The organism is Hymenobacter sp. UYCo722 (genome assembly GCF_040547115.1).
Classification (GTDB): Bacteria; Bacteroidota; Bacteroidia; order Cytophagales; family Hymenobacteraceae; genus Hymenobacter.
Genome location: NZ_JBEPPC010000006.1, coordinates 57,672 through 173,014, shown reverse-complemented (window position 1 = coordinate 173,014; position 115,343 = coordinate 57,672). Strand labels below are relative to the sequence as shown.

Below are 115,343 nucleotides of genomic sequence, written 5' to 3'. Positions count from 1 at the left end.
GCCGCCCGGCCGACTACGACCTGCCCGAATTTGCCCACGCCGTGCAGTTTGGGGCCAGCCCCCGGGCCAGCATTGCCTTGCACCGCGGTGCCAAGGCCGTGGCCTACCTCGACGGCCGCGATTACGTGCTGCCCGAAGACGTGAAGGACGTAGCTGCCGATGTACTCAACCACCGCATCCTGCTCACCTACGAGGCCGAGGCCGACGGCATCCGCACCCAGGATTTGATTGAGGCGATTTTGCGCAAAGTCCCGATTAGCTGAAATCAGCGCCCGAATTCCAAAAGCAAAAATGGCTGCCCCGATACCGGAGCAGCCATTTTCTATGCGAAGATGTAAGCTACTATTCCACCACCACGCGTTTCACGACCAAGTCGTTGCCCGCTTGCAGGGTGAGGGTGTAGATGCCAGCCGCGAGGCGGCTCACGTCGAAATCGGCAGTGCCGCCCGCGGCGGGCAGGCTCAGTTGGCGCGTCTGCACGGTTTGGCCCAGGGTGTTGGCCAGCGTGGCCGTGGCCGCGCGCAGGCCGCCGGCGGGCACGCTCAGCGTGAAGCGCTGGTGGGCAGGGTTGGGCGCTACCGACACGGCGGCGGCGAGGGCTTCGTTGCGGGTAGCGGTGGCGGTGGCTAAAGTAACATCAATGGCTAGCTTGGGAGCGAAAGAAGCTGTGGCCAAGTCAGTAAATGCAACCCCATCTGACGAAAAGTAAAAAGTGGCAGGACGGAGTGGATTATCAGTTAAGAAAGCTAAGCCAATATTCGTTGTGCCCAGTTGTTTTACAGCAACAAAAAAGTCCCCATTGACGGGTACGTTAGGAACTGCCACCGAAACCGCTCCATCATTCTTGGGCTGAGTGAGCGTGGGAGATGTGTAGAGCAGTGTGCCTGGTTGGCTGGTCGTCGCGTTGGCACCGTAAATAAGAACCTGGTAAGTCGAGCCGCTAACGTTTAAAAACGTGGGCTTTATTGTCTGGATGGCACTACCCGCGTTAGCCCGATAGCGTACAAACAGCAGTACGTTGGCTGTATTATTCGACCCAATGCCACTAGTATACGCGGTTGTGCCGGCCGGAAAATGGCTCAAGGCAGATGAAGTGACGGTTTGAGTGGCGGTTTTCGTGTTATTGGAATTAGCATCATCTGCAGGTACGGTTACCAACACGGTGTTGGTACCGGTGGTGGCGGCTATGGGAACGGAGTAGGTGAGGGTTGTCGAAGCACCCGGGGCCAGCGTCGCAATGGTTTGCGTGTTGGTGTAGGTGGTGGCACCGCTCACTGTTAGCGTCACGGGCAGGTTGGTTTGGGTATTAGTGCCGGGGTTGCTGATGAGGGCTTGCACAACTACTGGGGAGCTATATATGCTCGAAACTGTGCCCAACGTGTAAACGGCCTTTACTGCAGCGTCGTTGGCAGACACCACCGTAGCACCGAAGCGATAAGTGCGGCCGGCATCGGGGCGAATAGTTCCTCGAAAATTATGGCCATTAGCAGTGTAAAAGCCATCGAGAAAAGTTGCTGCCCCCCAGGCTTCGCTACTAGCTTTGGTAACCACCAGCGATTGGCCACTGTTGATGCCTGTACCCTTGATGCCCACTACTGCAAGGCGGAAGACATCAGGCAAAGTGCCTTGTACAGCCGTGCCATATACAAATTCGATAGTATTGCTCGTTTCGTACAGCTTCACCTGAAAGTTCATGGAACCATATTGCTGGTCCTTACTCATGGTTTTGTCGGCTACGTTCTTCCACTGGATGGTGCACACCCGGTCAGGAGCCGTGCCGGAAGTGGTGAGGCGATACTCGGTGCCGCCCATTGCCGAGCCAGCGGTTAGGTCGAAGTTGAAGGGGGCCAGTATGTTGATATCGGCTGGGTTAGTGCTCTCAAAAGGGTCAATCTGCGTAGCCGTTTGCGATTCAGGCAGAAACAAATCCGTTGCCGATGGGGCCGTAGCTCCCAACTTGATAAAGCCGTTCGTGTTCAGTACAAATTGCGTAAAGGCTGTGCCGCTGTAATTGAACGTAAAACCGATAGGTTGCGCTGCCGAGTTAGCATCGTCGGTGTTGGCCGTAGCTATGGCCGCACCCGTAGTACCTAAGTCGGTGTAAGTGCCAGCTACGTTCGCAGCATTACTAAGGGCATAGTTGAACTGGGCGTGTGCCGCAAATGGCAGCAAAGCTATTGGCAGACACCGGCTAGCTCGTTTGAGTCGGGTTTGTAGGGATGCAAACATGAGAAAAGTGGGGAAAAGTGGAGAAATAAAAATAGGAAAAGGGGGTGGAGAAAGCGCGATAAGTAATCCGTAGCTAAAAACATTAAATAGCTCGGTAACTGACGGGGAAGCCAAAGTACAACGGGCGCGGTTATTTAGCCGCGCCCACTGGATAGATAACTCCCGAAAACCATTTGCTACCCGGCCGAAGAAGTAGCCAGTAGCGCGGCGGCATTGGCCGCTGCGTCGCAGCCCGGTACGGGCACAAAAGTGCGCGGCGGCTCGTCGGGGCGCGGGGTTAGGCCGTGCGTGTAGGTCTTGTCGTAGTAGTCGAGCACCCGCTCTACCATCAGCGAGAAGTCGCCGGCCTCGACGGCGGCCAGCGCCTGCTGGGTGGCCAGGCCGCCAAGGCGCTTTTGCAGGCGCTCGATGGCTGCCGCCAGTAGCGCAGGGTCTTCAGCCCCATACTCGGCCGCCAGCTTGGCTACGCGGGCGGCGCGGGGCACTTCCAGCACGAAGCGCGGGGCCGCTTGGAGCTGGGCAAACAGCCCGGGCGGAATGGTGAGCCGGCCAATCTGTCGGCTCTCATCTTCCACCCAAATGGGGGCATGGGTGGGCAGGGCTACCAATGCCGCCGCCAGGTTGTTCTCGAACTGCTCCTGCGTGGGCTGTGCCGGCTGCCCGATGGCCCCGAAAGCGGAGCCCTTGTGATTAGCTAAGCCTTCGAGGTCGAGCACCAACTGGCCGGGGATGGCCGCCAGCTGGTGCAGCACATCGGTTTTGCCGCTGCCCGTGAGGCCACCCAGCACCCGCCATTGCCGGGGCTGGGCAAACGAGGCCAGCACTGCCCGGCGGTAGTCCTTATAGCCGTGGTCGAGCAGATGCACTTTGAAGCCGGCCAGCTCCAGTAGCCAAAGCACCGCGCCGCTGCGCATGCCGCCGCGCCAGCAGTGCAGGCGTACTTCTTTGCTTGGCACCAGCTTTTTCGCCTGTTTTATCAGCACCGACATCTTCGGCCCAAAAAACTCCAGGCCCAGGTGCACCGCCCGCTCCTGGCTCAGCTGCTTATAAGTGGTGCCGATACTCGCCCGCTCCTCGTCGGTGAACAAGGGCAGGTTGAGCGCGCCCGGCACGTGGCCCTGCGCAAACTCGATGGGGGCTCGCACATCGAGCACGGGGTAGGGGAGGGCGTCGAACTCGGCTAGGGAATGGCGGGGCATATATAATTCAGTTAACAATTAATAATTAGCAGTGAACAATGCAGAACGAAACTGATAACTGCTCACTGTTAATTGTTAACTGATTTAAGCTGCCGCCGGTATAGCTGCACCGTATTCTCCAGGCCCAGGTAGAGGGCGTCGCATACCAGGGCGTGGCCAATGCTGACCTCGGCCAGTTCGGGCAGCTGCTGGTGCAGCCAGGCCAGGTTGCCGAGGTCGAGGTCGTGGCCGGCGTTCACGCCCAGGCCCAGCTGGCCGGCGCGGGCGGCCGTGGCGCGGTAGGGAGCCACAGCGGCTTCGCGGTCAGCGAGGTAGTGCACGGCGTAGGCTTCGGTGTAGAGCTCGATGCGGTCGGTGCCGGTGCTCGCGGCGGCTTCTACCAGGCGCACGTCGGGGTCGAGGAAGATGCTGACGCGGGCCCCGAACGATTTCAGCTCGGCCACCACGTCGCGCAGGAATTGCTGGTGCGTCACCACGTCCCAGCCTGCGTTCGAGGTAATGGCGTCGGGCGCGTCGGGTACCAGCGTCACCTGCTCGGGCCGCACTTCGCGGCACAGGGCCACAAAGTCGGGGGTGGGGTTGCCCTCCACGTTCAGCTCGGTGGTCACAACGTGCTTGAGGTCGCGCACGTCCTGGTAGCGAATGTGGCGCTCATCGGGGCGCGGGTGCACCGTAATGCCCTCGCCCCCGAAGCGCTCAATGTCGCGCGCGGCCTGCAGAATGTCGGGGCGGTTGTGGCCCCGGGCATTGCGTAGGGTAGCCAGTTTGTTGATATTGACGCTGAGCTTGGTCACGAGAGGGGAGAGCTTGTAAGATGAAAGAAGCACAACCGCTAACCGGTAACATCGGCCGGTTGCCGTAGCTTCGGGGCGAAAATACGCCCGCTGCCGCCGCCCGTCCGGGGCCGGGGCCTTCTTATGACGAATACTTCTTCCCTGCCTATTCGGCTACGGCCCGTGCTGCTATTTGCCGCGCTGGCTTTGCTGGTGGTGGGTACCGAACACGTCATTGTGCGGCTGCCTGCATTTCCGCAGCACCCGGCCCTGTCGTGGGCCGTGCTATTCGACGTGCTGGTGGGGCTGCCACTGCTGTTCTACGTGCTGCTGCTGCGCCGCTACCGGCTGTCGCCCCTGGTGTTGATTACGGTAATCGGGGCCTGCCTGGCGCTGGCCTGTTGGTTGCTGCCCGCGCCGCAATGGCCCTCGCGGCGGCTACTGCGGCTGCTGCCCGCCGTGCTCGAAGGCGGTACGCTGCTGGCGCTGGCCATTCGGAGCCGGGCGCTGCTGCGGGCCTACCAGGCCGCCGGGGCCCACGAAACCCGGCCCCTGCTTCGCCTACGGCTGGCCGCCGGGCAGGTATTGGGCGAAGTCGGCGTGCTGCTGGTAGCCGAGCTCGACATGCTGCGCTTTGCCGTGCTCGGCTGGTGGGAAGCCACGCCCACGGTGCCGCCGGGCACAGTTGCCCTCGCCAGCCACCGCGAGTCGGGCTTTGGAGCGTTGCTGGTCGTTGCCTGTTTCGGACTGGTTATCGAAAGTGCGGCCCTGGACTTACTGGTACGCCTCTGGAGCCCGGTGGCTGCCGGCTGGCTGCTCGTGGCCGATGCGTATGCTTTGCTGCTGTTCATTGCGCACGGCCACGCCGTCCGGTTGCAACCCACTGTGCTCACGGCCGATGTGTTACTGGTGCGGGTCGGCTTTGTCTGGCAAGTCGTGGTGCCGCGTAGCAACTGGCCCTCCGCCGAGCAGCTGCGCGGCGACTTCGCCGCTGATGCAGAAACGTTGAACCTGGCGCGCCCCCTGCTCACGGCTCCCAACGTAATGCTGACCTTTGCGGCCCCGGTACTCGTAACCGGGCCGTATGGTATCCGCCGCACCGCTCGCCGCCTGGCGCTGTACCTCGACCAGCCAGCCGCATTACTGGATGCCCTAGCGGCCCCTCAATCCTGAATTTTTTACCCGCGCCAACGCGCCAATTCTCTTCCCCATGCTCAAAACCACCATCGACGCTTCCATTAAGCAGGCCATGCTCGCCAAAGACAAAGTGCGCCTAACCGCCTTGCGTAGCATCAAATCGCAAATCATGCTGGCCGAAACCGCCGACGGAGCCAGCGCCGACGGCCTCACGCCCGAAGCCGAGCTCAAGCTGCTCAACAAAGCCGCCAAGCAGCGCCGCGATGCCGCCGCCATCTACAAAGAGCAGTTCCGCTCCGACCTCGAAGAAACCGAACTCGCCGAATTGGCCATTATCGAAGAGTTCCTGCCCGCCCAGCTCACCGAAGCCGATTTGGTCGAGAAGCTGGTCCACATCATTCAGCGCGTGGGTGCCACCGGCCCTTCCGACCTGGGCAAAGTAATGGGCGTGGCCGCCCGTGAGCTTTCCGGCCAGGCCGATGGCAAACGTATTTCCGACGTGTTGGGCCATTTGCTGAACAACACCAACCTGTAAATCAATGAGCAATGAGCAATTGATAACAAACAATCCTGAGTAAGCTGCTCGCTAAAATTGTTAATTGCTCCTTGTTAATTGCCCATTGAAAAGATGACGGCCCTCGACATTCTGCTGCTCTTGCCGCTGGGCATTGGGGCCGTGAAGGGCTACCGGCGCGGGCTGGTGCTGGAAGTGGTATCCCTGCTGGCCTTTGTGCTGGCCGTGGTGGGCGGGCTCAGTCTGCTCTCGGCGGCCGTGCCGCTGGTGCGGCAGTACGTGGGCGACGCGTTCGGACTGCTGCCGCTGCTGTCATTCGCCCTGGTTTTCGTGGCTATTATGTGGGGTGTGCACCTGCTGGGCGGGCTGCTGAAAACCGCCGTGCACCTCACCCCGCTGGGGGTGCTCGATAATCTGTTGGGCGGCACGGCCGGCGTTATCAAATGGATACTCGGCTTGAGCCTGCTGCTACACGGCACCCGGCTGGCGGGCCTGCATCTGCTATCGCCCGGGCTGGTGGCGGGCTCGCAGGTGCTGCCTATCGTGCAGCAGGCCACCCCACTGGCCCTGCAAATTACTGGCTATGTGCTGCCCTTTGCCCACAACCTGCTGGGGCGGATAAAAACGGCCTTTGTAAAAAGTTAAAAGTCAAGCGTAACGAGTTAAGCGTTGTGAGCCGTAAAGTCCATCACCCGTGTTTCTTAACTCCTCACGCTTAACATTTAACCAAACTCATGCGCCTGCTGCTGCTCGACAATTTCGATTCCTTCACCTTCACGCTGGCTGACTACCTATGCCAGCTGGGGGCTGAAGTTGTCGTGCGCCGCAACGACGTATCCCTGGATGACCTCAATGTGCCCGGATTCGATGCGGTAGTCCTCTCGCCTGGCCCGGGCACGCCCGCCGCTGCCGGCGTTATGCCGGCCCTCATCCGCGCCTACCATCAAACCGTGCCGATGCTGGGCGTGTGCCTGGGCCACCAGGCACTGGGCGAATTTTTTGGGTCGGCCGTGGTGCGGGCCGCCCGGCCCATGCACGGCAAAGTCACGCGCATGCGCTGCAACCCAGCCGACCCGCTCTTCGCCGGCCTGCCCGCCGAGCAGGACGTCACGCGCTATCACTCGCTCATTGTCAGCGAGCCGCTGCCGGGCGCGCTGCTGGCCCTGGCGCACACCACCGGCCCGCAGCCCGAGCTTATGGCCCTGCGCCACCGCACGTTGCCGCTATACGGGGTGCAGTTCCACCCCGAAGCCCTGCTCACGCCGCACGGACTGGGCATGTTGGGCAATTGGCTGCGTTGTTGTATCATTGCCTAAACCACTATTTAGTGGTCAGCGGTTGGTGTTGAACGGTTGATGAACGGTTATTCGCAGGACCTACCTAACCGCGCACCATTACCTTCTGACCATCAATTACTAATCATTTCGTTACGATGGAATTGCGCCGCCAGCACCAGCACGGGTACGAATACGTGGACGAGGGCCAGGGACCAATACTGCTGCTGCTGCACGGTCTGTTTGGAGCCCTGAGCAACTGGCAGGAAGTGGTGCGTGAGTTTTCCTCCAGCCACCGCGTCATCATCCCGCTGCTGCCCATCTACGACATGCCCCTCAGCCAGGCCGGCGTACCCGGGCTCGTGGCCTACGTCGAAGGTTTTGTGGAGGCGCTGGCCTTGCCGGGCGCGTTCAGGGTGCTGGGTAACTCGCTTGGCGGCCACATTGCGCTGGTTTACACGCTCAAGAACCCGGCCCGCGTCGATAGCCTGGTGCTTACCGGTAGTAGCGGGCTCTTCGAAGACAGCATGGGGGGCTCATTTCCCAAGCGCGGCAACTACGCCTATGTTGAAGAGCGGGTTGGCTACACCTTCTACGACCCCACCGTGGCCACCAAAGAGCTGATTGATGAAGTCTTCACCGTGACCAACTCCAATGCCAAATGCCTGCGCATCATTGCCATTGCCCGCTCGGCCCAGCGCCACAACCTGAGCAAGGAGCTGGCGAAAATCACGGTGCCGGTGCTATTGGTCTGGGGCCTGAACGACACTATCACCCCGCCGCCGGTGGCTCACGAGTTCGCCCGCCTGCTGCCCCACGCCGAGTTGCGCTTCGTCGACCACTGCGGCCACGCCCCCATGATGGAGCACCCCGCGGCCTTCAATGCCTACCTGCGCGGGTTTTTGCGTAGTGTTGAAGTCCAGCCGGCTGCAACTGCCTAAACGGCGGTTATCCTTTTGGCGGCCCGATTGTTGTTCGCCCAAATCACCAGCTCCCTTACCTTGTACCTTGTCATCTAAACCCGCGTTCGCTTTAACGTTATTCCGTTTTCATGCTATGATGCTTTGGCTAATTCATCATTTATAATTTAAGAACCTTTATTTCCCGGAGAATATGCCCGCCCTGCTCGCCGAAGACTTACTCAACGAAATGATTCCGCCCCTGAAGGGCACCGATTCGGCGGGCAAAGCAGCTCGCTGGCTCGATGAGTTTCACGTAGCCCAGCTGCCCGTGCTCGACCAGCGCCGCTACCGTGGCCTCGTAACGGAAGCCGACCTGGCCGATTTCGACGACCCCGAAACGCCACTCTCGGAGTTGGCCCTAGGCTTCGCCGATGCCTTCGTGCGCCCCGACCAGCACTTCTACCGCGTAATGGAGTTGGCCATCCAGAACAAGATTCAGCTGGTGCCTGTGGTCGATGAGCGCCATGAGTATGCCGGCGTCGTCACCATTGCCGATGCCTTGGCTGCCTTCGGCCAGCAGCCGGCCGGTGGCCAGGGCGGCATCATCGTGCTCAGCATGGAGGAGCGGGACTATTCGCTCACCCAAATCAGCCGTTACGTTGAGGAGAACAACGCCAAAATCATCAGTGCTATTGTCGCGCAGGATGAAGTTGACCCCTACCGTATTCGGCTCACGCTCAAGCTCAATACCGATAACCTGGCGCGCATCACGGCCACGCTGGAGCGATTTGGCTACGTTGTTACGGCCCAGTTCAGCGGTACCGTCGTCGCCAACGAAGACGAGCAGGACCGGTTCGACTCCCTGTTGCGCTACCTGAACGTCTGATAATCGGGTGTTAGGCTTCCTGTTACTATTGTTGCAAGTGCTGGTGCCTACCCCGGCCCCGGCCGATACATTGCCGCGCCCCCTGCGCCCGGTAGTAGCCCCCACCGATACGCTGGTGCGCGTACTGCCCTGTTCTGGTGCCACCCGCGCTGCCGTGGGCCGCATACTGTTCGCCGGCAATGCCATTACCAAGGAGCGCATCCTGCGGGCGGAGCTTGATTTTAAGGAGGGCGACACCCTGTCCCTGGCCGACCTGCCCGCCCGCCTCGAAGCCAATCGCCGACGGCTCTTCAACCTTCAGCTATTCCACGCCGTGGTGGTGCAGGCCAGTTGCGCGGGCGGCCAGTGGCTCGTCGTGTTCGGCGTGCAGGAGCGGTGGTACACTTTCCCGGTGCCCATTCTCTCGCTGGCCGACCGCAACCTGCGCTCCTGGCTCAACCGCCCCGACCGCTGGCGGCGTGTCGATTACGGCCTACACCTCACCCGCGTCAACTTCCGGGGCCGCAACGAGCAGCTCATCGCCAACCTCCAGCTGGGTTTCAACCGCAAGTATGAGCTGTTTTACGAAGTGCCCGGCCTGGGCCGCTACCGTCGGCTAGGTTTCGGCGTTGGCGCATCTTATTTCCAAAGCCACACCCTCGATTACCGTACGCTCGATGACCGCCTCACCCCCCTGCGGGCCGACGATAATTTCCCCATCCAGCGCTTCTATGCCACGGCCGGGCTGCGTTTCCGGCACACCGTACAGTTCCGCACCGCCTTCGACGTTTCTTACCACCGCGAGCAAATCAGCGACTCGGCCAACTATTACAATCCCAAGTACTTCCTGGGCCGCACCCAGCGTGAATTTCTCGATTTCACACTCAGCAGCACCCGCAACCAACGCAACACCTTCGCTTATCCGCTCACCGGCCAGTATGCCCAGGTTAGTCTCACGCACCGCGTTTTCTTTGATAACACCACTCCCTCACTCACCACGCTGCGCGCCACTTATTCCCGATACCTTTCCTTGGGCCACCAGTTCTACTACAGCCTCGGTGTGAGTGCCCAGGCCCGGCTGGCTCGCGCCTTTGGCTACCCCGATGCCCGGGCGCTGGGCTACGACGACCTCGTGCGCGGCTACGATGAGTACGTTATCGACGGTCGTCACTACGGCTTGGTGCAGCAGGGACTGTCGTATCGCCTCTTCGAACCCAAAACAATTCGCTTGGGCTCTATTGACAATCCGAAGGTCAACACCATCCCGCTCGCCCTCTACGGTAATATCTTTGCTGATGCCGGCTACGTCGTAGCTCCTAATACTATTCCTCAAAATCGCCTTCCCAATCATTTCCTGCGGGCATTAGGCCTCGGCCTGCACCTCGTCACGTACTACGACCGCGTGTTCACCGCCGAATACACCCTCAATGGTTTAGGGCAAACCGGCTACTTTTTCCGGGCCGAGTTTCCGATTTAGGCTTGTTCGGTTCGTAAAGCCAGTTATGATTTTGTTATCGAATTTTCCTGCGGCTGCTATTACCCCCTTCTCACTTTCTGCATGAAAATCGCCATCCTCGGCAAGCCATTCGACGACGAAGCCGCCCCGGCCATTCAGGCACTACTCGACGACCTCACTGCCCGGCGCGCCGAAGTGCTCATCGGTGAATCGTTCCGCACCTTCCTCGACAACCGTTTGCGTCTGCCCGAAGGGACTACCAGCTTCCGCCGCGGCGATTCGCTGCGCGGCGTGCAGTACGTACTCAGCATCGGCGGCGACGGCACTCTGCTCGATACAGTTACCTACGTCGGCAGCCTGCAAATCCCCATTCTCGGCATCCATACCGGCCGGCTCGGTTTCCTGGCCACCATCACTCCCGACCGCATTGCCCAAGCCATCGATGCGCTCTATAAAGGCCACTTCAACATTGAAGAACGCAGCCTCATCCGCGTCGACACCGACCCCGACGTCTTCGGTAGTCTCAACTTCGGCCTCAATGAATTCAGTGTCCTCAAGCGCGACACTTCATCCATGATTGTCGTTCATACTTATATCGACGGCGAATACCTGAATTCCTACTGGGCCGATGGCCTTATCGTGGCTACGCCCACCGGCTCCACCGGCTATTCGCTTAGCTGCGGCGGCCCTGTTATGCTCCCGCAGACAAACAATTTTATCATCGCTCCCGTATGCCCCCACAATCTGAACGTGCGGCCCCTTGTCGTGTCTGACCAGAGCGTGATATCCTTCGAAATTGAAGGCCGTAGTACTAGCTACATGCTGGCGCTTGACTCTCGCTCCCTACCCGTCGAAGCTTCCGTTCAGATTGCTGTTCGTCGTGAAAATTTTAATGCCCGTCTAGTAAAACTGAATCATGTTAACTTTTTGAGCACCTTGCGCAGCAAACTCAATTGGGGCCTCGACCGGCGCAATCCGGCTGGCATTCAGGTGTAGTGCGCGAAGTTTTTTCTTGAAAAAATCGTGGAAAGTTTTTTTAGTTCCTGCCATAGCCTACTTTTGTGACTGTCTGAAACTGCGCATTCACTGCCCAAGCCTCAAACTCCTACCTAGCATCATCACTTTCGTTGCCTTATGAAAAATATTTTCACCTATTCAACCGCATTCGTGCTCGGTTTGGCTTTAGTAGTCACACCTGAGGCAGATGCGCAACAATTTAGCAAGCGGAAGCAGTACAACTCGGTTGGCTTTAGCTTAAACGCTGTAAACTATTTTGGTGATGTTACGCCTGTTACCAATTTCACCAGCCTCCGGCCCGGTGCTACCCGCTTAGGTGCCGGTGTCTCCATCACCCGTCGATTTTATCCTCGCCTGTCGGGTCGTTTTGGCCTCACCTACGGCCGTATTACCGGCAGCGACGAACTTGCTACCAACGGTGTGAGCGACCCAAACGCACGTTTCCGTCGTAATCGCAATTTTACGTTCCGCAACGATATCATCGAGGCTTCAGCCGTAGCTGTTATCGACCTGATTGAAAACCGGAACAACTATCTGAAGCGTCCTGACTTCGTGCCTTATGTGTTCGGTGGCATTGCGGGTTTCTACAACAACCCACAAGGCCTCTACTCGGATGGTACTTACGTTGACCTGCAGTCGCTGAAAACGGAAGGTCAGGCGACAGCGTATAGCAAATATCAAATTTCAATTCCTTTCGGTGGCGGTATCCGGTACCGTATCAACAGAAACTTCGATGCCAGCTTGGAAGTTGGATTCCGCAAAACCTTTACTGACTACATTGATGATGTAGGTGGCAAATATGCTCCGGTAGCTAGCATTAGTTCATCGCCGCAGCAGTTGTATTTCGGCAATGGCATTACCAAAAGCCAAACCGGTGAGTTTGCGCATTTCACAGACCCCACCAGCCAACGTGGTGACTCGGGCAATAGGACAGACTGGTACATCGTTACCGGTGTAACCCTGAACTACATTTTGACTCCCCGCATCAAGAACCCCAAATTCCGCTAAGCTGCGGAATCTGGCTAGTGCAGTTCACTTCTTCAGTCAGCAACTAGCTTAAATGACGAATTCGACTTTTTGCAAAACGCTCCTCGCTTGCTTCGTGCAGGCGGGGAGTATGTTTTTTATAGCCCCCGCGCAGGCCCAGAATACCAGCGAAATTGGGGTGGGCTTAGGAGCCACTAACTATCGGGGTGAAATATCACCTCGCTATCAGTTCCAGAACAACCGCCCCGCACTGACTGCATTTTACCGCAAAGATGTTTCAGTGCCCATTACGCTACGCGGTGGGCTCACAGCTGGTCTGCTTCGGGCCGCTGATGGCAATGTAAGCGGCGTCAATGGCGCTGTGCCGCCTTTGCAGGCCTATCGCCAGGCAAATACCAAGGGCGGGCTGGTCGAAGCCTCTGCAGTAGTGGAATATAATTTCCTGGATTTCCATCGGCGCACGGATAAGGTGCATTTTACGCCGTATCTTTTTGGGGGAGTGGCCATCTTCTATGCTAACACCACCACGGTGAGCGATGCTGGATTAGGAACTCTGAGTCGCAAGGGCGCTATGGTTGGTTTTGCCATTCCGGTAGGGGTAGGAGCCAAACTGGCCCTTTCGACCCACTGGAACCTTGGATTGGAGGTAGGAGCGCGCAAGGCGCTTACCGACCAACTGGACCAACTCGGTGACCAATCGGCATTTTTGGTGAATCCGCACGACCAAGATTGGTACTACTACAATGGGTTGAGCCTATCCTATACTTTCTATAAAATCCACTGTCCGGATTCCTACAAGAACAACAAAGAACTATTGAAATAGCACACTGCTTTGAGTAATATGGGTGAATGAGAAGTGGTTTTCCTTGCTCATTGGCCGTTGCGACGGGCGAAAGCCCGGCCGTATGCAACCATTTTCGTAACTTGCGGCCTCTTTTAGCGAAACCGCAAAATGACCGGCAAGGCCGAAATCGATACGCGTAATATTCCGGCTCACGTAGCTGTCATCATGGATGGCAATGGGCGGTGGGCCAAGCAACGGGGCGGCTTGCGGGTCTTCGGGCACCAGAGTGCCATCACGGCCGTGCGCGAGACTGTGGAAGAGGCTGCTGAGTTGGGCGTGCGCTTTCTTACCCTCTACGCTTTCTCAACTGAAAACTGGAATCGCCCTGCACTCGAGGTAATGGCCCTGATGCAGCTGTTGGTGCACACCATCCGCCAAGAGACGGCTACACTGCTTAAAAATAGCATTAAGCTGCAATCCATTGGCGACATCAGTACGCTGCCGGCCAGTTGCCAGCGCGAGTTAGCCGAGGCTAAGGAACTGACCAAGCATGGTACTCGCATGACCTTGGTGCTGGCTCTAAGCTACAGCGGCCGTTGGGACCTTACGCAAGCTGCCAAGTGCTTGGCAAATGATGTCGCGGCTGGACGCTTGCAACCAACCGACGTGAACGAAGCCTCTCTATCGGGCTACCTAGCTACGGCGGGCATACCCGACCCGGAACTACTAATCCGGACTAGTGGAGAGCAGCGCATAAGTAATTTTTTGTTGTGGCAGCTCGCTTATACCGAGCTATATATTACTGATTTGCTGTGGCCGGATTTCCGTCGTCAGCATTTTCAGGAAGCCATCCTGGCCTATCAGCGCCGAGAGCGGCGGTTTGGTAAAACCAGTGAGCAACTAGCAGTATCTTAAATTCTTGTAATGTTTATTGTGCGTAATTTAGTTGTGAAGTGGGTCTTTACCCTCGCGCTGTTGTCAACGTGGCTGGCCCCGGCGGCCCGGGCTCAACAGGCGGGTGTCGACGAACCCAAGAAATATGAGTTGGGTGGTATCACCGTGAGTGGGGCACGCTACCTCGACCCGAACACGCTGATTGGCCTAACGGGCCTGCGCGTGGGCGATGCTATCAATGTACCGGGGGAGGAAATCGGAAAATCTATCCGCAAGCTATGGGCTCAGGGTATTCTGGGTGACGTGAGCGTGACCGTTGCCCGTATCGAAGGCAACAAGATTTTTCTCGATTATAACCTGAAGGAGCGGCCGCGCCTATCGAAATTTACCTTTTCGGGCATCCGCAACGGGCAGAAAGAAGACCTTACCAAAAAAATAGCCTTGATTCGGGGCAAGGTGGTGACGGATGCCTTGCTGAACAACACCCGCACACAGGTACGCAAGTTCTTCGTGAACAAAGGCTATCTCGATGCCAAAGTGAACGTAGTACAGGTGGCCGATTCTTCCCTGTCGAACAGTGTTGCGTTGCGAATTGACGTGGAGAAGGGGTCTAAAGTGCGCATTCACGACATTGCTTTTGAGGGAAATAAGGCATTTAAAGACAGTAAGCTGCGGAGCAAATTCAAGAAGACCAAGGAACGGAAGCCATACAAATTCCTGACGGCGGGCAAGTTTCAGCGTAGCGAATACGAGGAGGATAAAAAGAAGTTGATAGAGTTCTACAACGCCGAAGGCTTCCGCGATGCTACCATTGTGAGCGATACGCTGATTCGGGACGAGAAAGGATTGGCGCTGCACATTAAGGTAGATGAGGGGCCCAAATACTACTTCCGCCACATTACTTGGAGCGGCAACTACCTCTACGACGATAAAACGCTGGCTAATGTGCTCGGTATCAAGTCCGGCAGTGCATACAGCAAGGAAATACTCGACAAGCGCCTCAACTATAACCCTACGGGCCAGGATATCTCGTCACTGTACCTGAACGATGGTTACTTGTTTTTCACCATTGACCCGGTGGAAACCAAAGTGGAAGGGGATTCCATTGATATCGAAATGCGCCTGAGCGAAGGGGTGCAGGCTCACATTAAGGATATTAACATTGCGGGTAATACGAAGACCAGCGACCACGTGCTGCGCCGTACGCTGCGCACGCTGCCCGGCGATAAGTTCAACCGCGAACTCCTGATTCGCTCGCAGCGCGAGATTGCGACGCTAGGCTATTTTGACCCCGAGAAAATTGGTATCAATCCGGTGCCGAACCAAGCCGATGGCACGGTCGATATCAACTACACGGTGGTGGAAAAGCCGTCGGACCAGGTCACACTTTCGGGGGGCTGGGGTGGCTACGCTGGCTTTATCGGAACGGTGGGCTTGGTATTCAATAACTTTTCGCTGCGGAAGGCGGGCACACTCCGGAACTGGACGCCGGTACCCTCCGGCGATGGCCAGCGCCTAGCCCTGAACGTACAGGCCAATGGGGTGCAGTACCAAGCGTATTCGCTGTCATTTACCGAACCGTGGCTAGGTGGCCGGCGGCCGAATTCGTTCTCTTTCAGCTTGAACCACAGTGTACAGCGTACTGGTGCTGCTCTGGATGCCGCTTCGGACCAGTTTATCAAGGTGAACAGTGCCACGGTGGGACTGGGCCGCCAGTTGCGCGTGCCAGATGACTATTTTACACTTAGCAACTCGCTCTCATACAGCCAGTATCAGACGCAGAACTACCCGGTCATCCCCGGTGCTTCGACCGGAACGTTCAACAACATTACCCTGAATACTACGCTGGCGCGCAACAGCATCGACAACCCGACTTATACGCGTCGGGGCTCGTCGCTGAGCCTGAGTCTGAGCCTGACGCCCCCATACTCACTCATCAACCCCGACCATCCGAGCAACAATCAGTGGATTGAATTTCATAAGTGGATGTTCGACGCGTCGTGGTTTACACCCATCGTGGGCAAGCTGGTGCTGAACACCCGTGCGCATTTTGGCTTTCTGGGTACTTACAACTCGAATAAGGAGATTGGGCCATTCGAGCGGTTCAAGATGGGCGGTGCCGGCTTGGGCTACAATGGCGGTGGCAACTACCTGGTGGGTACCGACTACGTAGGCCTGCGCGGCTACGACGACCCTGGCCAGCCCTACGCCATCCCGACGGCACAAGGCCAGCAGGCGGGGGGTATTGCCTTCAATAAATACGTGCTGGAAATGCGCTACCCCGTGAGTTTGAACCCGGCTGCGACCGTATATGTATTGGCCTTCGCCGAAGCCGGTAACTCCTTCGACTCTTACCAAAACTACAACCCCTACAAGCTATACCGCTCGGCTGGGGTAGGAGCCCGTATTTTCATGTCGGCATTTGGTTTGCTAGGCTTCGATTTTGGTCATGGCTTCGACTCGGTGGTGCCGATGAATGCCGGCGGTGCCAAGCAGGATTTCAACAAATTCCACTTCATCATCGGCCAGCAAATTCGCTAGTTGGACACTATGCGCCCGGATTTCACGTTTTGCCTCGTATGAAGAACTTTCGTGGCCTGCTACTGGCCGTCGTATTGCTGCTGAGCGGGGCCGATGTGGCCCGCGCGCAGAAGTTTGGGTGGGTTGATTCGGAATTTATTATGGCCAAGATGCCGGAGTACGCGAAGGCCCAGCAGGAGCTGGCTCTGCTTTCCGATACCTGGCAGAAGGAAATTGAGGTTCAGCAGAAGGACTTGGATAAGCTTCACCGGAACTATCAGAACGAGGAAATTGTGCTGACGGAGGCGATGAAGAAAAAGCGGCAGGACGAAATTTTGCTCAAGGAGCAGGAACTGAAGGCCTACCGCAACAAGCAGTTTGGCTACGAAGGCCAAATATTTAAGAAGCGCCAGGAACTGAATAAGCCGGTGCAGGACAAGGTGTTTGAAGCCGTGGAAAAAGTGGCGAAGAAGAAGACACTAGCGGTGATTTTTGATAAATCAGGCGACCTCACCATGCTTTATACTAACCCGGCCCACGACTACACCGAGTTTGTGCTCGAAGAGTTAGGCCTGGGGGCTGAAGACCGCAACCAGCCCGGCCCTAAAGGTGCTGTAAAGACCGTAGCCCCGCCCAAAACCCCGGTCGACCCAAACTTCGAATCCGACTCGGGCACACCCGAACCAGCGGCCAAAACCAAAGCACCTAAGCCAGCGCGCCCGACCCGCAAGAAGTAATTACCTTTGACCCAACATTTTTCTGACCCTTTTTCTTTTTGATGAATCTCGTGAAAATTTTTCGTCTGACGCTCGCCGCCGTTCTACTGACCGCCGGAACCCTGGCTGCCACTTCCGCGCAGGCCCAGGCCCCCCTGAAAATTGGCTACACCGATGTCCAGTACGTGCTGGCTCAGATGCCCGAAAGCAAGCAGATTGAATCGGAGCTGAAAACCTACAACACCCAGCTTGAAGCTCAGCTGAAAAGCAAATACGCCGATTATCAGGCCAAGGGCGAAGCCTACCAGAAGGCGGCTGGCACCATGACCGACGTGGTGAAAGCCGACAAGGAAAAAGAACTGCAAGGCCTGCAGCAGTCTATTCAGGAGTTCCAGCAGAGCGCGCAGCAGTCGTTGCAGCAGAAGCAGCAAGTGTTGCTGAAGCCCGCCCTCGACAAGTTGCAGAAAAACATCGATTTGGTGGCTGATGAGAATGGCTTTACCTACGTGTTTAATTCCGACGGTGGCGGTAGCCCTCTGCTGCTGCACGCCCCAAAGGATGGCGACATCTCGGACCTCGTGCTGAAGAAAATGGGTATTACGCCCGGGGCTGCTGCTCCCGTGAAGTCGGGCCCAGCCTCGCCGGTATCGGCCCCGGTATCGCCCGGCGTGAACAAGACTAAAATTAAGACCAAGAAATAAGCAGCTCTGCTGCCTGATTGCCGAAAAGCCGGAGCAGCTGCTCCGGCTTTTTTCGTGCCCATTCCCCGTATATTATGCTGGATTCCGCGCTGGATGAAGACGACCTGACCGGCCCCGACGACGACGAGGGTGGCGATGAGCTCTATGAGCATCATCGCATCATCGTCGACCGTGGGCAGGATTTGCTGCGCATTGATAAGTTCTTGCAGCACCGCCTGCGTAACACCTCGCGTAATAAGATTCAAGAGGCCATCCGGGCTTCGGCCGTGGCGGTAAACGGTGTGGCCGTAAAACCTAACTACCGTATCAAGCCGCAGGACCTCATCACCATCACACTGCCCGAGCCACCGCGCGAAGGCAAGATAGTGCCCGAGGAGATGCCGCTCGATATCCGATACGAAGACTCCGAACTGCTTATCGTGAACAAGCCAGCCGGGTTGGTGGTGCACCCCGCCTACGGTCATTGGCAAGGCACACTGGTTAACGGCCTTGCCCACTACCTAGCTAACCTGCCAACCGGCCGCAACGGCGAAATCCGGCCCGGGCTAGTTCACCGCATCGACAAAGACACTTCGGGCTTGCTCGTTATCGGCAAAACCGAGTTTGCCATGACGCACCTATCGAACCAGTTTTTTCATCACACCATTCAGCGCACTTATCTGGCGCTGGTGTGGGGAACCCCGCCCGGCCCCACGGGTACCATTCGGGGGCACCTGGGGCGCAGCCTGCGCGACCGCAAAGTGCAGGCCGTGTACCCCGATGGGGAACAGGGCAAGCATGCCGTGACGCATTACGAAGTGCTCGAAAGTTTCGGCCCCGTCACGCTGGTGCGCTGCGTCCTCGAAACCGGACGTACCCATCAGATTCGGGCGCATATGCAGTACCTCGGCCACCCGCTTTTCTCGGATGCTACTTACGGTGGCGACCGCATCCGCGTCGGCCAGAACACGGGAGCTTACCGCGACCTGGTTGAGCATGCTTTCCAGTTAATGCCTCGACAGGCCCTGCACGCCCGCTCCCTAGGTTTCGTGCATCCGGTATCGGCAGACAACGTATATTTTGCGGCCGAATTACCCGCCGATTTTGCGGCCGTATTAGATTTGTGGCGCACTTGGGTAGCCAAGAACTAGCCCGTGTTTAATAAGGGCAATAGCAGGTCATTGCCAGCCTAAATGAAGTGTTGTTTTCCGCTCGGATAAATCTGATTACGTTGATGCAAAAAAAGGCCCCGACACAGCAGTGTCGGGGCCTTTAATTATTTAACCGGCAACCTTACTTTTTCTTAACGGTTGTCGTCCGGGTTTTCGTTGCGGCTTTGGGCTTTGCCGTGAGAATTTCGATGTTACTCTTAGCGCCTTTATTCTCAGGGTCCAGCGTCAGGACCTGCTGAAAGTAACCCAGCGCTCCTGGCTTATCACCTTTTTGAAAGCTGTAAACGCCGAGGTATCCATAGGCCTCTACCAGGCCCTGCTTGAACTTGTCCGCTTCAGCACCAGTCTCCTTCGAAAGCTCGACATACTTTTCGTAGTACGGCTTGGCCAGACCTTGCTTGGCATCAGGGTCCTTCAGCATGTTGGTCTGGGCTCGGTACAGGTAAGCTGGCGCATAAGTAGGCTTGGCCGTGTTAATGATGCCATACACACTGTCAGCCTCCACATACTGCTTGTCGCTGCTAAAGGCAGAAGCCAAACGGAACTGGTCGACCAAGTCACCGCTACACTTGTTCAGCTTGTACTTATAGACGCTGATGGCCCCTTTGTAATTTTTCTGGTTGGCGTAGATGGAAGCCAAATCATTCTGAAAATCACACCCTTTGGTGGGGTCTTCTTTGATGATTTTATTGATTAACGCTACTGCTTCCGGTCCTTTACCAGTTTTACTCAGAATTTTGGCCTGATAAGCATAGTCTTCCGAAATGATTTTATCGGCCGGCGCTACTTTCATGTAGGTGTCCATCGCCGTGGCGGCCCCCGCGAAATCGCCGGTTTCATACAGCAGATAGGGGCGCAGGCGGTTCATGGTGAGGTTGGTGGGCTCTGCCTGCAATACTTTGTTCACCTCGGTCAAGGCCTCGGGGTATTTCTTGCTCTTGTAGAGGAATGCCGCGTACTGTGCATCCGTAGTTGGCGATTTCTCAGCCAACCCGATGTATTGCTGAATGCTTTTCAGCGCCAAGTCATACTGACCAGCCAGATAATACATATCGGCCAGCTCGCGGTAAGCGGGTGCGTAGCTGGGGTCCAGGTCTACGGCCTTATTCAAGGCCTCCCGGGCCGCATTGAAGTTGCGCGAGCGTACGCTCAGCACCCCTTTCTTATAATAAGCCTGGGCAAAGCTGGGGTTAGCGGTAATAGCACGGTCAAAGCTGCTCATCGCATCTCCACCGCCCTTTTCCGAGTGCAGGTACACATCGCCCTGGGCAACCATGAGAGATGGCTCATCCTTCTTATTCGCGGCCTGAGCGGCGGCGATATAGGTCTGAGCTTTGCCCATGTTCTTGGTATCCGCTTCGCCGTAGGCCTGCGCAATCATCGTGAGAACCTTGGCGTCCTTGCTTTTCGTCGCCTTAACAGCGGCATCGAACTGGGCTTCAGCAGCCGAAGTTTGGCCCTTTGCCAGCAACGCACGGCCCGCAGCTACCTGACCAAACGGAGAAGCTCCGGCAGCCTTGTTAAAGTAGAACGCAGCCGAGTCCGCCATCTCACGCATCTGATATAGGCGACCTAATTCGAAAGCGGTTTCGGGGGAAGCACCGGGGCGCAGAGCAGCCCGGGCAGCGTTGTAGCGGCCCACTTCAATGTCGCGTTGGGCCGTTTGAATGTTTTGGGCGGTGGCCGCCGTGGTGCCTGCCATCAGAGCGAGGGCGGCGAGCAACGGCTGTTTCCAGGGCTTGAAACTCATAGGAAAAAGAGAAGAATGAAAAGACAACAGAAATAAGAAGTACGCGACAAGCGCGCTTACAGTTTAGGCGTAGTAATGATGCGGGCCTGCATCTGGGCGGGCAGCAAACCCGATTTTTGAAAAATGAGCTGCCCGTTCTTGCCTGCTACGAAAGATGCAAACCCCGTGCCCAATCCGGCCCGGGCCTCGCGGCTGATGACGTACAGGCTGCGGCGCAAGGGGTAATTTTGCAACTCAGCATGTGCAGCTAGCTGCTCCGACGTTTTCTCCGCCAAATAAGCTTGGTAAGGCTGAATGTAGTCGTTGGCCGTCGGGTTAGGGCGAGCCGTAATGCTGGCTACCCGGACCTTGTTCAAAAATTTCATGGCCGTCGGGTCGTCGCGGTCCGAAATCCAGTTCACGCCTACCACGCCAATGGCATTGGGATGTGTGGCCACATAGTCGAGCAGGGCGGGATTCGAAGAAGCCGCAAAGGCACGTTTTGTCAGGGCTACGCCACGCGTCACCGAGTCGAGTACAAAACGGGTGGTGCTGCTGCGGTTGGCATCAAAAACAACATTGATTGCAGCCAATCCTTTTTTGCCGCTCACTTGCGACCAGTTGGCTGTTTTCCCCGTGAAAATTTCGGCCAGCTGCGCCACGGTCAGGAGCGAATCTGGATTCGCACGGTTCACCACAATCGCCAGGCCATCGATGCCAATGCGCGTAGTGCGCGGGACAATCGTCTGTTTGACAAAATCGGCGTTTTCCTCAGCAGTAAGCTCCCGCGACACGACGGCTATCTTGATTTTATCATTGATAAGGTCAAGCATCACCTTTTCTTCCGGCTGAAAGCTCATCTGCACGTGTGCATTCGGGTAGAGCTTGGCGAAGGTATCTACCTGGGCTTGCAGAATGGGTGCAAAGGTCTCGTCCACGCTCACGGCCACCGTGCCGCTGGTCGGCGTGTCCTGCGCTCCCGGCGAACCGGGACCGTTACAGGCTACTACTCCCATCGTGCCTACCACCACCGTGGCCAGGCCAGCTGCCAAGAAGGAAAAGCGCTTATTCATTGTCGTCAAAATTGGTTTTTTTGCGGAAGTTCACTTGGTAACCGCGGATAAACCGCATCAGCCCGTACAAAATAAACACCCCTCCTAGCACCCGTCGGCCCGTGGCACCCAACTGTACCACGCCGCCGCCGGCTGGCTCGCCTGCCGACGAGAAGAGCCACACTCCGAGCCCCAGATATACCAGGGCCATCACGAGCACAAAGTAACGCACCAAACGCTGGGGTGACTTACCAAGGCGCTCTTCGGTTGTTGGAAGGTCAAGCATACGCTCAAGAAAGCTGATTAGGAGATGTTATAAACCGATGGTAGTCATTGAAAGGTTCGGTGCAAGTATGAGCTACAACCCGATGGGAGCGCAAAAAAGCGGAAAAAAGCGCAGTTTTCATAATTTGAAAGATGCCGTTATTCCTCTCTGCACAACCCTGCTAGTCAGTGCTGCTACCTAACGTATTACTAATATCCGGCAGTATGGCATGAGGCCGCATATTACCACCGTTACTTCACCCCTGACCAATACTGATAAGCAAAACACCCCGGACTAGGCTGCGAGGCCCAATCCGGGGTGTGACAGCGCGGGCAAAAGCCCATGCTAATTACTGGATTTTGTAGGTAATCGGTACCGTAAACGAAACGCTTACTGCACGACCGTTCTGCTTGCCAGGACGGAATTTAGGCAGCGTTTTGATGGCGCGGATGGTTTCTTCATCCAAGCCTGAACCCAGGCCTTTTACCACTTTCACGTCCGTTACATCACCCTGCGGGTTCACCGTAAAGCTGGCGAAAATACGGCCTTCAACTTGGTTGCGCAACGCCATTGGCGGGTAGCGAACTGCCTTCTGAATGGCAATTACGATGGCACCTTGGCCACCACCACCCGGCAATTCGGGCATCTGCTCAACATAAGTGTAAACCTTGTTTTCAACAACTTCCTCTACCACTTTGTCGCCGGTACCAGCGAGTTCCGTCAAGTCAGGAGCGTTGGTATTGCCCTGCACGGTTACGGTAGCCACGGTTTTGTCTTTCAACTCTTCCTGGTCCGGAACCTCCTCCTTTTTCACTTCCTCATCCTTCTTTACCACCGGAGGGGTAAACTTGATGGTAGTCAACTTGGGGGGCGGGGGTGGGGGTGCCTCGGGGGGTGGGGGTGGGGGTGGAGGCTTGGTGTCGTCCAGCGGCGGAGCGTCCATCAGCACGTTTTCTTGAAGGTTTTTTGCCGGCTCCTTCGGCAGCTTATCCTTCAGATATTGTGCGATGAGCGGGAAGAAAACCAGCAGCGAGAAAATCGCAACCGCGATAATCAGCGCCCGGGTTACATGCCGCTGGTACAGGCGACGAAGCACATAGGCTCCGTACGCCTTATTCCGGCCCTCAAAAACGATGTCGTTCATGCTGGCCTTGGCGATTTGCGCGTTGTCCATCATAGGGCTGAGTCTTTAATAAGGGCCAGGTCGTCTTTCGATACCTTCACCAGCGCGTACTTTTTCTGGTTCGTGATGTTCATCTCGTCCAGAATGTCCACCATGTTGCGATACTTGGATTCGTCGGACGGCTTGATGAGGATAATGGGCTCGGGCTGCTGACTCTTGCGAGTCAGAATCACCTTCCGGATACCATCCGCTGAAAAGTTCGTCACTTTCAGTTCGGGCTTTGGTACCGTTTTATCATTCGGCGTATTCATGCCGAAGTAATAATACGCCTTGTTGTCCTTCCCAAGGATGATGGTCATGGCCTGGGAATTTTTAATTTTGGTGTCTTCGGTATTATCGTCCTTCTTCACCGGCATCGTGAGCTGCATCACGTTGGGTTTGGCGAAGGTGGTCGTTAGCATGAAGAAGGTGAGCAGGAGGAAGGCCAAGTCCACCATTGGGGTCATGTCGATTTTGGTCGACATTTTCTTGGCCCGCTTCTTCCCACCTTTTCCACCGGAGTCGGCTTTGCCTTGAATTTCTGCCATGGGAGTTGATAAGTGAAAGGACTAGAGTTTATGCAGTAGCACGCTTATTGAGCAGCAACCGGCTTATTCTCCATGTCCGTGATGAGGTTGAAGCGGTTGATATCCTTCTCCTGGAGCACCTTGATAACCTGCTGCACCGTGGGCACATCAGCATCACCATCGCCTTTAATAGCGATGTAGGTGGGCTTGTGGAAGATGGCTTGGTTGGCACGACGCGCTTCGAGCACCCAGTCAACCAACTGGTTGTTGAGCGAGTCCATCGGAACACCGGGCTGCTGGGCGTTTACCTGTTTGCGAGATTCTTTCTCCATGTTCAGATAAGAAGCAAGCTGGCTGATAGGCAGGCCGAAGTTGGGCAGGTTGCTGAACTCCTTGGCCTGAGCGGCCGTGAAGTTGACGCCGTATTTGGCACCAACGCGCTGCAGTGCCTGAATCTTAGTCTGGGGGGCGTCAACACCGAAAAACACGCGCTTGTTCTTATCGACAGTAAGCGTGATGACGTTGTTTTCGGGCAGTTTAAGGTCCGAAATCGACGAGGGCGTGTCCACCACCACAGTCTCTTCGGGGGCAAACTTGGTGGTGAGCATGAAAAATGTCACCAGCAAGAAAGCCAGGTCCACCATCGGCGTCATATCGAGCGACGGCGAGGTACGGTGCGGTTTTACTTTAGGCATTGCGAGGTGGGGGTAAAAGGGGGCGGTTCATTCCGGAGAACGAACCGCCCCGCGTTTTAGTGCATCGGCAGTTTGCTAGCAAACGGAATTAAACCGTTTGGGCGTTCTGCGTGGTATTGCCGTGCTGAGCGGCAAAGGTTTGAATGATGCTGAAACCCGCCTCGTCGATGCTGTAAGTCAGCTCGTCAATTTTGCTAGTGAAGTAGTTGTAGGCGACGATGGCCAGGGCCGAAGTACCGATACCGAGTGCCGTGTTAATCAGGGCCTCCGAGATACCGTTTGCCAGGGCTACTGCATCGGGCGTACCGGCCTGCGCCAGAGCGGCGAAGGCGCGAATCATGCCGAATACCGTACCGAGCAGACCTACCAGCGTGGCAATAGATGCCAAGGTGGAGATGATAACCAGGTTTTTCTCCAGCATGGGCAACTCAAGAGCGGTGCTCTCTTCGATTTCCTTCTGGATGGCGAGGACTTTTTGGTCCGTAGCCATGGTACGGTCACGGCCCATTTCGTTGTATTTCAGCAGGCCAGCTTTTACCACGTTGGCAACCGAACCTTTCTGCTGGTCGCAGGCGGCGAGGGCACCGTTGATGTCATTGCTGTTCAGCTTCTGACGTACGGTGCGTACGAAAGCCTCAATGCTCTTCGAGCCTTTGGCTTTGCTGATGGTCAGCATACGCTCAATTGAGAACGTGATTACGCAGAGCAGCATCGTCATCAGCACCGGCACGATGAAACCACCCTTGTATACTACACCGAGGTAATCGCCGGGGTTAGGGTTGTTTTCGTTGTTGCCGCCTTGGAAGTGTCTACCGTCACCCAATACATACTTATAGACAACTACGCTGACGATAAAGGCTAGGATGATAACCAGGACGGAGAACAGCGAGGCACCACCGCTGCTTTGGGCTTCGGCGTTGGCGGGCTTTGCGGCAGGCCGTGGGCTCGTATTCATGGCATTTTTCTGTTCCATTGTTCCGGAGTGTTTGGGGTTGTTGTGTGAAGTAGTTGAATTGAGTGGGTAAAGAAAAAGCAAAAAAGTCGGTTAGGAGCGCGAAGCGCGGCAAAATAACAATCGATAATCCCGTAGATGAGAGGATTAAAATGGCACTTACCGAAGTCCGAACTGCTTACCAGGCCATCTTAGCTTGGCAAACCTAACCAAAAACCGCGGGCTGACCAAAGAAAACTTGCCCGCGGCTTACAAAAGCCCATGAAATAACGATGAAGACTGACGAACGCTAAAAGGCCGGATTGGGTTGGGCCGACTGACGCTTAGCTTCCTCCCAATACACGTCCATTTGGGCCAGGGTGAGGTCAGATAAGCGCTGATTAGCGGCTGCGGAGGCTTTTTCAAGATACTGAAACCGACTGATAAACTTGCGGTTGGTACGTTCTAGTGCTTCTTCGGGGTTGATGCCGGCGAAGCGGGCAAAATTGACCAATGAAAACAGCAAATCGCCGAATTCGTCGGCCGCTTTTTCGGCATTCATGCGGGTTGGGTCGCCGTGGCTGTACTCCTCGCCGAACTCGGATAATTCTTCCTGAACTTTCTGCCACACCTGTTCGGGCTGCTCCCAGTCGAAGCCGGCACCCCGGGCTTTTTCCTGAATGCGCATGGCTTTGATGAGGGCGGGTAGTGAGGTGGGTACGCCGCCGAGCACGCCGGTCGTATTGCCTTTTTCCGCGAGCTTGAGCTGCTCCCAGTTGCGTTTTACGGTCTCTTCATCATCGGCCTGCACGTCGCCGTAGATGTGCGGGTGGCGGTAGATAAGCTTTTCGCACTGAGCGTTGAGCACGTCGGCGATGTCGAAAGCGCCCTTTTCAGCGGCGATGCGGGCGTAGAAAATTAAGTGGAGCATCACGTCGCCGAGTTCCTTTTTAAGGTCGGGCAGGTCGTCGCGTAAAATGGCGTCGCTGATTTCGTACGTTTCCTCAATGGTGAGGTGGCGCAGGGTTTGCAGGGTCTGCTTTTTATCCCAGGGGCATTCGGCGCGGAGGCGGTTGAGCACATCGAGCAAACGCCCGAATGCTTCGAGCTGGACAGGACGCCGGTCGGGGGTAAGCAGAGCCGTAGAAGCGGATTCAGAGTTTTCCATTGTTTCAAAGATAAACCGGCACGTCGCCAACCGGCGGCCAATGCCTAATTTTGCTCTTTCAAAAAACGACTTCCGTGACTCTAATAAAATCTATATCCGGCATTCGCGGCACCATTGGCGGGCCCGTGGGCCAGGGCCTCACCCCGCTCGACGTGGTAAAATATGCCGCTGCCTATGGCACATGGGTGAAAACTCAGCAAACCGATAGCAAGTTGATTGTGATTGGGCGCGACGCCCGCATCTCGGGCGATATGGTGAGCCGCCTCGTGGCCGCCACGCTGCAAGGCCTAGGTCTCGACGTGTGCGACCTCGGCCTGAGTACTACGCCCACCGTAGAAATGGCCGTGCCGGCTAAGAAGGCGGCCGGTGGCATCATTCTCACCGCTTCGCACAACCCCAAGCAGTGGAATGCGCTGAAGCTGCTGAACGCCACCGGCGAGTTCATCTCGGAAGCCGACGGGCAGCAGGTGCTGGCTTCGGCCGAAAGCGAGGATTTTGATTTTGCGCCCGTGACCAAGCTGGGCCAATACACGACGGATGCTACTTTCCTGAAGAAGCACATCAAAGCCATTCTGGCGCTGCCGCTGGTAGACGTGGAAGCCATTCGCGCCCGCAACTTCCGGGTGGTGGTGGATGCCGTGAATTCGTCGGGCGGCTTTGCCGTGCCGCAACTGCTGGAAGCGCTGGGTGTGACGACGATTGAGAAGCTGCACTGCGAGCCTACCGGCGACTTTGCCCACAACCCCGAACCGTTGCCCGAGCACCTGCGCGACATTGCGAAGGTGCTGGAAAAAGGCGGCTTCGACCTCGGTATCGTGGTAGACCCCGACGTGGACCGCCTGGCGCTGGTGAGCGAGAACGGCGAGATGTTTGGCGAAGAATACACGCTGGTGGCCGTGGCCGACTACGTGCTGAATGCGCTGGGCGGTGGCAACACCGTGAGCAACCTAAGCAGCACCCGCGCCCTGCGCGACGTGACCGAGAAGGCCGGCGGCCAGTACGCCGCCGCCGCCGTGGGCGAGGTGAACGTGGTGACCAAGATGAAGGAAACCAACGCCGTAATTGGCGGCGAGGGCAACGGGGGTATCATTTACCCCGAGCTGCACTACGGCCGCGATGCGCTGGTGGGCATTGCCCTATTTCTGACGCACCTGGCTAAAACCGGCCTCACGGTGAGCCGCCTGCGCAACTCGTACCCGAGCTACTTCATCTCGAAGAATAAGATTGAGCTGACGGCCGACATCAATACCGACGACGTGCTAACCAAGATGGAGCAGCGCTACGCCAAGCAGCCGGTGAACACGATTGACGGCGTAAAGATTGAGTTTGACAAGGAGTGGGTGCACCTGCGCAAGTCCAACACCGAGCCCATTATCCGCATCTATGCCGAGTCGGATTCGAACTCCACGGCTGATTACCTGGCCCAGAAAATCATTGGCGATATCAAGGAAATTATCGCCGCGAAGAGTTAATTGGTCGGTTTTCTGCTCACTTAGAACGGCTATTGTAGGCTGGTATCAGTTTGAAAACCGAAATTTGTATTTGTGTATAGCTTGAAAGAAGCCGGGTGCACCCACACCCGGCTTCTGGCTTTTTCTGCTGAACGATGTCCATGAGTACAACTGCCCCGGCCTACGCCTATTTCGATAACGCCGCCACTACGCCCCTCGACCCCGAAGTGCTGGAAGCCATGCTGCCGTTTTTGCAACAGCACTACGGCAACCCCAGCAGCCTGCACGGGCCCGGCCGGCAGGTGCGCGCCGCCATCGAAAACGCCCGCAAAACGGTGGCTCACCTGCTGAACGCGGCCCCGGCCGAAATCTCCTTCACCAGCGGCGGCACCGAGGCCGACAACTACGCCGCCTTTGGCAGCGTGCGTACGCTGGGGCTGAAGCACGCCATTACCTCACCGCTGGAGCACCACGCGGTGCTGCACCCGTTGCAGGTATTGGCTAAAAGCGGCGAAATTGAGCTGCATTACGTGAAGCACGACGCGCGGGGCCGGCTCGATTTGAACCACCTGGAGGAGCTGCTGGCGGGGCAGTCGCGCACATTTGTGAGCCTGATGCAGGCCAACAACGAAATCGGTAACCTGAACGACATTGCTGCCATTGGCGACATTTGTGCCCGGCACGAGGCCGTGTTCCACACCGATACGGTGCAGACCATGGGCCACTACCGCCACGACGTGCAGCAGTTGAAAAACCAGTTTCTGGTGGGCTCGGCTCATAAGTTTCATGGGCCGAAAGGGGTGGGGTTCATTTACACCCGCAGTGGGGTGCAGGTGAGCCCGCTCATTCATGGCGGCTCGCAGGAGCGCAACGTGCGCTCGGGCACCGAGAACGTGGCCGGCATCGTAGGCCTGGCCAAGGCCCTGGAAATCGCGGTGCGCGATTTGGCCGACCATCAACTACACGTGCGGGCCCTGAAGAATCGGTTTATTGCCCAGCTGCGGGCCAATATTGCCGATGTGCAGTTCAATGGCTTGTCGGAGGAAGCCGACCAGAGCCTGTACACGGTGCTGAGCGTGAGCCTGCCGCCGTCGGCGTTCAGTGAGATGCTGCTGTTCAACTTGGATATCAGCAAGGTGGCAGCCTCGGGTGGCTCGGCCTGCACCAGCGGTGCGCAAACCGGCTCGCACGTGCTCGAAGCGCTGGGCTGCGACCCCGAGCGGGCCACGGTGCGCTTTTCGATGAGCAAAATGAATACCGATGCCGAGGTGGATTACGCCGTGGCGGCGCTGGCCAAGCTCTATCGTTCGGTGGCGGTGTAGCAGCCGGCGCAGGGTAAGCAGCCCGCGAGTTGCTCCGTTGCGCTTTGCCTGATGTTCTTTCGGTAGCGGCAGAAAAAGCAGGAATGAGTACTTTTCGGCCCGTTCCGTACAAACCCATCGAAAACAACCTGCCGCATGGCCGACATCAACATTCAACGTAAAAAATCCTCGCCAAGCCCCTGGCTGTTGGTACTGCTGGCCGCCGTAGTGCTGGCCGTGGCCGCTTACTTTTTTCTGCGGCCCGATTCCGCCGATGAGCCTGCGCCTGCTGCCGCCACTCCGGAGGCGGCGGCTCCCACTCCCGATACACTCGCGGCTGCGGCCGCCGTGGACCAGGCTACCCGCCGGGCGGCCATCGATGCTATTCCACAGGGCGACACCACCACCGGCGCGGCCGACAACACCGAAACCACCGGGGCCCTCGCTACCCTGGCGGCCAGTAATCCCGCCGCGCCCGACTACGCCCTGCACGGCCTGCAAAAGCTGACGGGGACCCTGGTGGCCCTCACCGACCGCGACGACCTGCGCGACCCCGCCATCGGCGAGCAGCGCGACAACCTGACCAGCGCCACCGCCCGCCTCGGCGAGCCCAATGCCAGCCTGCGGCCCGGTTTTGTGGCGGCGGCCGGGCTCATCCGGGCCATGCAGCAAAAGGCTTACCCCGAGCTGGAAGCGCCGGCCAACAACCTGGTGAGCCTGGCCGGGCAGTTGTCGGGCCGCAGCGCTACGGCCGCCGAGCAACGCCAGAACCAACAGTTTCTGACGCAGGCCGCCGCGGCCGTACGCGTGCTCAGCGAGCCGAAGAATTAACCTCTAGCGGTAATGTAGGCGTTCGCGGTTCCTCGTAAAGCCGACAACAAGCTGATTATCGACAACGGAAAATCAACAACCGAGAAAATGGAAAATTCCGTCCTGCGCCGCCTGCGCGACCTGACCGATTTCGAAGTAGCCGATGACAACCCTGACGTACGCGGCTGGACCGTGCGCGGCAACGACGGCCGCGCCCTGGGTGCCGTGTTCGAGTTGATTGTGGATGTGGAAGCGATGAAAGTGCGCTACCTCGATATCGAACTGGACTCCAGCTTTCACATCAACGAGCACGAAAACCACATTCTGCTGCCCATCGGGGCTGCTTCGCTGGATGATGATGGCGACAACGTTTTCGTGCCGGCCCTGAATGCTGAATCGGTGCTGAAATACCCGCCTTACGTCGAAATCCAAGTGACCCGCACGTACGAAACCGCCATGTTGCGAGCTTTGGGCCTGGAGCCGGTGCCCGATGGCGACTTCTACCGCACGCCGGCCCACGACGCCACTACTTTTTACCGGGGCCACCGGTAGGGCCCGGCACCGGATGCACGGGCAAGTAAGCAACCTTTTGAAACCGGCGCTACTCTGATTGGTTATGGCAGAAAAATACTTGCTGGCCGGACTCCTGGCAACCTTACTGGCGGGGTGCGCCCCCACCCTGGTGCCCCACACGGCCTACCTGCCAACCATCCGGGACCGGGGCATGGTTGAAATTCGAGCCTCCACCGGCCTCAATGGCAGCGAATTGCAAGCTGGCTACCAGGCTACCGACAAGCTGATACTGCACGCGGCCCTGCTCAACTACCGGCACCGCCGCTCGGGCGATGGAAAGGGCTTTCGCTCTGCCGACCTGGGCGCGGGCTACTACTATGCTTCGCCCAACGGCAACTGGCGCTTGGGCGGGCACGCGGGCGTTGCTTACGGCAGCGGCACCTCGGGCAACAGCCTTTGCTTTGAGTGCGCTGGCACCGACACTGGTACCGAATACGAGGTGCGCTATACCTACGTTTACCTGCAGCCCACGGCGCTGTTTCGCTCTGCAAACCAAACCTGGGGCTTCGGCCTGCGCATGGGCCATGCGTATTATCATGAGCTCACCGCGCTGCGGGCCGAAGTCCCGGGTGGCCCAATTCTGGCTACCAGCTACGCGGGCCACCAGGGTGCTTTTGTGCAGCCTACCTTTCAATATAGCTTTCAGGTGCTGCGGTGGCTGGGCTTTTCCAGCAGCTTCGGTGTGCAGCGTTTTCTCAACAGCTCAGCGGAGATTGGCACGGTGAACCCGCTGGTGGGGCAGGCAGGGCTGCAGTTCGTGTTCGGCAAAGGAGCGAAGTAGCTGGCCTAATTCCGCCGAATCATTTCGGCCACGGCATCCACCCACTGCGGCTCCGAGTTCAGCGAGGGCACCAGCTGCCAGTGCACGCCGCCGGCTTCCTCGAACAGCTCCTTGAACTCCTCACCCACTTCGATAGTCGTTTCGAGGCAGTCGGCCACGAAGGCGGGGCTGAAAGCCAGCACGTGCTTGATGCCCTTAGCGGGCATCGGCTTCAGAGCCTCGTCGGTGTAGGGTTGCAGCCAGGGGTCGCGCAGGCGGCTTTGCAGGCGGCTCTGGAATGCCACCGTGTATTGCTCGGGCGCGAGCCCAAGGCCGGCCGCCACCAGGCGCGACGTGGCAAAGCACTGAGCGCGGTAGCAATACTGGTTGGCAGGCGTGAGCGTATCGCAGCAACTGCCGAAGCGGCAGTAGTTGGTGGGGTCGCCCTTTTTCACGTGGCGCTCCGGAATGCCGTGGTAGCTGAACACGATGTGGTCGTAGTGCTGCTTGTCCATCTCGGCCCGGCCCCGCGCCACGATGGTGGCGATAAAGCCCGGGTCGGTGGCAAACTGGCTGATGAAGCTAATGCTGGGCACCACCCACCAGTCCTTCACAATGTCCATTACCTTCTCTTGCACCGAGCCCGTGCTGGCCGACGCATACTGCGGAAAAAGCGGCAGCACGACGATGCGCTCCACGTTGGCCGCCCGCAGCTCCTCCAGCGCCTTCTCGACGCTGGGCTTCTGGTAGCGCATGCCGAAGGCCACTACGTAGCCTTCGCCCAGCTCGGCCTGCACTTTCTGTTGCAAATCGAGGCCGTGAAAGAGCAAGGGTGAGCCGCGCTCCGTCCACAGCTCTTTGTATATTTTGGCCGACTTGGGGGCCCGCAGCGGTACCACCAGCCCCTGAAACAATGGGTAGCGAATGGCGGCCGGCATGTCTACTACGCGGCCATCGGTGAGGAATTCGTTGAGGTAGCGCCGCACGTCGGGCGTGCTGGGCGAGTCGGGCGTGCCGAGGTTGACGAGCAGCACGCCGATGCGGGCATTGGGCGAAGTAGAGGAATTCATTGGGGCAAAGGTCGGGAGCCGGGAAACAATTTAACCCACCCACCCGGCGGTGAGCGCGGTCGCGCTGATTGACCGCCGGGGCGGACAGCGGTTGCGGCGCGGCGGGCTTGGGTGGGCGAATGCGTGTATCAAACTACGGGAGCCGGACGATGGTTTGACTGGCCGCCGCAATTGCCGCCGGCCCCGTCCATCACCGGTCGCCGGCCCGCGGGGCCAGCAGCCGGCCTGCGCTGGCCGGAGCGGCCCCGGAAAAGTGCCCGGGTCCGTCGGGGCTCCGTAAGCGGAACATGCCAACCCGTGGCTTTCTTCTCACCGCGTCACCGCGCGCGCTGGCTACCGCTGCCGCGCGGCCGCTTTCCCTGCCTGCTATGCCACTCGCGCCCGCCCGCCCCAAGCTGTTGCTATTCGACGTCAACGAAACCCTGCTCGACCTGGGCAAGCTACAGGCCGCCATCAACCAGGAGTTCAGGTCGGAATTTGCCTTCAAACAGTGGTTTGGGTTGCTGCTCCACTATTCACTGGTCGATACCGTGGCGAGCAATTACCACGCCTTCGGGCAGATTGGCGATGCGGCGCTCGACATGCTGGCGCAAGCCCTGGGCCAGTCCGCCCGGCCCGCCAGCCGCAAAAAGGAGCTGCTGGCTCTCATTACCGAGCTGCCGCCGCATTCCGACGTAGTGCCCGGCCTGACGGCGCTGCAACGGGCGGGCTTCCGGATGGCCACGCTCACCAACTCGCCCGATGCCGCGCTACAGCAGCAGATGGCCTACGCCGGCCTCACGGGCTTTTTCGAGCAGCTCGTTAGCATCGACTCGCTGAAGCGCTACAAGCCGCACCCCGATACCTACCGCGCCACCTGCGAGCGCCTGCGCGTGGCCCCCGCCGAAACCCTGCTGGTAGCTGCCCACGGCTGGGACACGGCTGGTGCCCAGCTGGCCGGGTTGCAAGCCGCTTTCCTGGCCCGGCCCGGCCAGTCGCTCTATTCATTGGCCCCCGCACCCACCTTCACCGCACCCAATCTGGAGGCGCTGGCCCGCCAGCTTATCGGCTGAAACGAGGCCCTCTTCCGTCCTGCGCTAACCGGCAACTTCAGCGCCTCCCTAGCTTTTTCGACCCATAAGCCGTACCTTTGCGGCCCTGATTATCAAACCCATCCCTCGTGAATCCCGAAATTAAACCCCACCGCGCCGGCTTCGTGAGCATCATTGGCAAGCCCAACGTGGGCAAGTCCACGCTCATGAACGCGCTGGTGGGCGAGCGGCTTAGCATCGTCACGAGCAAGGCCCAGACCACGCGCCACCGCATCCTGGGCATCCTCAACGGCGATGATTTCCAGCTGATTTATTCCGATACGCCCGGCATCATTCAGCCCAAATACGAGCTGCACAACGCCATGATGTCGTTCGTGTACTCCTCGCTCGAAGATGCCGACGTGGTGCTGTTCGTCACCGATATCTATGAGAAGCACGACGAAGAGCCCGTAGTGGAGCGCCTGCGCAAAATGGTGGATACCCCCATCATTCTGCTCGTTAACAAAATCGACCAGGCCGACCAGGCCGAAGTCGAAGCCAAACTGGCCTACTGGAAAGAGCAATTGCCCAACGCCGCCGAAGTGCTGCCTATTTCGGCGCTCAACCACTTCGGCACCGACGGCGTGCTGCAGCTCGTAATGGAGCGGTTGCCCGTGCACCCGCCCTATTACCCGAAGGATGAGCTAACCGATAAGCCCGAGCGCTTCTTCGCCGCCGAAATGGTGCGCGAAAAAATCTTCAAACTCTACAAAAAGGAGATTCCCTACAGCTGTGAGGTTGTTATTGAGGAGTTCAAGGAAGAAGCCGACATCATCCGGATTCGCGGCATCATCTACGTCGAGCGCAACTCGCAGAAAGGCATCGTCATCGGCCAGGGCGGCGAGGCGCTAAAGAAAGTAGGCACTTGGGCGCGCGAGGAAATGGAGAAGTTTTTCCAGAAAAAAGTCTTCTTGGAAATGTATGTAAAAGTGAACGAGAACTGGCGTACCGACCCCAAGGCGCTGAGCCGGTTCGGCTACCAATAAGTCATAGAACATAAGTAGTCAGCATGTCATGCTGAGCGTAGCCGAAGCATTTCTCCCGCAATAGTGAATGATATGCTTTCGCAGTAGAGATGCTTCGGCTGCGCTCAGCATGACGTTCTATTTTAATAAGAAACATCCGACCATTTAACACTAACACACCCCGGGCACTGCCGAATCTAGGTCGGGTCGGCGGCTGGGGCCAACATATCATGTCAAAGCAAAACACGGTCGCCATTGTAGGGCGGCCCAACGTGGGCAAATCCACGCTTTTCAACCGCCTCGTGGGCCAGCGCAAGGCCATCATGGACAACGAGAGCGGCGTCACCCGCGACCGCCACTACGGCTACGGCGACTGGATTGGCAAGAACTTCACCGTGATTGACACGGGGGGCTACGTCCACAATTCGGAAGATATTTTCGAGGGCGAAATCAACAAGCAGGTGAAGCTCGCCATTGAGGAGGCCGACGTGGTGCTCTTCATGGTAGATGCTGAAGCCGGCGTGCACGGCCTCGACGAGGAGTTTGCGCACGTGCTGCGCCGTTACATCGGCAAAAAGCCCATCTACCTGGTGGCCAACAAGGCCGATACCAACGTGCGCGCCAACGGCGTGGGTGAGTTTTACTCGCTGGGCCTAGGCGACGGCGAAATTTACGCCGTGAGCAGCGCTAATGGCCACGGCACCGGCGAATTGCTGGACGCCGTGGTGGCCAATTTCGACGACCCGGGCGAGGAAGAGCCGGAGTCGGAAATCCCGCGCATTGCCGTGGTAGGCCGCCCCAACGTGGGCAAATCCAGCCTCGTGAACCTGCTGCTGGGCGAAGACCGCAGCATCGTGACCGAAATCGCCGGCACCACCCGCGATTCAATTTCGGCCCGCTACAATGCCTTTGGTAAGGAGTTCATCCTGGTCGATACGGCCGGCCTGCGCCGCAAGGCCAAGGTGAGCGAGGACGTGGAATTCTACGCCAACATGCGCAGCCTGCGCGCCTTGGAAGAGTGTGACGTGTGCATCGTGATGCTCGACGCCAGCCGCGGCATCGAAGCGCAGGACGTGAACATCATTACCCTGGCCGACAAAAACCGCAAAGGCATCGTTATTCTGGTGAATAAGTGGGACTTGGTGGAGAACAAGGAAACCAATACGTCCAAGGATTTCGAGGCAAAAATTCTGGAGAAGATTGCGCCTATCGCCTACATCCCCGTCGTTTTCATCTCGGTGCTGAATAAGCAGCGCGTGCACAAGGCCATCGAAACGGCCATCGAAGTATACCACAACAAGCGCCGCAAAATCCCAACCTCGCAGCTGAACGACATCATGCTGAAGGAGATTGAGAAGTACGGCCCGCCCGCCCTCAAAGGCAAGATGATTCGCATTAAGTACGTGACGCAGCTGCCCACGCACAACCCTGTGTTCGCCTTCTTTGCCAACCTGCCGCAGTACGTGCAAACCAACTACACGCGCTACCTCGAAAACCGGATGCGTGAGCATTTCGACTTCACGGGCGTGCCCATCGGCATTCTGTTCCGCAAGAAGTAAGCGGCGAACGAAGTGGGAGTAGTAGAACGTCATGCTGAACGCAGTGAAGCATCTCTACCGAGAGACTAAAGCTGATTACTTGCACCGTAGAGGTACGCCACTGCGTTCAGCATGGCTTTCGGCATGCATTCCCGCCAAGCTCGCTCCGCCAGTTCATAAATACTTCACAAAAAATTTCGCTTCGACGGGTTACCTCTAGTCGGAAGAAGTATAAAGCCCCGAATTTGCCACCTTGCTTTTAGCAAAGTAGCAGTTCATCAACTCAGAACCCACATTTTAACACAACCCCCAAGATGAAAAAAGTATTGTTCCTCGCCCTGGCCCTCGGTTCGTTCACCTTCTCGTCGTGCGACAGCAAGAAAGAAGATGCTCAAGAGCAAGTTGGCGAAAACGTGAAAGACGCCGGCGAAGCCAAGGCTGATGCCATGGAAGAGAAGGCTGACATGGTACGTGACTCGGCTGATGCCAAAGGCGAAGCCATTCAGGACAACGCTGACAAAATGGACCCAGCTGGTACCACCACGACCGAGGTTAAGAAGTAATTCTAGCCGCTTCGTGCAACAAAAAAGCCTCTCCGGCAACGGAGAGGCTTTTTTGCGTTTGTAAGTGTTTGAATTTGACTGCTTGCGCTACAGTTCGGTTTCGGGCAGCCCCAGCCGTCGGCTTAGCAGGTTGTCTACCACCTCAAACAGGCGGCGCGGCTCGTAGGTGCGCCAGGGTAGGTCGTCGAGCTGGCCACCAAAATTGAGGTAGTTGTCCACGTTGTACTGCTTCATTTCGCGCAGCACGTGCTCCTGAAAATTGATGCCGGCAATCCAGCCATCTTCCACATCCTGGTACCACTCTTCGTAGTAGTCGTCATCGGAACCGTGGAAGTTGAACACGTTTTCGCCAATGAGGATAAACTTGCGAATACCCTCGTGCACCAGAACATCGATGATGTTCCGCTTGAGCTCCATGATGTCGTTTTCGATGGCATCGTTCCACTCGCCAATAAATTCGAGCACGGCCATGCCGTCGTCGTAATCGGCGTAGAGGATTTTGAAAAAGAGCGTTTCGGAGCCCAGGCTGTCCCACTGCGGATGGATGTAGTAGCCGTAAATGGTATTGGTGTAGGCTTCGAGGCTGTTTTCGGCTCCGAATAGCGGCGAGCGCGGGTCTTCGGAGGCCGAATATTGCTCAATCCAGTTGTAGTGGGGCTCGATGGTGTGCATGGGGTATTTGGCGGCACACGCTGGGGCCGGTGCGTTGCTAGAAACGCCAAAAAGCCTGAATCGTTCGCTGAAAAAAATAAGCCCGTGAGGGACAAGCCGAAGCAGATTTTATGCCCGGGCATTCAGCGCCGCCCGCACACTGCCGTGCTGCTTGAGCAACTGGGCCGCCTCGGCTTGCGCAATGCCGAGCTCATCCATCAGCATGCGTTCGCCGCGGTCTACCAGCTTCACGTTGGAGAGCTTCATGTCGACCATCTTGTTGCCGCGCACGTAGCCCAGCCGCACGAAAGTGGCCGTCGTAAGCATATTAAGCACCATTTTCTGGGCCGACCCCGCTTTAAGGCGCGTGCTGCCCGTGATGAACTCCGGCCCCGTCACCACTTCTACCGGGAACTCAGCCGCCGCTGCCACGGCCGAGCCGGCGTTGCAGACCACGCAACCAGTGGCCAGGCCAGCCGCCCGCGCCCGCTGCAGCCCGCCAATGACGTAGGGCGTGCGGCCCGAAGCGGCAATGCCCACCAGCACGTCTTTCGCGTTGATGTGATGGGTTTGCAGGTCCTTCCAGGCCTGTTCGGCATCGTCTTCGGCGCCTTCCACGGCTACGCGAATGGCCCCGTCGCCACCGGCCATGATGCCTACCACCAGTTCGGCCGGCACGCCGAACGTGGGCGGGCACTCCGAGGCATCGACCACGCCCAGCCGTCCGCTGGTGCCCGCCCCGATGTAGAACAAGCGCCCGCCGTTGCGTAGCCGGGCTACCGTCGCCTCTACCAGTGCCTCAATCTGCGGCAGGGCTTTCGCTACCGTTTCGGGCACGGTGTGGTCGAGCTGGTTCATCCCGGCCAGCAGCTCGGTCGTGGAGAGCGTTTCGAGGTCGTTAAATTCGGAGGGCGCTTCGGTGGTCATCATAGAAGTGTGGAACAGACTTTTGCTTGTTCAGGAATATTTTTTCGCGCCGACAGAAACAAGGGAAAGCCTATCCTAAAGCAGCTGGCCGACTACGGGAAAATTATCGAATACGTTGGCCGTGTGCGGGGCGTCTTTATCCAGCTCGGCAGTTAGGTCCTGGCCCGCCCAGTGCTCGTAGTGGTTGCCGCGCCGCCAGAGCCGCGAGCGGCTTACATCGTAAATCTGGCCCTGATACGCTACCCAAATTTCGTCGCGGTCCTGGCCGTTGCGCAGCGCGAGCTGGTTTTTGGTGTAAGTTTTCAGTTCGGCGGTTTGGTCGGCCATGCTAATAAAGGACGTCATGCTGAGCTTGTCGAAGCATCTCTACCGCTTCGTTAAGTCGATTGAATTACTGTTGCGGTAGAGATGCTTCGGCTGCGCTCAGCATGACCGTTCTGTTTTCATGTCTAACTAACTCAGCAGCGCCTGCAGCCGAATCCAGCGTTGCGGCAAGTCGCCCTGCGAGGCGTTCAGGTAATCCTCGTACGTGCAGGGCACCACGCGCTTGGTGGCGTTGTCGCCGAGGCGCTCCACTTCCATCCACCACTTTTCGGCGCGGCGCGACTTGTAGAACACCAGCTTGTCGGGGTTGCCGGGCAGCACCACGGTATAGGTGAGGAAGCGGAAAGTGCCGAAACCCGTTTCGGGGCGGCGATGGTAGAAGCCTTCCACAAAATACCAGAGCATGGTGGCGATGGTGGCGGCGGCCAGGCCGTTGGGGTCCACGTCGGCGCGGTAGCCGTAGAGGCCGAAGGAACTGAGCTGCTCGTTGTGGCCGGCGTACCAGCACAGCTGGGTCGCTTCCTCGTTGCCCAGGCCAAAAGGGTTGGCGGGGTAGTAGCCCGGCGAATCCTGCCAGCGGATGGCGGCAATGTCCACGCTCATAAAGTCGGCCTGGCGCACCAGCGGCTCGGCCAGGCGGCGGTCGGCGCGCACCTCGCCCACGCTCATGGTGTCGAAATGCAGCTTTTCGAGGGCCACCATCACCTCGGGCGGGGTGAGGTACTGCTGGTGGCCGAGGTGGGCCAGGCTGAACACGATGTTGGGCTCGTGCACCAGCAGGCGGCGCAGGTGGCTTTCTTCGGGCGGCGTGCTGGGGCCGGGTTCGGCCATGTCGGGCCGCGAGTCCACTACCGTCACGTTGATGGTGCGGTTCTGCACCTCGTAGGCCAGAAACTGGCCGTAGTCCAAATCGTGGCTGCCGCCGAGCAGAATGGGCACCGTATTCTCTTCTAGCAGCGCCCCGATGATTTCGCGCAGGCGCTGGTAAGTATCCTCCAAAGTCAGGCCGGGGCGCAGGTTGCCCAGGTCGACCAAACGCAGCAGGCCCGAGCCTTTTTGCAGCTGATAGAAGCGCTGGCGTACCTCATTGGGGCCGTGGCGGCGGGCGTTGGGCGGCCCGGCCGCGCTGCCGCGCCACTCGTCGAGCCCGATGAGGGCCAGGTCGGCAGTGCGCCAGTCGGGGAAGGTTTCGGTGAAGCGGGTGGCGTAGGCGGCCAGCGTGGTCGGCGCGGGCGCGGCCTCGGTCAGCGTTTCCGGCAGCGGGTCAAAAAACAGGGCCAGATTCATTGGGAGCGGGAATGCACGGGCCCCAAAATTACACCGAAAAAAGCCGGGTTTTGGGGCTTTTTGAGCGTTTTTACTGCTCGCTTGGTTTTCCTTCGTAATCTGCCCGTTACGACCGGGTTTGTATCGGCCGGGGTGTAGCTCCAAAAAAAGCGCTTTATTTAAGCTGAATTTCACGCCATCCGCCTTATTTGACCCCACCCATGGACGTTCGTCGCGCCTTTGATATCCTAGCCCACCAAATTGCCGAGTCGCCAAAATCCGACGCGCTGGCCTCTAAAATTGACGGTAAATGGGTGCCCATCAGCAGCCAGCAAATCCAGGACCAGGCCAATTTGGTGTCGCTTGGCCTCGTGTCGCTCGGGCTCAAGCACGGCGATAAGGTGGCCATTATCAGTATGAACCGTCCCGAATGGATGCTGGCCGACTTTGGCATCTCGCAAATTGGGGCCACTAGCGTGCCGATGTACCCGAGCATCACCGTAGAGGACTACAAGTACATTTTCACCGATGCCGGTGTACGCGCCGTGTTCGTGTCCGACAAAAAGCTGTTCGATAAAGTGCACGAAGCCATCGCCGGCCTCGATATCCCCGCCGACAACATCTTCACCTTCGATAAAATTGAAGGAGCCCGCCATTTCAGCGAGCTGCTGGAAATCGGTAAAAAAGGCAACGTCGCCGACCTAGAGCCCCTGAAAGCCGCCGTCGAACCCGACGACCTGCTCACGCTCATCTACACAAGTGGCACCACCGGCCAGCCCAAGGGCGTGATGCTCACGCACGACAACATCCTGAGCAACTGCCGCAACTCGCAGCGCTTCGTGCCCGTCACGCAAAACGACAAGGCGCTGAGCTTCCTGCCGCTCTGCCACATTTTCGAGCGCATGGTGACCTACCTGTACATGATAAACGGGGTGAGCATCTACTACGCCGAAAACATGGACGTTATCGCCGATAACCTGCGCGAGGTGAAGCCCGAAATCTTCACCACCGTGCCCCGCCTGCTCGAAAAAGTATACGATAAGATTGTAGCCAAGGGCCACGAACTCGAAGGCGTGAAGAAAAGCCTGTTCTTCTGGGCCCTCGATTTGGGCCTGAAGTACGACACTCAGAAAGACCAGGGCTTCATCTACAATACCCAGCTGGCACTGGCCAACAAGCTCATCTTCAACAAGTGGCGTGAGGCGCTGGGTGGTAACCTGCGCTGCATCGTGAGCGGCGGCGGGGCGCTGCAGCCGCGCCTGGCCCGCGTGTTCTGGGCCGCCGGCATCCACGTAATGGAAGGCTACGGCCTCACCGAAACCTCGCCCGTAATTGCCGTGGGCGGCTACGAGCCCGAGAATAACATGATTGGGGCCGTGGGTCCGCTCATCGACAACATGCAGGTGAAAATTGCGGCCGACGGCGAGATTCTGACCAAGTCGGCTTCGGTCATGAAGGGCTACTACAATCAGCCCGAGCTCACAGCCAAAGAATTTGACGAGGAAGGCTGGTTCCACACCGGCGACATTGGTGAGCTGGTGAACGGTAAGTTCCTGAAAATCACGGACCGTAAGAAGGAGATGTTCAAAACCTCGGGCGGCAAGTACATCGCCCCGCAGGTCATCGAAGGCAAGCTGAAGGAGGACCCGCTCATCGAGCAGGCCATGGTGGTGGGGGCCGACCAGAAGTTCGCCGCCGCGCTGGTTATCCCTTCCTTCTCCGACCTCAAAGGCTGGTGCAAGCGCAATGGCGTGCCCGAGGCTTCGAACGAGGAACTGGTGAAAAACCCTAAAATCGTGGACCTCTACGAGGGTCTGGTGAAGAAATACAACCAGAGCTTTGCGCAGTGGGAGCAGGTAAAGAAAATAACCATCCTGCCCGAGCTGTGGACCGTGGAAAGCGGCGAGATGACGCCCACCATGAAGGTGAAGCGCAAGGTGATTACCGAGAACAACAAGGACCTGATTACGGGCATGTACGAGCGGGCCGATAAAGAGCCGCACGAGCGCACGGCCCACTAAGCAAGTAGTAGCGCGGACGTTTGGTCGGCGGGTGAAACAAATCATCCGCTGACCAAACGTCCGCGCTGCTTTTTTGACAACTGTTATGCAAGCCTACTATTTTTTGCGTAAGTTTACCGCACTATCAGCCCGCCCATGAAACCCGAAGAAACCGTTGATTATAATATAAAAGTGGCTTGGCACGCGATTTCGCGGATGTATAACACCCAAGCTGCCCAGAACGACATCACCACGAGCATTGGCTTCGTGCTGCTGAACATTGACCAGGAGCGCGGCACGCCGGCCACCAAAATTGCTCCGCTACTGGGCCTCGAAACTCGCAGCCTTACCCGCATCCTGCGCAGCATGGAGGAAAAAGGGCTGATTTATAAGCAGGCCGACTCGGTGGATAAACGCTCGGTTCGCATCTTCCTCACCGTACTGGGGCTGGAAAAAAAGGAAGTTTCGCGCCAGACCGTGCGCCACTTTAACCTGAAAATCCGTGAGAAAATCTCGCAGAGCCAACTGGATACGTTCTTCAAAGTAGCGGCCCAGATTACAGGCATGATTGAGGGAAAAACTCTTTTCGAGGATTTCGTGCTCCGCTCGCTGACGGCCGAGATGTCGGCCGCCGAGCGGTAGCCTAACGCGTTGTCGTGCTGGCGTAGGCAGCAGCTTATCACGGCTGCTTTTGTCAGAATTCGTTCATTTACCCATTGCGAGGCGAGCGTGATAAGGTCCTTCGCAAGCTCAGGATGACAGTTTAAAATCACTATGAATCGAACCATCAAGAAAGTTGCCGTGCTCGGCTCCGGCGTCATGGGCTCGCGCATTGCCTGCCACTTCGCCAACATTGGCGTGCAGGTGCTGCTGCTCGACATTGCCCCCAAAGAGCTGCTGCCCGACGAGGAGAAGAAGGGCCTCAAGCTCGACGCGCCGGCGGTAAAGAACCGTATTGTGAATGCTGCGCTGCAGGCTGCAATCGTTGCTAATCCTTCGCCGCTCTACCGCAAGGCCGACGCCAGCCGCATCAAAACCGGCAACTTCGACGATAACCTGAAGGAAATCGCCACTTGCGACTGGACGATTGAGGTAGTTATCGAGCGCCTCGACATCAAAAAGGGCCTCTACGAGCGGGTGGAGCAGTTCCGCAAAAAGGGCACGCTGATTACCAGCAATACCAGCGGCATTCCGATTCATCTGCTGGCTGAGGGCCGCTCGGAGGATTTCAAGCAGCACTTCGCCGGCACGCACTTCTTCAACCCGCCGCGCTACCTGAAGCTGCTGGAAATCATCCCGACCCCGGATACCAAGCCGGAGGTACTGGATTACCTGCAGCACTACGGCGACCTGTACCTGGGCAAAACGGTGGTGCTGGCCAAGGATACGCCCGGCTTCATCGCCAACCGCGTGGGCGTTTTCGCCCTGCTCGACGCCATGCAGACCATGCAGAAGCTGGGTCTGACCGTGGAAGAAACCGATAAGCTAACCGGGCCGGTGATTGGCCACGCCAAGTCGGCCACCTTGCGCACTTCCGACGTAGTGGGTTTGGATACGACCATCAACGTGGCCAACGGCCTGGCTCAGGGCCTGCCAGATGACGAGGCTAAGGACGTATTCGTGCTGCCCGATTTCGTGAAGAAAATGGGTGAGAGCAAGTGGTTGGGCGATAAAACCGGCCAGGGCTTCTACAAGAAAGTGAAGGGCGAGGGCGGCAAGTCGGAAATTCACGCGCTGGACCTCGGCACGATGGAATACAAGCCGAGCCAGAAGGTGAAGTTTGCCACGCTGGAGATGACCAAAACCATCGAGAAGCTGGCTGACCGCTTCAAGGTGCTGGTGGCCGGCAAGGACAAAGCGGGCGAGTTTTACCGCCTGAGCTTCGGCAGCCTGTTCGCTTACGTGAGCAACCGCATACCCGAGATTTCGGACGAGCTGTACAAGCTGGACGATGCTCTCCGCGCCGGTTTCGGTTGGGAGATGGGCCCCTTTGAAACCTGGGATGCATTGGGTGTGCAGGCCGGTATCGACTTGGCCAAAGCGGCCGGCCGTACCGTGGCCCCGTGGGTGGAGGAGATGGCCGCTGCCGGCCACACCTCGTTCTATCAGGTGACCGAGGCCGGCGTGCGTCAGTTCTACGACATCGCTTCGAAAGGCTATCAGGCCGTGCCGGGCGTGGAGAATTTCATCATTCTCGACAACCTGCGCGCCAGCGGCAAAGTGCTGTGGAAAAACTCGGGCGCTTCGGTTATCGACCTCGGCGACGGTATTCTGAACGTGGAGTTCCACTCCAAGATGAACTCGCTGGGCCAGGATGTGATTCTGGGCCTGTTGAAAGGGGTGGAGATGGCCGAAGCCGGCTACCGCGGCCTCGTGGTGGGCAACGATGCGCCCAACTTCTCGGCCGGAGCTAACCTGGGCCTCGTGTACATGCAGGCGCTCGACCAGGAATTCGACGAGCTGAACATGATGATTCAGCAGTTTCAGCAGGCCATGATGCGGATGCGCTATAGCAGCATCCCCGTGGTAGGCACCCCGCACGGCCTCACGCTGGGCGGCGGCTGCGAGCTGAACCTGCACTGCGACCGCGTGGTAGCGGCCGCCGAATCCTACATCGGCCTCGTGGAATTCGGCGTGGGCCTGATTCCCGGCGGCGGCGGCACCAAGGAAATGACCCTGCGCACGGCCGCTAAGTACGAAGATGGCGAGCCCGAATTCAACCTGCTGCGCAACACCTACATGACCATTAGCACGGCCAAAGTTTCGACCTCCGCCGCCGAAGCTTTCGACCTGGGCTTCCTGCGTCGGGGCGACGAAGTGGTGCTAAACAGCAACCGCGTGATTGCCCAGGCCAAAGCTGCCGCCATTGATATGGCCGATGCCGGCTACACCCAGCCCATGCAGAAAACCAACGTGAAAGTTCATGGCAAGGGCGCGCTGGCCATGTTCAAAACCGGCGTGTACGCCATGCAGCAGGGCAACTACATCTCGACCCACGACCAGCTCATTGCCGACAAGCTGGCCTACGTGATGTGCGGCGGCGACCTGTCGGCTCCCACCGAAGTGAGCGAGCAGTACTTGCTGGATTTGGAGCGCGACGCCTTCCTCAGTCTCTGCGGTGAGCGCAAGACGCTGGAGCGGATTCAGTCGATTCTGACCACGGGTAAGCCGCTGCGCAACTAACTCAATTTGTCATGCTGACGGAGGAAGCATCTTATCACGGCTGCCTTCATTAGCGTCTTAAACCTCAGTAGCGCAGGCGTGATAAGGTCCTTCGCTGCACTCAGGATGACAATCAAACTAATATGTCGAACACCGCATATATCGTAGCCGGCTACCGCACGGCCGTGGGCAAAGCCCCGCGCGGCACCTTCCGCTTTACCCGGCCCGACGACCTCGCCGCCGCCGTCATCAAGCACCTCGTGGCCCAGGTGCCCGCCCTCGACCCCACGCGGATTGACGACGTCATCGTCGGCAACGCCGTGCCCGAGGCCGAGCAGGGCCTGCAAATGGGCCGCCTGATTTCGCTGCTGGCCCTGCCCATCAACGTGCCCGGCCTCATCGTGAACCGCTATTGCGGCTCCGGCGTCGAGACCATTGCCATGGCCGTGGGTAAAATCTCGGCCGGCATGGCCGACTGCATCATCGCGGGCGGCACCGAGAGCATGAGCATGGTGCCCACCGTGGGCTGGAAAACCGTGCCCAACTACGCGCTGGCCATGAAGCATCCCGACTACTACATGGGCATGGGCCTGACGGCCGAAGCCGTGGCTAACGACTACAAAATCAGCCGTCAGGACCAGGACGAATTCTCCTACAACTCGCACCAGAAGGCCATCAAGGCCATTCAGGCCGGCAAGTTTGCCAAGAGCATCGTGCCCGTGACGGTGGAGGAAACCTACGTGGACGCCGCCACTGGCAAGAAGAAAAACCGCACCTACGTGGTCGATACCGACGAAGGTCCCCGCGCCGACACCTCGGTGGAGGCCCTGGGCCGCCTGCGCCCCGTGTTCGCCGCCAACGGCACCGTCACGGCTGGTAACTCGTCCCAAACCTCCGACGGCGCGGCCTTCGTGCTGGTAATGTCGGAGCGCATGGTGAAGGAATTGAACCTGGAGCCCATCGCCCGTATGGTGAACTACGCTTCCGAGGGCGTCGACCCGCGCATCATGGGCATGGGCCCCATCAAAGCCGTGCCGAAAGTCCTCAAGCAAGCCGGCCTGAAACTCGAAGACATCGACCTGTTCGAGCTGAACGAAGCCTTCGCCTCGCAGTCGCTGGCCGTAGTACGCGAGCTCGGCATCGACCCCGAGAAGCTGAACGTGAACGGCGGCGCCATTGCCCTGGGCCACCCGCTGGGCTGCTCCGGTGCCAAGCTCAGCATCCAACTCTTCGACGAGCTGCGCGAGCGTGGCAAGAAGTATGGCATGGTCACGGCCTGCGTGGGCGGCGGCCAGGGCGTCGCCGGCATCTACGAGCTGCTGAAGTAGCTGCTGCCGAAGATATGGCACATCATGCTGAGCTTGTCGAAGCATCTCTACCGCAGTGGTAATCCTGTCGATTGAATTGCATTGTACGGTAGAGATGCTTCGGCTACGCTCAGCATGACGTTCTGAATTTGAAATCAAAAGAAAACCCCGCTCATCCGGGGTTTTCTTTTCATAAAGTAGTAGGCGTGCCTAACATATTTTTTGTATCTTGCATCACAAATCGGCCGGCTCGCTGTTTCCTCATATAGTAGGCTAGCCTAACACTTTTCAACTCCACACCCCACCCCCAACGTCATGGAAGTAACGCAGCAAGTCCCCCTGAAGGGCGGCGAATTCATTATCAAGCCGACCGATGCCCAGAGCGTCTTCACCCCGGCCGATTTTACCGAGGAGCAGAACATGATGCACCAGACCTGCGTCGACTTCGTGGAAACGGAGGTGACCCCGCTACTGGAGCGCCTCGATAACCACGAGGAGGGCCTCATGCGCGGCCTGATGGAGAAAGCCGGCCAACTCGGTCTGTTCGGCGTGAGTGTGCCCGAGCAGTTTGGTGGTCTCGACATGGACTTCCCTACTGCCCTGCGCGTAACCGAGGGTGTGGGCGGCGGTCACTCGTTCCCCGTATCCTTCGCGGCTCACACCGGCATCGCCCTGTTGCCCATCCTCTACTTCGGCAACGACGAGCAGAAGGCCAAGTACCTGCCCGGCCTCACCGACGGTAGCCTGATGGGCGCTTACTGCCTCACCGAGCCCGGCTCGGGCTCCGACGCGCTAGGGGCTAAAACCAAAGCCGTCCTCAACGCCGAAGGCACGCACTACGTGCTGAACGGCCAGAAAATGTGGATTACCAACGCCGGCTTCGCCGATATTTTCATCGTATTCGCTCAGATTGACGGCGATAAGTTCACCGGCTTCATCGTCGAGAAATCGACTCCCGGCCTGAGCCTCGGCAACGAGGAGCACAAGATGGGGATTAAGGGCAGCAGCACCCGTCAGGTGTTCCTGAGTGATGCGCAGGTACCCAAGGAGAACGTGCTGGGCGAGATTGGCAAAGGCCACCTCATCGCCTTCAACGTGCTGAACATCGGCCGCATCAAGCTGGCCGCCGCCTGCCTGGGTGCCACCAAAGTGGGCGCTACCCAGAGCATTCGCTACGCCAACGAGCGGGTGCAGTTCAAGCTGCCCATCTCGAAGTTCGGGGCCATTCGCTACAAGCTGGCTCAGCAGGCCATCCGCATCTACGCCGTCGAGTCGGCCATTTACCGCGCCGGTATGGACATCTACCGCATGGAGCAGCAACTCATGGCTGAAGGCAAAGGTGCCAACGAGGCGCTGCTGGGCGCTGCCCGCGAGTTTGCCGTGGAGTGCGCCATGCTGAAAGTAGAAGGCTCGGAAGTGCTCGACTACGTGGTGGACGAAGGCGTGCAGATTTTCGGCGGCTACGGCTTCTCGGCCGATTATCCGATGGACCGCGCCTACCGCGATGCCCGCATTAACCGCATTTTCGAAGGCACCAACGAAATCAATCGCCTGCTGGCCGTTGACATGATTCTGAAGAAAGGTCTGAAAGGCGAAATCGACCTGATGGGCCCCGCCCAGGCCGTGCAGCAGGAGCTGCTCAGCATCCCGAGCATGAGCCAGGATGAGGAGACTGGCCTGTTTGCCAAGGAGATGAAAACCCTTGCCAACCTGAAAAAGGCCATCCTGATGGTGGCGGGCTCGGCCGTGCAGAAGTTCACCGCCACCCTCGCCAAGGAGCAGGAGCTGCTGATGAACATCGCCGATATGTCTATTAAGGTCTACATCGCCGAGAGCACCCTGCTCCGCGTAGAGAAGGAAGCCTCCGTTAAAGGCGAAGAAGCCCTGGCCGTGGAAGCCGATATCGCCCGCGTGTACCTGGCCGATGCCGTGGACCTCGTGGAGAAAGCTGCCAAGGACGCCATCGGCAGCATGGCCGAGGGCGACGAGCAGCGCCTGCTACTCATGGGCCTCAAGCGCTTCACCAAAACCGAGCTCATCAACGTGAAGGAGTCGCGCCGCCGCATCGCTGCCAAGCTGATTGAGGCTAACGAGTACGCTCTCTAAATCACCGCTCAGCACGGATTTAACCGGAGTCTACCGGATAGCAAAAGGGCCGCTCCCATTGGGAGCGGCCCTTTTGCTATCCGGTAGACTCCCGCAAAATTGCGTTTCGCGGGATTGTGCCTTACTTCACCACAATCTTATCCAGCTGCAAAGCCGCCGATTTCTTGCTGGGCCGGCTTACGCCGATGATGGTTTTCTCATTCAGCCAAGCCGTGAAATCCTTCACGTAAGCCAGCTGCTGGTCGTCGGCTACGTTCAGCTTCAGGCGCTCAGGGGCGCTGATGACGCCGGTCTGCGCGCTCACGCGGCGCAGGTAGAGGTCCGATTTCTTGTTGATGTTTTCCATGGTAAGCAGTTGCACCGTGCCGCCAAATACTGCCGCCCGGAAACCGATGCCGGTGTAGCTGTCGATGGCCGGAGCCATCTGGTCTTTGGCCACGATGCTGTGCCAGGTGGGCGCACCAAACTCGTTGTAGCCAAACAGGTGCAGCTCGCGGGCGTGCACCGGGGCCTCGCTGCCACCTTCCTCAAAGTGCCGCTCGGCGATGACAACCAGCTGCTTATCGGGCGTGAGGAGCATCTCGGCCAGGTACACGTCGTCGAGGCGCTTGGCGTCGGTGCCGCCGGCTTTGGCTACTTCGGCCAGGTACTCGGGCGTGAAGCGGAACTCGGGCGAAAATTTCATGTCGCCAGTGCCATTGAAGTCGAACTTCACCACTTTCAGGCTGTAGTACTCGCCGGTGGCGTAGTCGGCGCACAGCGCGGCGGCATACAGGCTGCCATCGCCCAGTACCGTGAACTTCGCGTCGCGCACCGTTACGGCCTTGCCGCCGAATACGCCGCCCACCGGCACGCCCAATACCTTAATTTCGGTAGAAGCCCCGGCCGGGTAGCGGCGCACTGTCAGCTTCTTCATGCCCTCGCTGATGAGCGTGACGTACTGCGTGCCGTCGTTAGCCACGTGCACGGCCGGCGAGAAAAAGTCGCCCAACGCCCGGAAATCATAATTTTTGTCTTCGATTTTATTGCCACTTTGGTCGAAGAGGGTGGCGGCTATGCTCTTCACCTGCTGCTCGCGGGTGAAGTAGCGGAAGGCCAGCACCCGCGAGCCGTCGGGCGAGATACTCACGCCGGGCCGACGGTCGCGCGGGGCCACGGCCATCAGCACTTTGGGGGCAGCTTTCTGGCCGCCTTGCAAGCTCACCGGCACCAGGGTTAGGTTCTGGCCATTGTCATCTTTATGGTGCAGCACTACGAGCGCCTGCTGCGTGCCGCGCCCGAAGGCCTCCAGCGTTTCGCCAGGATTAATGGGAATAGTGGTACTCCACTGCTTTTTCAGGTCAACGTCGTAGCGCTCCACCGAGTAGCTGCCCGAACTCTGGTGGGCCAGAATCACGAAGCCCGAGCCATCGGCAAGGGGTAGGGTTTTATGGGGCACGCGCATATCGTAGCGGTCGGTGCCCTGCTCGGGTAAGTAGCTGAACGGAGTCGACTTTATCTTCTGGGCCTGGGAAGGGTCAGGGTCTATTAACCCACTCAGTAAGCTGAGCAGTAGAGCGAAGCGAAGTATAAAATTTTGGCGTTGATAGGTCATGCGAAAGAAAAAATAATGCGATGGGCTCCCCAAAAGTACCTCATTTGGCATTTGCTGCTACTAGTTTGGCCAGATTATGGCTAAGCGCCGCAAGGCTGCTAACAAAAACGTATCCCAACCATAACACTTAAGTGGTCACCTCCGTAAAGCGGAGCCGTTTACTTTGCAAACGATAATTGTGCCCAACCGGGGCCACCCAATAGCGATACAAATTGACTGCCGGTTCATCCCCTCAAATAATGGCTTTGGACGAGCTTATGGGGCTTTTGAACGGTTTTATTAAACAAACTTCCATTGCGTCGTACCTTTGTCGCCGCGATATCTACTATTATTATGAAATCTCTGTTTAAGTTCGCTTTATTATCCGCACTTATTGTCGGTGGCCGATTGGCCAAGCAGCCTGCCCCGGCTGCTATGGCGCAGGCGGCTTCAGTTACTACCAATAACGGTTCGGTAGTACTAGTACATCAGGTGCTCACTTCGGAACCCGTACCCGCTGCCGAAGAGCAAAATCAGCCGCAACATAGTGGCAACGGTCTTATAGCCGAGCTATTTTAATTAGCCTGGAGAACGACTTTTCAGAAGTCGTTTTTTTTGCCCATCCCAAAACGCTTGCGGGACCTATTTAGCTAATCCGGCTCCAGTTCACGGCTGTAGCGGGCAGACTTTCAATGTGGTGGCGAATGGCCGCATTAGTCGGATTGGCTAAGTTCGGGTCGTCGGCCAGAATGGTCTGGGCCGCCGCCCGGCTCTCACTCAGAATACGGCCATCTTTGGCCAGGTCGGCAATCAGTAGGTCGAGCACGCCGCTTTGCTGGGTGCCCATCAGGTCGCCGGGACCACGTAGCTTCAGGTCGATATCGGCAATCTCGAAGCCGTTGTTGGTGCGCACCATTGTTTCAAGGCGGGTGCGGGCATCCTTGCTCAGCTTGAAGCCTGTCATCAGGATACAGTAGCTCTGGTCGGCCCCGCGGCCCACTCGGCCGCGCAGCTGGTGTAGCTGCGAGAGGCCAAACCGCTCGGCCGATTCAATCACCATCACGGAGGCGTTGGGCACGTTCACGCCTACCTCAATCACGGTCGTGGCCACCATAATCTGGGTTTCCTTTTTGATGAAGCGCTGCATCTCGTAGTCCTTCTCTTCGGCCTTCATGCGACCGTGCACGATGCTGATTTGCATCTCAGGAAAGGCCCGGCTCACGCTCTCATAGCCGTCGGTCAGGTCCTTGTAGTCCATCGTCTCCGACTCCTCAATTAGCGGGTACACGATGTACACCTGCCGGCCAATCTTCACCTGCTCCCGAATAAACTCGAACACTTTCAGGCGGTTGGCATCGAAGCGATGCACCGTCACGATGGGTTTGCGGCCGGCCGGTAGCTCGTCAATCACGCTCACATCGAGGTCGCCATACAGCGTCATAGCTAAGGTGCGCGGGATGGGCGTGGCGGTCATCACCAGCACGTGCGGGATGATGTGTGGGTTTTTCTGCCACAGCTTCGAGCGTTGCGCCACCCCGAAGCGGTGCTGCTCGTCCATAATCGTCAGGCCCAGGTTGCGGAACTGTACCACGTCTTCCAGCAGGGCGTGGGTGCCCACCAGCATGTGCAGCGAGCCGTCGCGCAGGGCCTCGTGCAGCACGCGGCGGTCCTTCGTGCGGGTGCTGCCCGTGAGCTTGCCAATGCTGATGCCCAGCTCGTCGGCGTAGGCTTTCAGGCCCACGTAGTGCTGGTCGGCCAGAATCTCGGTGGGAGCCATGATGCAGCTTTGCGCGCCGTTGTCGGCCGCCATCAGCATGGCGATAAAGGCGACGATGGTTTTGCCCGAGCCCACATCGCCCTGTAGCAGCCGGTTCATCTGCCGGCCCGCACAAAAGTCCTTGTAGATGTCGTGGATAACCCGCTTTTGCGCGCCGGTGAGGTCGAAGGGTAGGTGATTCTTGTAAAAGTCAACCAGCGTGGGCACTTCCTTAAAAATTTGTCCGGCCAGCGACACTTTGCGTTGGTCGCGCTGGCGCAGCAGCTTCAGCTGCACGTAAAACAGCTCCTCAAACTTCAGCCGGAACCGGGCGGCGGCCAGTAGCTCGTTGCTCTGCGGGAAGTGAATCTGTTGCATCGCCTGCGCCTTGGGCATCAGCGCATACTGCTCGATGAGGGCCGGCGACAGCGACTCGGTGATGTGCGGCGTGGCCAGCTTCAGCAGCTCGCCCACCATGCGCATAATGGCTTTGCTATCGACGCGGTGGTAGTTCTTGAGCTTCTCTGAGGTGTTGTATACCGGCTGCAGAAAGCTCTGGCCGGGCTTGTTCTCGCTCACTTCCTCCAGCTCGGGGTGGGCCATCTGCGGCCGGCCGTTGAACATCGTTGGCTTACCGAAAACGATGTATTCCTGGTTGTTGCGGGTGTATTGCTGCACCCACTTCACCCCCTTAAACCACACCAATTCCAGCTCGCCGGTGCCGTCACCCACCTTGGCGGTGAGGCGCTGTTTTGGCCCTTCGCCGATTAGCTCTTTGCCGCGCAGCATGCCGCGCACCTGCACGTAGGGCAGGTCGTCGTTCAGGTCGGCCACCTGGTATATCTGCGTCCGGTCGAGGTAGCGAAACGGGTAGCGCTGAATCAGGTCGCCGTAGGTGAACAGGCCCAACTCCTTGCCCAGCAGTTGGGCCCGCTGAGTGCTGCCCACCGCGCGCAGGTGTTCGAGCCGGGTATTGAAGAAACTCATTTAACAATTAACATTTATCATTTAACACGCAGTAATCGTCTGTCAATCAACACACTTGTCCGGCATCAACCCAAGAGGTCGGGAAGGAATGTCAAATGCTGGTTGATAAATGCTAAATGACAGCTATTTGTAACGCAACGTATTTAGCAGATGTATCATATCCGTTTTAACGTACTCAATAACGGGGGCCAGCGAGTCGTTGTCGGTAGCCGTACGGAAGTAGAGTGCCCCCCGGAAAAAGTGCCGGGTGCTATCCGTCGTGTAAAACTGAAACTGGCTGGGAACCTCACCCGATAGCTCGAACACCGAGGCCCGCATGCCACTGGGCGTCTTCAAAATCCGCTCGTCAATGGCCGTGGCCTTAATTTCGTGCTTGCCGGTGAGCTTACGCGCATCCTCCATCATCTTGTTGTAGAGATGACGGTCGCGCTGTACGTCCATGTAGGTAATCTGAACGTTGGCGTGCAGCTTGGGGTAATACACGTTAATCCAGTTCGGTTGAGCCAGGTACGACGAGTCGCGCTTAATCACGGCTTCCTTCGAATATTCGAACGAATATGGCCGGTCGCCCGGCAGCTCCCGGAAGCTATGCGGTGGCAGATTAATGCGGTTGTAGCCCTTGGGCTTAGGCGTGAAGTCGGGAGTCGACGAGCAGCTTGCCAGCAACAACAGGCTCGTTAGCAATGGCAGCAAAGGGAAATATCTCATGTGTAAAGGTGGCACGTCATGCAGAACGTAGCGAAGCATCTTTACCCCGATACTAATCCTTGTGATTGCGTTGAGCGGCAACAATGCTTCGCTACGCTCTACATGACCGTACTATCAAACCAGTTTGTTCTCTCAAAGATAACGGGCTGCACTACGAAAAAAGCCCCGGCACAGTGCCAGGGCTTCGTTGCGATAACCGATTTGGCCAACCGTAGCCAGAAGGCGACGGGCGGGGCCGCCGGCAGTCAGAAAGGGAGCTGGTCGAGCTCCGGTTCCTGCCGAAATGTGTGTTGCGGTTCGGCCACTGCCCCGGCCACCTCAGGCGTATTGCCGGGGCCCTGCGGGCGGCCACCCAGCATCGAAATCTCATCGGCGATGATTTCGGTGATGTAGCGCGTCTGCTGGTCTTTGTCCTGGTACTGGCGGGTACGCAGCTTGCCTTCGATATATACCTGCTGGCCCTTTTTGAGGAATTTATCAGCCATGTCGGCCAGGCCGCGCCAGGCCGAGATGTTGTGCCACTCGGTGCGCTCGACGCGATTGCCCTGCTTGTCCTTGTAGTATTCGTTGGTGGCGAGGGTAAAGTGAGCCACGCTCACACCGCCTTCCAAATGGCGAACTTCGGGGTCCTTTCCCAGATTGCCTACCAAAATCACTTTGTTCACACCGGCCATATTATTGCACGTTAGGAGATACAGAATCGAACAAGCCACCCGGCCTGCTCTTGCTTCAAAGGTAAGAACTTAAAACGAATCAGCAAATTATTTTACTAATAATTTTTGCTCAAAAATCTAAAAATATTGGGAACAAGAAAATCACATGTTCTGCTCAATATAATTAGCAATCAGCTTAGGCTTCGGTAAGGCTTCAATCTCGGCTTCTGTGTAGGCACGCAATCCCAAATCGCGCAGGGTTGCCGCTGGCAGCGTTTGCGCAAGCGGCACTTCGTGAAAGCGCACCTCCAGCTTTTGGTGGCTCAGCACGTGGCGATAGGCGGCGCTAGGCTCGGCAGCTTGGCCAGTGTCGATGGCTGCGCCCAGCGCGTCGAGGTGGCGCGCCAGCTCATCGGCGGGCAGCTCAGCTGCGTCGGTTTCGGCCAGGGCAAAGTCGTAGAGGCCCTGCCAGATGTCTTTTTCGCCCCGTTCGCGCAGATACGTGAGGCTGCCGTGGCGTAGTACGAAGTAATGAAAGAAGCGAGTGCGCGCCTTTTTGGCCTTGCTTTTCACCGGCAGCAGGGCCACCTGCCCGTGCTGAAAGGCCCAGCAGCTTGGCTGCATCGGGCAAAACAGGCAGTCGGGTTTAGCCGGCGTGCACTGAATGGCCCCGAACTCCATGATGGCCTGGTTGAAATCGGCGGGCGCGCTGGCCGGAATGTGCTGGTCGGCCACGGCCTGGAACTCCTTGCGCGAGCTCGGCGCGGCAATGTCGGCGTGCAGGCCGAACAGGCGGGCCAGCACCCGGTACACGTTGCCGTCGAGCACGGCCACGGCCTCATCGAACGCAAACGAGGCAATGGCGGCGGCCGTGTAGGGGCCGATGCCGCGCAGTTTCAGCAGGCCGGCGTAGTTGCTGGGGAAATGGCCGCCCTGTTCTTCGACCACCTGCCGGGCGGTGCGGTGCATGTTGCGAGCCCGCGAGTAGTAGCCCAGGCCCTGCCAGTAGCGCAACACTTCGGCCTCGGGTGCGGCGGCCAGGTCCTGCACCGTGGGGTAGGCGCGCAGGAAGGTTTCGTAGTAAGGAAGGCCCTGCGCCACGCGGGTTTGCTGCAGAATAACTTCGGATAACCAGATGGCGTACGGGTCGCGGGTGTGCCGCCAGGGCAGGTCGCGCCGGTGGCGCGGATACCAGGCCAGCAGCGCCGTGGCCAGAAAGGAAGGATGCGGGGTTTGATTTGCCAAAATTTTGAAAGCGAATAATTTGGGTCAGCCGGTTGTTTCAGAGGGTTGATTGGTAAAACGAAAAAATGGGGTTACCTTTGTGGCCCCAATTCAAGGGCGAACCGCTTACGAGGCAAAGGCTTACGCTGGAATCAGGGACTTTTTTTGCCTGCAACTGTATTTTTTTCAACCACCTAAGTACCATACCAACGTGACGAAAGCTGAGGTAATCGCCGAAATCTCCACGAAGACCGGCATCGAGAAAGCTGATGTATTGATGACTGTTGAAGCCTTCTTCAAAGTCGTGAAAGATTCGATGACCGAGGGCAACAACATTTATGTGCGCGGCTTCGGCTCGTTCGTAAACAAGAAGCGCGCTCGTAAAGTAGCCCGCAACATCTCGAAAAACACGTCGCTCATCATTGAGGAGCACTACATTCCGAGTTTCAAGCCGTCGAAAACCTTCGTGGCCAAGATTAAGAACAGCAAGAAGGTGAAAGCCGTTGCGGCTAAAGCTTAGTTTTAGACAATGGTGAATGGTTAGCGGTTAATGCTAAATGACGGTTGTTGTTTAACTATTGACCACTACCCTCACCAATTAAAATAAGCCGGCCGTGCCGCCGGTGTCTTTCCCGCCAAGGAAAGCCCGGCGGCCGGTTCTTTTTAGCCGATGGCAACTACCAGCTCCGCTCCGCATCAATTGGTTATCGTCGCCGCCGCGCTTGCGCTGGCTGGCGGCTTGTTTATGCTGCCCAAGGGCATCATGAAGCCCAAGGAAAGTAAGTCGGAGTTGAGCAAGGATGCTGCTGCTACCGCTAACCGCGATGGTGGTGGTATGGCCACCAACGGCTCTAAAACCGAGGCTTCTTCGGGCGCGGTACCGGCCACGGCTACCGAGAACAACGGCCCCAATGCCAAGGCCCCGCACACCACGGCTTCGTCTGCCCAGCGGCAGGAGCTGACGAGGTTGCTGGCCGAGTTTAAGGCAGCGCCCAACGCTGCGGCCAAAGCCACGGTGGCCACCACCCTGGCTCGCCGTTACAACAGCGTGGAGCGGTTCGACAGCGCTGGCTACTACCTGGAGCAGGTGGCCCAGGCCCGGCCCAGCGCCCAGAACTGGCAACAAGCGGCTGATGCCTACTTTCAGGCCTTCAGCTTCGCGGCGACCGACGAGCGGGTGAAACTGCTCGGCGGCAAAGCACGGGAGCTGTATACCAAGGTGTTGAAGGAGCAACCCGACAACCTCGATGCTAAAACCAACCTCGGCATGGCCTACATGGCCTCCGAGAACCCCGTGCAAGGCATTTCGATGCTGCGCGAAGTGCTGGAAGCCGACCCCCGCAACGAGAAAGCCCTGTATAACATGGGGATACTCGCGGTGCAAAGCAATCAGTTCGACAAAGCCGTGACGCGTTTCCAGGAATTGGTGAAAGTCAATCCGAAAAATGTGAACGGACAGTTCTACCTCGGCGTAACTTTGGCCCGCACTGGTGCCAAGGAAGAAGCCAAAAAAGCCTTCCTTGTCGCCAAAAGCCTTAGCAACGACCCCGCGCTGGCCGCTTCGGTTGATGAGGAAGTAGCTAAGTTAAAATAGTTGTTAGTTGCTCGTTGCCGGTTATTAGCCATCGGCTGCTACCCAACGAACCTAACAACTGACAACCCGAAACCGACAACTCAAACATCACCAATTTAACCCCCAAGCATCATGCCCTGCGGTAAAAAAAGAAAGCGTCATAAGATTGCCACTCACAAGCGCAAGAAGCGCCTGCGCAAGAATCGCCACAAGAAGAAGTAAGCCTCACGGGGCGTAGCGGCGGCCGGCAGTTTTCCTAACGGGAAGGGAGCCAGCCGTCTATCTCTCACGTAGCCTCCCGGGTGGGGCCGCGCAGATGCTTTTCCCGTGGCTCGCGAGGGAAGCCAGAACCGAAAGGTTCTGGCTTCCCTTTGCCGGTTTCGGGGTAGGCCTTTGGCGGCACTATTGGCAGGTTACCTTAACTAAATCAAGGCTTTGAGTAACGAATTAGTTATTAATTCTACTCAGGAAGGCGAGCGCATTGCGCTGTTGCAAGACAAGCGGCTGATTGAATACCACTTCGACCGCAACGACACCAACTATTCGGTTGGCGACATCTTCCTGGGCACCGTGAAAAAGGTGATGCCCGGCCTGAACGCCGCTTTTGTAGACATTGGCTACGAGAAAGACGCGTTTTTGCATTACGGCGACCTCGGCGAGCAATTCCCTTCTCTTACGAAGTGGGCCCGCACGGTACAGAGTGGCCGGGCGCCCAGCGCCGGGCTGGAAAAATTTACGTTTGAGCCCGTCCTCGACAAAGTGGGGAAGGCGGAAAGCGTGTTCAAGAAAGGGCAGCAAATCGTCGTCCAAATCATCAAGGAGCCGATTTCGACCAAAGGCCCCCGCGTGAGCACCGACATTTCGATGGCCGGGCGCTACCTCGTGCTGATGCCGTTTTCGAACACCATCAGCGTCAGTAAGAAAATTGTGAGTAAGGCGGAGCGCGACCGCCTCAAGCGGCTCATCGCCAGCATCAAGCCCGAAAACTTCGGTGTTATCATCCGCACCGTGGCGGAAGGGCGCGAAGTGGCCGAGCTCGACAAGGACATGCAGGACATGGTGGCGAAGTGGGAGCAACTGTACACCACGCTGCGCACCGCCAAGCCCAACGACAAAGTGCTCGGCGAGCTGGGCCGCACGTCGTCGATGGTACGGGATATGCTGAACGAGTCGTTCGACAGCATTACTGTGGATGCCCCGGCGATGTACGACGAGATGCGGGACTACCTGCAAAAAATAGCGCCGGATAAGCTGGGATTGCTGAAGCTGCACAACTCAAAAATCAAGATTTTCGAGCACATTGGTATTGAGAAGCAGCTGAAAACGCTGTTTGGCAAAACGGTGACCGTGCCCGGCGGCGGCTACCTGGTAATTGAGCATACCGAAGCATTGCACGTTATCGACGTGAACTCGGGCAGCAAGAGCAACCAGGAAAACGACCAGGAAGCCACGGCGTTGATGATTAATATGCTGGCCGCCAAAGAGGTGGCGCGGCAGCTGCGGCTGCGCGACATGGGTGGCATCATCGTGGTTGACTTTATCGATATGCGCTCGGCCGAAAGCCGCAAGAAGGTGGAAGACGCCGTGCGCGACGTGATGAAACTCGACAAGGCGAAATATACCGTGCTGCCCATCACTAAGTTCGGTCTGTTGCAGATTACCCGGCAGCGGGTGCGCCCAGCCGAGAACATCGTGACCGGCGAGGTGTGCCCCACCTGCGGCGGCACGGGCAAGATTTCGGCCTCCATCCAGGTGACGGACGACATCGACAACAGCATCGACGACCTGCTGGTGAACCAGAACCAGTCGGGTATCACGCTATCGGTGCACCCGTTCCTGTACGCGTACTACACTAAAGGCCTGATTTCACGCCAGATGAAGTGGTACCTCAAGTACTACAAGTGGGTGAAAGTGGTGAACGACAGCAGCTTGGGCCTCACCGACTACCGCATCGAAGACGAGCGGGGCGAGGAAATCCAGTTGCGCTCGTCGGCTGCCGCCATGAGCCGCCTGCAGGACCGGGAGGTTGATATTGTGGATTAGCGCTTTGCTATTTCAGTAAATAACCTGCCAACAAAACGCCCCAGCCTCGTGAGAAGCTGGGGCGTTTTATTGGTGGATGGTATCGATACCGACTAGAACTTGATGCCCAAATCGAGGCCGAACGAACTGTTTTTGATAGTCACATCCGAAAACTCACGTTTTCTTTCGAAGTAGTGGTCAATATCCACCAAGCCGCGGTGGTAGCCGAGCCCAGCAAAAAGCTTAGTGCTTTTGCCCAGCGTGTATTCGGCACCAGCCGCAACCAAGGCGTCGGCATCGAAGAAGTAGATGTAATCACTGGCCTTGTTTTCGGTACCGGTGACGGGGTCTTTGTAAAACTTGCTGCCATCGATGCGGGTGCCAATGGGTACATTCAGCGAACCTCCCACTTGGAAGTAAAGGCGCGTGGCCGGGGCAATTTCGTTCGTAAAAAGCTTAACCGAGAGCGGTACTTGTAAGTACTGGGTGCTGATTTTCATCGAGACTGGCACGGGGTTACCGTTGCCGCCGCCGTTGTTCTGGTAATCGGTGTAGCGGATGGTTCCGCCTTTACCAGCCAGCTCCAGGCCAGTGCTGAAAGCATAGTTTTCACCAAAAAAGTAGTCGACTACCAAGCCGCCACTGAAACCGATTTGGCTGCCGTCGCTGACAAAGTTGTTTTTGGAAGTGGATTCGGCCCGCAGGCTGGTGATGGTGGGCGAGACTTTCAGGCCGATTTCGACCTGGGCCGAAGCAGTTCCAGTGGTGGCGACGAGGGCCAGCAGGGCCAGGAATACTTTTTTCATATGAAACGGATAATACAATTGCAGAGTAGAACGACGGAATGCCAGTCGGTTTCGGGCTAATTTTACGCCAAAGTAACGCGTGTGAATACGAATAATTTTGCCTGGCGGCATTGGCTGCCCATCTTTTTAGTCTTCGGCCTGGGCCTGACCGCCTGCAAAAGCGGTCCTGCCGAAGGCTGTCGCCCCGATGCTGCCCAGGATGCAGCCCCTGTGCCCGTGCGACTTCAACATCTGGAGCCGACCTTTTTCCGACTGCACACGCCGGCCGAAGCGGTGCAGTTTATGAACGCGCACCCCATTTTTGCGCGCTACTACCTACAGCGCCAGCCGGCTACCGAGCAGGAGTTGGCCAAAGGACTGGTGCAGCTGGCGACCAACCTGGCGCTCCAGCAGTTGGGCCGGGAAACGGCCGCTGCCTTTCCCGACAGCGCGGGGCTAAAACAGGAGGTGAGCGAGATATTCCGCCGCGTGCATTATTATTTCCCTGATTTTCGGGTGCCAGCCAGTTACACGTATGTGAGTGGCTTCTTGGCCAAGGATATTTATGTGAATGACAGCTTGTTGGTAGTGAGCCTGGATTGGTTTGTGGGCCCCAAGGCCAGCAAGCGGCCCGACCTGCCCCAGTACATGCTGCGGCGCTACACGCCGCGCGGCCTGCCGTCGTTGCTGGCCCAGGACGTGGCCAGCAAATACAACAAGCACGAGCTCACGGCCAACACCATGCTTGATGCTATGGTGCACGCTGGCAAAACGCTCTATTTTGCCAGCCAGATGCTGCCCTGCACCCCCGATTCGGTGCTGCTGGGTTACACAGGCCGCGAAATGCTGGGCCTGCAAGGTAACGAAGCCCGCGTGTGGGGCCATTTTTTAGAGAACAACCTGCTGTATTCAACCACGCCTTTTTTGGTGCAGAAGTACGTGGGCGAGCGGCCCAACGTACCCGAAATCGATAAAACCTGCCCGGGTCGGGTGGGCCAGTGGGTGGGCCTGCAGATTATTCGTAAGTACGTAGCCGAGCACCCCAACGTGACGCTGAGCCGCCTGATGGCCGAAACCAACGCCCAGCGCCTGCTGAACGATTCGCACTATCGACCTAAGAAATAATGAGTGAATGGCTGAGTGAGTAAGTGGGTGAATGCCGTACGAACATTCACTCATTCGCCCATTCAATCCTTGACATGCCATGCACGTTGCTGTTTTCAGCCAGTACCACACCAATCCCGACTGCCCGGCCACCAGCCGGCATTACACGTTACTGGCGCACCTGGCGAAAACCCACCGCGTAACTCTGCTGACCACCCCCGCCTGGAAAGGCCAGCGGCTGACCCACGAGTTTGCCTGGGTACCGGAGGGGGTTGAAATTCGCGAGGCGGCCATTCCGTACGAGAATAAAATGGGCCCTGCCCGCCGGGCGCTGGCCTTCGCGCAGTACGCCCGCTGGGCCGTGCGCGAGGGCCTCCGGATGGAGAAGCCCGACGTTATCTGGGGTATCAGCACGCCACTTACGGCGGCCTGGGCGGCGGCGCAAGTGGCGCGCTGGCGGCGGGTGCCGTGGGTGTTTGAAGTGCAGGATTTGTGGCCCGCCTTCCCAATTGCGATGGGTGCCGTGCCCACGGCGCTGGCCCGGCAGCAACTCTACCGCATGGAGAAACGGCTGTATCAAAGTGCGCGATACATTCTGCCGCTATCGCCCGATATGGCGCGCTACGTGACGAATTTAGGTATTCCGGCCGCCAAAGTCATCACCGTACTCAACGGCACCGACCTGGCACTAGCCGCCCGCGCCACGCCCGATGTGGTGGAAAATTTAAGGCAGGCGCAGGGCCTAACCGGTAAGCGGGTCGTTTTATACGCCGGCACTTTCGGCCGGGCCAACGACATTCCGGCGCTGGTGGCGGCGGCCGAAGCCCTGGCTGCTGAAGACTCGGACACCGTGTGGTTGTTTCTGGGCCACGGTTTTTTTGAACCCTTGGTGGCAGCGGCGGCGGCGCGCTGGCCAGGACGCATCCAGTTGGTGGGCGGGCAGGCGCGGCACGAAGTGTTTGCGTGGTTTGCGCTGGCAGCAGTGTCGGTGGTATCGTTTCTGGGCCTGCCGGTGCTTGATGCCAACTCGCCGGCCAAGCTCTACGACTCGCTGGCCGTGGGCACACCCGTAGTCGTCACCAACGCGGGCTGGACGAAGGCCTTGGTTGAGGAGCATGCCTGTGGTTGGTACGTGCCGGCCGGCGATGCCTTGGCGCTGGCCGCCAAGCTCCGCGAGCTGCTGAAAAACCCGGCGCTGCTGGCACTGGCCGGAGCCCGTGGCCGGGCTTTGGCAGCGCGGGAATTTGACCGACAACAATTGGCTGTTCGGGTGCAACTATTGCTGGAGGCGGCAGTAGGCTGAGTTTGTGCCAAGGCCCGGGACTTTTGTACTGCCTAGGACTACAAATGGAACTTTGTGTGCTAAAAACAGGGGTAGTCAAGCGCTAGACCATCTTTTTCTCGGGCTTCAAAATTTTCCCAGTTGGTTTTGTAAACTCCTTTTCGAAGTAGGCACAGCTCGCCGACAACGGGCAGACCGCGCACTTTGGCGTGCGGGCCACGCAGATGTAGCGGCCATGCAGAATCAGCCAGTGGTGGGCTTTGGCGATGAGCTCCTTGGGAATGTAGCGCACCAGTCCCTTTTCCACGGCGAGGGGTGTGGTGGCCGTTTTGGGTACCAGGCCCAGGCGGTGCGATACCCGGAAAACGTGGGTATCGACGGCCATGGCCGGTTGGTTGTAGATGACGGAAACGACTACGTTGGCCGTTTTGCGGCCCACGCCGGGTAAGCGCTGCAACTCCTCAATCTGGCTCGGCACTTCGCCGCCATAATCGTCGGTGAGCATGCGGCCCAGGCCGGCGAGATGCTTGGCCTTGTTATTCGGGTAAGAAACGCTGCGGATGAAGGGGAAAATATCGTCGGCGGTGGCCGCGCCGAGGTGGGCGGCGGTCGGGAACTCGGCCAGCAGCGCGGGCATTACCAGGTTCACGCGCTTATCGGTGCACTGCGCGCTTAGCACCACGGCCACAATCAGCTCGTAAGGGTTGGCGTAGGCCAGCTCGGTCTTGGGCTCCGGAAAATTGGCCGTGAAGTAGTCGAGGAAGTAGTGGAACCGGGCGGCGCGAGTCATGCAGTGGGAAGTAAATCAATCAAAAATAAAACGGTCATGCTGAGCGTAGCCGAAGCATCTCTACCGCAATAGTAAATCCAGTTAAGAGGATTACCATTAGGGTAGAGATACTTCGGCTACGCTCAGCATGACCGTTTTGCGTGTTTAGCCAATGCCTCACGCCCGCCAGCGGGGCGTGTGCAGCGGCCGCCATAAAAAATCGAAGGGGCTCAGGACTTGCTCAAGAAAGTGCGCGAGTAGCGCAAAATGGCCTCGGAGGTTTCGGGCCGCGGTTCCCGACGTACTCCGTCGAGCGCCCGCTGGGCCAAAAGGAGGTCGGCGCAGCTGGCGGCCAAGTCCGGGTCGTGCTGCAATACCTCCTCTACCTCGCGCTGCCTTTCAACCGGCAATTCGTTGTATACATACTGGAGCAGGGTCGAATACGGTAAAGTTTGAATCATAGTGGTGCAGGGAATTTGCGGTCATCTTCTTCCGCAGGTTAATCAGCGCGTAGCGCATCCGGCCCAAGGCCGTGTTGATGCTCACGCCGGTGGCGTCGGCAATTTCCTGGAAGCTCATGTCGCCGTAATGGCGCATCAGCAGCACCTCCTTTTGAGCGGCGGGCAGCTCCTGGATTAACGCGCGCAGGCGGGTGTGGGTTTCTTCGCGGGCCAGCACGTCGTCCGGGCCGTCGTCGGCGATGGTGAGGGTGTTGGCCAGCCGGTCGTTGTCGGTGAGGCTGATGTGGGGCGTCCGCTTGCCGCGCCGAAACGAGTCGATGGCGAGGTTGTGGGCGATGCGGCAAATCCAGGGAGCAAACTTGCCTTCCTCGTTGTAGCGCCCGCTCTTCATGGTGTGAATAGCCTTGATAAACGTATCCTGCAAAAGGTCCTCGGCCGCCTCCTCATCGCGCACGATGAGCAGAATGGTCGTGAACACGCGGCTGCGATGGCGCTCCAGGAGGAGACCGAAAGCGGATTCCTGGCCGGCCAGGTAGAGCGAGATGAGCGCGGAGTCGCTCGGTTGCAAGAGGTCCATAAAGGGCTACGATGAAATGGGAACGTAGAGCTTTAGGCCATAGTATGCAGTTACCGAGAAAAAAAATGTTGCCGACGTCAGGGGGCTGAATAGTGGCCCATCGGAATCTGTTCAAATGTAGAGAAATGCAATGCACTGGTGCAATAGTTCTTGTCAAAAAATGACAAAATTTTTTTATCAAAAACACACAATCTTCCGCAAAACTTCATTCAGGCCATTTTTCGCGCGGTTGCCTCTAGGTAAAATAACGGGAAAAAGTTTCCGTTGCCCGCAAAAGATTTCGGGTGAGTGCCTGCGTTACTGCGCCAGCCATTGGTAGGCCGCCGCCTCATCGGTGAAAAGGGCGGTGAGGAAGCCCTGCTCCGGCCGCGAGCCGGCACTCAGGGCCACTGCCGAGCTGTCGGAAACCTGCTGCTGGGCGCGCAGGGGCGAAACCAGAAAGGCAATGCGCACGGGTAAGGAGAAACGGCCCACCAGCCGCGGGAAAAAGTCGTGGTTCATCCAGTGGGCCAGGGCGGGGGTGGCCAGTTCTTCGCGGCGGCGCAGGTCGAGCAGCCACCGCCAGCAACCCAGCGCATCGGCGGCCGCCAGAATGGCAAAGTAGCCGTCGTGCAGCTCCGTTTCGCTGATTTCGCGCTGCCAGCGGGCCACCACGGCCGGTAGGTCGGGGCGAGGCGAGATATCCAGGCCAAAATTGGTCATAAGCGGGCGCGGGCGCAGCGGAATAGGTGGGTACGCAAGATAGCCGAAATGCCTGTGCCAAACCAACCGGCGCGACAAGGCCGTTTATCTTTGCGGTTAGCCGCCGTGTCAGGGGCTTTTATGCTGCCTATGCTGCCTTCTGCTGATTCGGCCCCGGGCCACGACCCCTACGCCGCCCTGCGCGTGCCCGATTTTCGCCGCCTGGTGTCGGCCCGGGTGCTGCTCACGGTGGCCACCCGCATCCAGGGCCTGGTGGTGAGCTGGCAGATTTACCACCTCACCAACAACCCGTTGGCCTTGGGCCTGATTGGCCTGGCAGAGGCCGTGCCCAGCATCATCGTATCGCTCTACGCGGGCTACGTGGCCGACTCGGTGCCGCGCAAGCGCATTGTAGTGCCGGCCCTTGGGCTGCTGCTGCTGTGTGCGGTGGCGCTGGCCGTGCTGGCCAGCCCCTACGGCCTGGGCCTGCTGGCGAAAGATTCGCTCTACACGCTGCCGTTGTACGCGGTGATTTTCGTGAGCGGCATCGCGCGGGGCTTTATGGGGCCGGCGCTGTTTTCATTTATGCCCCAGCTGCTGCCCACGCGCAGCTTGCTCTCCAATGCCGTGACGTGGAACTCGACCAGCTGGCAGGCGTCGGCGGTGCTGGGGCCGGCAGTGGGCGGCTACCTGATTGCGCGGCTGGGAGTGGCCGATTCCTACGTTGTCAGCGCAGTTATGCTGGCGCTGGCGCTGTGGCAGTTCGGGCGCATTGCGGGCCGGCCGCTGCCGCCCACCGAAGGCGAGCGGCTCGGCCTAAAGGAAAATGTGCTGAGCGGCCTGAAATTCATTTTCAGCAACCAGCTGGTGCTGGCGGCGCTGTCGCTGGACATGTTTGCGGTGCTGTTTGGCGGGGCAGTGGCGCTGCTGCCGGTATTTGCCTCAACTATTCTGCAAGTGGGCGCGACCGGCTTTGGCTACCTGGAGGCGGCTCCGGCCATTGGCTCGGTGCTGATGGCGGTTTTCCTCACGTATTTTCCCATGCAGCGCCGCGCCGGGCAGAAGCTGCTGTGGGCGGTGGCGGGTTTCGGGCTGGCCACCATCGGCTTCGCGCTGTCGAAAAACTTCTTCCTATCGCTGTTTCTGCTGTTCCTGACGGGCGTGTTCGATTCGGTTTCGGTGATTGTGCGCTCTACGCTCATTCATCTTTACACGCCCGAATACATGAAGGGCCGGGTATCGGCGGTAAACAACATCTTTATTGGTTCGAGCAACGAGATTGGGGCCTTCGAAAGTGGGGCGGCAGCCCGGCTATTGGGCACGGTGCGCTCGGTGATATTCGGTGGGCTGATGACGCTGGTAGTGGTGGCCGTCACGGCCTGGAAGGCGGACAAACTGCGCCGGCTGGAATCGGGTACGAAGTAGGCGTGGAGCCAAATGCTGCCTGCGGGCCGCCGTTGAGGAGCTTCACTGCGCGCTACGGGGCCTCCTGTCCGACTGCCGGACTGCATACGCCAGCAGCTACGTCCGTCAATGATTTCCAGGAGAACCGATGCGGAAAAGCACGGTTTAGCGTTTGAGCATTGTGCGATGAGCCGGAATCGATTACCCGGTGCCGACGCCAGAACGTGGAACACCGGAGTACCCACTTCTCATCAGCTCGACCTTATTTTTAGCTTCCTCAGGGTTCGCCAACTGGATGGTTGATGAGGGAGCGCAAGCAAAGCCTTACACAATAGCCGTGCCTTCTGCAATTAATTCTGAACGAAAAAATTACATGTTAATCCCAGTCTTCCGCTGTTTAACACGCACTTTCCTTTCAGTGATGCTGGGGATGCTGCTGGACGGTGGGCTGCCCGGCACTGCACTAGCGGAGCCACCCGGCATCACCGCCAGCAAGCCAAAGCCCGCGATTACGTTTCAGCAACGGAAATACCCAACAGATTCCTTACGCTTGCTGAGCAGCTACCCGGGTGTACCCGACACGCTCCGGGTTTTCTACTTGAGCCGCCTGGCCGTGGCAACGTACGATTCCAGTTTGGCGAAAGCCCTGCGCTATGTCCAACAGGCCAGCGACCTGGCCCATAAAATTGGCTACGTGCGGGGCGAGCTCAACTGCATTCGCCTCACAGCCAACATCTATTCGGAGATGGGGGATTATGTGGCGGCTATTCGCCGCTACCAGGCCGGCGTTGACCTGGCGCGGGCCAAAAAGCTGCCGTCGCACCTTTCGGCGCTTTATGCCAACATGGGGGCGGCGGCCGCCATCGCCAGGGATTATCCGCGCAGCCTGAAGTATATGCAGCAGGCGTTATCGTTTTTAAAGGAAACGAAGCCGGTAATAAACCAAGGGACGGCTGAGGACTATTTAAACGTATTCAGCAACCTGGGCAATACTCATTTCGAGTTGGGTAATTATAAGCAGGCCAGTTTCTATGCGCGGCAGTCGCTGGCGCTGTCCAACACCTACCACATAAAAAACGGGGGCAAATTTCGGATGCTGCTCGGCCGCATTTTTGAAGCCCGCACGCCGCGCACGGCGGCCAGCCTGGATTCGGCCGCCTACTATCTGCAAGCGGCCGTAGATGAAGCCAAGGCCGAAGGTGAATTCATGGCAATGGCCGATGAGCTCCTCGGACAGGCCGAATTATACCAGGTGCAGCGCCGCTACCCTGCCATGCTGGCCGCCGCCACCCAAAGTTTGTCGCTGGCTCGCAAGCTTGGTGCCAAGCAGTTGCAGTTGGATGCCTTGTCGGTAATGGCCACCGCCTCGGCGGCCCTGGGCGATTTTCGCGGCGCGTACGCGGCCAGTGAAGAAGCCAGCGCCCTGCGAAAAGCGCTGCTGAACAGCGAAAAAGCCAAGGCCATCGCGCAGCTGCAGGTGCGGTACGATGTGCGCGAGCAGGCTCAGCAAATCCAGCTGCTGACGCAGCGCGGCTTGGCTTCGGCCGCGCTGGCTCGCGAGCAGGAGCGCCGGCAGCGGGGGCTGCTGGGCTTTTCCGGCGTGCTGGCCCTGGGGCTGGCAATGGGCGGCCTGCTGCACTGGCGCCTCCGGCGCAGCCAGGGGCAGCTGGCCCTGGCCAACCAGCACCTGGGCGCGGCCAATCGCATTATTCAGCTGGCCGTCGAAGAAAAGGAAGTGCTGCTCCAGGAGCTGCACCACCGGGTGAAGAACAACCTGCAGATGATTAGCAGCCTGCTGGGCTGGCAGTGCGAGGCCATGCCCGACCCGCGGCTGGCGGCCGTGCTGGCCGGCAACCAGGCCCGCATCCAGAGCATGGCCCTGGTGCACGAGTGCCTGTACCAGGCCGATAACCTGGCCCAGGTGCGCATCGACGCGTACCTGACCGAGCTGCTGGCCTCGCTGCAGGGCTCCCTGTCCTCACCTCAGAAAAAAATTACGTTGAGCACCGACCTGGAGCCCGTGCTGATGGATACCCGGGAGGCCGCGTACTTTGGCCTGCTGGTGAATGAACTGGTGACCAACGCCTACAAGCACGCCTTTGCCCAGCAATCGGCAGGCAAGCTGCACGTTTCGCTGGCGCGCAAGGCCGAGGGCTTCCGGCTGAGCGTGAGCGACGACGGCACGGGCCTGCCCGCCACGGGGTTCAGCAGCAAATCAAAATCGATTGGCATCAGCCTGGTGCAATTCATGGTCCGGCAGCTTAAAGCCACCATCACGGTGGTGCCGCAGCTGGTGGGCACCCGTCTCGAAGTAGTTCGCGCGTAACCTCATCCCTTAGCCAGCATGGCCACTATTCTTATCGTCGAAGACGAGCTGCTGATTGCCGAGGAAATCAGGCGGATGCTGCTGCGCCTGGGGCACCGGCCCCTCGAGCCGGTGGACAACAGCGAGGACGCCATGCAGGCCCTGGCCGCGCACCCGGTCGAGCTGGTGTTGATGGACATTAACATCGCGGGCGATTGCGACGGCATTGCTACGGCGCTGCTGGTGCGCCGCCACTACGCGCTACCCGTGGTTTTCCTCACGGCCCGCTCGGATACACCGACGCTGCAACGGGCCAGCATTGCTCAGCCCTACGGCTACATCACCAAGCCCTTCACGGAGGTTTCGCTGCGGGTACAGCTGGAGCTGGCGCTGCTCAAGGCCTACGAGCTGCCCCCGCCCCGCTTGGCGGTGGCCGATGCGGCAACGCTCCCGCAGCCCCCGGCACGCCCCGATTCCGCCAGCCCCGCCATGTTCGTGCGCAAAGGCCCGAAGTGGGTGAAGGTGCTGTATGCCGACATTCTGTACTTTGTTTCCGACCAGAACTATGTCCGCCTGCATACCGCCACCGAGAAGCACACCTTCGATTGCACGCTGAAAGACCTGCAGCCGACGCTGCCTCCGTACTTCATCAGAACCCACCGGTCCTACCTCGTCAACCTAAACCAGGTGAGTGCCTACGAGGAGGGCTACGTACAGCTTGGCAAAGACGGCGGCGAGGCAGTACCCGTGAGCCGGACTTACAAAGACGAGCTGAAAGCGCGGGTAAACCTGATGGGCTAGCCAATGTCGCCGAAAGGCACACTTCCCCAAAGCGGCAGCAGGCGGCGGCGGCGTTTCGTGTAGCGCTGCTGCATCTCACCCTATAAATTCCGTCCGTTCGTCAAATTTCTGAATTCGTCGGCCGGGTGCGCTGGTAGCTTTGACGCAACATCCATTAGCGCGCCGCCTGCTAGCGGGCGGCGGTGATGAGATAGAATAGAAGCTAAACAGACAGGGGCATCCTGCAGCCCGGACCCGGCACACAGCCACCTGCGCGGATGCCCGGTCTGGAAGTCAACTAATTACCGTCCTTCCTTTCCACGCCAACCTTTCTGCATAGAGCGTTTATCCACATTAACGCTTGCTGTAAACGCCCGGTCTTCCCACCGGGCGTTTGCTTTTGGGGGAGGGCCGGCGTCCGCAGGCTAGGGCTGCGTCATGGTGAGAGCGGCGTATTGCTCGGGCGTATCGATGTCGAGCAGGCCGGCCGGGAACTCAACGCGGCCCACGGCCGGTCCCAACATGGCCAGTAGTCGGTTAGCGCCCTGCGCGCCCTTCAACTGGTGTAAATCAGAAAAAAGAGCCCGGCTGAAAACGGCGGGCACCCCCAGAGTGCCCGCGTAGGCGGCGGCCACGGCGGGGGCCTGGGTACGCTGCTGAAGGGCCACCAACTGCCGCAGCAGCGCGGGCTTGACGTGTGGCTGGTCCGTCAGCAGCACCAGCACGGCGGCGGGGTTGGCTTCAGCCACGGCGGTGAGGCCGGCTTGCAGCGAGGAAGCCATACCCGTTTCCCAGGCCGGGTTATGCACGGCCCGGATGGGTAGGCCGGCAATCTCGGGCAGCAACTCCTTATGCAAAGCGCCGGTTACCAGCACCAGCGGCGCGCAGCCACTGGCCACGGCCGTTTCGGCGGCGTGGCGGAGCAGGGTGCGGCCCTGCCAGGGTAGCAGTTGCTTGGGCCGGCCCATGCGGATGGAAGCCCCGGCGGCCAACAGCAGCAACGCCACCGGCCCCGGCGAGTCGGGAGCGGTGGCGTTGGATTCAGAGGAGGCTGATTCCGTCATTACACGGCTTTTGCGCCCAGTATTTTGTCGGGCGTGAGGGGCAACTCGCGTACGCGCTTACCGGTAGCGTGGAACACGGCGTTGGCCACGGCGGCCGATACGCCCACCATGGAGATTTCGCCGATGCCCTTCACGCCCATGGCGTTGATGTAGGGGTCATGCTCTTCCACGAATTCCACGGTCATTTCCGGGATGTCGGCGTTCACGGGGATGTGATAGTCGGCGAGGCTGGCGTTGGTGTAGCGCGAGAAGTGCTGGTCGCGCACGGTGCCCTCCATCAGGGCCGCACCGATACCAAAAATACTGCCGCCGATAATCTGCGAGCGGGCGGTTTTAGCGTTGAGAATGCGGCCCGCGCCGTGCACGCTCACCCAGCGCGTGACGCGCACGGTGCCGAGGTCGGGGTCGACTTTCACCTCGCAGAAGTGCGCGCCAAAGGAATGCATGGAGTGGTGGGCGGCCTCATCTTTTTTGCTCGGGTCGGCGTTGGCGGCGGCCTGGGCGTCTTCGTAGCCACTGCCGTAGCGGCCCTGGCCGTTGCCTTCCACGTCGGCCAGGTCGGCGCGCTTCATCAAGTCGGCGAAGCCTTCGCCTTTTTTGGCATCGGCCTTCAACTGGAGACGGCCATTTTTAGCTTCCACATCGGCGATTTTGGCGCGGTAGAGGGGCGACTTCTTGTCGAGCACCGCCACCTTGATGAGTTTCTGCCACACATCCTGCACGGCCATATACACCGACGAGGACACCGTGCCGGCCGCCACCGAGCCGCCCGAGTTGGGCGCGGTGGGCAGCTTGGTATCGCCGAGTTCAAACCGCACTTTTTCCATGGGCAGGCCCAGCGCATCGCACGCCACCTGGGTCATCACGGTGTAGGTGCCGGTGCCGAGGTCGGTGGCCCCGGACTGCACCACGGCGTGGCCGTCGGCGTAGAGGCGGGCGCGGGCTGTTCCCTGCGAGTTGTGCACCGGGTAGCTGGCCGTGGCCATGCCCCAGCCCACCAGCAGGCGGCCGTCGCGGGTGGCCCCGTTCTTAGGGTTGCGCTTGCTCCAGCCGAAAAGCTCGGCCCCGCGGGCGTAGCACTGGCGCAGGCTTTTGCTGCTCCAGGTTTGGCCGGTGCTGGGGTCTTTCTCGGCGTAGTTGCGCAGGCGAATTTCGATGGGGTCGATGCCCAGCTGGTAGGCCAAATCATCCATCGAGCTTTCGAGGGCGAACGAGCCGGGGGCCTCGCCGGGAGCCCGGGTGAAGGTCGAGGTCATCACGTTGGCGCGCGCCAGCTGGTACGAGGCCTCAAAAGTGGGGCATTCGTACAGCATGTTCACAATTTTGCTGTTCGACTCGGTGTAGTTGTCCCAGGGGGAAGTCGTGGCCGTTTTCTCGTGAATCAGGGCCGTGAGCTTCCCCTCTTTGGTCGCGCCGAGGCGCAGGGTCTGGGTCTGGTCTTCGCGGTGGCCCATGCCCGTGAACATCTGCGGGCGCGTCAGGGCCAGCTTCACCGGCCGGCCCACGGCTTTGGCCGCCTGCACCGTAAGAATGGTGTGCGGCCAGGCCGAACCCTTGCAACCAAAGCCGCCACCGAGGTACTTGGTTACCACCCGCACCTGCTCAGTCGAGAGGCCCAGCATGGTGCTCACGGCTTTCTGGGTGCGCGTCACGCCCTGCGTCGATTCGTAAATCGTGAGGCGGTCGGGCGCTTCCCAATGGGCCGTGGTGGCCCCGGGCTCCATCGGGCTGTGGTGGTTGATGGCGTGGGTATACTTGTGCGTGAGCTGAATGGGCGCGGCCGCGAAAGCTGCCTGCGCATCGCCGCGCTTCACGTGGCCGGCCGCCTTGCCGTCCTGAATCTTCTCCGGGTCGAACAGCTGGGCCTTGGGGTCTTCGTAAGAAGCAATGGGCTTTTCGGCGGCCACCTGCACTTTGAGTAGGGCGGCGGCGTACTGGGCGCGCTCCAGCGTGTCGGCCACCACCACCGCTACCGGCTGGCCAGCGTAGTAAATCTGGTCGTCGGTTAGCGGCAGGTAGCCCATGGGCGCGCCAATGGCTTTTTTGCCCTCGGCATCATTAGGCGTTTTGGCCAGCTTGGGGATATTCTGGTACGTGAGGATGGCCAGCACGCCAGGTTGCTTCATCGCCGCCGCGGTATCGAAGCCGGTGATGCGGCCCTTGGCCACGTCGCTGGTTTTGATAACCGCGTGCACCAGGCCCGGCAGCTGGTTGTACTCGGCAGCGTACTTGGCCCGGCCCGTCACCTTATCGCGGCCGTCCACGCGGTTTACAGGCTGGCCCACCACGCCGGCGGTGGGGTTGGTTTCGAAGAATTTCGGTTCGGTATCCATGAAAGAGAAATTGGTAGAGCCGCGACACTTCGCGTCTCAATCGTTGATGGGCTGGAACCGGGGGCACTCCCAACGGCCAGCAACGACGCGACGTGTCGCGTCTCTACATTTTACTTAGCCCGCTACCTTCATCAAAGCCTGCACCAGCGTGTTCTGGGCCAACTCTACTTTGAAGCGGTTGTCGTCGTGGGGCTGGGCACCGCGCAGGGCGGCCACGGCAGCGGCCCGGAAAGTGGCTTCGGTGGCGGGCGCGCCGGTCAGCACCTTTTCGGCTTCGGGACTGCGCCAGGGCTTGGTGCCCACGCCGCCCAGCGCCACGCGCGCCGAGCGGATGGTGCCGGCCTGCACGTCGAGCCCCACGGCGGCCGAGGCCAGGGCGTAGGCGTAGCTGCTGCGCTCGCGCACTTTCAGGTAGGTCGAGCGGCGGGCGTGGGCAGTATTCGGGATGGTGAGGGCCACAATCAGCTCGCCGGGCTCCAGCATGGTTTCGCGCTGCGGCGTTTTGCCGGGCAGCAGGTAAAAATCGGTTACGGATACGCGGCGCTGCTTGCCCTTGGCATTTTCCAGCGTCAGCACGGCATCGAAGGCGGCCAGGGCCACGGCCAGGTCGCCGGGGTAGGCGGTGGCGATGCAGGCCTCGCTCACGCCCAGAATGGCGAGGTTGTGGTTGTCGCCCGCAATGGCCGGGCAACCCGAGCCGGGCACCCGCTTGTTGCACGGAAACGCCGCGTCGCGGAAATAGCCGCAGCGCGTGCGCTGCAGCATGTTGCCCCCGATGCTGGCCATGTTGCGCAGCTGCGGCGAGGCCGCCAGCAGCAGCGACTCCGACACGGCCGGGTAGTTCTGCAGCACTAGCGGGTGCTCGCCCACGTCGCTCATGCGCTCCATCGCGCCGATGCGCAGGCCGTCCGTGGTCTGCTCAATACCTTTGAAGGGCAGCATGTTGATGTCGACCAGCTGGGCGTGCTCTTCCAGGTTGGCCTTCATCAAATCGAGCAGCGTGGTGCCGCCCGCGATGTAGGCCGACTGGGCCGTGCCCGCCCGGCTGGCGGTGGCTTCTTTGGCCGAGGCGGCCTGGGTGTAGCTGAAGTTGTTCATGCTGTTTCTTATTGGAAGAACGTCATGCTGAGCGCAGTCGAAGCATCTCTAACGCTTCGTTGCTGCCAGCATTGATTACTACTGCGGTAGAGATGCTTCGACTTCGCTCAGCATGACGTTCCGTTAATCATTCAACTACTTAACTACCCCTTAAACCCGCTTTTCTCCACTTCCCGGATGGCGGCCACGATGTTGGGGTAGGCCCCGCAGCGGCAGAGGTTGCCGCTCATCCATTCGCGCACGCTGTCGTCGGTTTTGGCGTGGCCTTCCTTCAGGCAGGCCACGCCCGACATGAGCTGGCCCGGTGTGCAGTAGCCGCACTGGAAGCCGTCGTGGTCGATGAAGGCCTGTTGCAGGGGGTGCAGCTCTTCGCCCTTGGCCAGTCCTTCCACGGTGGTGATTTCCTTGCCCTGGGCCATCACGGCCAGCGTGAGGCAGCTATTCACGCGCTTGCCATCGACGAGCACGGTGCAGGCGCCGCACTGGCCGTGGTCGCAGCCTTTTTTGGTGCCGGTCAGGTCGAGGCGCTCGCGCAGAGCATCGAGCAGCGTCACGCGGGGCTCGGCCTGAACGGTGCGGACGGTGCCGTTCACTTTCAGGCGCAGCTCGGTCACGCCCTCCACCTTTTTCGACATCGCCGTGAGGCGCTCAGCCTGGCCGATAAGCGGCGGAGCCAGGGCCAGGCCCAGCAAGCCCCCGGCTTGTTTGATGAAGCTGCGGCGGCCATCCTGCTCGGGCTGGGCGGCGGGTTCGGGCGTGTTGTTATCCATCATAGCGGTAATAAGGGCTGCATTGGTAAGGCAAACCGGCTCGGGGGCCTTTGGTTACTGAGCGGCGGCGGGCGCAGTGCTGCTTAGTTCAACCTTCTACTACGTTAATGTAATTGCCCGGGGTTGCCTTTGAGATGAATTTCTAATGAGTTCTACATGGAACGCATCTGGCCTTTTTGCAACAATCAACTGAAATGCCAATGGGCGCGTGAATCTCGATGACTACTGCGAGTGTTGCAACCCGGGTAAGTGCTGCACGGCCGCCCTTTGAGTTACCATAGCGGCTACTCGAAGCGCAGGTAGGGGCGCAGCTTCTCCACGTCTTCCGTCTTCAGCACGGGCACTTTCTTCAAGTCCTCCATGCTGCGGAAGGGGCCGTGCTGCTGGCGGTAGGCCACGATAAGCCGGGCCCGCGGCTTGCCAAGGTAGGGGTGCAGGTACAGCTCTTCGAAGGGAGCCGTGTTTACGTTCACGGCTTGGGGCGCGAACCCGGGAGCCACGAAGGTGTATTTCTTCAGGCTGTCGCGCAGGTCGGGCGCGTCGCGCAGCACGAATACCTCGTCGAGCTGGTCTTCGCGCAGGTAGCCGCCGAGCTGGTTGCGGTACTTCACCACCCACCTGGCCCGGCCCGCGCCAATGCCGCGAATCTGCATCAGCTGGGTGGTGTCGGCCCGGTTCAGGTCGAAGGGCTGGAGGTTGCGGGGCTTGCGCGGGAACTTGCTGGGCGTAGCTCCGTCGTTGGCGAAGGGCGGAAATTTGCCGTCGGCCCCGGGCCGGTTGCTGGCGTATTCGCGCTTCGGGGCCTCGTCGGGTAGCTGGATGAAGGGCGCCAGGCGCTGGTACACCGAATCGTCCAGCCCATACATTTTCTTTAGCTGGGCTTTGGCTTTGAAGCCGCCGGCGGCCGCGCCGTATTTTACGATGCGGGCGGCCACGAAGTGCGGCACGCCGCGGGCTTCCCAACCTTCGGCCGTCAGGGCGTTGGGGTCGAAGGGGGCCAGCCGCACCCGCGCCACGGTGGGGAAGCGCGAACCGCCGCGCCCGAATTTCGGGAACTCCCGCTTGGGATAGCGGCTGGCGAAGCCCGTCTCGACCGAACGGTGGGCTTTGAGCTGGGCGGTCATCTCATTCAGGCCCTTGGCGTCGTCGTCGGGCAGGTAGCTGGGCAGCTCGGGGCGCAGCAGCAGTGGCACGACGATGAAAAGCAGGATGAGCAGCAGCAGCCCCACCGTGCCCCGGGCCTCGGCCCGCGAGTAGCCGAAGGAGCGCCGCAGCCAGTGCAGCGGGCTCAGAGTAGCCCAAAACCGGCGAGGGCCCGGCGGGGTTGGCGATGCGGCCATGACGCGGTAGAAGCCGGCCGAAGCCGACGATGGAATGGGTGGAAAAGGAAGCGGCGGAAACCAGACGCGCTGGTTCCCGCCGCTACGGCAAGTATACAGAGAATTGGCGAAACGCCAAGACAGTTAAGCGGTAGAGGTTAAGAGTTAGGAATTGCAGCGGTGTCAACCCTCAGCACTTAACGTCTACCGCTTAACTTAACCTTAGCTGCTGGCGCGGGCCGTGCTGGGCGTGCGGCTGGGCCGGGCCGGTTTAGTCGAGCCGGGCCGCTTCACGGTCACGGGTACGGGGCCGCCGGGCAGGCGCGTTTCGTTGGCCACCCAGTCGTAGATGAGCTTGAGCGCTTCGGGCGAAAATACTGGCTGCTGCACGCCATTAATCATCGGCCACTGGGCGGGCGCGGGCTGGAAGAGGTGGTTCACCCCGTCGAGCTTGGCCGAAACCGCCGTGCGCTTGGCCCTGCGCAGGGCCCGATAGAGCGGCGTCATGTTGCGCTTGGCCGACACCTGCAAATCAGCGGTGCCGTTGAGCAGCAGTACCGAGCACTGCACCTTACCGAGCTGGGCCAGGGGGTCGAAATCGAAGAAATAGCGCGACCAGGGCGAGGTGAGCTGCACGGCGCGGGCGCGGGCCATGCCGGCGTCGATGCCCGCGTTGGTGTTGCTGAGCAGGGTGGCCACTTTCAGGCGGGCCTTGGCGTTGTCGGGCGTTTGGCGGATGATGGCCACCGTGCGCTGGTACACGTCCTGGGCCGCTTTCACCTGGGCGGGGTCGGCCCCAATCAGGCGCATAATCTCGCCCTGCTGGCGCAGTAGCACGTCGTAGCCGGTTTGGCCGTAGCCCCCCAGCGAAATGGCAAACGCCGGGGGGTGGCCGGGCGTAGCGGCGTTTAGCAGGGCCACGTTGCCGCCCTCGCCGTGGCCAATCAGGCCCACGCGGTAGGCTGATACCAGGGGTTGGGTGCGCAGGCAGGTCATGGCGGCCTGGGCATCGCTCACCAGGTCGGCGGTGGTGGCGTTGGCATAGGTGCCGCCCGACTTGCCCACGCCGCGGTCGTCGAAGCGCAGCACGGCCACGCCGTGGCGGGTGAGGAAGTCGGCCAGCTGGCCAAACATGCGGTAGCCGTTTACGTCCACATCACGGCTCTGCGGGCCTGAGTCGGACAGCAGCACGGCGGCGGCGAAGGGGCCCTCGCCAGCCGGCACCGTTACCGTGCCCGCCAGCTTTTGCCGGGTTACGGGGTTGATGAAGGTCACGTCGCTCACGCGGTAAGGCGGGGCGGCTTTAAACTTGGTGGCGGCCACGGCCGAGGTTACGGCGCGCTTCAGCGTCATGGGGGCCGTCACGCCGGGCTGCTTCCAGGTGCCCTGTAAAGTGGCTCCGCCGTTGAGCACCTTGCCCACGAAGCTGCTGCCGGCCTGCTCAATGCGCAGCGTCAGGTTATCGCCCTTCAGCTCCACTTCGACCGGCATGCGGCTGATGCGCTGCTGCGGGGCATCGAGGGCCGCGTAAAAGCTGCCGTTGGTGAGCGGCACAATGGTAATGACGAGGGTGATTTCGCCGCCCAGCATCTTCAGCGGGCCACGCCACTGGCCGTTGAGGGGCGCGGAAACCGGCGGGTCGCCTGCGGCAAATACGGTGGTTGGTAGTAAAAAACTCAGTATTAATAGCGCGCCAAGTATAAATCGAATCATGAAATCAGCCTAGTTTGTATATGGAAGGATGAGTGATAAGAGACTTTGAAGGTTGAAAAATACAACAAATGTTTCTTATAGCTAATTTTAAAGCCTGGTGCAGACGGGTTGCCAGCTAAGCAAAATGGTTGGCCATTTTGGCCAGCCACCTGCGCAGCACCTTTCGCGCCAAAAAGGACAGGGCTACCGAGGGGTATGCTTCGTTATCCAGTCGCCGATGGCTTGCAGCGCAACGGGCGCAAATGTTTCCTCAATGGTGGCATACTCGGCCGGCGCGCCGGTTTTGGCGGTTTGGAACAGGTGGTTGAGGCCAGGCAGTTCCTGCACCGTAACGTCGCGGTTATTGGCCGCTTTGAGGCCGGCGGCGGTGGCGGCCAGGTTGCGGGTGGTGGGCACCTGCACGTCTTTGCTGCCGCCCATGGCCAGCACGGGGCAGCGCACTTTGGCCAGCGTGAGAGCGGGCCGGTCGGCCAGCAGGTGGCGGTAGTCGGGCGAAGTCAGCATCGGCAGCTGGGGTTTCACCTGGGCCGCGAGCTGCGGGCTGATGGCCGAATAGTAGAGCAGCAGCAGCGACTGGGCCTGCGCATCGCCGGGCGTCTTCTGGATAATCTGGGTCATGGCGCGCTGCATCTTTTCGGTGCTGGCCAGCTGGGCGGGGTCGGTGGTTTGCAGGCGAACCAGGGCCAGCGACTGCTGCACAATCAGTTCATCGCCGGGCAGTCCGGGGGCCGCCAGCAGCACCACAAAATCGGGCCCATTGGCTTGGCCGGCCGCGCCGATGGCCGCCGTACCGCCCTGACTGTGCCCAATCAGCCCCACCTGATTTTTGCGAATGCCGGGCTGGGCGCGCAGCCAGGCCAGGGCGGCCTGGGCATCGGTAGCGTAGTCGGCGCTGGTAGTGCCCTTGAGCGTGCCGCCGCTCTGGCCCACGCCCCGGTCGTCGAAACGCAGCACGGCGATGCCCTGGCGGGTGAGGTAGTCGGCCAGCACGGCGAAGGGCTGGTGGCCCTGATAGGTTTCGTTGCGGTCTTCTGGTCCCGAGCCGGTGAGCAGCACCACGGCCGGAAACGGGCCCATGTCGGCGGGCAGGGTGTAGGTGCCGGCCAGGCTGATGCCGGCTTTCTCGTTGCGAAACGTGACGTCGGCCGACTGATAGGGGAAGGGCGCGTGGGGCTGCTGAGGCCGCTTGGGGCCGGTGGCCTCGCCCGCGCCGGCCCGCGTGAGGGTGAGCGGAAATGCCCGTAGTCCCTGCTGCCATTCGCCCGCGAGCTGGCGGCCATCGGCCGAGCGGCGGCCGGCAAAGCGCGCCGTAATGGGTTTGCTCAGGCGCAGGTACACGCTGTCGCCGGGGGCCTGAAAATCGACCAGCAGGCCAGCCACGTTCTGGTCCACGATGTCGAGCGTGGCTGCGCGCGGGCCGCCGGCCGGGTCGGTGAGGTGGAAGGTGAGCTCCAGCGTGGCTACTTCGCCGCTCCAGTTGCCGCTGAGGCTGGGGCGCGGGGCCTCCTGGGCGTGGGCAGCGGCGAGGGGCAGGAGGGTGGCGGCGAGGAGCAGCAGGCGGGGCGCGGTGGGCATAATGGGAGACAGAGAATAGAAGGGCAATAGTACGGCAGTCGTTACACAAACTGTTGCTTGATTGCCAGTGAATTTCTTCGCGATACTCTACTGGGTAAGTCACGGGCGGCACCTTGAAACAAGCAACTTATGTTATATCTTTGTTATAACAATTCTTGGCGTAAGCCACTCACGCTAATGATTCAATCCATTCGAAAAATCGGAAACTCCAGCGGCATATTGCTGCCTAAGGCCATGCTGCAAGCCTGCGGTATTACCACGGAGGTTGAAATTGAGGTGCAGGATAAAATCATTCTTTTGCGGCCCGTGCAGCCGGCGCGGGCGGGCTGGGAAGCTGCCTTTGCCGCCGCCGCAGCAGGCGGCGACGAGCCGGAAGGCGACCTGTTCGAGGGAATGGCCAATCAGTTCGACCAAACCGAATGGTAACGCCCGCTTCTCCGCGCCGTTTCGACGTGTGGCTGGTGAGCCTGGACCCCACTGTAGGCAGCGAAATTGCCAAAACCCGCCCCTGCGTGGTGGTATCGCCCGACGCGGCCAACAAATTCCTGCGCACCGTGCTGGTCGCGCCCCTCACCCATACCCCAAAGCGCTACCCGACGCGGGTCGATTCGCTGTTTCAGCAGCAGTCTGGCCAGGTGGCGCTCGACCAGCTTCGCGCCGTGGACACGGTGCGGCTGGTGAAGCGGCTGGGCACGTTGGACGAGGCTACCGGCCGGGCCGTGTGCGCGGTGCTGGGGGAGATGTTCGCGTGGTAATCTGCTTGCTAAACCTGGCAGCTATGAAAAGAATCGGAATGATACTGCTAGCTTGCCTGCTGCTGGCGCTGCCAACCGTGGCGCAAGCGCAGGAGAAACCCGCGCCGAATGATTTGGTGGTGACGGCGGAGATTGTGGGGTATAGCCACAAACCTGCCGGAAGTGCCGTAAATAAACCTCAACTTATCCTGTATGTGCGGCTAAGTGTTCGCAACCAGACTAATAGTCCTCGAGAAATTACCTTTTATTCGTGTAGCTGGTACGCATCTTGGATTCAAAAAGGAACAGTAGCTGGTTTCGATGTTATGGGATGTGACAAAAATTACCCACGCACGCTACCCATTCCTGCCAATCAATCAATTGTTTTCTACGGGCCGGTTCGTGTTCGCGAAAACAGTGACGAGCCGACAACATTCGCGTTGGGCTTTGTCGATTTTACGGCGGCTGAATTTTCGTCTAAAGCCTTTCGTAAGGACACGTGGCGGGATAAACTTCTGGAATCGAAAGCTGTGTACTGGAGCAATGAATTGAATAGCAACATTGACCCGGCCACAACGCCAGAAATAAGGGGCAGCGACCAATATCCCACGTACCGTTTGACGTGGGAGGATAGATAGTCGTTTTACATCTTCCCACCTCCCGCCCCAGCCGTACCTTCGCGCACCCAGCAACAACCGCCCCGCCGAAACCTTCCGGCCCGGTTTCGCTGTTTGTTCGTTTATGCCCAAAAAAGACGCTTTGCAAGTTTCGGCCCCCGCCGACAACGCCATTGACAACCTCGACCCGCGCGAATTCATCCTCATCAAAAACGCCCGGGTTCACAACCTCAAAAACCTCAGCGTGGCCCTGCCGCGCAATCAGTTTATCGTCGTCACGGGCCTGTCGGGTTCGGGCAAATCGAGCCTCGCCTTCGATACCTTGTATGCTGAAGGCCAGCGCATGTACGTGGAAAGCCTGAGCAGCTATGCCCGCCAGTTTCTGGGCCGCATGGACAAGCCCGACGTGGACTACATCCGGGGCATTTCGCCGGCCATTGCCATCGAGCAGAAGGTCAGCATCAAGAACAACCGCTCGACGGTGGGCACCAGCACCGAGATTTACGACTATCTCAAGCTGCTGTTTGCGCGGGTGGGCCGCACGTTTTCGCCCGCCAGCGGCGAGCAGGTGCGCAAGGACAACGTGGCCGACGTGGTGGACTTTCTGGCCGCCCAGCCCGACGGCACCCGGGCCATGATTCTGGCCCCGCTGCATCGGCCCGACCACACCCGCCCCATGCAAAAAGAGCTGGATTTGCTGCTGCAAAAAGGCTACAGCCGCGTGGTGGTGAACGGCGAAACCGCCCAGATTGAGGACTTGATTGCCGAGGGCCAGCCCGAGGTGAAAGGGGAGGTATCCATCATGATTGACCGCGCCGTGCTGCGGCCCGACGATGAGGACCTGCTCTTCCGATTGTCCGACTCGGTGCAAACCGCGTTTTTCGAAGGCCACGGCACGTGCGTGGTGCAGTTAATAATGAGCAATGAGCAACCGAAGGAAGGCGTTAGCCAATTAACAATTGCTTCAGAAGACCAGGCACCAAGCACTAAGCACCAAGCACCAAATACCGAAACCCGCACTTTCTCTGACAAATTCGAGCTCGACGGCATCGTGTTCGAGGAGCCCAGCGTCAACTTTTTCTCCTTCAACAACCCTTACGGCGCGTGCCAGACCTGCGAGGGCTTCGGCTCGGTGCTGGGCATCGACGAGGATTTGGTGATTCCGGACAAAAGCCTGACGGTGTACGAAGGCGCGATTGCGCCCTGGCGCACCGAAAAGCAGGGCGAGTGGCTGAAGCCGCTGCTGAAAAACGGCATCCGCTTCGACTTCCCCATTCACCGGCCATACAACGAGCTGAGCGTAGCCGAGCAGCGCCTGCTCTGGACCGGCAACAAGCATTTTGACGGGCTCGATAAGTACTTCAAATGGGTGGGCGAGCAGACCCACAAAATCCAGTACCGGGTGCTGCAAAGCCGCTACCGGGGCCGCACCACCTGCCCCGACTGCCGCGGCACCCGTCTGCGCAAAGACGCGCAGTACGTGCGCATCGACGGCCGCAGCATTGCCGATATCGTGCTGCTGCCCATCTCCGACGCGCTGACGTTCTTCCAGAACATGAGCCTGAGCGAGCACGACGCCAAAGTGGCCGAGCGCCTGGTCACGGAAATCACCAACCGCCTCGGCTACCTCAACCGCGTGGGCCTGGGATACCTCACCCTCAACCGCCTGAGCAACACGCTGAGCGGCGGCGAGAGCCAGCGCATCTCGCTGGCCACTTCGCTGGGCTCGGCACTGGTGGGCTCGATGTACGTGCTCGACGAGCCCAGCATTGGCCTGCACCCGAAGGATGCCGAGCAGCTGATTGGCGTGCTACGCTCGTTGCAGCAACTCGGCAACACCGTGGTGGTGGTGGAGCACGAGGAGAAGATGATGGAGGCCGCCGACCAAATTATCGACATCGGCCCCGAAGCCGGCAGCGGTGGCGGCAACCTGATGTTTCAGGGCACCATGGAGCAACTGCTGCAGGACACGACCACCTACACCGGCCAGTACCTGAGCGGCCGCATGGAAGTGGCCGTGCCCAAAGTGCGCCGCCCCTGGCGCAACGCGCTGGAGCTGACCGGTGCCCGCGAGAACAACCTCAAAAACGTGAGCGTGAAAATTCCGCTCGGCGTGATGACGGTGGTGACGGGCGTGTCGGGCTCGGGCAAGTCCACGCTCATCAAGCGCATTCTGGCTCCGGCTCTGATGAAGATGCTGGGCGGCGGCGCGGGCGAAAGCACCGGCAAGTTCGACCGCCTGATGGGCGTGAACGGGCAGGTGTCGCACGTCGAGTTCGTGGACCAAAACCCCATCGGCAAGTCGTCGCGCTCGAACCCGGTGACCTACGTGAAGGCCTACGACGCCATCCGGACGCTGTTTTCGGAGCAGCCGCTGGCCAAGGCGCGGGGGCTGAAACCGTCGCACTTCTCCTTTAACGTGGATGGCGGGCGCTGCGAGGTGTGCCAGGGCGAAGGACAGGTGAAAATCGAGATGCAGTTCATGGCCGACATTTACCTGACCTGCGAGGGCTGCGGCGGCCACAAATTCAAGCAGGATATTCTGGAAATCAACTACCAGGATAAAAACATTTATGAAGTACTGGAAATGACGGTGGCTGATGCCGTGCAGTTCTTCCAGACGCAGCCCAAAGTGGCCGACCGCCTCCGCCCGCTGGAAGACGTGGGCCTGGGCTATATCCGCCTCGGGCAGTCGGCCAACACGCTGAGCGGCGGCGAAGCCCAGCGCGTGAAGCTGGCTTCGTTCCTCACTAAAGGCGCTACGCTGCAGCAGGATAAGATTCTGTTCATTTTCGACGAGCCCAGCACCGGCCTGCACTTCCACGACATTGCCAAGCTGCTCGGCGCGCTCAATGCGCTGATTGAGCAGGGCAATTCCGTGCTCATCATCGAGCACAACGTCGACATCATTAAGTGCGCCGATTGGCTGATTGACCTCGGTCCGGAGGGCGGCCTCAATGGCGGCCATCTGCTGTTCGAAGGCACACCCGAAGACCTTGTGAAGTTAAAAGAAACCAACCACACAGCGCGTTTCCTGGCCGAAAAGGTGTAATGTTGCGGTCCGGGGCCCCGTCAAAGGCGCGGGTACCGGGCGCATCATCCGACACTCAGCTGCTTACGTAGTTGAACGCATAATTCTTTTCTGCATGCCCCTCGCCGCCACCGCTCCCGACCACTACGCCCCTCCCCGCCATTCGGTCATCGGCCGGGCCTGGCGCTGGCTCACGGCGCTTGCCATTATTGGGGCCATCGCCGTCAATGCCTACTCCGTACTGCGTCCGTTTGCCGGGCAGACGCAGGCGGTAGTTTCGGCCAAATACCCCACGCTGCTCACGCCGGCTGGCAATGCGTTCAGCATCTGGGGGGTGATTTTTCTGACTTTACTGATTTATGCGGGCTGGCAACTGCTGCCCGCCCAGCGGCAGCTTTCCTTGCCCGATGCGCTGGCCAAGCCCCTCACGCTGGCCAGCGTGGGCCTGGGGGCTTGGGTGGTGCTATTTGCGCATGAGCTGATTGTTCCCAGCGCGGGCGTCATGCTCCTGATTCTGGCCAGCACGGCCGTGGCCTATGGCCGCGCCCGGCGGCGCATTTTTGCCGATGCCGCGCCCCGACTGGCCGGGGTGCCGTTCTCGCTGTTGCTGGGTTGGCTTTCGGTAGCGGCGGTTATCAACTTCACCATTGCCATTCGCACCCTGGGCTGGCAAACGGCTGACGGGGCTTCCGTCACCCTCACGCTGGGGCTGATAGTAGCCGTGGTGGGGCTGGGGCTACTGATGAGCCGCGTGTTTCGCGACTTGGTGTTTCCGGTGGTGGTAGCGTGGGCGCTGGTGTGGGTGTGGGTAGCGCGGTTGCGCGAAATCCCCGAGTTGGGCTGGGCTGCACTGATTGGAGCAACCGTCGTGGTTATCGGGGGCTTCATCTTTTCCCGGCTGGGCGGCCGCAAAACAACCTGGCAGCTGCGCGACGAAGCCGCCGCCGCCGCCGAGGCCGAAATTGCTGCCCGCAACGCCGCCCGCGAGTAAACGCCTGGTTGCGATAAAAAGCAGAACCCCGGCTGGCGCGCGCCAGCCGGGGTTCTGCTTTTGGCGGCTTCTTCGCCTTATTTCTCTTTCACGCTGAAGGTGCTGCTGCCCCGGCCGGGCTGGCCACCGCTGCCCAGGCCCTCGGCTACGGCCTCGAAGGTGCCGCCGCCATCGGCGGTGAAGAAGTGGACTTCGGCTTCGCCCTTGTCGTTGGTGCGCACCTCGGGGTTCCAGTACAGGGTGCTGGTACGGGGGTCGGCGGGTGGGTTAGTAAGCAGCGAGCTGTAGCGGGGCGAGTAGAACTCGCGCGCCGCATAAAAGCCGGGCAGCTTCACAACGGCTACGCCGGGGGCCAGGGCCTTGTCGGCACCGCGGTAGTTGGGGTTGGCCCGCTTGGTATAGATGGCAATGGCCCCGCCGCTATTGCCGAAAATAGCGGCTTCATTGCCCTTAAACACTTCAATCGACTCAATATCACTGGTTGAAAGGGTGTTGATGACATCAGCATCGACGCGCTGGCCGTCGAGAATAAACAGCGGACTGCCCTGGTTGCGAATCTGAACCGTCATGTTGGGCGGCGTGCCGCTGACGGCCAGGCCCGCTACCCGGCCCTGAAGCATTTGCAGCACATTGGCCCCGGTTTGCATATTGGGCTCGTTGGCGAAATTGATGACGGTGCCGCCGGTAGCCCCGTAGAGGCGGCGCGGGTCGTCGCGCGGCACTGCTTCGCGCTTGGCAGTTACGGCCACGTTGGCCAGGTTGATGCTGCGCATGGCGCGCTCGGGGTGCAGGTCGAGTTCGGCGGCCTGCACCTGGCGGCTGCGCCGCACGAGCGTGGACACGGCCGCCGGGGCCGCCGAGAGCGCCGGCAGCAGGGGCAGCGGCTGGGCGGCTGGCACGGGCCCGGTGTCGGGCAGAATGAGCACGTTGGAGCCGCCCTGCGCCCGGCGCGCCTGCAGGGTAATCAAGGCCGTGTCGCCCACCGGAAAGCCCACGAAGGCAAATCGCCCATCGGGCCCGGTAGTGGCCGTCGTGATGTTCTTGGTCGGTTTGGTTTGCAGAAACGTGAGCTGGCTGTTGGGGATGGGGCGCTGGCCGTGCTCGCTCACGACCTGGCCCACTAGGCTCAGCTCCTGCTCGGGCCGAAACTGCAGGGCCGGAGCCTGGCCGGCCAGCACAGTCTTCCACACGAAGCGCCGCCAGCCTTGGGTCAGCAGCAGGTCGTCGAGGTGCTGAGCGGTGGCGGCCGAGGGTGCGCGGAAGTAGTAGCCCGGGCTCTCCACGTAGCCGGTGAGGTCGGAAGTGAGCAGCAGATTGGAGGCGATGGTTTCGGCATTGGGGTCGAGGGCCCCCAGGGCGGCATCGTTCACGCCCAGCGAGAGGGTGGCGGCTACCGGCTGGCCGGCGGCATCGGCTACGCGCACGGTGAGCTGCACGGGGGCGTGGGCCCCGTAGCTGGGCTGGTCGGGGGTGATGCTCACGCGCAGGCCGGCGGCCTGGTTCGGCACGAAGGCCAGGCGCTCGGCCCTCGGCGTGCCGGTGGCATCGAACAGGGTAAAGTGCGCGATGCCGGCCGGGTAGTTCTTCTTGGGCATGCGCCAGGCGGCGGGTACGTCGCCTACCAGCGTGCGCGGGCCGGGGTAGGCCACCACGCCCCGCACCTGCGTGAGCAACTGCACCGGGCCGGGGGCCGGTGCCCCGGCCGGGCCCCGGTAACGCGCTTCGACCAGGAAGTTTTCGCCGCCATCCACCACATGCAGCGAGTAGCCGGCGGGCTGCGCGGCCGGCAGCGGGTAGTCGGCGGTGCTGCCGTCGGGCAGCGTCACGCGGGCGTGGTAGCGCTGGCCGGCTCCAGGCACCAGCCCAAAGCGGCCCATGCCGGCGTGGCGGCTGGCAAAGGTGTTCAGCACCGCGTTCTGGGCATTCAGCAGCTGGCCGCGCACGTTCAGGCCCCGGCCGCTGGCATCCGTAGCCTTGAAGGCAACCACGGCGGGCAGGCCCTCAATCAGGTCGCCGCCTTCGGCGAAAAACTGCACGTCGGGGCGGGCGGCGGCGGCAGCGCGGGCCTTGCCGGCGGGCGTGGTGGGCGCGTTTGGCTGCACGGCCTCCTGCGGGCCCACGGGCGAGGCCGGCCAGATGCTCAGCCGGCGGCTGTACACGAACTCGTCGCCGGCGTTGCGCATCCAATTGGTGTAGGCGCGCAGCACGTAGGTGCCGGGGGCCAGCGTGTCGGCAATCAGCAGGTCGCCGTTGGTGCGGCCGCCCTTCAGGCGCAGGGTGCGGCGGGCCACTACGCGCTTTTCGGGCGAGAGCAAATCGACGTGCAACACCTGGCTGAGCGAATCGAGCCGATGCTGGGCGGCATCGACTATGTAGGCGCTGAACCAGATGGTTTCGCCGGTGCCGTACACCGGGCGGTCGAGGTGCAGGTAGGCTTTTTCCTGGCGGGCGGCCAGCAGGTAGTCGTTCAGCTGGCGGGCCACGCGGGGCAGCAGGCCATCGTCGGGAGGCAGCCGGCGGAAGGCGCTGAGGCCTGCCGCCAGGGCCAGCATAGTCAGAAACAACAGTTGTTTGGCGCGAGCAGCGGGCATGAGCATGGGGAAATCACCGGCGGCCATAAAGCCAGCCAACGAAGAAAGGACGAGATTACGCCGTAAAGATGGCGACACTGTGAAGGGTGTACGCCCACGCTGCTCCTGGCTACCGCCAGCAAAGCCGGCAGCAATCAGGCCGGCTTTCAGGTGAGGTGCCCACAGCAGTAGCCCAGTTGCGCGCCTGGCGCGCTACTCCTTTTCGAACACCGCCGATACCCAGCTGCGCAGAGTGCGGTGGCGCTGGTAGCGCAGGCCGTACTTGCTGGCCTCAGCCTGGATTTTGGGCAGGTCCTCCTCGTAGAAGCCGCTGAACAGGATGGGGCGGCCCACGGGCAGTAGGCGGGCGTACTCGTGCATGTCTTCGAGCAGCACGTTGCGGTTGATGTTGGCCAGAATCAGGTCGAAGGGCTCTTCGTTGGCCAGCGTCTCCACGCCGCCCAGGCGGCACTCGATGCCGTGGCAGTTGTTTTCGGCGGCGTTGTCGCGGGCGTTTTCCACGGTCCAGGGCTCGGTGTCGACGGCCAGCACCTGGCGGGCCCCCAGCATTTCGGCCATGATGGCCAGGATGCCGGTGCCGGTGCCCATATCGAGTACGCGCAGGCCTTGGTGGCTCACGTCGAGTTGGTTTTCAATCATCAGGGCCGTGGTTTCGTGGTGGCCGGTGCCAAACGACATGCGCGGCATAATCACGATGTCGTAGTCGACGCCCGCTGGCTCGGGGTGGAAAGGCGCGCGCACCGACACCCGCTCGGCGATGATGAGGGGCTGAAAGTTCTTCTCCCACTCAGCGTTCCAGTTCTGGCGGGTAATCACGCGGTGCGAATGGCTCAGCTCGCCCTGGCCCTCGTAGCGGCTCATGATTTCGGCCACCGCGTCGGGGTTGAATACATCCTCCGTCGTGTAAGCCTGGAAGCCCTCGTCGGTATCCTCAAAAGTGTCGAAGCCTACTTCGGCCAGCTCGGCCACCAGAATATCGGCCAGCTCGCGCGGGGCCTCGACGGTCAGTTCAATAAAATCCATCTTGTTTGAATAAAGAATGAGCAAGGAAAGGCCGTCATGCTGAGCGCAGTCGAGGCATCTCTACCGCGTAAGTAATTATACTTGTTCCCGAATAAGCAATAACAAAAAAGAATGTCATGCTGAGCGTAGTCGAAGCATCGCTACCGCTTCGTCGCTCCGATTAGATTACTTGCGCGGTGGAGATGCCTCGACTGCGCTCAGCATGACCGCCAAATTGATGCTTTTCAGTATTTTGGAACAAGTCTATTCAGTTACTATTGCAGTAGAGATGCTTCGGCTACGCTCAGCCTGACGTTCCTTTGCTCTCGTTAAGGTGTAAAGGTCGCCCAAAAAATTAGGCCCCGATGCCGCGCCACAGCTTGCGGCGCAGGGGGCCGTCGTTGCGCAGCACCGCCTGGATGGGCCAGTACGCCGAGGCGGTTACGACCAGTGCCAGCGCAATACGCGCCCACCACCACGGCAGGAAGTACAGGGCCACGGCAATTGCCATCGTGCACAGGCTCATCATCGTGCTCACGTTGTTGCGCATGTTGGCGAAATCGACGGCGCGGGTGACGGGCTTGCTTTGGTAGAGGCTACCCCAGAGCCCGACGCTGAGCATGGCCACCGTGCCCAGGGGAAGCAGGCCCAGCATCCACCACTTTTCGGCGGGGAAAAAGGCCAGCAGCAGTCCGGCCGAAAGCAGGCTGTCGACGACGACGACTGGCCCGGTGAGGCGCAGATAGAGTGCCAGCACCCGCCGGGTAAGCCCCGTACGCTGCACCTCGTTGGCTACGATGGTTCGCAGGAAGCCAAACAGGTTATTGTTCACATAAGTGAAGCCCACGGCCGGCAGAAAGGCGAAAAAGAAAGCCGCGAAGAACCCAGTCCGCTGCGAGTCGCCCTGGCGCGCCAGTAGGCCGGCCCCAACCACGATGACTATTTTGAAGACCAGGCCAATCAGCAGCGGCAGCCACGCTTTGCGCACGTACACCTTCCACTCCGGCGAAAGGCGGTCCAGCAGCTGGCCCGTGGCCGTGGGCGCGGCCGTGGGCGCCGCATCGGGCAGGTAGCGGGCGCTGAAGTACGGTCCCAGCCAGTAGAGCTGCGCCGCGCCCAGCAGCCAGGGCAGCACGGCCATGCCCACGCCCAACGGCTTGTTGTAGGGCGCTTCGGGGTGCGCCAGCCACCACAGCATTAGGCCCAGGCTGGCCAGGTGGGCCAGCATAAGCGGGTGCTGCCAGCGGCGCAGCGTGGCCAGCAGCCGCAGGTTGAAGCTGAACACGGTGGCCCCCAGCATCAGCAGCAGGCTGAAGCCGGGCACGACGGCGTTGGCCGGAGCCACCGCCATGGCCATCAGCAGGGTGATGATGATGAGCAGGCGGCGCAGGGTTATCAGGTTCAGCAGGAAAGCCGCGGCCGCGTTCCAGCGGGGCGATACCGGGAAATGCTCCGGCAGCACCCGCGTTACCGGCCGCAGCGTGGGCAGAAAATCAACTAGCAGCGCTGAAGCCAGCCAGGCAACATTCAGCCCCACCAACATGCCGGGGCTGAAAGCGGCCGGTTCGTCCGCAGAGCCAGCGTGGTTCAGCAGGGTGCCCAAGCCGGCCCCGTAGGCCAGCCCCAGCCCCAGCAGTAACAAGGATACGGCGCGCTCGCCACCGTCGGCGGGCCACACGACGTCGCGCAGGCGGCGGCGCAGCAGGTAGGGTAGGAAGTGGCCGAGCTGGCCGCCGGTAGCGGTGGGCGCTAGCGTTGCGAAGTCAGCCATGTCAGGTCCTGGGCTTGGTTGGTGGCGGGGTGCAGCAGCTGGAGCAGGGCATCGCCGAGGGCGGCGCGCTCGCCGTGGGCGAACTCCTCCATTGTGCCCCAGAACTTCACTTCGCTCTCGTCAATTACCAGCAAATGGGTGGCCAGCTGCTCGATATGGCTCAGGTTGTGCGACGAGATAAAGGTGAGGGCCTGCGGCTGGTAGCTGCGCAACAGGCTCAGCACGCGGTCGGCGGCAAACACGTCGAGGCCATTGAAGGGCTCGTCGAGAATCAGCAGCTCGGGGCGGTGCAGCAGGCACGAGGCAATGGCCACTCGCTGCTTCATGCCGGTCGAGAACGAGCTCAGGCGCTTGCGGCGCACGGTGTCGTAGTCCTCCAGCAGGTGGGCCAGCAGGCTTTGGATGCGCGCCTGGGCATCGGGCAATTCGTAGATGCGGGCCACAAACTGCAAATACTCCTCGGCCGTGAGCTCCTCCACGAGGTAGCCCTGGTTCACGAGCGCGCCCATGCGGCGCTTCACGGCCACCGGGAAGGTTTCGCCCAGCGCCTGGCCGTCGATGATAAGCTGGCCGCTGGTAGGCAGCAGCACGTTGGTGAGCAGGTTGAAGAGCGTGCTTTTGCCCGCGCCGTTGCGGCCCAGCACGCCCACGCACATGCCGGGGCCGGCCGTCAGACTCAGGTCGCGCAGCACGGTTTTCGGCCCGAAGGATTTGGTGAGATTTTGTAAGGTTAATTCCATGGAAAGGTGGAAGGAGTCGGAAAGGATAAGCGTGAAAACAGCACGTCATGCTGAGCGCAGCCGAAGCATCTCGCGTGCAATAGTGACTCAATCGCTCGCACGACCAAATCATTACTATTGCAAGCGAGATGCTTCGGCTGCGCTCAGCATGACGTTCTTAACCTACTGCCGGCAGCCGGCAAACGAGCGCACCGTGGTGTAGTGCATGCTGAAATCGGCCCGGCTACGGTCCGTGACCACCAGCAGCACGTAGTCGGCAAAGTCGCGGGCGGGGGCATCGGCCCACAGCCCGGGTTTGTCGGCAAACAGCTTGTTCTGCTCCTTGAACACCAGCACGTCGGCGAAGGCCTCCTCCGGCTCCACGTACACCGTGCCGAAGCAATAGCCGCGCCGCGCCGGGTCGGTTTCGAGGTACACCGAGCCGAAGATTTTGCACGGCTCCAGGGGGCCGGCGGCCGGGGCTTTGGCGGGCGCGAGGGCGAGGAGGAAAGCGAGGAGGAACGAAAGCATTTCAGAAGGGTTGCGGGGTGAATGGTGCGGGTTGAATGTCAAATGCAGTGCCGCACTGCATCTGCAACTCAACCCGCAACCCTAAAAATTCAACATTTCTAAAACGCCTCGATAATGGTGGTGAAGTCGGCCGCTTTCAGCGAGGCCCCGCCGATGAGGCCACCGTCCACGTCGGGCTGGGCAAAGAGCTCCTTGGCGTTCTGGGCATTGGCCGAGCCACCGTAGAGGATGGTGGTGTTCAGGGCGGCTTCGCCGTCGTAGGCGCGGGCAATGCGCTCGCGAATGAAGGCGTGTACCTCCTGCGCCTGGGCGCTGGTGGCGGTGCGGCCCGTGCCAATGGCCCAAATGGGCTCGTAAGCCACCACCACCTGCGCAAACTCCTCGTTGCTGAGGTGAAATAGCCCGTCGGCCAGCTGCTTGCCGATATAATCAAAGGTCTCGTCAGCCTCGCGGGTTTCCAGCGACTCGCCCACGCAGAAGATGGGCTTGAGGCCAGCGGCCAGGGCGGCTTTCAGCTTCTGGGCCAGCAGGTCGTCGGTTTCGTGGAAGTATTGGCGGCGTTCCGAATGGCCCAGAATCACGTATTCGCAGCCCACCGAGGCCAGCATGCGCGCCGACACCTCGCCGGTGAACGCGCCGCTTTCCTTCTGGTGGCAGTTCTGGGCGCCGAGGTGGAAGCCGCTGGCGGGTAGGTGCTGCTTCACGCCTGCCAGGTAGGGGAAAGGCACGCACAGCACCACCACGGGCGCGCCGGGCGCGGCCACGGCCGGGCCGGCCAGGGTGATTATTTCGGTTACCAAAGCCTGGCCCTCGGGGTAGGTCAGGTTCATTTTCCAGTTGCCGGCAACAAGTTTCTGGCGCATAGTGAAGTGGTTCGGGAGATGATAAAATTGGAGCCCGCAAAGCTAGGGGCAAACCGTGGTTGCTGGCAGATTGCTGGCAGATTGCTGGCGCGCGTTGCCGATGTGCGCCAAAAGCAAAGCCCCCGCCGAATCCGGCGGAGGCTTGCTGGCAAAATGCGGAAAGGTAACTCCTACTCCACGCTCAACGGGCGGCTCAGGGCCACGCCGTCCACGGTCAGGCGGCAGGTGTAGAGGCCGGGAGCCAGCTTGGCGGCGTTCAGCTCGGCGGTGTGCTGGCCGGCGGGGCGCTGCTCACCGCTCAGCAGATTGGTGACGCGGCGGCCCAGGTTGTCGTACACGGCCAGGCTCACGATGGCGGCCTTTTTCAGGCTGAAAGGCAGCTGCGTCATACCCGAAGTCGGGTTGGGGTAAGCCGGGGCGAATGCCGCGAAATCGGAAGCAACGACGCGGGTGGCGGTGGGCACAAAACCCACTAGGCTCGGACCGTAGAAGTCGTCGAGGTACACCTTGCGGCGAGTGGTGGTGTTGGGCGAAATCAGCAGCACAATCTCGTTCACGCTGGTGTTGGCAGTGCCACTGGGGGTGTTCACCCAGTTGAAGCTCAGGTTTTCCCAGGCGTTGGTGGCGGTGGTGATGGCGGTGTATTCCGAGTTGCGGCCGGCGGGGTAGTTGGTGGCCCCGGCCACGGTCGAGTCCTGCAGCGTAATCTGGAAGGCAATACCGGGAGCGGTGCTGAATACCCGCAGGGTCATGTGCAGGGTGTTGTCCTTGAAGTTGGTGACGTCGTTGATGGCCGCACCGCGGGGCTGCATCACAAACGAGTCGTACTGGTTGGTCGAGCGGGTGTAGCGGGCCACGCGGGCGCTGGGGTTGCCGGTGCCCGGCGCGTTATTGAGCGTATCCAGCTTCAGGCCGCCCGAGGTTTTGTAGGCGATGTACTTGATGACGCGGGTGCCGTCGTAGTTGTCGTATAGCTGGCGCACGGCCAGGTTGGTCGGCGGAGCCACGGCCAGCAGCTCGGGGCCCATAATGTCGTCGAGGAAATAGGTACCCGTGCCAGTGGTACCGGGGGCAATCTGAAAAAGCATCTGGTCGATGTCGGTCGCCGTAACGGTGGCATCGAACTGGCCACCAGCGGCTGGGCTGGGCGTGAAGGTGAGGACTTCCCAGGCATTGGCCACGGTCGTCACGGCCGTGAACTCGGTGCCGAACTTACCGGTAGGGTAAGCCGCCGTATTCAGGCGGCTGTTTTGCAGCACTACGCCCACGGTTACGCCCGCGGCGGGGCTGCGGAACTTCACGCTGATGCGCTTGGCCCCGCCCACTTTATAGGGCGTAACATCGGCCATTTTGGCGTTGTTGGGCTTCACCACCAGCACGGAGTATTGGCCAGCGCCACGCATGTAGCTGGCGCAGGTAGTGCTGGTGTTCACGGGGTTGGAGCCGGGGTTGGCCGCGTTCTGCACCAGGGTGCCCTCCACAACGGGGTAGGATACCAACCGGGTGGTTTCGAAGTTGTCGTACAGCGTCTGGGCCGAGGCCGTCGCGCCGCTAGCTGCCAAGACAGCCGTGCAAATCAGTTTCGTAAAATTGCTCATCGTAAGGTGGGAATTAGGGTGAAGTAATGAGGTGTCAGCTGTCAACGGTGAATTACCAACGGTTAGCGGGGATTGTAGGCAGATGGCTTCGAGCCATTCACCATTAATCGTTAACCGTTATCTAGGATTTGCTCATTTGGTAAAACCGCACGTAATCCACCAGCATTTGCTGGGGGAAGGCGGCTTCGTCGATGCCCTTCAGGCCACCCCATTCGCCACCCACGGCCATGTTGAGCAGCAGATGAAAGGGCTGGTCCCAGGGCCAGGTTTCCCAGCCGGTACCCTCGTTGCGATGCGCGAAATACAGCTGGCCGTCAATTTGGGCCGTAATGGTTTCCGGCGTCCATTCCACCGAATACACGTGGAAGGCCGAGGTGGCATCGGGCAGCTTGGTGATGCCCGACTTCTGGGTGTTGATGCGGAAATAGTAGGCCTTGCAGTGCGTGGTGGCGTGAATCACGTTCGGGTCGTAGCCCACATGCTCCATGATGTCGATTTCGCCGTTGTCGGGCCAGCTCATGTTGCCGTAGCGGTTCTTGTCGGGCAGCATCCAGATGGCGGGCCAGGTGCCGCGCGCCCCCGGAATCTTGGCGCGAATCTCGAAGCGCCCGTAGAGCTGGCTGCCGCCTTTGCCGCGCGACACCAGCCGCGCCGACGTGTAGGCATTGCCGGCCATCAGCGCCTCCTTGCGGGCTTCGATGATGAGGTTGCCGCCTTCAACGCGGGCGTTTTCGCGGCGGGCTTTGGTGTAGTACTGCTCTTCCTTGTTGCCCCAGCCCGAGCCGCCCACATCGTAGGTCCACTTGGTCGAGTCGGGCAGGCCGGCGTAGTTAAACTCGTCGCTCCAGGCCAGCTTTTTGAACGTGTAATGCGCGGCGGCTGGTGGTTGCGGTGCCGTCTCACCGAAAATACGGCTTAGGAGCAGCAGGCCCGGGAGTAGGGTTGAAATCATAGAAGGATTGAAAGAGAAAAGTCGGGCGGGCTGCCAGGCATTGGCACACCACCCATCGGGGGTAGCCGCGTCTGGTCTCACCGTGCCAGACGCAGCCACCACCCTATCCGGCAGGCTGTTTTGTTCCCACCAAGCTTCCTGCCGGAATAACAGGCAATCAATTCATTAAAATGCGTAAGCGGTGGGGGCTTACTTGTACTGCAGGTAGCGCACGTAGTCCACTTCCATTCGCTGCGGAAACACCGTCGAGCCATTGGGACTGCCCAGGAAGTCGCCGCCCACGGCCACGTTCAGAATCGCGAAAAACGGATTGTTGAAAGGGTAGGAGCCCCCGTTCACGTCGCTGGGCGTGAAGGTGAAGTACAGGTTGCCGTCGAGGAAGAAGCGCATCTGGTCCTTGCTGCGCACCACGCTGAACGTGTGGAACGCATCGGAGAAGTTGCCGCTCGACAGCACCTGGTCGGGACTGCCCTTGAGGGAGCGGGTGCCCGAGGTATTGGCAAAGTGCATGGTAGTCAGGATTTTGTTGGGCTCCTGGCCGCGCAGCTCCATAATGTCAATCTCGCCGCACTTGGGCCAGTTGTTCGTGTCGATGTCGGCTCCCAGCATCCAGATAGCCGGCCAGATGCCCTGGCCCTGCGGCAGCTTGGCGCGCACATCAATGCGCCCGTACTTGAAGGTCTGCTTGCCCTTGGTGAGCATGCGGGCCGAGGTGTAGTCGCGGCCACCCTGGGCCTGGCGCTTGGCCTCAATCACGAGGTTGCCGTTGTTGATGTAGGAGTTTTCGGATGAGCTGGTGTAATACTCCAGCTCGTTGTTGCCCCAGCCGCCGCCGCCGAGGTCGTAGCCCCACTTGGCGGGGTCGATGGCGTTGCCCGAGAACTCATCGTTCCACACCATTTCGGTGTATTGGGAGTAGTCGCGCGGGTCGGCGTTCACCTCCGCCGCTACCGGCGTGGGGGCGGGCGTGGGCGTCGCCTTCTTTTCGGTGCAGCCAGTCAGGCTTAGGGCCAGCGCCAGGCTGGCCCCGGCCCAGGGGCGTAAGGCGGTGTTTTTCAGGAGATTTTTCATGAATACAGTAAGAATATCTCGCCCCGGATAGTTCGGGCGGGGAATAATTTGAGTCGGGTAATTACTTAACTACGAACTTCATGGTGAACACCAGCGAACCGGTCGAGCTGCCAGCGCGCAGCAACATGTGCTGGTTGTCAATTTCCAGAATGCGGTAGATGCGGTCGGGTGCGTCGGTGACGCCGATAACCGGCATGGGCGTGGCCGGAGCCAGCTCAAACTGCGCTTTGCCCGCGCCGGTGGCCGCGCCAAAGGTGAAAGTGGTATTGTTGGTACGCGGGGCCTGGCAGCCGCCGGTGGCCCCGGCCACGAAGGTTTCGGCCTTGGCATTGTATTGAAACACGTTGCCCGCCGTGAAGGTGAACTCGTCGTCGGCCTGGCAGGGAGGCAGGCTGCCGGCGGCCCCGCCGGCGTAGTAGCCCGTGGGGTCGGCATCGCTCGGGCCTACCACAATGGTGGCGGCCACGCTGTTGTCCAGCTTCCAGGTGCGCGACGAGCCGCCGGTCAGCAGCAGCTTCACGCGGTCGATGGCCGAAAGCTGGGGGATGTAGGTGATGACCGTGAAGGTGCCGTCGGGGTTGGTGCCGCGCAGGCGCAGGCGGGCCGCCGACACTTCCACGATGTCGTAGGTTTTGTTCACCACCGAATCCGTTACGCCAATAAACGAGCGTTTGGCTTGCAGCACAATCTGGCCCAGGCCCGCGGTGGGCTTGTAGATGAAGCTGGAATTGGGGTTGCGCGCCGCGCCGCAGGTGCCGTTCGAGAAGGTCTGGCCGGCGGCTCCGCCTGCGTCGTAGCTGTATGTGTAGTTGCTGGCGAAGGTGAACTCGTCGTCGAGCTGGCAGGCATTGAGGCTGCCACCCGTGGCGGGTGTCGAGCTGAAGACCGTGGTGCCGTCGGCGGCCAGGCGCACGATGGCTCCGGGCTGGTTCGAAATGGTCCACGAGGTGGCCCCGTTACCGCTGCAAGCCGTGAGGCCCGCGAAGCCGGCGTTGGTGCAGGGCGAAGGCACTACCACGTTCTGAACGCTGGAGGCCGACCCGCCGCTGCCGGCCGAGGTGAGCTGCACCTTGTATGTGCCGCCGCGCTGGTAGGTATGGGTCACGTCGGACGCCGACGAAACGCCCGTGCCGTCGCCAAAGTCCCACTGGTACAGAAAGCCGTTCTGGGTGTTGTTCTTAAATGTAACCACCACCGGAAACTGGCTGGCATTGACGGTAGCGGTGAATCCAACCGTTGGAATAGGGCCTTCGAGCTTGGTGTCTTCGCCTGCTTTTTTGCAGGAAGCCAGCAGCAGCGGGGCCGATAAAAGCGCGAAGGCTGCCGCGCGGATGATATTTTTCATGAGGATACTAATGCGGTGGGAATTTGAAAAAAAGAAGCGTTGGGGCTTGCCCGCGCCGGATAGCGGCGCAGGCAAGCCCTCGGCCCGGCTAGTAGCCGGGGTTCTGCTTCAGGCCGGGGTTGGCGTCGAGCTCCGACTGCGGGAGGGGCAACACCAGGTTTTTCTCGGTGGGTACGCCCCGCGTAATGCCCAGCGTCTTGAGATAGGCGGCCTGGGCCGTCATCACCGGAATCAGGCCATTGGGGGTGCCGTTGTAGCGTTTCAGGTCAAACCACCGGTCAAACTCGAAGGCCAGCTCGTACTTGCGCTCCCGCAGCACGGCCGAGGTAAAGTCGGGGGTGTTGGCCGCCAGGTCGCGGGCCGAGGCCGCATCGATGGGCAGCCCAAAAGCGCGGCGACGCACTTTGTTGATAGCTTCAAGGCCTTCCGTATTGGGGCCCACGGCTTCGGCCAGAATTAGGTACATCTCGGCCAGGCGCAGCACGGGCACGTTCAGCGGCGAATCCCAGATGTTGGTGTTCACCTTGCCCACAAACCACTTGCGCACGTTGTAGCCAAAGGGCGAGCCCGTGGCCCGGGCCGACTGCACTTTGCCGTCCGGAAACACGTCGCCGGGCACAAAAATGGTGGCTTCCTTGCGCTTGTCGCCCGCCTCGTAGCCGTTCACGAAATCGGGTTCCGGGATGTTGAAGCCGTAGCCGCTGCCGGGGGTCTGGTTGGCACCGCGGGGCCCGAAGAATTCGTTCATCGCGGAGCCCACTTGGTTGCGGTCGTATTCGTTGCGGCCGTTCACATACTGCACTTCAAACAGCGACTCTTTCGCGTTATTGTTCTCGTTGGCTACCTTAAAGTTGTCGGCGTAATTGGCCCACATCGTTTTGCCCGAGCCCGAAATAACCGCCCGGGCCTGTACCGCCGCTTCTGCTTTTTTGCCTTCGGTGATGTACACCTTGGCCAGCAGGCCGGTGGCGGCCCACTTGGTGGCACGGCCCAAATCGGCCCCGGAGTAGGAGCCCGGCAGGTTGCCAATGGCGGCAATCAGGTCTTTCTCAATCTGGGCGTACACCTGCGACACCGGCGTGCGCGGAATGTTGACTTCGGCCGGAGTGGAGGGTGGGGCCGTGAACAAGGGTACGTCGCCGTACACCCGCACCAGGTCGAAATAGAACTTGGCCCGCAGAAACTGCGCCTCGCCCAGGCAGCGGTTCTTAATGGCCGCGTCCATGTCAATGCCCGGCACCTTTTGCAGCACCAGGTTGGCGCGCTGCACGCCGATGAACGAGCCGCCCCACAGGCGGTTGACTACGGGGTTGGTGCTCGGAATGCTGAAAGCTTCCAGCTGCTTGTACTCGATGCCGTCGTTGCCATCGTCGCCGCCCGTAACGGAGTTATCGGCCATGATGTCGAAGGCCCACATGGCGAGGTTGTACTGGCCTTCCTTGGTTAGCTCGCTATATGCCGCATTAGTGGCCTGAATGGCATCTTGCTGGGTTTTATAGAAGTTCGCATCCGTTATCTGGTCAACGGGGGCTTCTTCCAGAAACTTCTCGCCGCAGCCGGCCAGCAGCCCCAAGGAGAGCAGGAAGGCGGCACAGGTAATTTTTGAAATAGTCATGATACTGGAGGTGGGAAGTTGAAGGAATTAGAACCCGACGTTGATGCCGCCCATGAACACGCGCGTCTGCGGATAGATGCCCAGGTCGACGCCGCTGGCGCTCACCTCGGGGTCGAAACCGGTGTACTTGGTCAGCGTTGCCAGGTTCTGGGCCGTCACGTACAAGCGAATCTGGGAAGCCGAAATGCGGCTCAGCACACTGCGCGGCAGCGTGTAGCCAAACGTCAGGTTCTTGAGGCGCACGTACGAGCCATCCTCGATGTAGTGGGTCGATACCCGCAGGTTGTTGTTGGGGTCGCCGTTGATGGCCCGGGGCACGTCGTTGCTGGTGTTGGGGCCCGTCCAGCGACCCAGAATGCGGGTAGTGCCGTTGGTGGTGCTGTACAGGGCGCTCTCCGTGATGTAGCGGTTGAGGTTGTACACGTCGTTGCCCTGCACGCCCTGCACGAAGAAGCTCAGGTCGAAGTTCTTGTAGTTAAACGTATTAGTGACGCCAAACGAGAAATTCGGGTTCGGATTGCCAATAAACTGGCGGTCGGCATCGGTGATGACACCATCGCCGTTCAGGTCCCGGAACTTGATGTCGCCGGGGGCCGTGGCGTTCGACTGGTAGTAGTCGCCCTTGGCCGGGCCGGACTTCGCCCCGGCGTTCAGGGCCGTCAGCTCTTCCTGGGTCTGAATCAGGCCATCGGCCACGTAGCCGTAGAACGAGCCAAAGGCCTGGTTGATGTCGTAGCGCACGATGGTGCCGCTGAGCGAGCCCAGCCCGTTGTAGGGAACCCCGGCACCCAACGACTCCAAGCGGGTTTTATAGGCCGACACGTTCAGGGTGGTCGACCAGTTGAAGCCACCCTCAACCCCAACAAAGTTGCGGGTGGTGATTCCTAAATCGACGCCCCGGTTGTAGGCGGAGGCAGCATTGCGGTTCACCGACTCGTAGGTACCCGACACGAGAGAAGGTGGCACGCCGGCAATCAGGTTGGGCGAGTTGCGGTTGTAGAGGTCCAGGCTGGCCTCGATGCGGTTATCCAGGAAGCCCATGTCGAGGCCCACGTTGGTCTGGTCGTTGTATTCCCAGCGCAGCTCGCTGTTTCTCAGGCGGGTTGGTGCGCCGCCCGTGTTAATGGCTCCATCAGGACCGAAGGGGTAGGTAGCGCCGAAGTTGATGGAGTAGAGGTAGGCGTAGCGGCCGGCGTTCAGCTCGTTGCCCACCCGGCCGTAGCCGGCCCGCAGCTTCAGGTTGCTAATCGTGCTGTTGCCCTTCAGGAAGTCCTCCTCCGAAATGCGCCAGCCCACCGATGCTCCGGGGAAAATACCGAATTTTTGGCCGGGCTGGAAGCGCGAGGAACCGTCGCGGCGCACCGTGGCCTGGAAAATATACTTGCCGCCGTACTCGTAGTTGAGGCGAGAAAAGTAGCTGGCTAGGCGCCGGGGCTCATCCACGGTGCCGCCGTTGGAGAGCAGGGTGTTGATGGGGCCGGAGTTGATGGTTTGCAGGTCGTTGCGCAGGTACAGCGACCGGTTGGCCGCTACATTGCTGAAGTTGAACTCCTGCGCCGACTGGCCCACCAACAGCGTTACCTGGTGCTTATCGCCAAAAAGACGGTCGTATGAGGCCGTGTTCTCAATCAGGTAGGTAGGAGCGTAGCTGGCGTTGGCCGAGCCGCCCGCCGTGATGTAGCGCTGCGTGTAGCCGGGCAGCTCCGGGCCTTTGGGCGCAAAGCTGTTGAAGTTGTCGAAGATTAAATCAGCACCCACGTTGGTGCGGAAGCGCAGGCCTTTCAGCGGCTCCAGCTCGGCGTAGAATGTGGTGATGGCCCGGTTACGGGTGAACTTCTGATTGGTCCGCAGCGCCGTCGCCAGCGGGTTTTCTTCGGTGAAGTTGTCCGACGCACTATTGGGCTGGTAGTAGTAGCCATCGGGCCGGTACGCCTGCACCGTGGGCGGGATGCGCAGCAGTTGCTGCACAGCACCATATTCCCCGTTATTGGTCGACACCTGGCGGTCACTTGAGTGGGTCAGGGCGATGCTATTGCCGATTTTAAGCATTTTGCCAATCTGAACATCGCCGTTGGCCCGAATCGTGAAGCGCTCGAAGTTGGTGCCTACGATGATGCCGTCCTGCTGGAAATAGGTGCCCGACAGCGCGTAGCGCGCCTTTTCGCTGCCACCCGTGGCCGACAGCGAGTAGTTCTGTATTTGCGCTTTGCGGAATAGCAGGTCCTGCCAGTCGGTGCCCACGCCCAACGAAGCGGGGTCCCGGAGCTTATCCAGCGCAATGGGCTTGCCAGCCGCAATCAGCGACTCGTTATTGATGGTCGCATATTGCTCCGCATTAAGTAGGCTCAGCTTGCGCGTAATGGACTGCACGCCGCGGTAAGCATCCAGGTTGACAGTTGCCTTGCCGGCTTTGCCGCGCTTGGTGGTGATGATGACGACGCCGTTGGCGGCTCGTACGCCATAGATGGCTGTGGCCGAGGCATCCTTCAGGATATCTATCGATTCGATATCATTCGGACTGATGGAAGTCAATTCGTTGTTCGTCGCGTTGCCGTTGCCATCAACTCCGGCCGGCAATGGAAAACCGTCGACGACATACAATGGCGAATTGAAGCCGGCCGATGTGATGCCGCGCACCCGTACCGAGGTACCCGCTGCCCCACCCGGCGCGCCGCCGTTTGAAGTGATGGTAACCCCAGCCACTTTGCCTTGGATGGCTTGCGTAGCATCGGCCACTGGCTGCCGCACAATCTCCGCCGAATTCACCGACGAGATGGCCCCCGTCACGCTGCCGCGCTGCTGGGTGCCGTAGCCTACTACTACCACTTCGGTGAGCTGCTTGGCATCCTCGCGCAGCGAAATGGAATAGGCCGGAGCCCCAGCCGTCACGGCGGCCGTCTGGGTAGCGTAGCCCACAAAGCTGAACACCAGCGTGCTGCCCTCAGGCGCACTCAGCGTGAACATGCCGTCGGCGTTGGTGGTGGTGCCCACCGTAGTGCCGCGCACCAGCACGGTCACGCCGGGCAGGCCAGTTCCGTCGGAGCCGGTTACGCGCCCGTTCACGGGCACATCGGCCACGGGGCGGGCCAGGGCATGGATGGCCACCGGCGCGGCCGTTGCCCCCGCCATCGCGGGCAGGCTGCACGCCAGCAGCACGGCTGCGGGGCGCACAAGATTGGTTAAGTACACAGTTCTTTTCATGGTGGGCTGAAAGAGTGGTGGTTACAAAGTGGTGAGTTACAGAAATGATTTTCTTTGTCGGCGCGGTCTAACGGGCCGGGGTGAGGGCTCCGGTGCTACCGGGCACGGCGCTGCCGGCCTGGGCCAGCGGCCCGCCCGCGTAGCGGAAGCGCATGGTTTGGGCACCCACGCGCAGGGTGTACCAGCCGGGTTCGAGCTGGGGGCGGCCCTGGCCATCGGGGTAGCTCAGGTCGCGGCGCGGGTCGATGTCGAAGGCAAATTCGCGGCTCTGGCCAGCGGCCAGGGCTTGTTTTTCGAAATGGCGCAGTTGGCGCACCGGCCGCGCAATGCGGCCCACTTCGTCGGTCAGGAACCAAAGCACGGCTTCGTGGCCGGCGCGGGAGCCGGTGTTGGCCACGCGCACCGTGGCGCGCAGGCGGGCCGTCGGGCCGGTCAGCACCGAGTCGCTCAGGGCCAAGCCCGAATAAGCATAGGTGGTATAGCTAAGGCCCTCGCCAAATTCCGTCAGCATCGAGCTCTTGTACTTGGCTCCGCGCTGCTCAAAGCCGGCCCCAAAGTCGCTCAGGTCGAGGCTGTTTTCGTTGTTGTCGTGGTGGTAGTTCGTGGTGTGCCCGGCAAACTGCGGGTAGGTGAAGGGCAGCTTGCCGTTGGGGTTGGTCGTGCCGCTGATGATTTCGGCCAGCGCCGTGCCGCCGCCGTAGCCCGGCAGCCCCGCCCAAATAATGGCCAGCGAAGCTTCCGCCACCGGCCGGATGATGTTCGGCCGCCCGCCAATCATTATCAGTACCGTGGGCCGGCCACTGGCCTGGGTCGTGCGCACCAGCTGCTGCTGGTCGTCGGGCAGGGTTAGGTCCGAGGTATTGCCCAAGCCCTCCGTGTACGGGCGCTCGCCCAGCGCCAGTATCACGGCATCGGCCCGGCGGGCGGCGGCGGCAATGGGGGCCAGCGCCAGCTTACCGGCCGGGGTATAGTAGGGCAGGGTCTCGACGGTCGCCTGCGGGTACTCGCGGCGCAGGGCTTCGAGCAGGGTCGGTACGTCTTTGGGGTAGGCAGCTTCGGGGCGGCCCTGCCAGGCCAGTGTCCAGCCGCCGCACAGGTTGGCGCGCGAGTCGGCCGAAGGGCCCACTACCAGCAGGCGCTTCACGCGGGCGGGAGCCAGGGGCAGGGTATTTTTCTCGTTTTTCAGTAGCACCACGCTTTCGCGGGCGGCGGCCGTGGCCTGGGCGCGCAGGGCGGGGTCGCCGATGCGGCTCAGCCGGTCGGCGCGGGGCATGGGGTTCTCAAACAGGCCGATGTCGTCCTTCATCTGCAAAACCCGACCGGCCGATAGGTCGATGCGCTCCTTGGTCAGGCGACCTTCCTGCACCAACTCCTTCACGATGCCGCAAAAGGTGGTGGTGTAGGGCGTCATGGCCATGTCCACGCCTGCGTCGATGGCCATCCAGGTGGCTTCTTTCTCGTTGGCGGCCACCTTCTGGATGCGAACCAGGCGAATGATATCCTCCCAGTCAGTCACGGCCACTCCCTTAAAGCCCATCTGCCGCCGCAACAGGTCGGTCAGAATGGCTTTGGAGGCGTGCACGGGCTCGCCATTGATTTCGCCCGAATTAATCATGATGGATTTCAGTCCGGAATCGATTGCAGACTGAAACGAAGGCCGGAAGAACTCCTGCAGCCGCTGGTCGGGGATGAGGGCATTCGTGCGGTCCCAGCCGTTGCGCGGGTCGGAGTAGCCCAGAAAGTGCTTGCCGCAGGCGGCTACCTTATAAGGAGCAATCTCGGAGTTGTTTTGCAGCTCTTTCACGAAGGCCGCGCCCATAGTGGCTGCCACCAGCGGGTCTTCCCCGTACGTTTCGTAGAAGCGCGGCCAGTACACGTTTACACCCAGGTCGAGTACCGGGGCAAATACCCAATGGTGGCCCAGGTCGGCCGATTCGAGTACAGTGGCGCGGGCCGTCTGGCGGGCTAGCTCGGGGTTGAAGGTGGCCCCAAGGTTAATGTTGTGCGGGAAGATGGCCGTACCACTCACGTAGCTGGCCCCGTGCATGTGGTCGATGCCGTAGATGATGGGAATGTGCAGGCGCGATTCGCGCATCGAAATGCGCTGCAACATAGCCGAGTAGCGCACCCATTGGGCTGCTGGTACGGCCTCGCCGTTCAGGAACGAGCCGATATGAAAATTCCGTACCAGCGTAGCCACCTTGGCCGAGTCCAGCGCCACGTCTTTCTGCACCCCGGTGGGGTTGATGGCCGTGTTGGCCAGTTGGGTCATCTGTCCGATTTTCTCTTCCAGCGTCATTTGAGCCAGTAGCTGCCGTACGCGGGGGCTAAAGGTGGCTACCGGGATTTCGTTGCTGATGGCAGCAGGGGAAGCAATAGTAGAGGCCGGGGGCGTGGCTGCGCTCGCAACGGGAGCAGCAGCGCGTTGGCAAGCGGCGAGCAGCGCCCCTACCATAAGCAGCGCACTGAAGCCCGCCCGCCAGTGCAAACGATACGAGGAATTTCCGCCAGTCCGAATCGAACGATGGTTGTAAAGCGAGTTAAGCACAGCGTACAGGTGGGAGTTGTAGCCCAAATGTATATGCGTGTGTTTTGAATTACAAGTGAGAAAACACGCTTAACAGCCTAAAAACAGGGTTTTTGTGATTGAAGGCACCAGACGCTTTACGCTTGCTGCACACGCCGGACAGGGCCATTAGTTGCCCAGCAGTTCGAATAGACTGTTTTGCGATTTTCAGTTGACAGGCTAAAAAACAACAAAAAAAATGCGTTTCATTCGAAAAAAAACTGGCTCAAAAGAAAATAGTGTTTATACTATCTCTACTTAGGACAGATATGCATATTTGCCGTTCAAAAAGATGCTGATTTCACTGCAAACGATGCCGGTAGCTGCCGGGCCCTATGCTTGCGCTTCAGAGGCTTCCAATTCCGACGTTTCGATATCGGCTGTGGCATCGAGGAGTACGTGGGTCCAAGGTTCGCCCTCTTCGTAGTCGGGGGCTTGGCGACGGCGCTGCAGGGCGGCCAGTACCTTCTGGGCGAATGCCCAAGTGGTGGCTGGGCGAAGCTCCAGCACCCGGGCCAGCTCGGCGGGTGAGTAGCTGCCGCGGTGCGCGTGCAACAAAAACACCGCATAGAGCGCCTTGACAATGGAGAACTTGCATTTTTGCAGTATCGTGCCCGTAGTAGCCGACTCGACGTAGCGGCAGCGGGTGCAGCGGTGGGCATAGGGCTCGCGGGCCTCGCAGCTTTTTTCGTGGCCGCATTTGCGGCAGTGGTAGGGGTGGGTGGCCCATTTCAGGTCGGCCAGGTAGCGTAGGCAGGCATCCTTGTCGGGGTATATCTGGCTGAACTCGCCGAAGTCGACTTCCCGGGCTTCGATGCGGGCCGCTTTTTCGGCGTGCAGGTCCTGGCTCAGCTGCTGGTTCAGCATCGCAATGGCGTCGGACTGCAGTGCCAGCAAGCCATTGGCTTCCAGTAGCTCACGATTTCGGGCGGCCACGGTTTCATGCTGTTGGCGCAGCTCGGCCGTGCGCTCGGCCACCTGGGCTTCGAGTTCAGTGTTGAGCTGGTCCTTTAGCAGCTGGTTTTCGTGCAGCTGCTCTACCAGGCGGTTTTGGGCCTGGTGTTTTTTGCGCATCTGTTTTAGGAGGCGCTGCTGGGCGAGCAGGGTGAGGTCCATCAGGCCTTTCAACTTTTCGCCCAGCGCGTAGCTCAGTATCACGACTTCAAGCACGAAAGCCGAATTGAGGCTATACACCGTGTAGGCATTGTTGTAAAACTCAAAGCCCAGCTTGCGCGAAATGAGGAATACCAGGCTGATGGCTACCAGCGCCTGCGCCAGCAGCAGGTAGCGGGCAGGCTTCAACCCATCCCGGTAGGCCTGCCACCCGGCGTAGTACAGCAGCCCGTAGGGCAGCATGTATAGCCAGAAGCTGAAACCGGAATGTACTAAGCCCACATCGAGCATCAGCAGGGCCGCGCTGCAACCCAGTACCCATCGGCCAAAGCGGTGCAGGGCCGGCAGGCGCGAGGGGGTATCGAGAAACCGGCTGGCGTAGGTGCCAAACGTGAGCAGCAGTAGGACCGGAGCCGCCGCCCCGATGAAGTGGTTGAAGCCCGGCGCGTTCGGCCACAGGTACTGGAAGCCCAGGCCATCTTCCGACAAAAACAGCAGCGCTCCGCTCAGCACGTACAGAACGTAGTAGAAGTAGGTGCCCTCCTGTAAAAAAAAGTACAGGATGAGGTTGTAAACCACCATGATGAGCAGGATGCCGTAGAAAATGCCCAGCAGCCAGTATTGCACCGGCAGCCCCGGAATCAGTTCCGCCCCACTGTGCACCATGGCCCGGAAGCTGGTTTTGGTATCGGAGCGCAGTCGGAGGTAATACGTCACCGTCTGGCCCGGCCGGGGGGGCAGGTTAAACAGGAAGTTTTTGTAGGGGTGGGGCCGGGTGGCGAAGGGAGTATTTGCCCCGGTGGCTATGCTGTCGTAGGCGGTGGTATTGCCCGCCCGGGGCCGGTAGAACACGACCTGCCCAATGTGCGAGTCGTACAGCTCCAGGTACCAGGCGTCGGATTCGACGGGGGCGTGGCGCACCGTGAGGCGCAGCCAGTAGTTGCTGCTCGTGTGCTGGATGTTGGGCGGTTGGCCCGAGCCGAGCAGCCGTCGAAACCGGGTGGCCCAGGCCGGGCTGCGCACATCGGCCAGGGTGAGGCGGCTGGTGGGGTCTTCCAGAATACTGTAATACTGGTCGTCGAGGTAAATTGAGGCCTGCCTGGGGTGCACCGTCAGCGTGTCTTCGGGTATGGTGGCGCGCGCGGGCACGGCCAGTAGCAGCAACCCGAGCAGCCCGCCCAGCGTCCAGGCAGCGGCAGCGCTGCTGGCGCGCCGCATTGCCGCTGTCCCCCGTTGCTTATGCCTGCTTAGTTGAGTGAGTAGCCACATACGGCCCCTAAAATACAACAGTCCGCCCTGCAAAATGCCGGACGGACTGTTCAGGAATAAATCGCCGCCGCTAGAGGCGGAACTGAGCGCTGAGCTTCACACCGAAATTCTGATGCTCGGGGTGCCGGGCGTCGATAACGGTTGGCTGGTCACGATAAGTCAGGCGGTGCAGGAAGTCGACCCGGAGAAACTTGAAGATGTTTTCAATGCCGTAGCCTACTTCCACGTAAGGCTCGCGGATGAGGCCGGGCAGGCGGTTGGAGTTGCCGTTGGCCCGCCGGGCCCGGTCAGACAGATTGCCGTAGAGCACGTTAACGGTACCCACCAGCCGCCAGTTCAGCGTGCGGATGCCGGGGAGGGAGTTCAACAGCAGGCCTTCGAAATGCTGGTCGAGGCGCACCGATACCGAGCGGTCGGTCACGAACTCGAAGTAGTTCATCAGGTTGAATGCGTTGGCATTATAGAAATAGGTCTGGTTGCCCAGCGGGGCCTTCAGAATGATGTAGGGCAGTGCCGACGGAATGTAGTTGCCCTCGACGCGGTAGTTGAGCCGCCCAAAATAGCCCACCGATAAGCTGTGCGTAACAGCCAGGTTGAACTTGTGATACATGTTCTGGCCCCGGAACCAGTCGATGGAGCCCAGCGTGTAGCGGAAGTTGAATACCGGCCACCGCTTCAGGCCCACGGCGCGGCGGCGGTTCTCGCTCTGCACCAGCGTTTCGTCGGGGGCATAGCGCGATTCCGACACCAGCTCGCCCAAGCGCAGGTTGTCGGAGGGCGGCGCATCGGTGGGGCGGCCGGGCAGGGTGGGCACGCCCAGCGGCAATACCGGGTCCATGAACTGATAGCGTAACGTCAGGGTCTGGGTGAAGCCATGGAACAAGTCGCGCTGAATGCTCAGCGACGTGAGGTCGCGCATCACGGGAATGCCCTGCTTGAAGCGGCCCCAGCGCGAGGCGGTAGTAAACAGGTTGTTGTTGTCGAGAAAATCGTTGTCGAGCAGTGCGGCCTGTTCGAGGTCGTGCCGGAACTCGGCCGATATCACCGTCCAGTGCCGGCGCTCGGCGATGTAGCTCTCGCGCACGCCATACTTAAAGCGGCCGTCCTGGGTGCCATAGGCAAGGTATACCTGGGTCAGCCAGTCGCGGCTGATGAGCGGCGTAGTGCGGAAACCAATCCGGAAGCGGCTGCCTTCCACGTTGTTGTTCGCATATATCCCCGCAATCGGCCCAAAGTCGAGCTTGCCCACGCGTTTGTAGCCGTTCACAATCAGGTCGACCCAGTCGAGCAGGTTGCGCACCGAGGGCAGTGACTTGGCCGAATCGAGCACGGCAAAGGTCTGGCGCTCGCTCAGGCTCAGCGTGTCGGGGCGGTGGGCATCGAAATAGCCACCCCCTCCGCCCTGGGGCAGTCCGGCGAGCAGGCCCCCGGCGGGGCTCTCCACCACGGGCTCCATCAACGACGATACGATGGGCTGGTCGTAGAAGCCCGATTCGTCGTGCAGCTTATTTCGCACGAAGTTGCTGCTCACGGTGGTGTAGCGAACGAGCATGGCCGCCTGCTTGGCCGAAGGCCGCACGCTGATGAGCAGCTTGGTGCGCGTAGGCAGGCCGGGGCCGTCGGCGGGCGAAGTCAGCTCCTGGGCCACGCGCAGGTCATTCACAAAGTTGATGTTGGCCTCGGGGCTGGCCACCAGGTCGGCCCGGCGCAGAGCATAGCTCTCGGTGGTAATCCAGATGGTGCCTTTGAAGGCCAAATCATGGCTGCGCTTGGGTGTAACGGCAATCCGGTAGCAAAAGTCCTTGCCCACGAACACCGAATCCTGCAGGTCGTAGTCGTAGGTGCCGCGCCCGCCCTCGGCAATGGGCGAGATAAAGTCCTTGCCCAGCACGTTCTGCCAGTTGGGATAAAAGTCGAAATTCTGAAAGTTAGAGCCCAGCATCTGCGAAAGCACCGAGCCCTCGCGCGGGCCTACGCCGCGCATCTGCTTGTGCAGCAGGTCTTCGCGGCGGCGCAGCGGGTTGTTGCGCTGGTACACCCGCGAGCCTACCTCGGAGGCAAATACCGGCAGCGGGGCATCGGGGTCGCCTACGGCGGCGGCACCCTGGCGCACGGCCAGCGCCCGAATATCGCGGATGGCCTTGCGCTTGTTGAGGGAAGCCGGCAAATCAATCAGGCTGGTTTCGATGCGGTTGTACGAGTCGTACTCGGCGGCCTTCAGGGCGGTGCGCTCGTTCTCGGGCTTGTGCTTCTGCACCTCGCGCAGGATGCGAAAGGCCGGGTTCTCGGGCTGGCGCGAGCTCACGAATACTTCGCCCAGCGTAACGCCGCCAGCTTTCAGCCGAAACAGCACCGATTGCGCGGCCGCGTCGCTGAGTTTGCGGCGCTGGATAGCGAAGCCAATGGCCGAAACGGCGATGGAATCGGGCGAACCCGTGACGCTGAGCTTGAACTTGCCATCGGCATCGGCCGTGACGCCGAAACTGGTGCGCGGCACGAAGATGGAGGCGAACGGCACCGGCTCGCCGTTGGTCGCTTCCACTACCTGGCCACTGATAACGATACGCTGGGCGGCGGCGGGCAATGCCCAGAGGCACACCAGGAGCAGCGGAGCAAGAAATTTCATACGGAGTATAAAAGAACCAAATGCCGGAGATGATTAGGGACGGTCCGGCAATTTACGCTAAGCGTAACCTGCTTTAACTAGTTCCGTGCCGATTTTTATAAAATTTATAGCCGCAATTTTAAACTTTAGTTGTTTTCATTTGTCACGGCCGGGTTAACGCTGCCTATTGCCCGCTGAACGGCACTTCCACCGCGACGAAGGATGAATGGCCGAGGACTCACCCCAAAGCCGGGGCCGGCCCGGCCAGCCAGATGATGGTGCCCACCGGTAGCTCCCGGGCAGGGCTAAGGTCGAGCAGCAGGCTCAGCACAGTTGTTTCGGGGCGCGCCACTTCTTCCACGGTGGCCAGACCGGGGTGGCGCGTTCCATCGGGCAGGTGGGCTTCGACGGCCAGGGCCGTGTGCAGGTCGCAGGCCGCCAGGTAGGGCGTGGGCCCATCGGGCAGCACCAGTAGGCCCAGGCCGGGCAGGGGCCAGGCGGCAGCCACGCGCAGGAGCAGTACTGGAGGGGACATCAGCAGGCGAAGCGCCGCACCGGGCACCCGCCCGTGGAACGGCCCGGCCCGACAGAGGTTGCCGCCGCGTGGCGCGGGCGGGCGGGTACTATCGGGAAATCATGCTTTTCCGGCCCTGCCATATCCAAGGGCGCAACACATCCTTAAACATAGTATAGCGGGGCTTTTTTACACTTCTACCTTCAGCGTCGCCGGGGCAGTAGTCACCTCAAACAGCTCGCCGTGGGGCACTATTGTAATCTGGCCGTATTCCTGGAGCAGCATTTTGTAGGCGTCGGCCACGGGGCGGGGCTTGCGGTCGAGGTCGTACAGGCCACAGGGATTCACGGTACCCACTTTGCGCTCCAGGCCCTTGTCCCAGTCAATCTGGTCGATGAGCGAATACCAGGTGAAGCCGAGCACGGGCACGCCTTCCTTGCGCATTCTCAGGATGTTCACCCACTGCTTCCAGAGCCAGGTGGGGCCTTCTTTGGCGTCGAGCACGTTGGTTTCGGTGTGCATCACCGGCTTCTTGTAGCGCTGGTAGTAGTCGTGGGTGATGTTGTACCAGCCCAGCACATCCATGCTGGTTTGGATGGAGCCATCGGGCAGCATGATTTTCTCGTTGCGGCCGTAGTAGTCGTTGCCCATTATCTGGTATCCGGGGGGCTCGCCGGCCATAAACCAGTCGTATTCGCGGCGGGTCATGCCGTTGTCGTAGAGGTAGTTGAGGACCTCACCCTCGGGATGGTGGGCGTAAAGTAAATCGAGCGAGGTAAAGCGCAACTTGTTTTGCAGCTGCACCGCGGGCGTGTGCTCGGCCCGCAGCTCATGGGTGAACTCCGCCGACTCGCTTTGCACGATGATGCAGTCGGGTCGGTGCTTGGCAATTTTTTGGGTGCCCATAATGCTGGCGGCCACCAGGTGCTTCAGGGCCGTCACAAAGGCCTTGTCCGACTTCAGCTGCTCGTTCCAGATGCCATCCTTGGCGCTCAGCTTGGCCGTTACGTAAATCTCGTTTACGGGCGTGTAGAAACGCACCCATGGGTATCGCTTGGCCACTTCCTCGCAGTAGGCCGCGAAATGCACCGGCAGCTCGGGGTTCTGGAAGTTACCGATGAAGTCGGGCACGCCAAAGTGCATCAAATCCAGAATCGGCGTGATTTCCAGGCGGCGGATTTCGGCCATCGCGGCATCAGCAAACTCCCAGTCGTACTTGTCGGGGCTGAGTTGGATTTTGTAGTAGGGCAGGCCGTAGCGCAGCACTTTCAGGCCCATCTCCTTCACCAGTGCCAGGTCCTCTTTGTAGCGGTTGTAGTGGTCGCATTCGGCTAGCAGGTCGCGGCGGGTTTTGCCGTTATCGATGGTCGGGTAGCTGCACTCAATGCCCGTGGCGAACATGAAGTTGTTGGGCAGGCCGGTAGGCAGGCCGTTGCCATTGTGGCCCTGCGCGCCACCAAACTGGTCGCCCTCGTAGTTGCCATCGCCAAAATGGTCTGTGATTTCTGTGAGGAATGATTTCATGGGATTTGTTTATTGAAATCCAGCACGTCATGCTGAGCTTGTCGAAGCATCTCTACCGCGCAACTAATTCATTTTACTATGGCAGTAGAGATGCTTCGACAAGCTCAGCATGACGTTCAGTTAATTGTTCTGTAATCCATCCCGCCGCTACTTCAGGCTCTCCAAAAACTTGTCTGCCGTGCGCAGGCTCAGGGCCATAATGGTCAGGGCCGGGTTCACGCTCAGGGCGCTGGGGAAGGTCGAGTTGTCGGAAATGTAGAGGTTGGGCACGTCGAAGGCGCGGCCGTTCGCGTCCACCACCGCATCGTCGCCGCTTTTGCCCATGCGGGCCGTGCCGATGACGTGCGCGTAGCGCTGAAACGACCAGATATCGGTCGCGCCAGCAGCTTCCCAGATGCCGCGCATGATTTTCTCGGCGTGGGCATTCATGCGATGCTCGTTTTCCTGGGCCGTGAAATGCAGGCGCGGCTTGGGCAGGCCGCGCGCGTCTTTTTCTTCGGCCAGCTCCAAGAAGTTGTCGGCGTGGGGCAGGCAGTCGCCCAGAATATTGATGCCGGCAATGTGGTTGAAGTTGCGCATATAGTCGCGCAGGGGCTGGCCCCATAGCTTGCGGCCCCGCGCCACCTGCCCGGCAAACGTCACCGGCATCACGCCGATGCTTTGAAGCAGATAGCCGCCGGCAAAGTCGGCTCCGGCGGGCCGGTGGGTGTCCTGCGAAATCAATCCGCCGGGAATGCCCTTATTTGGCCGCACCTCGTCGGCAAACGTGCCCCACACCTGCAGGCCGGGGTGGGCCATCAGGTTGCGGCCCACCTGCCCGCTGGTTAGTGCCAGCTCATTGAGCAGCAGCAGGCGCGGGGTTTCCACCGAGCCGCCGCAGAGGAACAGGTGGCGGCAGCGCTGGCGCTTTTGCTCTCCGTTCTGGGTGTACACCACGCCGGTGACGTAGCCCCGGGCATCGCGCTCAATCTCCGTCACGAAGCTGTTGGGCCGGATATCGGCCCCGTGCTTCACGGCCAGCGGAATAAACGTCACGTCCATGCTCGACTTGGCCCCGTTGGAGCAGCCGGCCTGGCAGAAGCCGCGGTTGGTGCAGGCCTCGCGCCAGCCCACGCCTTCCTGGTAGTACCGTGCCGAGAGCGCCGCATTGGCGGCCGGCGAGGTTTTAATGCCCAGCTTTTCCGCGCCGCGCACCATCAGCTGGGCTGCGCTATTCAGCGGCAGTGGGGCTAGCGGGTAGCCCTGGCTACGGGCGGGCCCCCAAGGGTAGGGGGTGGGGCCGGAAACTCCGATAAAGCGCTCGACTTCATTGTAGTAGGGCTCCAACTCCTCGTAGCTCACCGGCCAGTCCTCACCCTGCCCGAAGTCGCGCCGGATGTGCAAATCATCAGGCAGCGGGCGGGGGGTGTAAGCGGTGTAGTGCAGGGTGGAACCGCCCACACCGGTGCCAGAATTGTTCTTGCCCATGGCCAGTGGGTCGCCGCCGGCGGCCAGCCGCTCGTCGTTCCAAAACAGGAAATCCTGGGCTTTCTCGTCGGTGGCGAAGTCGGTTGCGGGGTTGTGCCAGGGGCCGGCTTCCAGGGCCACTACTTTGAGCCCAGCTTGGGCCAGGCGGGCGAGCAGGGGCGCGCCGCCCGCACCCAGTCCAATCACCACGCAGTCTACTTCATCGGCCTCAGCCGGAATTGCTTGCGGCTGTTCCTTTGGCGTGTTGGCAGCCAAGGGTTCTTCGGCCATTAGCGAGCGTAGTAGTGGGTCCTGAATTTCGGGCTGAACAGGGTTAATGACGCCTTCTTCGATGATTTCTTCGTCGGGCATAATGGGATTAAGTAAATTCGGATTGAGGTAAAATGTCCGTCATCCTGAGCGGAGCGAAGGACCTTATCACCGTTGAATTATTGCTATTCATTCAACCGTAATAAGGTCCTTCGCTGCGCTCAGGATGACAAGGGGCTCGGCTCTCTTTCTTCTTTCTCATTCAAGCCGATTTTCGACCACTTGGGCAGGTCGGCCATGCCAACGTAGCCGATTTCCTCCTGGGCCAGCGGGTGGGCGTAGTAGGTTTCCGTGAGTTCGGCCAGCATTTCTTCGAAGAAGCGGCTGGCGTCGAGGGTTTCCCAGGCGGTGCCGGACGGGGTGCCTTCGGCCAGCGCCTGGATTACGGCATGCTGCTGCTCCGCATTCAACCCCATAAAATCGGCCTGAAACAGCCCCTGCGCAATCTCCTGGATGCCGCCCAGGCCCAGGCGATAGGCCTCGCGGTCGGGCGGGAGGGCGTCGTAGCGCCAGCCGTCGGCGCGGCCTTCGGTGAGGCGCTGGTCTACGCTGGGAGCCAGGGCAATGGGGTTGTCGGGCCGGTCGGGCTGGGGAAAGAGGCGGGCGGCCACGGCTTCGAGCAGGGCGTAGGTTTCGGGAGCCAGAAACTGCGGCTCGTAGGCTGGCGCATCGAGACGGGCCTGCAGCGCAGCGCGGGTGGCCTCAGAAACGTGCGGCGTAGCAAGCAAGGCGCGTACGGTGCCGGGCGGATAAGTGGGAGCGGACATAGGCGAACGTAAGTCAGAAACGAGGCCAGCACCGCCAGCCCCCTTGATAACTGCTTACGGACAGAATCTTCCCGGGGCTGATGGCCGAGGCTGAAATTTCGTGGCCGCCCCGCCCCCACATTTGCGGTTGTGGCCGCGCCGGCTACTTCAGCTGCATAATCGCGGCCATCGTTTCGAGGCCTTCCCAGAGGTTGCCGAGGCGGATGTTCTCGTTTTCGGCGTGCTGGTTGTTGTCGTAGTTGGCCACCGGCACCGTGATGGTTTGGGCCTTGAGCTGCTGCTCGAACACGTAGAGCGGCAGGCTGCCGCCCATGGTGGGCAGCACCACCACGGGGTCGGTAGTGGTGGTTTGCACGGCCGCGATAATCTGGCGGGCAATGGGCAGGTCGAGGCGGGTGCGCTGGGCGTTATAGCCGGGCTCGGCCTGCACCTTCACCAGCAGCGGAAATTGGGCGCGCTCGGCATCGGTGGGCTCGGCGCTGAGGACGTGGTAGCCCTGCGCCTCGATGTGGCGCACCACTTTCTGCACCTGGCGCTGGGCGTCGTTGCCGGGCACGAGGCGCAGGTCGAGGACGGCCACGGCGCTGGTCGGAATCACGTTGGCGGCGGCCGGGTACACATTGGCGCTCTGCATGCCGTTGAGGTTGAGCGAGGGCTGGTTGAGCAGCTCCACCAGCGTCTGGCCGGTGCCGTAGGGCCGCGCGAAGCCCAGCTCCTGCCGGATGGTTTCGTCGAGGTTGGGCACCTGGGCCAGGGCGGCTTTTTCGGCCGAGCTCAGCGGCGTCACATCATCGTAGAAGCCCGCCACGCGCACCCGGCCGGTGCTGTCCTCCATCGAGGCGAGCAGGCGGGCCAGGGCCAACCCGGGGTTGGGGGCCCAGTTGCCGTAGTGCCCGCTGTGCAGGGGCCGGCGCGGGCCGTACACGGTCAGGCGCATGTTCACATCGCCCCGCGCTCCGAATACCACCTGTTTGCGGCCCGACTGGTGCACCGGCCCGTCGCAAATCACCCACACATCAGAAGCCAGCCGGGCCTTGTGCCGGGCCAGAATCTCGGCCAGGTGCGGCGAGCCCCGTTCTTCCTCGCCCTCAAAAAAGAATTTGATGTTGACGTTCGGCTTGAGCTTGCTGGCTTTCAGGGCCTCGTAGCCGGTCAGAATGGCCATCACGCCGGCTTTGTCGTCGGAAGCGCTGCGGGCGTAGAGCCGCCAGTCGGGGTTGAGCGGCTGGCCGGCGGCGGGTAGTTCAGTCGGCTGCCCGCCCCGGTCGAGCGGGCCGGTGGCCAACTGCGGCCGAAAGGGCTGCAGGCCGTAGCCCCACTGCGCGGGGTTCACGGGCTGGCCGTCGTAGTGCGCATAAAAAATGACGGTGCGGGTAGCGCCCGGCACGCGCACTTCGCCAAATACCACCGGCGGCACGCCCGGCGTGGGCGCGGCCAGCAGCTCGGTGGCAATACCGCGCCGCCGCATCATGCCCTGAATGAACTGCGCCGTGCGCCGCAACCCGGCCGTATCGGCCGCCACGTTGGAGATGGCCACCAATTGCCCAAACTCGGCCAGCAGCTCCCGCT

96 protein-coding genes (2 of these 96 cut by a window edge) are annotated in these 115,343 nt (G+C 60.1%); 44 read left to right on the top strand and 52 right to left on the bottom strand.

Features of this window, described 5'->3' with window-relative positions; translation table 11 throughout:
- On the top strand, window positions 1–263 hold the 3' portion of the coding sequence (locus ABIB44_RS15080; protein ID WP_354585479.1) for an AAA family ATPase. 736 nt of this gene lie to the left of the window's left edge; only the last 263 of its 999 coding nucleotides appear in the window; the start codon falls outside the window, past its left edge; its stop codon occupies window positions 261–263.
- Window positions 264–342: 79 nt separating this feature from the next.
- Here the strand turns inward: ABIB44_RS15080 and ABIB44_RS15075 are convergent, their stop codons facing one another.
- From ABIB44_RS15075 to ABIB44_RS15065, 3 genes are all read right to left on the bottom strand, one after another.
- Window positions 343–2,172: an NIDO-like domain-containing protein gene (locus ABIB44_RS15075; protein WP_354585478.1), complete on the bottom strand. Its 1,830-nt coding sequence runs from the start codon at window positions 2,170–2,172 to the stop codon at window positions 343–345.
- 233 nt (window positions 2,173–2,405) lie between these two features.
- On the bottom strand, window positions 2,406–3,428 hold the full coding sequence (gene mnmH / locus ABIB44_RS15070) for a tRNA 2-selenouridine(34) synthase MnmH (protein WP_354585477.1): 1,023 nt from the start codon (window positions 3,426–3,428) through the stop codon (window positions 2,406–2,408).
- A gap of 68 nt (window positions 3,429–3,496) precedes the next feature.
- On the bottom strand, window positions 3,497–4,222 hold the full coding sequence (locus tag ABIB44_RS15065) for a pyridoxine 5'-phosphate synthase (protein ID WP_354585581.1): 726 nt from the start codon (window positions 4,220–4,222) through the stop codon (window positions 3,497–3,499).
- A gap of 123 nt (window positions 4,223–4,345) precedes the next feature.
- Here ABIB44_RS15065 and ABIB44_RS15060 point away from each other — a divergent pair, with 123 nt between their 5' ends.
- The 15 genes from ABIB44_RS15060 to ABIB44_RS14990 all read left to right on the top strand — a co-directional run bounded on the left by ABIB44_RS15060 (window position 4,346) and on the right by ABIB44_RS14990 (window position 19,098).
- Window positions 4,346–5,374, top strand: a complete 1,029-nt coding sequence (locus ABIB44_RS15060) for a hypothetical protein (RefSeq protein WP_354585476.1) — start codon at window positions 4,346–4,348, stop codon at window positions 5,372–5,374.
- A gap of 37 nt (window positions 5,375–5,411) precedes the next feature.
- Entirely contained in the window at window positions 5,412–5,873 is a 462-nt protein-coding gene (locus tag ABIB44_RS15055) for a GatB/YqeY domain-containing protein (RefSeq protein ID WP_354585475.1), read from the top strand.
- Between the two features lie 78 nt (window positions 5,874–5,951).
- Complete coding sequence (locus ABIB44_RS15050; RefSeq protein ID WP_354585474.1) at window positions 5,952–6,497, top strand: CvpA family protein; 546 nt, start codon at window positions 5,952–5,954, stop codon at window positions 6,495–6,497.
- 89 nt (window positions 6,498–6,586) lie between these two features.
- Window positions 6,587–7,168, top strand: coding sequence for an anthranilate synthase component II (locus ABIB44_RS15045; protein WP_354585473.1), 582 nt, complete (start codon window positions 6,587–6,589; stop codon window positions 7,166–7,168).
- Between the two features lie 116 nt (window positions 7,169–7,284).
- Window positions 7,285–8,067 (top strand): alpha/beta fold hydrolase, encoded by a 783-nt coding sequence (locus ABIB44_RS15040; RefSeq protein WP_354585472.1) that lies wholly within the window; start codon window positions 7,285–7,287, stop codon window positions 8,065–8,067.
- A 172-nt stretch (window positions 8,068–8,239) separates the two neighbouring features.
- Window positions 8,240–8,914, top strand: coding sequence for a CBS domain-containing protein (locus ABIB44_RS15035; protein WP_354585471.1), 675 nt, complete (start codon window positions 8,240–8,242; stop codon window positions 8,912–8,914).
- A 37-nt stretch (window positions 8,915–8,951) separates the two neighbouring features.
- The gene (locus ABIB44_RS15030; protein WP_354585470.1) at window positions 8,952–10,370 is read left to right on the top strand and encodes a BamA/TamA family outer membrane protein; all 1,419 of its coding nucleotides are present in this window, start codon (window positions 8,952–8,954) and stop codon (window positions 10,368–10,370) included.
- A gap of 81 nt (window positions 10,371–10,451) precedes the next feature.
- Window positions 10,452–11,345, top strand: a complete 894-nt coding sequence (locus ABIB44_RS15025) for an NAD kinase (RefSeq protein WP_354585469.1) — start codon at window positions 10,452–10,454, stop codon at window positions 11,343–11,345.
- 138 nt (window positions 11,346–11,483) lie between these two features.
- Window positions 11,484–12,374 carry a DUF6089 family protein gene (locus tag ABIB44_RS15020; protein WP_354585468.1) on the top strand — a complete coding sequence of 297 codons (891 nt, stop codon included), beginning with the start codon at window positions 11,484–11,486 and terminating at the stop codon, window positions 12,372–12,374.
- Between the two features lie 52 nt (window positions 12,375–12,426).
- Window positions 12,427–13,176: a type IX secretion system protein PorG gene (gene porG / locus ABIB44_RS15015; protein WP_354585467.1), complete on the top strand. Its 750-nt coding sequence runs from the start codon at window positions 12,427–12,429 to the stop codon at window positions 13,174–13,176.
- 129 nt (window positions 13,177–13,305) lie between these two features.
- Window positions 13,306–14,052, top strand: coding sequence for an undecaprenyl pyrophosphate synthase (gene uppS / locus ABIB44_RS15010; RefSeq protein WP_354585466.1), 747 nt, complete (start codon window positions 13,306–13,308; stop codon window positions 14,050–14,052).
- Between the two features lie 18 nt (window positions 14,053–14,070).
- Window positions 14,071–16,572: an outer membrane protein assembly factor BamA gene (bamA, locus tag ABIB44_RS15005; protein ID WP_354585465.1), complete on the top strand. Its 2,502-nt coding sequence runs from the start codon at window positions 14,071–14,073 to the stop codon at window positions 16,570–16,572.
- A 38-nt stretch (window positions 16,573–16,610) separates the two neighbouring features.
- The gene (locus ABIB44_RS15000) at window positions 16,611–17,288 is read left to right on the top strand and encodes an OmpH/Skp family outer membrane protein (RefSeq protein WP_354585464.1); all 678 of its coding nucleotides are present in this window, start codon (window positions 16,611–16,613) and stop codon (window positions 17,286–17,288) included.
- Window positions 17,289–17,329: 41 nt separating this feature from the next.
- Window positions 17,330–17,968: an OmpH/Skp family outer membrane protein gene (locus ABIB44_RS14995; RefSeq protein ID WP_502916498.1), complete on the top strand. Its 639-nt coding sequence runs from the start codon at window positions 17,330–17,332 to the stop codon at window positions 17,966–17,968.
- Window positions 17,969–18,042: 74 nt separating this feature from the next.
- Complete coding sequence (locus ABIB44_RS14990; RefSeq protein WP_354585462.1) at window positions 18,043–19,098, top strand: RluA family pseudouridine synthase; 1,056 nt, start codon at window positions 18,043–18,045, stop codon at window positions 19,096–19,098.
- 142 nt (window positions 19,099–19,240) lie between these two features.
- Here the strand turns inward: ABIB44_RS14990 and ABIB44_RS14985 are convergent, their stop codons facing one another.
- From ABIB44_RS14985 to mazG, 8 genes are all read right to left on the bottom strand, one after another.
- A complete protein-coding gene (locus ABIB44_RS14985) occupies window positions 19,241–20,869 on the bottom strand; it encodes a tetratricopeptide repeat protein (protein WP_354585461.1) in 1,629 nt (542 codons plus the stop codon).
- A gap of 56 nt (window positions 20,870–20,925) precedes the next feature.
- Window positions 20,926–21,921 (bottom strand): PstS family phosphate ABC transporter substrate-binding protein, encoded by a 996-nt coding sequence (locus ABIB44_RS14980; RefSeq protein WP_354585460.1) that lies wholly within the window; start codon window positions 21,919–21,921, stop codon window positions 20,926–20,928.
- Window positions 21,914–22,186, bottom strand: coding sequence for a hypothetical protein (locus ABIB44_RS14975; protein ID WP_354585459.1), 273 nt, complete (start codon window positions 22,184–22,186; stop codon window positions 21,914–21,916). Before ABIB44_RS14975 ends, ABIB44_RS14980 begins: the two co-directional genes overlap by 8 nt.
- A 328-nt stretch (window positions 22,187–22,514) precedes the next feature.
- Window positions 22,515–23,342, bottom strand: coding sequence for an energy transducer TonB (locus ABIB44_RS14970; protein WP_354585458.1), 828 nt, complete (start codon window positions 23,340–23,342; stop codon window positions 22,515–22,517).
- Window positions 23,339–23,875 carry an ExbD/TolR family protein gene (locus tag ABIB44_RS14965; protein WP_354585457.1) on the bottom strand — a complete coding sequence of 179 codons (537 nt, stop codon included), beginning with the start codon at window positions 23,873–23,875 and terminating at the stop codon, window positions 23,339–23,341. The genes ABIB44_RS14970 and ABIB44_RS14965 overlap by 4 nt, the downstream gene beginning before the upstream one ends.
- Window positions 23,876–23,919: 44 nt before the next feature.
- Window positions 23,920–24,549, bottom strand: a complete 630-nt coding sequence (locus ABIB44_RS14960; RefSeq protein WP_354585456.1) for an ExbD/TolR family protein — start codon at window positions 24,547–24,549, stop codon at window positions 23,920–23,922.
- An 88-nt stretch (window positions 24,550–24,637) separates the two neighbouring features.
- Window positions 24,638–25,522 (bottom strand): MotA/TolQ/ExbB proton channel family protein, encoded by an 885-nt coding sequence (locus ABIB44_RS14955; protein ID WP_354585455.1) that lies wholly within the window; start codon window positions 25,520–25,522, stop codon window positions 24,638–24,640.
- 268 nt (window positions 25,523–25,790) lie between these two features.
- Window positions 25,791–26,648 carry a nucleoside triphosphate pyrophosphohydrolase gene (gene mazG / locus ABIB44_RS14950; protein ID WP_354585454.1) on the bottom strand — a complete coding sequence of 286 codons (858 nt, stop codon included), beginning with the start codon at window positions 26,646–26,648 and terminating at the stop codon, window positions 25,791–25,793.
- Between the two features lie 74 nt (window positions 26,649–26,722).
- On the opposite strand from mazG, the gene glmM reads away from it, so the two are divergent.
- From glmM to ABIB44_RS14925, 5 genes are all read left to right on the top strand, one after another.
- Entirely contained in the window at window positions 26,723–28,120 is a 1,398-nt protein-coding gene (gene glmM / locus ABIB44_RS14945) for a phosphoglucosamine mutase (RefSeq protein WP_354585453.1), read from the top strand.
- A gap of 140 nt (window positions 28,121–28,260) precedes the next feature.
- Window positions 28,261–29,421 (top strand): cysteine desulfurase family protein, encoded by a 1,161-nt coding sequence (locus ABIB44_RS14940; RefSeq protein WP_354585452.1) that lies wholly within the window; start codon window positions 28,261–28,263, stop codon window positions 29,419–29,421.
- 135 nt (window positions 29,422–29,556) lie between these two features.
- On the top strand, window positions 29,557–30,231 hold the full coding sequence (locus ABIB44_RS14935; RefSeq protein WP_354585451.1) for a hypothetical protein: 675 nt from the start codon (window positions 29,557–29,559) through the stop codon (window positions 30,229–30,231).
- Between the two features lie 87 nt (window positions 30,232–30,318).
- Entirely contained in the window at window positions 30,319–30,762 is a 444-nt protein-coding gene (locus ABIB44_RS14930) for a PRC-barrel domain-containing protein (protein ID WP_354585450.1), read from the top strand.
- Between the two features lie 64 nt (window positions 30,763–30,826).
- Window positions 30,827–31,564, top strand: a complete 738-nt coding sequence (locus ABIB44_RS14925; RefSeq protein WP_354585449.1) for a hypothetical protein — start codon at window positions 30,827–30,829, stop codon at window positions 31,562–31,564.
- Between the two features lie 5 nt (window positions 31,565–31,569).
- Here ABIB44_RS14925 and hemH read toward each other — a convergent pair whose 3' ends face one another.
- Entirely contained in the window at window positions 31,570–32,613 is a 1,044-nt protein-coding gene (gene hemH / locus ABIB44_RS14920; RefSeq protein WP_354585448.1) for a ferrochelatase, read from the bottom strand.
- Between the two features lie 368 nt (window positions 32,614–32,981).
- Here hemH and ABIB44_RS14915 point away from each other — a divergent pair, with 368 nt between their 5' ends.
- The 4 genes from ABIB44_RS14915 to ABIB44_RS14900 all read left to right on the top strand — a co-directional run bounded on the left by ABIB44_RS14915 (window position 32,982) and on the right by ABIB44_RS14900 (window position 36,749).
- Complete coding sequence (locus ABIB44_RS14915; RefSeq protein WP_354585447.1) at window positions 32,982–33,665, top strand: haloacid dehalogenase type II; 684 nt, start codon at window positions 32,982–32,984, stop codon at window positions 33,663–33,665.
- Window positions 33,666–33,772: 107 nt separating this feature from the next.
- Window positions 33,773–34,669, top strand: a complete 897-nt coding sequence (era, locus tag ABIB44_RS14910; RefSeq protein ID WP_354585446.1) for a GTPase Era — start codon at window positions 33,773–33,775, stop codon at window positions 34,667–34,669.
- A 209-nt stretch (window positions 34,670–34,878) separates the two neighbouring features.
- Complete coding sequence (gene der, locus ABIB44_RS14905; protein ID WP_354585445.1) at window positions 34,879–36,207, top strand: ribosome biogenesis GTPase Der; 1,329 nt, start codon at window positions 34,879–34,881, stop codon at window positions 36,205–36,207.
- Window positions 36,208–36,500: 293 nt separating this feature from the next.
- Window positions 36,501–36,749 (top strand): hypothetical protein, encoded by a 249-nt coding sequence (locus tag ABIB44_RS14900; RefSeq protein WP_354585444.1) that lies wholly within the window; start codon window positions 36,501–36,503, stop codon window positions 36,747–36,749.
- Between the two features lie 87 nt (window positions 36,750–36,836).
- Here the strand turns inward: ABIB44_RS14900 and ABIB44_RS14895 are convergent, their stop codons facing one another.
- From ABIB44_RS14895 to ABIB44_RS14880, 4 genes are all read right to left on the bottom strand, one after another.
- Window positions 36,837–37,421 carry a hypothetical protein gene (locus ABIB44_RS14895; RefSeq protein WP_354585443.1) on the bottom strand — a complete coding sequence of 195 codons (585 nt, stop codon included), beginning with the start codon at window positions 37,419–37,421 and terminating at the stop codon, window positions 36,837–36,839.
- A gap of 108 nt (window positions 37,422–37,529) precedes the next feature.
- Entirely contained in the window at window positions 37,530–38,327 is a 798-nt protein-coding gene (gene murQ / locus ABIB44_RS14890) for an N-acetylmuramic acid 6-phosphate etherase (RefSeq protein ID WP_354585580.1), read from the bottom strand.
- A gap of 75 nt (window positions 38,328–38,402) precedes the next feature.
- The gene (locus tag ABIB44_RS14885; protein WP_354585442.1) at window positions 38,403–38,672 is read right to left on the bottom strand and encodes a cytochrome b5 domain-containing protein; all 270 of its coding nucleotides are present in this window, start codon (window positions 38,670–38,672) and stop codon (window positions 38,403–38,405) included.
- Window positions 38,673–38,780: 108 nt separating this feature from the next.
- A complete protein-coding gene (locus ABIB44_RS14880; RefSeq protein WP_354585441.1) occupies window positions 38,781–39,938 on the bottom strand; it encodes a formimidoylglutamase in 1,158 nt (385 codons plus the stop codon).
- Between the two features lie 200 nt (window positions 39,939–40,138).
- Here ABIB44_RS14880 and ABIB44_RS14875 point away from each other — a divergent pair, with 200 nt between their 5' ends.
- From ABIB44_RS14875 to ABIB44_RS14855, 5 genes are all read left to right on the top strand, one after another.
- A complete protein-coding gene (locus ABIB44_RS14875) occupies window positions 40,139–41,938 on the top strand; it encodes an AMP-dependent synthetase/ligase (RefSeq protein WP_354585440.1) in 1,800 nt (599 codons plus the stop codon).
- 135 nt (window positions 41,939–42,073) lie between these two features.
- Window positions 42,074–42,559: a MarR family winged helix-turn-helix transcriptional regulator gene (locus ABIB44_RS14870; RefSeq protein WP_354585439.1), complete on the top strand. Its 486-nt coding sequence runs from the start codon at window positions 42,074–42,076 to the stop codon at window positions 42,557–42,559.
- Between the two features lie 132 nt (window positions 42,560–42,691).
- Window positions 42,692–45,100 carry a 3-hydroxyacyl-CoA dehydrogenase/enoyl-CoA hydratase family protein gene (locus tag ABIB44_RS14865; protein WP_354585438.1) on the top strand — a complete coding sequence of 803 codons (2,409 nt, stop codon included), beginning with the start codon at window positions 42,692–42,694 and terminating at the stop codon, window positions 45,098–45,100.
- A gap of 122 nt (window positions 45,101–45,222) precedes the next feature.
- Window positions 45,223–46,407, top strand: coding sequence for an acetyl-CoA C-acyltransferase (locus tag ABIB44_RS14860; RefSeq protein WP_354585437.1), 1,185 nt, complete (start codon window positions 45,223–45,225; stop codon window positions 46,405–46,407).
- 294 nt (window positions 46,408–46,701) lie between these two features.
- Entirely contained in the window at window positions 46,702–48,492 is a 1,791-nt protein-coding gene (locus tag ABIB44_RS14855) for an acyl-CoA dehydrogenase FadE (protein ID WP_354585436.1), read from the top strand.
- A gap of 121 nt (window positions 48,493–48,613) precedes the next feature.
- Here ABIB44_RS14855 and ABIB44_RS14850 read toward each other — a convergent pair whose 3' ends face one another.
- Complete coding sequence (locus ABIB44_RS14850) at window positions 48,614–50,086, bottom strand: hypothetical protein (RefSeq protein ID WP_354585435.1); 1,473 nt, start codon at window positions 50,084–50,086, stop codon at window positions 48,614–48,616.
- A 333-nt stretch (window positions 50,087–50,419) separates the two neighbouring features.
- Here ABIB44_RS14850 and ABIB44_RS14845 point away from each other — a divergent pair, with 333 nt between their 5' ends.
- Entirely contained in the window at window positions 50,420–50,644 is a 225-nt protein-coding gene (locus tag ABIB44_RS14845; RefSeq protein ID WP_354585434.1) for a hypothetical protein, read from the top strand.
- A gap of 67 nt (window positions 50,645–50,711) precedes the next feature.
- Here ABIB44_RS14845 and recG read toward each other — a convergent pair whose 3' ends face one another.
- From recG to mutY, 4 genes are all read right to left on the bottom strand, one after another.
- The gene (recG, locus tag ABIB44_RS14840; protein WP_354585433.1) at window positions 50,712–52,808 is read right to left on the bottom strand and encodes an ATP-dependent DNA helicase RecG; all 2,097 of its coding nucleotides are present in this window, start codon (window positions 52,806–52,808) and stop codon (window positions 50,712–50,714) included.
- Between the two features lie 123 nt (window positions 52,809–52,931).
- Window positions 52,932–53,516, bottom strand: a complete 585-nt coding sequence (gene gldD / locus ABIB44_RS14835) for a gliding motility lipoprotein GldD (RefSeq protein WP_502916497.1) — start codon at window positions 53,514–53,516, stop codon at window positions 52,932–52,934.
- Window positions 53,517–53,761: 245 nt separating this feature from the next.
- Window positions 53,762–54,190 carry a single-stranded DNA-binding protein gene (locus ABIB44_RS14830; RefSeq protein ID WP_354585431.1) on the bottom strand — a complete coding sequence of 143 codons (429 nt, stop codon included), beginning with the start codon at window positions 54,188–54,190 and terminating at the stop codon, window positions 53,762–53,764.
- A 141-nt stretch (window positions 54,191–54,331) separates the two neighbouring features.
- Window positions 54,332–55,414: an A/G-specific adenine glycosylase gene (mutY, locus tag ABIB44_RS14825; RefSeq protein WP_354585430.1), complete on the bottom strand. Its 1,083-nt coding sequence runs from the start codon at window positions 55,412–55,414 to the stop codon at window positions 54,332–54,334.
- Between the two features lie 154 nt (window positions 55,415–55,568).
- Here mutY and ABIB44_RS14820 point away from each other — a divergent pair, with 154 nt between their 5' ends.
- The 3 genes from ABIB44_RS14820 (at window position 55,569) to ABIB44_RS14810 (ending at window position 59,009) form a co-directional block, all read left to right on the top strand.
- On the top strand, window positions 55,569–55,913 hold the full coding sequence (locus tag ABIB44_RS14820) for an HU family DNA-binding protein (protein ID WP_486326994.1): 345 nt from the start codon (window positions 55,569–55,571) through the stop codon (window positions 55,911–55,913).
- Between the two features lie 150 nt (window positions 55,914–56,063).
- A complete protein-coding gene (locus ABIB44_RS14815) occupies window positions 56,064–56,987 on the top strand; it encodes a tetratricopeptide repeat protein (protein WP_354585429.1) in 924 nt (307 codons plus the stop codon).
- A gap of 414 nt (window positions 56,988–57,401) precedes the next feature.
- Window positions 57,402–59,009, top strand: a complete 1,608-nt coding sequence (locus tag ABIB44_RS14810; RefSeq protein WP_354585428.1) for an Rne/Rng family ribonuclease — start codon at window positions 57,402–57,404, stop codon at window positions 59,007–59,009.
- A gap of 92 nt (window positions 59,010–59,101) precedes the next feature.
- On the opposite strand, the gene ABIB44_RS14805 is transcribed toward ABIB44_RS14810, so the two are convergent.
- Window positions 59,102–59,794, bottom strand: coding sequence for a porin family protein (locus ABIB44_RS14805; RefSeq protein WP_354585427.1), 693 nt, complete (start codon window positions 59,792–59,794; stop codon window positions 59,102–59,104).
- An 81-nt stretch (window positions 59,795–59,875) separates the two neighbouring features.
- Here ABIB44_RS14805 and ABIB44_RS14800 point away from each other — a divergent pair, with 81 nt between their 5' ends.
- Window positions 59,876–60,898 carry a gliding motility protein GldB-related protein gene (locus ABIB44_RS14800; RefSeq protein WP_354585426.1) on the top strand — a complete coding sequence of 341 codons (1,023 nt, stop codon included), beginning with the start codon at window positions 59,876–59,878 and terminating at the stop codon, window positions 60,896–60,898.
- A 79-nt stretch (window positions 60,899–60,977) separates the two neighbouring features.
- Window positions 60,978–62,180, top strand: coding sequence for a glycosyltransferase family 4 protein (locus tag ABIB44_RS14795; protein WP_354585425.1), 1,203 nt, complete (start codon window positions 60,978–60,980; stop codon window positions 62,178–62,180).
- 82 nt (window positions 62,181–62,262) lie between these two features.
- On the opposite strand, the gene nth is transcribed toward ABIB44_RS14795, so the two are convergent.
- The 3 genes from nth to ABIB44_RS14780 all read right to left on the bottom strand — a co-directional run bounded on the left by nth (window position 62,263) and on the right by ABIB44_RS14780 (window position 64,668).
- Window positions 62,263–62,949, bottom strand: coding sequence for an endonuclease III (gene nth / locus ABIB44_RS14790; RefSeq protein WP_354585424.1), 687 nt, complete (start codon window positions 62,947–62,949; stop codon window positions 62,263–62,265).
- Window positions 62,950–63,327: 378 nt separating this feature from the next.
- Complete coding sequence (locus tag ABIB44_RS14785) at window positions 63,328–63,966, bottom strand: RNA polymerase sigma factor (protein WP_354585423.1); 639 nt, start codon at window positions 63,964–63,966, stop codon at window positions 63,328–63,330.
- Between the two features lie 297 nt (window positions 63,967–64,263).
- The gene (locus ABIB44_RS14780) at window positions 64,264–64,668 is read right to left on the bottom strand and encodes a hypothetical protein (RefSeq protein ID WP_354585422.1); all 405 of its coding nucleotides are present in this window, start codon (window positions 64,666–64,668) and stop codon (window positions 64,264–64,266) included.
- 129 nt (window positions 64,669–64,797) lie between these two features.
- Here ABIB44_RS14780 and ABIB44_RS14775 point away from each other — a divergent pair, with 129 nt between their 5' ends.
- From ABIB44_RS14775 to ABIB44_RS14765, 3 genes are all read left to right on the top strand, one after another.
- The gene (locus ABIB44_RS14775) at window positions 64,798–66,072 is read left to right on the top strand and encodes an MFS transporter (RefSeq protein ID WP_354585421.1); all 1,275 of its coding nucleotides are present in this window, start codon (window positions 64,798–64,800) and stop codon (window positions 66,070–66,072) included.
- A gap of 529 nt (window positions 66,073–66,601) precedes the next feature.
- Complete coding sequence (locus tag ABIB44_RS14770; RefSeq protein ID WP_354585420.1) at window positions 66,602–68,377, top strand: tetratricopeptide repeat-containing sensor histidine kinase; 1,776 nt, start codon at window positions 66,602–66,604, stop codon at window positions 68,375–68,377.
- Between the two features lie 18 nt (window positions 68,378–68,395).
- A complete protein-coding gene (locus ABIB44_RS14765) occupies window positions 68,396–69,157 on the top strand; it encodes a LytR/AlgR family response regulator transcription factor (RefSeq protein WP_354585419.1) in 762 nt (253 codons plus the stop codon).
- Window positions 69,158–69,561: 404 nt separating this feature from the next.
- Here the strand turns inward: ABIB44_RS14765 and ABIB44_RS14760 are convergent, their stop codons facing one another.
- From ABIB44_RS14760 to ABIB44_RS14730, 7 genes are all read right to left on the bottom strand, one after another.
- Window positions 69,562–70,200 (bottom strand): nucleotidyltransferase family protein, encoded by a 639-nt coding sequence (locus ABIB44_RS14760; protein ID WP_354585418.1) that lies wholly within the window; start codon window positions 70,198–70,200, stop codon window positions 69,562–69,564.
- Window positions 70,200–72,533, bottom strand: a complete 2,334-nt coding sequence (locus ABIB44_RS14755) for a xanthine dehydrogenase family protein molybdopterin-binding subunit (protein WP_354585417.1) — start codon at window positions 72,531–72,533, stop codon at window positions 70,200–70,202. The genes ABIB44_RS14760 and ABIB44_RS14755 overlap by 1 nt, the downstream gene beginning before the upstream one ends.
- Window positions 72,534–72,647: 114 nt before the next feature.
- Complete coding sequence (locus ABIB44_RS14750; protein ID WP_354585416.1) at window positions 72,648–73,631, bottom strand: FAD binding domain-containing protein; 984 nt, start codon at window positions 73,629–73,631, stop codon at window positions 72,648–72,650.
- Window positions 73,632–73,774: 143 nt separating this feature from the next.
- Window positions 73,775–74,404: a (2Fe-2S)-binding protein gene (locus tag ABIB44_RS14745; RefSeq protein ID WP_354585415.1), complete on the bottom strand. Its 630-nt coding sequence runs from the start codon at window positions 74,402–74,404 to the stop codon at window positions 73,775–73,777.
- Window positions 74,405–74,685: 281 nt separating this feature from the next.
- Entirely contained in the window at window positions 74,686–75,741 is a 1,056-nt protein-coding gene (locus ABIB44_RS14740; protein WP_354585414.1) for a ComEA family DNA-binding protein, read from the bottom strand.
- 201 nt (window positions 75,742–75,942) lie between these two features.
- Window positions 75,943–77,433, bottom strand: coding sequence for an alpha/beta hydrolase family protein (locus ABIB44_RS14735; protein WP_354585413.1), 1,491 nt, complete (start codon window positions 77,431–77,433; stop codon window positions 75,943–75,945).
- Window positions 77,434–77,616: 183 nt separating this feature from the next.
- The gene (locus tag ABIB44_RS14730) at window positions 77,617–79,008 is read right to left on the bottom strand and encodes an alpha/beta hydrolase family protein (RefSeq protein ID WP_354585412.1); all 1,392 of its coding nucleotides are present in this window, start codon (window positions 79,006–79,008) and stop codon (window positions 77,617–77,619) included.
- A 129-nt stretch (window positions 79,009–79,137) separates the two neighbouring features.
- Between ABIB44_RS14730 and ABIB44_RS14725 the strand changes: the two genes are divergently transcribed.
- From ABIB44_RS14725 to ABIB44_RS14705, 5 genes are all read left to right on the top strand, one after another.
- Window positions 79,138–79,434, top strand: coding sequence for an AbrB/MazE/SpoVT family DNA-binding domain-containing protein (locus ABIB44_RS14725; RefSeq protein ID WP_354585411.1), 297 nt, complete (start codon window positions 79,138–79,140; stop codon window positions 79,432–79,434).
- Window positions 79,428–79,763 carry a type II toxin-antitoxin system PemK/MazF family toxin gene (locus ABIB44_RS14720; protein WP_354585410.1) on the top strand — a complete coding sequence of 112 codons (336 nt, stop codon included), beginning with the start codon at window positions 79,428–79,430 and terminating at the stop codon, window positions 79,761–79,763. Before ABIB44_RS14725 ends, ABIB44_RS14720 begins: the two co-directional genes overlap by 7 nt.
- Before the next feature lie 23 nt (window positions 79,764–79,786).
- Window positions 79,787–80,380: a hypothetical protein gene (locus tag ABIB44_RS14715; RefSeq protein ID WP_354585409.1), complete on the top strand. Its 594-nt coding sequence runs from the start codon at window positions 79,787–79,789 to the stop codon at window positions 80,378–80,380.
- A 103-nt stretch (window positions 80,381–80,483) separates the two neighbouring features.
- Window positions 80,484–83,411, top strand: coding sequence for an excinuclease ABC subunit UvrA (uvrA, locus tag ABIB44_RS14710; protein ID WP_354585408.1), 2,928 nt, complete (start codon window positions 80,484–80,486; stop codon window positions 83,409–83,411).
- Window positions 83,412–83,505: 94 nt separating this feature from the next.
- Window positions 83,506–84,381, top strand: a complete 876-nt coding sequence (locus ABIB44_RS14705) for a TspO-related membrane protein (RefSeq protein WP_354585407.1) — start codon at window positions 83,506–83,508, stop codon at window positions 84,379–84,381.
- Window positions 84,382–84,458: 77 nt separating this feature from the next.
- Here the strand turns inward: ABIB44_RS14705 and ABIB44_RS14700 are convergent, their stop codons facing one another.
- The 20 genes from ABIB44_RS14700 to ABIB44_RS14605 all read right to left on the bottom strand — a co-directional run.
- Window positions 84,459–86,972: a TonB-dependent receptor gene (locus ABIB44_RS14700; RefSeq protein ID WP_354585406.1), complete on the bottom strand. Its 2,514-nt coding sequence runs from the start codon at window positions 86,970–86,972 to the stop codon at window positions 84,459–84,461.
- 192 nt (window positions 86,973–87,164) lie between these two features.
- Window positions 87,165–87,995 carry a 50S ribosomal protein L11 methyltransferase gene (gene prmA, locus ABIB44_RS14695; protein WP_354585405.1) on the bottom strand — a complete coding sequence of 277 codons (831 nt, stop codon included), beginning with the start codon at window positions 87,993–87,995 and terminating at the stop codon, window positions 87,165–87,167.
- 334 nt (window positions 87,996–88,329) lie between these two features.
- Window positions 88,330–89,745, bottom strand: a complete 1,416-nt coding sequence (locus tag ABIB44_RS14690) for a hypothetical protein (RefSeq protein WP_354585404.1) — start codon at window positions 89,743–89,745, stop codon at window positions 88,330–88,332.
- The gene (locus ABIB44_RS14685; protein WP_354585403.1) at window positions 89,724–90,485 is read right to left on the bottom strand and encodes an ABC transporter ATP-binding protein; all 762 of its coding nucleotides are present in this window, start codon (window positions 90,483–90,485) and stop codon (window positions 89,724–89,726) included. Before ABIB44_RS14685 ends, ABIB44_RS14690 begins: the two co-directional genes overlap by 22 nt.
- Before the next feature lie 162 nt (window positions 90,486–90,647).
- Window positions 90,648–90,995 (bottom strand): 7(1) septoil knot domain-containing protein, encoded by a 348-nt coding sequence (locus ABIB44_RS14680; protein ID WP_354585401.1) that lies wholly within the window; start codon window positions 90,993–90,995, stop codon window positions 90,648–90,650.
- A gap of 98 nt (window positions 90,996–91,093) precedes the next feature.
- Window positions 91,094–91,858 carry a triose-phosphate isomerase gene (gene tpiA, locus ABIB44_RS14675; RefSeq protein WP_354585400.1) on the bottom strand — a complete coding sequence of 255 codons (765 nt, stop codon included), beginning with the start codon at window positions 91,856–91,858 and terminating at the stop codon, window positions 91,094–91,096.
- 170 nt (window positions 91,859–92,028) lie between these two features.
- Complete coding sequence (locus ABIB44_RS14670; protein WP_354585399.1) at window positions 92,029–93,456, bottom strand: T9SS type A sorting domain-containing protein; 1,428 nt, start codon at window positions 93,454–93,456, stop codon at window positions 92,029–92,031.
- Between the two features lie 121 nt (window positions 93,457–93,577).
- Window positions 93,578–94,408: a glycoside hydrolase family 16 protein gene (locus ABIB44_RS14665; protein WP_354585398.1), complete on the bottom strand. Its 831-nt coding sequence runs from the start codon at window positions 94,406–94,408 to the stop codon at window positions 93,578–93,580.
- Between the two features lie 189 nt (window positions 94,409–94,597).
- On the bottom strand, window positions 94,598–95,479 hold the full coding sequence (locus ABIB44_RS14660) for a glycoside hydrolase family 16 protein (protein ID WP_354585397.1): 882 nt from the start codon (window positions 95,477–95,479) through the stop codon (window positions 94,598–94,600).
- A gap of 61 nt (window positions 95,480–95,540) precedes the next feature.
- Window positions 95,541–96,824, bottom strand: a complete 1,284-nt coding sequence (locus ABIB44_RS14655) for a PKD domain-containing protein (RefSeq protein WP_354585396.1) — start codon at window positions 96,822–96,824, stop codon at window positions 95,541–95,543.
- An 88-nt stretch (window positions 96,825–96,912) separates the two neighbouring features.
- A complete protein-coding gene (locus ABIB44_RS14650; RefSeq protein ID WP_354585395.1) occupies window positions 96,913–98,439 on the bottom strand; it encodes a RagB/SusD family nutrient uptake outer membrane protein in 1,527 nt (508 codons plus the stop codon).
- A 27-nt stretch (window positions 98,440–98,466) separates the two neighbouring features.
- Window positions 98,467–101,640 (bottom strand): SusC/RagA family TonB-linked outer membrane protein, encoded by a 3,174-nt coding sequence (locus tag ABIB44_RS14645; protein WP_354585394.1) that lies wholly within the window; start codon window positions 101,638–101,640, stop codon window positions 98,467–98,469.
- 67 nt (window positions 101,641–101,707) lie between these two features.
- Window positions 101,708–103,939 (bottom strand): beta-glucosidase family protein, encoded by a 2,232-nt coding sequence (locus ABIB44_RS14640; RefSeq protein ID WP_354585393.1) that lies wholly within the window; start codon window positions 103,937–103,939, stop codon window positions 101,708–101,710.
- Between the two features lie 600 nt (window positions 103,940–104,539).
- A complete protein-coding gene (locus tag ABIB44_RS14635) occupies window positions 104,540–106,537 on the bottom strand; it encodes a 7TM diverse intracellular signaling domain-containing protein (protein WP_354585392.1) in 1,998 nt (665 codons plus the stop codon).
- Window positions 106,538–106,658: 121 nt separating this feature from the next.
- The gene (locus ABIB44_RS14630) at window positions 106,659–109,214 is read right to left on the bottom strand and encodes a DUF5686 and carboxypeptidase-like regulatory domain-containing protein (RefSeq protein WP_354585391.1); all 2,556 of its coding nucleotides are present in this window, start codon (window positions 109,212–109,214) and stop codon (window positions 106,659–106,661) included.
- A 217-nt stretch (window positions 109,215–109,431) separates the two neighbouring features.
- Window positions 109,432–109,728: a hypothetical protein gene (locus ABIB44_RS14625; protein ID WP_354585390.1), complete on the bottom strand. Its 297-nt coding sequence runs from the start codon at window positions 109,726–109,728 to the stop codon at window positions 109,432–109,434.
- Window positions 109,729–109,896: 168 nt separating this feature from the next.
- On the bottom strand, window positions 109,897–111,231 hold the full coding sequence (locus ABIB44_RS14620) for a family 1 glycosylhydrolase (protein ID WP_354585389.1): 1,335 nt from the start codon (window positions 111,229–111,231) through the stop codon (window positions 109,897–109,899).
- 147 nt (window positions 111,232–111,378) lie between these two features.
- Window positions 111,379–113,049, bottom strand: a complete 1,671-nt coding sequence (locus ABIB44_RS14615) for a GMC family oxidoreductase (protein ID WP_354585388.1) — start codon at window positions 113,047–113,049, stop codon at window positions 111,379–111,381.
- Between the two features lie 119 nt (window positions 113,050–113,168).
- Complete coding sequence (locus ABIB44_RS14610) at window positions 113,169–113,774, bottom strand: gluconate 2-dehydrogenase subunit 3 family protein (RefSeq protein WP_354585387.1); 606 nt, start codon at window positions 113,772–113,774, stop codon at window positions 113,169–113,171.
- A 142-nt stretch (window positions 113,775–113,916) separates the two neighbouring features.
- Window positions 113,917–115,343: the 3' portion of a M20/M25/M40 family metallo-hydrolase gene (locus ABIB44_RS14605; RefSeq protein WP_354585386.1), read on the bottom strand. 97 nt of this gene lie beyond the right edge of the window; 1,427 of the gene's 1,524 nt are visible here — the last part of the coding sequence; the start codon falls outside the window, past its right edge; its stop codon occupies window positions 113,917–113,919.

Excerpts from the sequence above, each read along its gene's own strand:
- mnmH (WP_354585477.1), bottom strand. The coding sequence starts at position 3,428 with ATGCCCCGCCATTCCCTAGCCGAGTTCGACGCCCTCCCCTACCCCGTG.
- ABIB44_RS15060 (WP_354585476.1), top strand. The coding sequence starts at position 4,346 with ATGACGAATACTTCTTCCCTGCCTATTCGGCTACGGCCCGTGCTGCTA.
- ABIB44_RS15055 (WP_354585475.1), top strand. The coding sequence starts at position 5,412 with ATGCTCAAAACCACCATCGACGCTTCCATTAAGCAGGCCATGCTCGCC.
- ABIB44_RS15045 (WP_354585473.1), top strand. The coding sequence starts at position 6,587 with ATGCGCCTGCTGCTGCTCGACAATTTCGATTCCTTCACCTTCACGCTG.
- ABIB44_RS15040 (WP_354585472.1), top strand. The coding sequence starts at position 7,285 with ATGGAATTGCGCCGCCAGCACCAGCACGGGTACGAATACGTGGACGAG.
- ABIB44_RS15035 (WP_354585471.1), top strand. The coding sequence starts at position 8,240 with ATGCCCGCCCTGCTCGCCGAAGACTTACTCAACGAAATGATTCCGCCC.
- ABIB44_RS15025 (WP_354585469.1), top strand. The coding sequence starts at position 10,452 with ATGAAAATCGCCATCCTCGGCAAGCCATTCGACGACGAAGCCGCCCCG.
- ABIB44_RS15020 (WP_354585468.1), top strand. The coding sequence starts at position 11,484 with ATGAAAAATATTTTCACCTATTCAACCGCATTCGTGCTCGGTTTGGCT.
- porG (WP_354585467.1), top strand. The coding sequence starts at position 12,427 with ATGACGAATTCGACTTTTTGCAAAACGCTCCTCGCTTGCTTCGTGCAG.
- uppS (WP_354585466.1), top strand. The coding sequence starts at position 13,306 with ATGACCGGCAAGGCCGAAATCGATACGCGTAATATTCCGGCTCACGTA.
- ABIB44_RS15000 (WP_354585464.1), top strand. The coding sequence starts at position 16,611 with ATGAAGAACTTTCGTGGCCTGCTACTGGCCGTCGTATTGCTGCTGAGC.
- ABIB44_RS14995 (WP_502916498.1), top strand. The coding sequence starts at position 17,330 with ATGAATCTCGTGAAAATTTTTCGTCTGACGCTCGCCGCCGTTCTACTG.
- ABIB44_RS14990 (WP_354585462.1), top strand. The coding sequence starts at position 18,043 with ATGCTGGATTCCGCGCTGGATGAAGACGACCTGACCGGCCCCGACGAC.
- ABIB44_RS14985 (WP_354585461.1), bottom strand. The coding sequence starts at position 20,869 with ATGAGTTTCAAGCCCTGGAAACAGCCGTTGCTCGCCGCCCTCGCTCTG.
- ABIB44_RS14980 (WP_354585460.1), bottom strand. The coding sequence starts at position 21,921 with ATGAATAAGCGCTTTTCCTTCTTGGCAGCTGGCCTGGCCACGGTGGTG.
- ABIB44_RS14975 (WP_354585459.1), bottom strand. The coding sequence starts at position 22,186 with ATGCTTGACCTTCCAACAACCGAAGAGCGCCTTGGTAAGTCACCCCAG.
- ABIB44_RS14970 (WP_354585458.1), bottom strand. The coding sequence starts at position 23,342 with ATGATGGACAACGCGCAAATCGCCAAGGCCAGCATGAACGACATCGTT.
- ABIB44_RS14965 (WP_354585457.1), bottom strand. The coding sequence starts at position 23,875 with ATGGCAGAAATTCAAGGCAAAGCCGACTCCGGTGGAAAAGGTGGGAAG.
- ABIB44_RS14960 (WP_354585456.1), bottom strand. The coding sequence starts at position 24,549 with ATGCCTAAAGTAAAACCGCACCGTACCTCGCCGTCGCTCGATATGACG.
- ABIB44_RS14955 (WP_354585455.1), bottom strand. The coding sequence starts at position 25,522 with ATGGAACAGAAAAATGCCATGAATACGAGCCCACGGCCTGCCGCAAAG.
- mazG (WP_354585454.1), bottom strand. The coding sequence starts at position 26,648 with ATGGAAAACTCTGAATCCGCTTCTACGGCTCTGCTTACCCCCGACCGG.
- ABIB44_RS14940 (WP_354585452.1), top strand. The coding sequence starts at position 28,261 with ATGAGTACAACTGCCCCGGCCTACGCCTATTTCGATAACGCCGCCACT.
- ABIB44_RS14935 (WP_354585451.1), top strand. The coding sequence starts at position 29,557 with ATGGCCGACATCAACATTCAACGTAAAAAATCCTCGCCAAGCCCCTGG.
- ABIB44_RS14930 (WP_354585450.1), top strand. The coding sequence starts at position 30,319 with ATGGAAAATTCCGTCCTGCGCCGCCTGCGCGACCTGACCGATTTCGAA.
- ABIB44_RS14925 (WP_354585449.1), top strand. The coding sequence starts at position 30,827 with ATGGCAGAAAAATACTTGCTGGCCGGACTCCTGGCAACCTTACTGGCG.
- hemH (WP_354585448.1), bottom strand. The coding sequence starts at position 32,613 with ATGAATTCCTCTACTTCGCCCAATGCCCGCATCGGCGTGCTGCTCGTC.
- ABIB44_RS14915 (WP_354585447.1), top strand. The coding sequence starts at position 32,982 with ATGCCACTCGCGCCCGCCCGCCCCAAGCTGTTGCTATTCGACGTCAAC.
- der (WP_354585445.1), top strand. The coding sequence starts at position 34,879 with ATGTCAAAGCAAAACACGGTCGCCATTGTAGGGCGGCCCAACGTGGGC.
- ABIB44_RS14900 (WP_354585444.1), top strand. The coding sequence starts at position 36,501 with ATGAAAAAAGTATTGTTCCTCGCCCTGGCCCTCGGTTCGTTCACCTTC.
- ABIB44_RS14895 (WP_354585443.1), bottom strand. The coding sequence starts at position 37,421 with ATGCACACCATCGAGCCCCACTACAACTGGATTGAGCAATATTCGGCC.
- murQ (WP_354585580.1), bottom strand. The coding sequence starts at position 38,327 with ATGACCACCGAAGCGCCCTCCGAATTTAACGACCTCGAAACGCTCTCC.
- ABIB44_RS14885 (WP_354585442.1), bottom strand. The coding sequence starts at position 38,672 with ATGACGTCCTTTATTAGCATGGCCGACCAAACCGCCGAACTGAAAACT.
- ABIB44_RS14880 (WP_354585441.1), bottom strand. The coding sequence starts at position 39,938 with ATGAATCTGGCCCTGTTTTTTGACCCGCTGCCGGAAACGCTGACCGAG.
- ABIB44_RS14875 (WP_354585440.1), top strand. The coding sequence starts at position 40,139 with ATGGACGTTCGTCGCGCCTTTGATATCCTAGCCCACCAAATTGCCGAG.
- ABIB44_RS14870 (WP_354585439.1), top strand. The coding sequence starts at position 42,074 with ATGAAACCCGAAGAAACCGTTGATTATAATATAAAAGTGGCTTGGCAC.
- ABIB44_RS14865 (WP_354585438.1), top strand. The coding sequence starts at position 42,692 with ATGAATCGAACCATCAAGAAAGTTGCCGTGCTCGGCTCCGGCGTCATG.
- ABIB44_RS14860 (WP_354585437.1), top strand. The coding sequence starts at position 45,223 with ATGTCGAACACCGCATATATCGTAGCCGGCTACCGCACGGCCGTGGGC.
- ABIB44_RS14855 (WP_354585436.1), top strand. The coding sequence starts at position 46,702 with ATGGAAGTAACGCAGCAAGTCCCCCTGAAGGGCGGCGAATTCATTATC.
- ABIB44_RS14850 (WP_354585435.1), bottom strand. The coding sequence starts at position 50,086 with ATGACCTATCAACGCCAAAATTTTATACTTCGCTTCGCTCTACTGCTC.
- ABIB44_RS14845 (WP_354585434.1), top strand. The coding sequence starts at position 50,420 with ATGAAATCTCTGTTTAAGTTCGCTTTATTATCCGCACTTATTGTCGGT.
- recG (WP_354585433.1), bottom strand. The coding sequence starts at position 52,808 with ATGAGTTTCTTCAATACCCGGCTCGAACACCTGCGCGCGGTGGGCAGC.
- gldD (WP_502916497.1), bottom strand. The coding sequence starts at position 53,516 with ATGAGATATTTCCCTTTGCTGCCATTGCTAACGAGCCTGTTGTTGCTG.
- ABIB44_RS14830 (WP_354585431.1), bottom strand. The coding sequence starts at position 54,190 with ATGGCCGGTGTGAACAAAGTGATTTTGGTAGGCAATCTGGGAAAGGAC.
- ABIB44_RS14815 (WP_354585429.1), top strand. The coding sequence starts at position 56,064 with ATGGCAACTACCAGCTCCGCTCCGCATCAATTGGTTATCGTCGCCGCC.
- ABIB44_RS14805 (WP_354585427.1), bottom strand. The coding sequence starts at position 59,794 with ATGAAAAAAGTATTCCTGGCCCTGCTGGCCCTCGTCGCCACCACTGGA.
- ABIB44_RS14795 (WP_354585425.1), top strand. The coding sequence starts at position 60,978 with ATGCACGTTGCTGTTTTCAGCCAGTACCACACCAATCCCGACTGCCCG.
- nth (WP_354585424.1), bottom strand. The coding sequence starts at position 62,949 with ATGACTCGCGCCGCCCGGTTCCACTACTTCCTCGACTACTTCACGGCC.
- ABIB44_RS14785 (WP_354585423.1), bottom strand. The coding sequence starts at position 63,966 with ATGGACCTCTTGCAACCGAGCGACTCCGCGCTCATCTCGCTCTACCTG.
- ABIB44_RS14780 (WP_354585422.1), bottom strand. The coding sequence starts at position 64,668 with ATGACCAATTTTGGCCTGGATATCTCGCCTCGCCCCGACCTACCGGCC.
- ABIB44_RS14775 (WP_354585421.1), top strand. The coding sequence starts at position 64,798 with ATGCTGCCTTCTGCTGATTCGGCCCCGGGCCACGACCCCTACGCCGCC.
- ABIB44_RS14765 (WP_354585419.1), top strand. The coding sequence starts at position 68,396 with ATGGCCACTATTCTTATCGTCGAAGACGAGCTGCTGATTGCCGAGGAA.
- ABIB44_RS14760 (WP_354585418.1), bottom strand. The coding sequence starts at position 70,200 with ATGACGGAATCAGCCTCCTCTGAATCCAACGCCACCGCTCCCGACTCG.
- ABIB44_RS14755 (WP_354585417.1), bottom strand. The coding sequence starts at position 72,533 with ATGGATACCGAACCGAAATTCTTCGAAACCAACCCCACCGCCGGCGTG.
- ABIB44_RS14750 (WP_354585416.1), bottom strand. The coding sequence starts at position 73,631 with ATGAACAACTTCAGCTACACCCAGGCCGCCTCGGCCAAAGAAGCCACC.
- ABIB44_RS14745 (WP_354585415.1), bottom strand. The coding sequence starts at position 74,404 with ATGATGGATAACAACACGCCCGAACCCGCCGCCCAGCCCGAGCAGGAT.
- ABIB44_RS14740 (WP_354585414.1), bottom strand. The coding sequence starts at position 75,741 with ATGGCCGCATCGCCAACCCCGCCGGGCCCTCGCCGGTTTTGGGCTACT.
- ABIB44_RS14735 (WP_354585413.1), bottom strand. The coding sequence starts at position 77,433 with ATGATTCGATTTATACTTGGCGCGCTATTAATACTGAGTTTTTTACTA.
- ABIB44_RS14730 (WP_354585412.1), bottom strand. The coding sequence starts at position 79,008 with ATGCCCACCGCGCCCCGCCTGCTGCTCCTCGCCGCCACCCTCCTGCCC.
- ABIB44_RS14725 (WP_354585411.1), top strand. The coding sequence starts at position 79,138 with ATGTTATATCTTTGTTATAACAATTCTTGGCGTAAGCCACTCACGCTA.
- ABIB44_RS14720 (WP_354585410.1), top strand. The coding sequence starts at position 79,428 with ATGGTAACGCCCGCTTCTCCGCGCCGTTTCGACGTGTGGCTGGTGAGC.
- ABIB44_RS14715 (WP_354585409.1), top strand. The coding sequence starts at position 79,787 with ATGAAAAGAATCGGAATGATACTGCTAGCTTGCCTGCTGCTGGCGCTG.
- uvrA (WP_354585408.1), top strand. The coding sequence starts at position 80,484 with ATGCCCAAAAAAGACGCTTTGCAAGTTTCGGCCCCCGCCGACAACGCC.
- ABIB44_RS14705 (WP_354585407.1), top strand. The coding sequence starts at position 83,506 with ATGCCCCTCGCCGCCACCGCTCCCGACCACTACGCCCCTCCCCGCCAT.
- ABIB44_RS14700 (WP_354585406.1), bottom strand. The coding sequence starts at position 86,972 with ATGCCCGCTGCTCGCGCCAAACAACTGTTGTTTCTGACTATGCTGGCC.
- prmA (WP_354585405.1), bottom strand. The coding sequence starts at position 87,995 with ATGGATTTTATTGAACTGACCGTCGAGGCCCCGCGCGAGCTGGCCGAT.
- ABIB44_RS14690 (WP_354585404.1), bottom strand. The coding sequence starts at position 89,745 with ATGGCTGACTTCGCAACGCTAGCGCCCACCGCTACCGGCGGCCAGCTC.
- ABIB44_RS14685 (WP_354585403.1), bottom strand. The coding sequence starts at position 90,485 with ATGGAATTAACCTTACAAAATCTCACCAAATCCTTCGGGCCGAAAACC.
- ABIB44_RS14680 (WP_354585401.1), bottom strand. The coding sequence starts at position 90,995 with ATGCTTTCGTTCCTCCTCGCTTTCCTCCTCGCCCTCGCGCCCGCCAAA.
- tpiA (WP_354585400.1), bottom strand. The coding sequence starts at position 91,858 with ATGCGCCAGAAACTTGTTGCCGGCAACTGGAAAATGAACCTGACCTAC.
- ABIB44_RS14670 (WP_354585399.1), bottom strand. The coding sequence starts at position 93,456 with ATGAGCAATTTTACGAAACTGATTTGCACGGCTGTCTTGGCAGCTAGC.
- ABIB44_RS14665 (WP_354585398.1), bottom strand. The coding sequence starts at position 94,408 with ATGATTTCAACCCTACTCCCGGGCCTGCTGCTCCTAAGCCGTATTTTC.
- ABIB44_RS14660 (WP_354585397.1), bottom strand. The coding sequence starts at position 95,479 with ATGAAAAATCTCCTGAAAAACACCGCCTTACGCCCCTGGGCCGGGGCC.
- ABIB44_RS14655 (WP_354585396.1), bottom strand. The coding sequence starts at position 96,824 with ATGAAAAATATCATCCGCGCGGCAGCCTTCGCGCTTTTATCGGCCCCG.
- ABIB44_RS14650 (WP_354585395.1), bottom strand. The coding sequence starts at position 98,439 with ATGACTATTTCAAAAATTACCTGTGCCGCCTTCCTGCTCTCCTTGGGG.
- ABIB44_RS14645 (WP_354585394.1), bottom strand. The coding sequence starts at position 101,640 with ATGAAAAGAACTGTGTACTTAACCAATCTTGTGCGCCCCGCAGCCGTG.
- ABIB44_RS14640 (WP_354585393.1), bottom strand. The coding sequence starts at position 103,939 with ATGACGCTGGAAGAGAAAATCGGACAGATGACCCAACTGGCCAACACG.
- ABIB44_RS14635 (WP_354585392.1), bottom strand. The coding sequence starts at position 106,537 with ATGCGGCGCGCCAGCAGCGCTGCCGCTGCCTGGACGCTGGGCGGGCTG.
- ABIB44_RS14630 (WP_354585391.1), bottom strand. The coding sequence starts at position 109,214 with ATGAAATTTCTTGCTCCGCTGCTCCTGGTGTGCCTCTGGGCATTGCCC.
- ABIB44_RS14625 (WP_354585390.1), bottom strand. The coding sequence starts at position 109,728 with ATGTCCCCTCCAGTACTGCTCCTGCGCGTGGCTGCCGCCTGGCCCCTG.
- ABIB44_RS14620 (WP_354585389.1), bottom strand. The coding sequence starts at position 111,231 with ATGAAATCATTCCTCACAGAAATCACAGACCATTTTGGCGATGGCAAC.
- ABIB44_RS14615 (WP_354585388.1), bottom strand. The coding sequence starts at position 113,049 with ATGCCCGACGAAGAAATCATCGAAGAAGGCGTCATTAACCCTGTTCAG.
- ABIB44_RS14610 (WP_354585387.1), bottom strand. The coding sequence starts at position 113,774 with ATGTCCGCTCCCACTTATCCGCCCGGCACCGTACGCGCCTTGCTTGCT.